This is a genomic window from Streptomyces sp. NPDC090045, assembly GCF_044747975.1.
GTDB lineage: Bacteria > Actinomycetota > Actinomycetes > Streptomycetales > Streptomycetaceae > Streptomyces.
Genome location: NZ_JBIVFA010000006.1, coordinates 1 through 111,887 on the forward strand (window position 1 = coordinate 1; position 111,887 = coordinate 111,887).

The 111,887-nt window shown below is 71.4% G+C and carries 102 protein-coding genes and 7 pseudogenes; 49 read left to right on the forward strand and 60 right to left on the reverse strand.

The annotated features are described in order from the left end of the window. Both ACIPYQ_RS17580 and ACIPYQ_RS17585 read left to right on the forward strand, forming a co-directional pair. A pseudogene (locus tag ACIPYQ_RS17580) lies at positions 1 to 202 on the forward strand (ABC transporter ATP-binding protein); the annotation flags it as partial. Between the two features lie 232 nt (positions 203 to 434). Then, the gene (locus ACIPYQ_RS17585; protein ID WP_388613510.1) at positions 435 to 995 is read left to right on the forward strand and encodes a hypothetical protein; all 561 of its coding nucleotides are present in this window, start codon (positions 435 to 437) and stop codon (positions 993 to 995) included. Between the two features lie 140 nt (positions 996 to 1,135). Here the strand turns inward: ACIPYQ_RS17585 and ACIPYQ_RS17590 are convergent, their stop codons facing one another. The 3 genes from ACIPYQ_RS17590 to ACIPYQ_RS17600 all read right to left on the reverse strand — a co-directional run bounded on the left by ACIPYQ_RS17590 (position 1,136) and on the right by ACIPYQ_RS17600 (position 4,005). Beyond that, complete coding sequence (locus ACIPYQ_RS17590) at positions 1,136 to 2,323, reverse strand: SDR family NAD(P)-dependent oxidoreductase (RefSeq protein ID WP_401251879.1); 1,188 nt, start codon at positions 2,321 to 2,323, stop codon at positions 1,136 to 1,138. Further along, positions 2,304 to 3,326 carry a hypothetical protein gene (locus ACIPYQ_RS17595; protein WP_401251882.1) on the reverse strand — a complete coding sequence of 341 codons (1,023 nt, stop codon included), beginning with the start codon at positions 3,324 to 3,326 and terminating at the stop codon, positions 2,304 to 2,306. Before ACIPYQ_RS17595 ends, ACIPYQ_RS17590 begins: the two co-directional genes overlap by 20 nt. Before the next feature lie 61 nt (positions 3,327 to 3,387). Beyond that, complete coding sequence (locus ACIPYQ_RS17600) at positions 3,388 to 4,005, reverse strand: nucleotidyltransferase domain-containing protein (RefSeq protein ID WP_401251885.1); 618 nt, start codon at positions 4,003 to 4,005, stop codon at positions 3,388 to 3,390. On the opposite strand from ACIPYQ_RS17600, the gene ACIPYQ_RS17605 reads away from it, so the two are divergent. Then, positions 3,974 to 5,437 carry a quinone oxidoreductase family protein gene (locus ACIPYQ_RS17605; protein ID WP_401251888.1) on the forward strand — a complete coding sequence of 488 codons (1,464 nt, stop codon included), beginning with the start codon at positions 3,974 to 3,976 and terminating at the stop codon, positions 5,435 to 5,437. The two genes, ACIPYQ_RS17600 and ACIPYQ_RS17605, sit on opposite strands and share 32 nt — an antisense overlap. Positions 5,438 to 5,665: 228 nt before the next feature. Here the strand turns inward: ACIPYQ_RS17605 and ACIPYQ_RS17610 are convergent, their stop codons facing one another. After that, positions 5,666 to 6,328 (reverse strand): response regulator transcription factor, encoded by a 663-nt coding sequence (locus ACIPYQ_RS17610; protein WP_030832911.1) that lies wholly within the window; start codon positions 6,326 to 6,328, stop codon positions 5,666 to 5,668. Next, complete coding sequence (locus ACIPYQ_RS17615; protein ID WP_401251892.1) at positions 6,303 to 7,475, reverse strand: sensor histidine kinase; 1,173 nt, start codon at positions 7,473 to 7,475, stop codon at positions 6,303 to 6,305. The genes ACIPYQ_RS17610 and ACIPYQ_RS17615 overlap by 26 nt, the downstream gene beginning before the upstream one ends. 175 nt (positions 7,476 to 7,650) lie before the next feature. On the opposite strand from ACIPYQ_RS17615, the gene ACIPYQ_RS17620 reads away from it, so the two are divergent. After that, on the forward strand, positions 7,651 to 9,921 hold the full coding sequence (locus ACIPYQ_RS17620; protein WP_401251894.1) for an MMPL family transporter: 2,271 nt from the start codon (positions 7,651 to 7,653) through the stop codon (positions 9,919 to 9,921). Positions 9,922 to 10,149: 228 nt separating this feature from the next. Here ACIPYQ_RS17620 and ACIPYQ_RS17625 read toward each other — a convergent pair. The 3 genes and pseudogenes from ACIPYQ_RS17625 to ACIPYQ_RS17635 all read right to left on the reverse strand — a co-directional run. Further along, positions 10,150 to 10,953 (reverse strand): annotated as a pseudogene (locus ACIPYQ_RS17625) (methyltransferase); the annotation flags it as partial. 174 nt (positions 10,954 to 11,127) lie between these two features. Beyond that, positions 11,128 to 11,622 (reverse strand): hypothetical protein, encoded by a 495-nt coding sequence (locus ACIPYQ_RS17630; protein ID WP_401251896.1) that lies wholly within the window; start codon positions 11,620 to 11,622, stop codon positions 11,128 to 11,130. A gap of 228 nt (positions 11,623 to 11,850) precedes the next feature. Continuing rightward, complete coding sequence (locus ACIPYQ_RS17635; protein WP_401251899.1) at positions 11,851 to 12,798, reverse strand: LysR family transcriptional regulator; 948 nt, start codon at positions 12,796 to 12,798, stop codon at positions 11,851 to 11,853. A gap of 71 nt (positions 12,799 to 12,869) precedes the next feature. On the opposite strand from ACIPYQ_RS17635, the gene ACIPYQ_RS17640 reads away from it, so the two are divergent. Next, on the forward strand, positions 12,870 to 13,523 hold the full coding sequence (locus tag ACIPYQ_RS17640; protein ID WP_401251901.1) for a maleylpyruvate isomerase family mycothiol-dependent enzyme: 654 nt from the start codon (positions 12,870 to 12,872) through the stop codon (positions 13,521 to 13,523). An 8-nt stretch (positions 13,524 to 13,531) separates the two neighbouring features. Continuing rightward, entirely contained in the window at positions 13,532 to 14,008 is a 477-nt protein-coding gene (locus ACIPYQ_RS17645) for an anthrone oxygenase family protein (RefSeq protein ID WP_401251904.1), read from the forward strand. 34 nt (positions 14,009 to 14,042) lie between these two features. Here the strand turns inward: ACIPYQ_RS17645 and ACIPYQ_RS17650 are convergent, their stop codons facing one another. Both ACIPYQ_RS17650 and ACIPYQ_RS17655 read right to left on the reverse strand, forming a co-directional pair. After that, complete coding sequence (locus ACIPYQ_RS17650) at positions 14,043 to 15,248, reverse strand: NAD(P)/FAD-dependent oxidoreductase (protein WP_401251907.1); 1,206 nt, start codon at positions 15,246 to 15,248, stop codon at positions 14,043 to 14,045. Positions 15,249 to 15,386: 138 nt separating this feature from the next. Beyond that, complete coding sequence (locus ACIPYQ_RS17655; protein ID WP_401251910.1) at positions 15,387 to 16,010, reverse strand: TetR/AcrR family transcriptional regulator; 624 nt, start codon at positions 16,008 to 16,010, stop codon at positions 15,387 to 15,389. Between the two features lie 126 nt (positions 16,011 to 16,136). Here ACIPYQ_RS17655 and ACIPYQ_RS17660 point away from each other — a divergent pair, with 126 nt between their 5' ends. Together ACIPYQ_RS17660 and ACIPYQ_RS17665 are read left to right on the forward strand one after the other, a co-directional pair. Beyond that, positions 16,137 to 17,075, forward strand: coding sequence for an alpha/beta fold hydrolase (locus tag ACIPYQ_RS17660; protein WP_361752196.1), 939 nt, complete (start codon positions 16,137 to 16,139; stop codon positions 17,073 to 17,075). Positions 17,076 to 17,249: 174 nt separating this feature from the next. Beyond that, entirely contained in the window at positions 17,250 to 18,008 is a 759-nt protein-coding gene (locus ACIPYQ_RS17665) for a VOC family protein (RefSeq protein ID WP_401251913.1), read from the forward strand. A gap of 33 nt (positions 18,009 to 18,041) precedes the next feature. On the opposite strand, the gene ACIPYQ_RS17670 is transcribed toward ACIPYQ_RS17665, so the two are convergent. After that, complete coding sequence (locus ACIPYQ_RS17670) at positions 18,042 to 18,935, reverse strand: YhjD/YihY/BrkB family envelope integrity protein (protein WP_401251915.1); 894 nt, start codon at positions 18,933 to 18,935, stop codon at positions 18,042 to 18,044. A gap of 166 nt (positions 18,936 to 19,101) precedes the next feature. Here ACIPYQ_RS17670 and ACIPYQ_RS17675 point away from each other — a divergent pair, with 166 nt between their 5' ends. Both ACIPYQ_RS17675 and ACIPYQ_RS17680 read left to right on the forward strand, forming a co-directional pair. Continuing rightward, positions 19,102 to 20,358, forward strand: a complete 1,257-nt coding sequence (locus ACIPYQ_RS17675; RefSeq protein ID WP_401251918.1) for a DUF2254 family protein — start codon at positions 19,102 to 19,104, stop codon at positions 20,356 to 20,358. Then, positions 20,355 to 20,960 (forward strand): potassium channel family protein, encoded by a 606-nt coding sequence (locus tag ACIPYQ_RS17680; RefSeq protein ID WP_401251921.1) that lies wholly within the window; start codon positions 20,355 to 20,357, stop codon positions 20,958 to 20,960. Before ACIPYQ_RS17675 ends, ACIPYQ_RS17680 begins: the two co-directional genes overlap by 4 nt. A gap of 57 nt (positions 20,961 to 21,017) precedes the next feature. On the opposite strand, the gene ACIPYQ_RS17685 is transcribed toward ACIPYQ_RS17680, so the two are convergent. The 3 genes from ACIPYQ_RS17685 to ACIPYQ_RS17695 form a co-directional block, all read right to left on the reverse strand. Next, on the reverse strand, positions 21,018 to 21,443 hold the full coding sequence (locus ACIPYQ_RS17685; protein WP_401251924.1) for a hypothetical protein: 426 nt from the start codon (positions 21,441 to 21,443) through the stop codon (positions 21,018 to 21,020). Between the two features lie 136 nt (positions 21,444 to 21,579). Then, the gene (locus ACIPYQ_RS17690) at positions 21,580 to 22,950 is read right to left on the reverse strand and encodes an FAD-binding oxidoreductase (protein WP_361752184.1); all 1,371 of its coding nucleotides are present in this window, start codon (positions 22,948 to 22,950) and stop codon (positions 21,580 to 21,582) included. Positions 22,951 to 23,017: 67 nt separating this feature from the next. After that, the gene (locus ACIPYQ_RS17695) at positions 23,018 to 23,263 is read right to left on the reverse strand and encodes a hypothetical protein (protein WP_401251927.1); all 246 of its coding nucleotides are present in this window, start codon (positions 23,261 to 23,263) and stop codon (positions 23,018 to 23,020) included. 208 nt (positions 23,264 to 23,471) lie between these two features. On the opposite strand from ACIPYQ_RS17695, the gene ACIPYQ_RS17700 reads away from it, so the two are divergent. The 8 genes from ACIPYQ_RS17700 (at position 23,472) to pucL (ending at position 33,540) form a co-directional block, all read left to right on the forward strand. Continuing rightward, a complete protein-coding gene (locus tag ACIPYQ_RS17700) occupies positions 23,472 to 24,212 on the forward strand; it encodes a PP2C family protein-serine/threonine phosphatase (RefSeq protein ID WP_401251929.1) in 741 nt (246 codons plus the stop codon). 346 nt (positions 24,213 to 24,558) lie between these two features. Next, positions 24,559 to 24,762 carry a cold-shock protein gene (locus ACIPYQ_RS17705; protein WP_030011983.1) on the forward strand — a complete coding sequence of 68 codons (204 nt, stop codon included), beginning with the start codon at positions 24,559 to 24,561 and terminating at the stop codon, positions 24,760 to 24,762. Between the two features lie 366 nt (positions 24,763 to 25,128). After that, entirely contained in the window at positions 25,129 to 26,664 is a 1,536-nt protein-coding gene (locus ACIPYQ_RS17710) for a DEAD/DEAH box helicase (RefSeq protein WP_401251932.1), read from the forward strand. A 95-nt stretch (positions 26,665 to 26,759) separates the two neighbouring features. Next, complete coding sequence (locus ACIPYQ_RS17715; protein ID WP_319723949.1) at positions 26,760 to 27,068, forward strand: SCO5918 family protein; 309 nt, start codon at positions 26,760 to 26,762, stop codon at positions 27,066 to 27,068. A gap of 24 nt (positions 27,069 to 27,092) precedes the next feature. After that, positions 27,093 to 27,464: a hypothetical protein gene (locus tag ACIPYQ_RS17720; RefSeq protein ID WP_401251935.1), complete on the forward strand. Its 372-nt coding sequence runs from the start codon at positions 27,093 to 27,095 to the stop codon at positions 27,462 to 27,464. Between the two features lie 146 nt (positions 27,465 to 27,610). After that, positions 27,611 to 30,925 (forward strand): AfsR/SARP family transcriptional regulator, encoded by a 3,315-nt coding sequence (locus tag ACIPYQ_RS17725; RefSeq protein ID WP_401251938.1) that lies wholly within the window; start codon positions 27,611 to 27,613, stop codon positions 30,923 to 30,925. 108 nt (positions 30,926 to 31,033) lie between these two features. Then, the gene (locus ACIPYQ_RS17730; protein ID WP_401251941.1) at positions 31,034 to 32,383 is read left to right on the forward strand and encodes an aspartate aminotransferase family protein; all 1,350 of its coding nucleotides are present in this window, start codon (positions 31,034 to 31,036) and stop codon (positions 32,381 to 32,383) included. Positions 32,384 to 32,622: 239 nt separating this feature from the next. After that, positions 32,623 to 33,540, forward strand: a complete 918-nt coding sequence (gene pucL, locus ACIPYQ_RS17735; protein WP_361752169.1) for a factor-independent urate hydroxylase — start codon at positions 32,623 to 32,625, stop codon at positions 33,538 to 33,540. Between the two features lie 6 nt (positions 33,541 to 33,546). Here the strand turns inward: pucL and ACIPYQ_RS17740 are convergent, their stop codons facing one another. After that, positions 33,547 to 34,065 carry a histidine phosphatase family protein gene (locus tag ACIPYQ_RS17740; protein ID WP_361752167.1) on the reverse strand — a complete coding sequence of 173 codons (519 nt, stop codon included), beginning with the start codon at positions 34,063 to 34,065 and terminating at the stop codon, positions 33,547 to 33,549. 188 nt (positions 34,066 to 34,253) lie between these two features. Between ACIPYQ_RS17740 and ACIPYQ_RS17745 the strand changes: the two genes are divergently transcribed. The 6 genes from ACIPYQ_RS17745 to ACIPYQ_RS17770 all read left to right on the forward strand — a co-directional run bounded on the left by ACIPYQ_RS17745 (position 34,254) and on the right by ACIPYQ_RS17770 (position 37,241). After that, positions 34,254 to 34,469: a CbtB-domain containing protein gene (locus ACIPYQ_RS17745; RefSeq protein WP_401251944.1), complete on the forward strand. Its 216-nt coding sequence runs from the start codon at positions 34,254 to 34,256 to the stop codon at positions 34,467 to 34,469. A 42-nt stretch (positions 34,470 to 34,511) separates the two neighbouring features. Further along, positions 34,512 to 35,261, forward strand: coding sequence for a CbtA family protein (locus ACIPYQ_RS17750; protein ID WP_401251947.1), 750 nt, complete (start codon positions 34,512 to 34,514; stop codon positions 35,259 to 35,261). 21 nt (positions 35,262 to 35,282) lie between these two features. Continuing rightward, positions 35,283 to 35,525, forward strand: a complete 243-nt coding sequence (locus ACIPYQ_RS17755; protein ID WP_319721555.1) for a hypothetical protein — start codon at positions 35,283 to 35,285, stop codon at positions 35,523 to 35,525. A 321-nt stretch (positions 35,526 to 35,846) separates the two neighbouring features. Beyond that, positions 35,847 to 36,446 (forward strand): hypothetical protein, encoded by a 600-nt coding sequence (locus ACIPYQ_RS17760; protein ID WP_401251950.1) that lies wholly within the window; start codon positions 35,847 to 35,849, stop codon positions 36,444 to 36,446. 155 nt (positions 36,447 to 36,601) lie between these two features. Then, a complete protein-coding gene (locus ACIPYQ_RS17765) occupies positions 36,602 to 36,961 on the forward strand; it encodes a hypothetical protein (RefSeq protein WP_361752159.1) in 360 nt (119 codons plus the stop codon). A 100-nt stretch (positions 36,962 to 37,061) separates the two neighbouring features. Then, positions 37,062 to 37,241 (forward strand): hypothetical protein, encoded by a 180-nt coding sequence (locus ACIPYQ_RS17770; RefSeq protein WP_401251954.1) that lies wholly within the window; start codon positions 37,062 to 37,064, stop codon positions 37,239 to 37,241. A 91-nt stretch (positions 37,242 to 37,332) separates the two neighbouring features. On the opposite strand, the gene ACIPYQ_RS17775 is transcribed toward ACIPYQ_RS17770, so the two are convergent. From ACIPYQ_RS17775 to ACIPYQ_RS17785, 3 genes are all read right to left on the reverse strand, one after another. Then, positions 37,333 to 37,740: a hypothetical protein gene (locus tag ACIPYQ_RS17775; protein WP_401251956.1), complete on the reverse strand. Its 408-nt coding sequence runs from the start codon at positions 37,738 to 37,740 to the stop codon at positions 37,333 to 37,335. A 66-nt stretch (positions 37,741 to 37,806) separates the two neighbouring features. Next, positions 37,807 to 38,205, reverse strand: a complete 399-nt coding sequence (locus ACIPYQ_RS17780) for a RidA family protein (protein ID WP_401251959.1) — start codon at positions 38,203 to 38,205, stop codon at positions 37,807 to 37,809. An 81-nt stretch (positions 38,206 to 38,286) separates the two neighbouring features. Continuing rightward, entirely contained in the window at positions 38,287 to 38,787 is a 501-nt protein-coding gene (locus ACIPYQ_RS17785) for an RrF2 family transcriptional regulator (RefSeq protein WP_401252708.1), read from the reverse strand. Positions 38,788 to 38,912: 125 nt separating this feature from the next. On the opposite strand from ACIPYQ_RS17785, the gene ACIPYQ_RS17790 reads away from it, so the two are divergent. The 4 genes from ACIPYQ_RS17790 to ACIPYQ_RS17805 all read left to right on the forward strand — a co-directional run bounded on the left by ACIPYQ_RS17790 (position 38,913) and on the right by ACIPYQ_RS17805 (position 43,877). Continuing rightward, positions 38,913 to 39,740: a hypothetical protein gene (locus ACIPYQ_RS17790; RefSeq protein WP_401251962.1), complete on the forward strand. Its 828-nt coding sequence runs from the start codon at positions 38,913 to 38,915 to the stop codon at positions 39,738 to 39,740. A gap of 81 nt (positions 39,741 to 39,821) precedes the next feature. Further along, entirely contained in the window at positions 39,822 to 41,816 is a 1,995-nt protein-coding gene (locus tag ACIPYQ_RS17795) for an FUSC family protein (protein WP_401251965.1), read from the forward strand. Between the two features lie 103 nt (positions 41,817 to 41,919). After that, positions 41,920 to 42,621 carry a hypothetical protein gene (locus tag ACIPYQ_RS17800; RefSeq protein WP_401251968.1) on the forward strand — a complete coding sequence of 234 codons (702 nt, stop codon included), beginning with the start codon at positions 41,920 to 41,922 and terminating at the stop codon, positions 42,619 to 42,621. Further along, positions 42,609 to 43,877 (forward strand): sensor histidine kinase, encoded by a 1,269-nt coding sequence (locus ACIPYQ_RS17805; protein ID WP_401251970.1) that lies wholly within the window; start codon positions 42,609 to 42,611, stop codon positions 43,875 to 43,877. The genes ACIPYQ_RS17800 and ACIPYQ_RS17805 overlap by 13 nt, the downstream gene beginning before the upstream one ends. Before the next feature lie 59 nt (positions 43,878 to 43,936). Here the strand turns inward: ACIPYQ_RS17805 and ACIPYQ_RS17810 are convergent, their stop codons facing one another. Further along, a complete protein-coding gene (locus ACIPYQ_RS17810; protein WP_401251973.1) occupies positions 43,937 to 46,027 on the reverse strand; it encodes a PhoX family protein in 2,091 nt (696 codons plus the stop codon). A gap of 411 nt (positions 46,028 to 46,438) precedes the next feature. Between ACIPYQ_RS17810 and ACIPYQ_RS17815 the strand changes: the two genes are divergently transcribed. Next, entirely contained in the window at positions 46,439 to 48,160 is a 1,722-nt protein-coding gene (locus tag ACIPYQ_RS17815; protein WP_401251975.1) for a VWA domain-containing protein, read from the forward strand. Between the two features lie 79 nt (positions 48,161 to 48,239). Here ACIPYQ_RS17815 and aspS read toward each other — a convergent pair whose 3' ends face one another. Continuing rightward, on the reverse strand, positions 48,240 to 50,063 hold the full coding sequence (gene aspS, locus ACIPYQ_RS17820) for an aspartate--tRNA ligase (RefSeq protein WP_401251978.1): 1,824 nt from the start codon (positions 50,061 to 50,063) through the stop codon (positions 48,240 to 48,242). 158 nt (positions 50,064 to 50,221) lie between these two features. On the opposite strand from aspS, the gene ACIPYQ_RS17825 reads away from it, so the two are divergent. Beyond that, positions 50,222 to 52,486 carry a SpoIIE family protein phosphatase gene (locus ACIPYQ_RS17825; protein WP_401251980.1) on the forward strand — a complete coding sequence of 755 codons (2,265 nt, stop codon included), beginning with the start codon at positions 50,222 to 50,224 and terminating at the stop codon, positions 52,484 to 52,486. Between the two features lie 23 nt (positions 52,487 to 52,509). Beyond that, positions 52,510 to 53,595: an AI-2E family transporter gene (locus ACIPYQ_RS17830; RefSeq protein WP_401251983.1), complete on the forward strand. Its 1,086-nt coding sequence runs from the start codon at positions 52,510 to 52,512 to the stop codon at positions 53,593 to 53,595. 666 nt (positions 53,596 to 54,261) lie between these two features. Here the strand turns inward: ACIPYQ_RS17830 and ACIPYQ_RS17835 are convergent. Both ACIPYQ_RS17835 and ACIPYQ_RS17840 read right to left on the reverse strand, forming a co-directional pair. Beyond that, positions 54,262 to 54,403, reverse strand: a pseudogene (locus ACIPYQ_RS17835) (IS5/IS1182 family transposase); the annotation flags it as partial. After that, a pseudogene (locus tag ACIPYQ_RS17840) lies at positions 54,376 to 54,541 on the reverse strand (IS5/IS1182 family transposase); the annotation flags it as partial. The pseudogenes ACIPYQ_RS17835 and ACIPYQ_RS17840, both read right to left, overlap by 28 nt. Before the next feature lie 257 nt (positions 54,542 to 54,798). Between ACIPYQ_RS17840 and ACIPYQ_RS17845 the strand changes: the two are divergent. Next, entirely contained in the window at positions 54,799 to 57,732 is a 2,934-nt protein-coding gene (locus ACIPYQ_RS17845) for a BTAD domain-containing putative transcriptional regulator (protein WP_401251986.1), read from the forward strand. Positions 57,733 to 57,749: 17 nt separating this feature from the next. On the opposite strand, the gene ACIPYQ_RS17850 is transcribed toward ACIPYQ_RS17845, so the two are convergent. From ACIPYQ_RS17850 to ACIPYQ_RS17860, 3 genes are all read right to left on the reverse strand, one after another. Then, the gene (locus ACIPYQ_RS17850) at positions 57,750 to 57,902 is read right to left on the reverse strand and encodes a hypothetical protein (RefSeq protein ID WP_401251989.1); all 153 of its coding nucleotides are present in this window, start codon (positions 57,900 to 57,902) and stop codon (positions 57,750 to 57,752) included. A 107-nt stretch (positions 57,903 to 58,009) separates the two neighbouring features. Continuing rightward, positions 58,010 to 58,330 (reverse strand): transposase family protein, encoded by a 321-nt coding sequence (locus ACIPYQ_RS17855; RefSeq protein ID WP_401251991.1) that lies wholly within the window; start codon positions 58,328 to 58,330, stop codon positions 58,010 to 58,012. A 126-nt stretch (positions 58,331 to 58,456) separates the two neighbouring features. Beyond that, a complete protein-coding gene (locus tag ACIPYQ_RS17860) occupies positions 58,457 to 59,509 on the reverse strand; it encodes an aspartate-semialdehyde dehydrogenase (protein ID WP_401251994.1) in 1,053 nt (350 codons plus the stop codon). Between the two features lie 57 nt (positions 59,510 to 59,566). On the opposite strand from ACIPYQ_RS17860, the pseudogene ACIPYQ_RS17865 reads away from it, so the two are divergent. Further along, positions 59,567 to 59,671: pseudogene (locus ACIPYQ_RS17865) on the forward strand (transposase); the annotation flags it as partial. 26 nt (positions 59,672 to 59,697) lie between these two features. On the opposite strand, the gene ACIPYQ_RS17870 reads toward ACIPYQ_RS17865, so the two are convergent. The 11 genes from ACIPYQ_RS17870 to ACIPYQ_RS17920 form a co-directional block, all read right to left on the reverse strand. Beyond that, on the reverse strand, positions 59,698 to 60,873 hold the full coding sequence (locus ACIPYQ_RS17870; protein WP_401251997.1) for an ATP-grasp domain-containing protein: 1,176 nt from the start codon (positions 60,871 to 60,873) through the stop codon (positions 59,698 to 59,700). Next, positions 60,870 to 61,427, reverse strand: coding sequence for a flavin reductase family protein (locus tag ACIPYQ_RS17875; RefSeq protein WP_401251999.1), 558 nt, complete (start codon positions 61,425 to 61,427; stop codon positions 60,870 to 60,872). Before ACIPYQ_RS17875 ends, ACIPYQ_RS17870 begins: the two co-directional genes overlap by 4 nt. Beyond that, the gene (locus tag ACIPYQ_RS17880) at positions 61,378 to 62,640 is read right to left on the reverse strand and encodes a methylaspartate mutase (protein WP_401252002.1); all 1,263 of its coding nucleotides are present in this window, start codon (positions 62,638 to 62,640) and stop codon (positions 61,378 to 61,380) included. Before ACIPYQ_RS17880 ends, ACIPYQ_RS17875 begins: the two co-directional genes overlap by 50 nt. 13 nt (positions 62,641 to 62,653) lie before the next feature. After that, entirely contained in the window at positions 62,654 to 63,154 is a 501-nt protein-coding gene (locus ACIPYQ_RS17885; RefSeq protein ID WP_401252005.1) for a cobalamin-dependent protein, read from the reverse strand. Between the two features lie 78 nt (positions 63,155 to 63,232). After that, positions 63,233 to 64,483, reverse strand: coding sequence for an MFS transporter (locus ACIPYQ_RS17890; protein WP_401252007.1), 1,251 nt, complete (start codon positions 64,481 to 64,483; stop codon positions 63,233 to 63,235). Between the two features lie 10 nt (positions 64,484 to 64,493). Next, positions 64,494 to 65,735 carry an acetyl-CoA carboxylase biotin carboxylase subunit family protein gene (locus tag ACIPYQ_RS17895; protein ID WP_401252010.1) on the reverse strand — a complete coding sequence of 414 codons (1,242 nt, stop codon included), beginning with the start codon at positions 65,733 to 65,735 and terminating at the stop codon, positions 64,494 to 64,496. A 47-nt stretch (positions 65,736 to 65,782) separates the two neighbouring features. Beyond that, a complete protein-coding gene (locus ACIPYQ_RS17900; RefSeq protein WP_401252013.1) occupies positions 65,783 to 66,853 on the reverse strand; it encodes an LLM class flavin-dependent oxidoreductase in 1,071 nt (356 codons plus the stop codon). A 25-nt stretch (positions 66,854 to 66,878) separates the two neighbouring features. Beyond that, on the reverse strand, positions 66,879 to 68,039 hold the full coding sequence (locus ACIPYQ_RS17905; RefSeq protein ID WP_401252016.1) for a hypothetical protein: 1,161 nt from the start codon (positions 68,037 to 68,039) through the stop codon (positions 66,879 to 66,881). Continuing rightward, entirely contained in the window at positions 68,029 to 69,249 is a 1,221-nt protein-coding gene (locus ACIPYQ_RS17910) for a hypothetical protein (RefSeq protein WP_401252019.1), read from the reverse strand. Before ACIPYQ_RS17910 ends, ACIPYQ_RS17905 begins: the two co-directional genes overlap by 11 nt. Then, positions 69,246 to 70,649 (reverse strand): diaminobutyrate--2-oxoglutarate transaminase family protein, encoded by a 1,404-nt coding sequence (locus tag ACIPYQ_RS17915; protein ID WP_401252022.1) that lies wholly within the window; start codon positions 70,647 to 70,649, stop codon positions 69,246 to 69,248. The genes ACIPYQ_RS17910 and ACIPYQ_RS17915 overlap by 4 nt, the downstream gene beginning before the upstream one ends. A gap of 130 nt (positions 70,650 to 70,779) precedes the next feature. Continuing rightward, entirely contained in the window at positions 70,780 to 72,066 is a 1,287-nt protein-coding gene (locus ACIPYQ_RS17920; protein WP_401252025.1) for an acetyl-CoA carboxylase biotin carboxylase subunit family protein, read from the reverse strand. Positions 72,067 to 72,276: 210 nt separating this feature from the next. On the opposite strand from ACIPYQ_RS17920, the pseudogene ACIPYQ_RS17925 reads away from it, so the two are divergent. Next, a pseudogene (locus ACIPYQ_RS17925) lies at positions 72,277 to 72,727 on the forward strand (transposase); the annotation flags it as partial. 585 nt (positions 72,728 to 73,312) lie between these two features. Here the strand turns inward: ACIPYQ_RS17925 and ACIPYQ_RS17930 are convergent. The 3 genes from ACIPYQ_RS17930 to ACIPYQ_RS17940 all read right to left on the reverse strand — a co-directional run bounded on the left by ACIPYQ_RS17930 (position 73,313) and on the right by ACIPYQ_RS17940 (position 75,284). After that, positions 73,313 to 74,305 carry a pirin family protein gene (locus tag ACIPYQ_RS17930; protein WP_361752647.1) on the reverse strand — a complete coding sequence of 331 codons (993 nt, stop codon included), beginning with the start codon at positions 74,303 to 74,305 and terminating at the stop codon, positions 73,313 to 73,315. Between the two features lie 119 nt (positions 74,306 to 74,424). Next, positions 74,425 to 74,895 carry a hypothetical protein gene (locus tag ACIPYQ_RS17935; RefSeq protein WP_362241047.1) on the reverse strand — a complete coding sequence of 157 codons (471 nt, stop codon included), beginning with the start codon at positions 74,893 to 74,895 and terminating at the stop codon, positions 74,425 to 74,427. A 17-nt stretch (positions 74,896 to 74,912) separates the two neighbouring features. Continuing rightward, positions 74,913 to 75,284: a hypothetical protein gene (locus ACIPYQ_RS17940; RefSeq protein WP_401252029.1), complete on the reverse strand. Its 372-nt coding sequence runs from the start codon at positions 75,282 to 75,284 to the stop codon at positions 74,913 to 74,915. Between the two features lie 398 nt (positions 75,285 to 75,682). On the opposite strand from ACIPYQ_RS17940, the gene ACIPYQ_RS17945 reads away from it, so the two are divergent. After that, entirely contained in the window at positions 75,683 to 77,344 is a 1,662-nt protein-coding gene (locus tag ACIPYQ_RS17945) for a helix-turn-helix domain-containing protein (protein ID WP_401252710.1), read from the forward strand. Positions 77,345 to 77,369: 25 nt separating this feature from the next. On the opposite strand, the gene ACIPYQ_RS17950 is transcribed toward ACIPYQ_RS17945, so the two are convergent. From ACIPYQ_RS17950 to ACIPYQ_RS17960, 3 genes are all read right to left on the reverse strand, one after another. Further along, entirely contained in the window at positions 77,370 to 78,338 is a 969-nt protein-coding gene (locus ACIPYQ_RS17950; RefSeq protein WP_401252032.1) for a helix-turn-helix domain-containing protein, read from the reverse strand. A gap of 84 nt (positions 78,339 to 78,422) precedes the next feature. Continuing rightward, on the reverse strand, positions 78,423 to 78,881 hold the full coding sequence (locus ACIPYQ_RS17955) for an SseB family protein (protein ID WP_361752657.1): 459 nt from the start codon (positions 78,879 to 78,881) through the stop codon (positions 78,423 to 78,425). A gap of 91 nt (positions 78,882 to 78,972) precedes the next feature. Further along, a complete protein-coding gene (locus tag ACIPYQ_RS17960) occupies positions 78,973 to 79,359 on the reverse strand; it encodes a winged helix-turn-helix transcriptional regulator (protein WP_401252035.1) in 387 nt (128 codons plus the stop codon). 114 nt (positions 79,360 to 79,473) lie between these two features. On the opposite strand from ACIPYQ_RS17960, the gene ACIPYQ_RS17965 reads away from it, so the two are divergent. The 3 genes from ACIPYQ_RS17965 (at position 79,474) to ACIPYQ_RS17975 (ending at position 82,949) form a co-directional block, all read left to right on the forward strand. Next, on the forward strand, positions 79,474 to 80,109 hold the full coding sequence (locus tag ACIPYQ_RS17965) for an NADPH-dependent F420 reductase (protein WP_401252038.1): 636 nt from the start codon (positions 79,474 to 79,476) through the stop codon (positions 80,107 to 80,109). Positions 80,110 to 80,222: 113 nt separating this feature from the next. Next, on the forward strand, positions 80,223 to 82,049 hold the full coding sequence (locus ACIPYQ_RS17970) for an acyl-CoA dehydrogenase (protein ID WP_401252041.1): 1,827 nt from the start codon (positions 80,223 to 80,225) through the stop codon (positions 82,047 to 82,049). 171 nt (positions 82,050 to 82,220) lie between these two features. After that, entirely contained in the window at positions 82,221 to 82,949 is a 729-nt protein-coding gene (locus ACIPYQ_RS17975; RefSeq protein ID WP_361752665.1) for a hypothetical protein, read from the forward strand. 121 nt (positions 82,950 to 83,070) lie between these two features. Here ACIPYQ_RS17975 and ACIPYQ_RS17980 read toward each other — a convergent pair whose 3' ends face one another. Next, positions 83,071 to 84,288, reverse strand: a complete 1,218-nt coding sequence (locus tag ACIPYQ_RS17980) for an RNA-guided endonuclease InsQ/TnpB family protein (RefSeq protein WP_401252712.1) — start codon at positions 84,286 to 84,288, stop codon at positions 83,071 to 83,073. Between the two features lie 146 nt (positions 84,289 to 84,434). Between ACIPYQ_RS17980 and ACIPYQ_RS17985 the strand changes: the two genes are divergently transcribed. Continuing rightward, complete coding sequence (locus tag ACIPYQ_RS17985) at positions 84,435 to 85,727, forward strand: M18 family aminopeptidase (protein ID WP_319721533.1); 1,293 nt, start codon at positions 84,435 to 84,437, stop codon at positions 85,725 to 85,727. A 19-nt stretch (positions 85,728 to 85,746) separates the two neighbouring features. On the opposite strand, the gene ACIPYQ_RS17990 is transcribed toward ACIPYQ_RS17985, so the two are convergent. Then, a complete protein-coding gene (locus tag ACIPYQ_RS17990; protein WP_401252046.1) occupies positions 85,747 to 87,594 on the reverse strand; it encodes an NHL domain-containing thioredoxin family protein in 1,848 nt (615 codons plus the stop codon). Between the two features lie 133 nt (positions 87,595 to 87,727). Between ACIPYQ_RS17990 and ACIPYQ_RS17995 the strand changes: the two genes are divergently transcribed. Then, positions 87,728 to 88,282: a Uma2 family endonuclease gene (locus ACIPYQ_RS17995; protein WP_401252049.1), complete on the forward strand. Its 555-nt coding sequence runs from the start codon at positions 87,728 to 87,730 to the stop codon at positions 88,280 to 88,282. Between the two features lie 29 nt (positions 88,283 to 88,311). Continuing rightward, complete coding sequence (locus ACIPYQ_RS18000) at positions 88,312 to 88,953, forward strand: MSMEG_1061 family FMN-dependent PPOX-type flavoprotein (protein ID WP_401252051.1); 642 nt, start codon at positions 88,312 to 88,314, stop codon at positions 88,951 to 88,953. Here ACIPYQ_RS18000 and ACIPYQ_RS18005 read toward each other — a convergent pair. Together ACIPYQ_RS18005 and ACIPYQ_RS18010 are read right to left on the reverse strand one after the other, a co-directional pair. Next, complete coding sequence (locus ACIPYQ_RS18005; protein WP_401252054.1) at positions 88,944 to 89,471, reverse strand: DUF4240 domain-containing protein; 528 nt, start codon at positions 89,469 to 89,471, stop codon at positions 88,944 to 88,946. The genes ACIPYQ_RS18000 and ACIPYQ_RS18005 overlap by 10 nt on opposite strands. A gap of 28 nt (positions 89,472 to 89,499) precedes the next feature. Next, entirely contained in the window at positions 89,500 to 90,303 is an 804-nt protein-coding gene (locus tag ACIPYQ_RS18010; protein ID WP_401252057.1) for a hypothetical protein, read from the reverse strand. 32 nt (positions 90,304 to 90,335) lie between these two features. Here ACIPYQ_RS18010 and ACIPYQ_RS18015 point away from each other — a divergent pair, with 32 nt between their 5' ends. Next, the gene (locus ACIPYQ_RS18015; protein WP_401252060.1) at positions 90,336 to 90,839 is read left to right on the forward strand and encodes an LURP-one-related/scramblase family protein; all 504 of its coding nucleotides are present in this window, start codon (positions 90,336 to 90,338) and stop codon (positions 90,837 to 90,839) included. A 115-nt stretch (positions 90,840 to 90,954) separates the two neighbouring features. Continuing rightward, positions 90,955 to 91,329, forward strand: a complete 375-nt coding sequence (locus ACIPYQ_RS18020; RefSeq protein WP_361752680.1) for a hypothetical protein — start codon at positions 90,955 to 90,957, stop codon at positions 91,327 to 91,329. 5 nt (positions 91,330 to 91,334) lie between these two features. Here ACIPYQ_RS18020 and ACIPYQ_RS18025 read toward each other — a convergent pair whose 3' ends face one another. Further along, positions 91,335 to 92,114 carry a carbon-nitrogen family hydrolase gene (locus ACIPYQ_RS18025; RefSeq protein ID WP_401252063.1) on the reverse strand — a complete coding sequence of 260 codons (780 nt, stop codon included), beginning with the start codon at positions 92,112 to 92,114 and terminating at the stop codon, positions 91,335 to 91,337. Positions 92,115 to 92,264: 150 nt separating this feature from the next. Here ACIPYQ_RS18025 and ACIPYQ_RS18030 point away from each other — a divergent pair, with 150 nt between their 5' ends. Then, positions 92,265 to 93,089, forward strand: coding sequence for a maleylpyruvate isomerase family mycothiol-dependent enzyme (locus tag ACIPYQ_RS18030; protein WP_361752684.1), 825 nt, complete (start codon positions 92,265 to 92,267; stop codon positions 93,087 to 93,089). On the opposite strand, the gene ACIPYQ_RS18035 is transcribed toward ACIPYQ_RS18030, so the two are convergent. The 3 genes and pseudogenes from ACIPYQ_RS18035 to ACIPYQ_RS18045 all read right to left on the reverse strand — a co-directional run bounded on the left by ACIPYQ_RS18035 (position 93,079) and on the right by ACIPYQ_RS18045 (position 96,277). Continuing rightward, a complete protein-coding gene (locus ACIPYQ_RS18035; RefSeq protein ID WP_401252066.1) occupies positions 93,079 to 94,098 on the reverse strand; it encodes a helix-turn-helix domain-containing protein in 1,020 nt (339 codons plus the stop codon). The two genes, ACIPYQ_RS18030 and ACIPYQ_RS18035, sit on opposite strands and share 11 nt — an antisense overlap. A gap of 137 nt (positions 94,099 to 94,235) precedes the next feature. Further along, positions 94,236 to 95,588 (reverse strand): annotated as a pseudogene (locus tag ACIPYQ_RS18040) (nitrate/nitrite transporter); the annotation flags it as partial. Next, on the reverse strand, positions 95,585 to 96,277 hold the full coding sequence (locus tag ACIPYQ_RS18045) for a GntR family transcriptional regulator (RefSeq protein ID WP_401252069.1): 693 nt from the start codon (positions 96,275 to 96,277) through the stop codon (positions 95,585 to 95,587). The gene ACIPYQ_RS18045 and the pseudogene ACIPYQ_RS18040, both read right to left, overlap by 4 nt. A gap of 160 nt (positions 96,278 to 96,437) precedes the next feature. On the opposite strand from ACIPYQ_RS18045, the gene ACIPYQ_RS18050 reads away from it, so the two are divergent. After that, entirely contained in the window at positions 96,438 to 97,628 is a 1,191-nt protein-coding gene (locus tag ACIPYQ_RS18050; protein ID WP_401252071.1) for a DUF418 domain-containing protein, read from the forward strand. Here the strand turns inward: ACIPYQ_RS18050 and ACIPYQ_RS18055 are convergent. After that, positions 97,600 to 97,935, reverse strand: coding sequence for a protease inhibitor I42 family protein (locus ACIPYQ_RS18055; RefSeq protein ID WP_401252074.1), 336 nt, complete (start codon positions 97,933 to 97,935; stop codon positions 97,600 to 97,602). The two genes, ACIPYQ_RS18050 and ACIPYQ_RS18055, sit on opposite strands and share 29 nt — an antisense overlap. Positions 97,936 to 97,964: 29 nt before the next feature. Beyond that, positions 97,965 to 99,860 (reverse strand): C1 family peptidase, encoded by a 1,896-nt coding sequence (locus tag ACIPYQ_RS18060; RefSeq protein ID WP_401252077.1) that lies wholly within the window; start codon positions 99,858 to 99,860, stop codon positions 97,965 to 97,967. 221 nt (positions 99,861 to 100,081) lie between these two features. Here ACIPYQ_RS18060 and ACIPYQ_RS18065 point away from each other — a divergent pair, with 221 nt between their 5' ends. Both ACIPYQ_RS18065 and ACIPYQ_RS18070 read left to right on the forward strand, forming a co-directional pair. After that, positions 100,082 to 102,211: a protein kinase gene (locus ACIPYQ_RS18065; RefSeq protein WP_401252080.1), complete on the forward strand. Its 2,130-nt coding sequence runs from the start codon at positions 100,082 to 100,084 to the stop codon at positions 102,209 to 102,211. A gap of 102 nt (positions 102,212 to 102,313) precedes the next feature. After that, positions 102,314 to 102,565, forward strand: coding sequence for a hypothetical protein (locus ACIPYQ_RS18070; protein ID WP_401252083.1), 252 nt, complete (start codon positions 102,314 to 102,316; stop codon positions 102,563 to 102,565). 39 nt (positions 102,566 to 102,604) lie between these two features. Here the strand turns inward: ACIPYQ_RS18070 and ACIPYQ_RS18075 are convergent, their stop codons facing one another. Next, positions 102,605 to 102,910 (reverse strand): glutaredoxin domain-containing protein, encoded by a 306-nt coding sequence (locus ACIPYQ_RS18075; RefSeq protein WP_401252086.1) that lies wholly within the window; start codon positions 102,908 to 102,910, stop codon positions 102,605 to 102,607. 102 nt (positions 102,911 to 103,012) lie between these two features. Here ACIPYQ_RS18075 and ACIPYQ_RS18080 point away from each other — a divergent pair, with 102 nt between their 5' ends. Then, entirely contained in the window at positions 103,013 to 104,218 is a 1,206-nt protein-coding gene (locus ACIPYQ_RS18080; protein WP_401252088.1) for a DUF1266 domain-containing protein, read from the forward strand. Between the two features lie 74 nt (positions 104,219 to 104,292). After that, on the forward strand, positions 104,293 to 104,712 hold the full coding sequence (locus tag ACIPYQ_RS18085; RefSeq protein WP_361752706.1) for a PPOX class F420-dependent oxidoreductase: 420 nt from the start codon (positions 104,293 to 104,295) through the stop codon (positions 104,710 to 104,712). Between the two features lie 18 nt (positions 104,713 to 104,730). Here ACIPYQ_RS18085 and ACIPYQ_RS18090 read toward each other — a convergent pair whose 3' ends face one another. From ACIPYQ_RS18090 to pdhA, 7 genes are all read right to left on the reverse strand, one after another. Continuing rightward, entirely contained in the window at positions 104,731 to 105,495 is a 765-nt protein-coding gene (locus ACIPYQ_RS18090) for a hypothetical protein (RefSeq protein ID WP_401252090.1), read from the reverse strand. 96 nt (positions 105,496 to 105,591) lie between these two features. Further along, complete coding sequence (locus ACIPYQ_RS18095; RefSeq protein ID WP_401252092.1) at positions 105,592 to 106,377, reverse strand: hypothetical protein; 786 nt, start codon at positions 106,375 to 106,377, stop codon at positions 105,592 to 105,594. Between the two features lie 84 nt (positions 106,378 to 106,461). Then, the gene (locus tag ACIPYQ_RS18100; RefSeq protein ID WP_401252095.1) at positions 106,462 to 107,400 is read right to left on the reverse strand and encodes a GNAT family N-acetyltransferase; all 939 of its coding nucleotides are present in this window, start codon (positions 107,398 to 107,400) and stop codon (positions 106,462 to 106,464) included. Between the two features lie 55 nt (positions 107,401 to 107,455). Beyond that, a complete protein-coding gene (locus ACIPYQ_RS18105; protein ID WP_401252098.1) occupies positions 107,456 to 108,097 on the reverse strand; it encodes a hypothetical protein in 642 nt (213 codons plus the stop codon). A gap of 116 nt (positions 108,098 to 108,213) precedes the next feature. Beyond that, complete coding sequence (locus ACIPYQ_RS18110) at positions 108,214 to 109,620, reverse strand: dihydrolipoamide acetyltransferase family protein (protein ID WP_401252101.1); 1,407 nt, start codon at positions 109,618 to 109,620, stop codon at positions 108,214 to 108,216. 12 nt (positions 109,621 to 109,632) lie between these two features. Continuing rightward, entirely contained in the window at positions 109,633 to 110,613 is a 981-nt protein-coding gene (locus ACIPYQ_RS18115; RefSeq protein ID WP_361752718.1) for an alpha-ketoacid dehydrogenase subunit beta, read from the reverse strand. Continuing rightward, positions 110,613 to 111,824 carry a pyruvate dehydrogenase (acetyl-transferring) E1 component subunit alpha gene (gene pdhA, locus ACIPYQ_RS18120; protein ID WP_361752720.1) on the reverse strand — a complete coding sequence of 404 codons (1,212 nt, stop codon included), beginning with the start codon at positions 111,822 to 111,824 and terminating at the stop codon, positions 110,613 to 110,615. The genes ACIPYQ_RS18115 and pdhA overlap by 1 nt, the downstream gene beginning before the upstream one ends. Between the last annotated feature and the right edge of the window lie 63 nt (positions 111,825 to 111,887).

Sequence of the window (111,887 nt, forward strand, 5' to 3'; positions counted from 1 at the left end):
GTACGACCTGGTCACCACCTTGGCCGGGGAGGGGATCGCGGTCCTGCTGGTCTCCCCGAGTCCGGCGCAGGCGATCCGCTGCGCCGACCGTCTCACGGTGCTCACCTCGGGGCGGGCGGTCCTGCGCTCGGACGGCGACCAGGCACGTGCCGACCCCACGGCGCTGAACGCCGCGCTCGAACTGACCCCGGCGAAGGGCTGAGACGCCGGACGGGGCCAGGGTGCCCGCGCACACGTGAGGGGCGGGGGGCCGCGGGCGGGCCCGCCCCCCCCCGCGCCTGCACCGCCGGACACGGTCTGTTCAGCCGCCCATGGTTCCGGTCCTGGAGCCCTGCCCCCAACTGGGGCCGTGGAAGTCGTGTAAGTCGGCGGGCCACGGGAACGATCAGGGCTTCCGAACGGCCTCTCCGCTCTCCTACGTTCAAGGACCGCCGATGCTTCCCGAGTTCCGCTCCCGCGCATCCGCCCCCCTTTCCCACCAGCTGGAACAGCGACTGGGACTGGACCCACGCCTCGAAGCGGGCCGAATCGACGTCGAGCGCGTCGCCGACATCGCCGTCGTCGCATCCGCCCACTCCGATGGGTACGCGGCCACCGCGCACCTCCTCGGACTGCTGGCCGCGCTCCCCGCTCCCACCGAGGCCGGAGAACGCTTCTGGTCGGACCTGTGGAGGACCTCAGGCTCCCTCTACCTGCTGCCCGCCAACATCAAGACGTTCGTACTGAGTTCGCTGGCCGGAGAAGGCACCGGTCTGGCCGGTCAGATCCTCTCGGCTGTCGACGAGATGACCCCGCCCCAGCGCGTCGCAGCCGGAGAGGTGATCGGCCAGGCGCTCGCCGAATCCGACCACCTCCCCGACCTCAAGACGCAGGTCATCGGCGAGCTGTGGCTCCGGGATCTCGAACTCACCGCCTGGCGGGTCCTGCACGCGGACCACAAATCAGCTGATCCGGCTGAGCGGAAAGCCTTCCTCGACGCATGGAGGCGTGCCTGAGCACCAGGTTTCCCCTCGACACAGCACGGCCGTAGACGGGCCATCGACGAGCGCCGCCGCTGCTGTTCGGGTCCAACGGCACCCGGAGAACCGGTGAGGGGAGGAAGGCGAGACACCGCCCTCCCCTCACCCGCCGATCGTCAGGCGCCCTTCGCCTGCCTCTTCACCGCTCCCTTGACGCGGGCAGCGCGTACCCGGGCGTCGATGCCCCCGGCGACCTCCTGCTGGCGTTCGTCGTCGGAGTGCTGGTAGATCATCGCGGCCTTCTCCGAGGACTGGCCGGCGCGGACCATCGTGTCCTTGAGGGTCGCGCCGGACTGGGTGGAGAGGGTGTGGCCGGTGTGGCGCAGGTCGTAGAAGCGGAAGCCCTTCGACAGTCCGACCTTCGCGCGGGCCTTGGCCCACTTGCGGCCGAAGGACGTGCGCCGGAACGGCGCCCCCTTCTCCCCCACGAACAGCAGCCCGTCGGGCTCCTTCTCCGCGAACCAGTCCAGGTGCCGCTTGACCTCCATGGAGAGGAAGGCCGGCAGGTGGACGGTGCGGACGCCCGCCGCCGACTTGGTGTCGCCTTCGACGCGGCGGCCGGTGTTCAGTTCCGGGGCGGCCTCGGTGATCCGTACGGCGAGGGGGGCGAGGGTGACCGAGGTCCGGCGCAGGGCCGCCTGCTCCTCCGGGCGCACCGGGCCGTAGGCGCAGAAGTAGACCATCAGCCGCCAGCGCGGGCCCATGGCTTCGGCGAGGGCGTCGACCTGGGCGACGGTCGCGGTCGAGCGCTCCTTGGCCTGCTCGCTTCCCGCGCCTCTGATGCGGCACGGGTTGCGGCGGATCAGCTCGTCGTCGGTCGCCGTCTCCATGATGGCCTTCAGCAGCCGGTAGGACTTGGCGACGGTCGTGGCGACGGTGGCGGCCAGGCGCTCGGCCCGCCAGGTCCGCACGGTCGGCGGGGTGATCTCGTCCAGGTCGAGGTCACCGAAGCCGGGCAAGACGTGCAGGCGCCAGGGGACGCGGGGGTAGGAGTCGGCGTTGTTCACGAGGATGTCGATGGGGCCGATTTCGGCGCGGACGAGGTCGACCATGGTCTGGACGGCGCCGGGGTCGGTGAGGTCGGCGTTCGCCGCGATTCCGGGGCTGCCGTCTCGCTCGAAGGCGGCGAGGAGGGCGTGGGCGTCGTGGTCCTGGCCGAGGTGGTTGACCGCGACGGTCGCGCCGGCGGCGGCGAGCGCGCGTCCGATCTCGGCGCCGATGCCGGTGGCCCCGCCGGTGACGAGGGCAGTGCTGCCTTGGAGAGGGCGGGCCTGGAGGGGGGCCTCAAGCAGGGGCAGGGACATGGCTGCTCCGTTCACCGGGGTGGGGGTGAGGGGCCTGTGTGGTGGTGAAGAACGTGTCGAGGCTCGTGAGCGGGTCCTGGCTTTCGGCGAGCTTGATCAGCACGAGCAGGAGGTCGTGGCCGGTCAGCCGGGCTGCCGGAATGACGCCGAGGACGCGCAGGGCGAGGAAGGCGTGGATCTCCTCCAGGGCGGTGCCACCCTCACCCCGGAGACCGTCCAAGGCCCGGGTGATGGCCGCTCCGCGGCCGGGGCCGGTGTTCCAGGAGTACCGGACATCGATGTGCCGGCTGCTCTCGTGGAGCTCCAGGTGTTCGATGCGGGGGCGGGTCCGTGGCGGGAGGGCGAGGCGGAGGGTGCGGGCGTACACGTCGGGCTGGTAGCGGGGGACGAGCCAGCCACCCAGGGCCATCAAGTACCAGAACAGGTTGGCGGCTTCGCCCACGGCGGTGTTGCGGCCGGCGAACTCGAAGTCCAGCCAGCACAGCGGATCGGCGATGTTGGGCTCCGTGGGGTCGCCCTGTGTCAGACCGGCCAGCCAGCGGCGGTCGGGGGCCAGGGAGTGCCGGAGGCCGTCGATGATGTCGGCGACGTTGAGCGTCAGCTGCCTGCCGTTGGCGGTGAGGGTGAAGTCGGCCAGCTCCCGGAGGGTGAGGGTCGTGCCGGTGTGGGGCAGGGCGATGGGCAGGTCACGGCGCAGGTACCAGCGGTCCAGCCGGCCACCGGGGCGGATCCGGTCGAGGTAGAGGTCCGGAACGCAGTCGGCGAGCACCACTCGCTTCCCGTTCTCCTCGGCCGCCGCCCGCAGATCGGCGCAGACGCCGTCCACGAGGCGGTCCAGGCGAGGCTGCGCGGCCGGGTCGCGGTCGGCAAGGGCGATCACGTCGCCCATCAGCAGCTCACACCGGCCGGTGGCGAGGACGTCCTCGTAGGCGAGGAGCTGCCGGTCCAGTAACGCTGCCCGTGAAGGTCCGGAACCGCGATACGCGGGGCGAGCTGCATCCACCCCCTCGTCTCGGCTTCTGCCTGCTCGCGAGTCGCCACCGGCTTGTGGAAGGTGCCCGCAGTCACCGCTTCTCCCCGGGAAGGGTGTCCAGCCAGCTCTGGAGAACGAGGGTCGCGAGCGCTTTGGCGGCGGGGCGCTCGGTGCGGGCGGTGGTGACCGCGCTGGTGTCCTGCCGCTTGGCGTCGAGGAGGACGGTGAGGGCGTCGCCGTCGGAGGGGCACTCGATCCCGCTGAAGCGGAGCTGGATCTTCGCGAGCAGCGCGGTGACCTTGTAGAGGCCGCGGAGGTCAGGCGCTCCCTTGAGCAGCTGGCGGCGGATCTCTATAGCGGCCTGGATGCCGTCGCGCAGGCTCACGTCGATATCGGTGGCGGCGTCCGGGGCCGGCAGGGCCATGCCGGGGGCCGACCACAGCGGGACCAGCGCCCCGCTGCCGATGAGAGCGAGGACGTGGAGGAGCCGGGAGGTCACGGCTCCTGCCCGGCACTCGGCTCGAGTCAGCACGGTGATGCCGAGTTTGACCCCGCCGAGTTCGGCCTCCAGCTCCGCGAGGACCTGGCGGATCCCGTCGAGAGAAGAGGCGTCGGCGACGACAAACACATCGAGGTCGCTCCAGCCGTGCTGGTACTTGCCGCGGGCGCCGCTACCAGTGACGGCCAGCAGCGCGTATCCGCGGTTCAAGCGGCTGGTCAGTGCGCATGAGCTGCATCTGTTCTTCGCGCCGACGCGGGAGGAGGCGGCGCGGGCGGCGGAGCGGATGGACGCGGATGGAGATCAGCTGGCCCTGCTGCTGGCGTTGAAGTCGTACCAGCGGATCGGCCGGTTCCCGAGGCCGGAGGAGTATCCGGAGGCGGTGGTCGATTTCGTGCGCCGCGCGGTGGAGCTGCCGGAGGACACGCCGGTTATGGCGGATGGCCGTACGGCGGTGCGGAAGCGGCGGGTGGTGCATTCGTCGACCCTTGACGGCCTCGGTCTCCTGTCCCAGACCCGGGTTCAAAGCAGGCGTCTCAGCTCTCGGCGGGGGCGGCGGACTGGTCTGCTTGCCGGGAATCGGATCGCCATCAACGGGGTTGGTGGGGGAAGAGCCGTTAATTGGAGGGCCATGCGAGCGATTCAGGTGTACGAAGTGGGCGGTCCCGAGGTGCTGCAGGAGGCCGAGGTGGACCAGCCGCGGCCGGGTCCGGGCGAGGCGATCGTGGAGGTCGCCGCATCCGGGGTCAACTTCCTCGACGTCTACCACCGCGAAGGCCGGTACAGCCTCCCGCTGCCCTTCACCCCGGGTACTGAGGGCGCCGGCACGGTCGTCGAAGTTGGACCCGGCGTCGCTGACGTCGCAGTCGGGGACCGGGTCGGTTGGGTGGAGATTCCCGGCACGTATGCCGAGCGGGCCGTCGTGGACTCCTCCCGGCTGGTGCCGCTGCCCGACGACATCGGCTTCGAGACAGCCGCCGCCGTGCTCCTCCAAGGCATGACCGCGCACTATCTCGTCAAGGACGCCTACCCGGTTCAGGGGGGCGACACGGTGCTCGTGCATGCGGCTGCTGGTGGCATGGGGCTGCTTTTGACCCAGCTCATCACCCATCTCGGCGGCAGGGTGATCGGCACGACGTCGACCACGGCGAAGGCCGAGCTGGCGAAGCGTGCCGGGGCCGCTGAGGTGATCCTTTCCTCCGCAGTCGACGATCTCGCAGCCGAGGTGAGGCGGCTCAACGGCGGTCAGGGACTGCCGGTTGTCTTCGACGGCGTCGGCGCGCACACCTTCGATGCGAGCCTCGCCAGCCTGCGCCCTCGCGGCCATCTCGTGCTCTTCGGCGCGGCAAGTGGTGCCGTGCCGCCGTTTGATCCGATGCGGCTCGCCCACGGCGGTTCGCTGACCCTGATCCGGCCCAGCCTCGGGCACTTCATCGCCGATCGGTCCGAACTGCTCCGACGGGCCGCCGATGTGTTCGAGTGGGTGCGCTCCAAGGCGCTTGAGGTCACCGTAACGGGCCGCTACGCATTGTCCGAGGCCGCCCAGGCCCACAGCGATCTGGAGGCTCGGCGTACCACCGGCAAGCTGCTCGTCGTACCCGATGCGGCCGCTATTGGACGCCGCGAGGAGACGCAAAGCTGATCGCGGGTGACGAGGTCGGGCACTCAGCAGGCCAAGATCAAGTTCTGGCGGGTTTCTGGCGTATCTGGGTCACACCCCTTCAAGATCCCTCAGCCGAGACCTGGCTCACCCGTCCACAACCTCCCGGGACAGAACAGCTAGGGCGGGTGAGGCACGTAGAGCCGACGTGAGCCGACCGGTGCACTGATGTCCGGGCGGGGACTCATGGGACATGGCCCGGCACCCGGCTCAGGTTCCGGGGAGGATACGGCGCGTTTCGTAGGCCCACATCGCGATCTCGACCCGGTTGCGGGCGCCGAGTTTGGCCATCAGGCTGGCCAGATGCGTCTTCACCGTGCTGAGGCTGATGTGCAGTGCATCGGCGATCTCGGTGTTGGTCAGCCCGCGGGCGACGGCGAGGAGCACCTGCTCCTCGCGGGCGGTGACGGGGGAGACCGGCTGGGCCACGGGCCGGCCGGCGGGCAGGTCCGCGAATGCCTGGAGCAGACGGACGGTGACGCTGGGCGCAATGAGCGCCTCACCGCCGGACGCCGACCGTACGGCCTGCGCCAGAAGGTCCGGTCCCGTGTCCTTGAGGAGGAATCCGCGGGCGCCGGCACGCAGCGCGCCGTAGACGTACTCGTCGAGGTCGAACGTGGTGATGACGACCACGGCCAGCGGGTCGGCGACGCCCGGGCCGGCGACCAGCCGGGTGGCCTCGAGCCCGTCGAGTACGGGCATGCGGATGTCGAACAGGCAGACGTCGGGGCGTAGTTCGCGGGCCAGACGTACGGCTTCCCGCCCGTCGGCGGCCTCGCCGACCACCTCGATGCCGGGCTGGGCGTTCAGCATGATCCGCAACCCGGTGCGAATGATCGTCTGGTCGTCAGCGACGAGGACGCGAATGGACACCGCTCTCGCTCCTCGCTCTCGGCAGTTCGGCGTCGACATGCCAGCCCCGGTCGGTACCCGGGCCGGCTCGTAGTGTGCCGCCGAGCAGCGTCGCACGCTCGCGCAATCCGGTAAGTCCGTATCCGTCGCGACCCCGGCCGGTGCGCCGGCCGTTGTCGCGCACGCTCACCCGCACCATGTGCCGTTCCGCGGCGACCCGGACGACGAGCTCGGTCGCGTCGACCGCATGGCGCAGCACGTTGGTCACCGACTCCTGCACGATCCGGTAGACGGCCGCGTCCACGGCCGGGGGCAGGGCGTCCAGCTCGCCGTCGAGCCCCAGGTCGACCCTGAGGCGACCACCCGGGGTGCGCACCAGGCGCTCCAGATCCGCGACTCCGGCAGGGGGCGCCAGCTCGGCGCCGACCCCGCGGTCGCGCAGCGTGGCGACCATGGCGCGCATTTCCTCCAGCGTGCGCGCCCCTTCCTCCTCGACCCCCTCCAGCGCCTCCACGGCGGCGGACGGGTCGGTGCCCGCGAGCACCCGGCCCGCCTGGGCGATGATCACCATCGCCGACACGTGGTGGGCCACCGTGTCGTGCAGTTCCCGGGCGAGCTGCTCGCGCTCGCGGGAGCGCACCTGCTCCAACTGCCGCTCGCGAGCGGTCACCCGGAACCGCACGGCAGCCCCGACCACGCCGGGCAGCAGCAGGAAGACCAAGCCCACGAGGTTTTCGACGACAGGGGTCTCGTCCGTGACGGAACACAGCGCGCCGGCCGCGAGGATCACCGCGCCGCCCAGCACGATCTCGCGTCCCGATCCCCACCGGGGCAGCGCGTACACCAGCACGAGCACGACCGCGCCGGTGTACAGGCCGACGGGCTCGCGCGGTGCGGCGACGAGCGAGGCCACCTGAAGCAGGATCACCGAGCCGAACGCCAGCGTCACCATCGCCAGCGGGCGGGTCCGGCGCCACAGTGGCAGCAGGCACAGCCATACGGCGAACACCACCGCCACCGGCCGCCACACGACGTTCTCACGCAGGGTGGCCTCCAGCGCCACGGCGGCAAGGCCCGCGGCGAGCAGCGCCCAGTCCCGCCGCACCCGGGCGGGCGCGTCGGGCGGCCGGGGTTCGGTCCACAGGGTTCGCAGGTCGTCTCGGAGCACGGTTCTCAGCCTAGGGACCGCGGCGTTCCGCGCATCGGCCGAAAGGACGGGTCGTCACTCCGCCCTGGGGCCGACGGATCCGCGGCCCGCGGGCCGATGCCGCGGAGCGCCGTGGCGACGAGCCTCGGCATCGGCGGCCGTACAAGGACGGCCGCCGAGGTGGTTGGAGGACCCGATGCTCTCGAAAGCCCTGTTGCACCTGGGCGCAAGCGCCGCCCGCCATCCCTGGCGGGTGATCGCGGCATGGCTGATCGCCGCCGCGCTTGCCGTCCTCGCCGCGATCGCCTTCGGCGGGCGGACCGCGGACTCGATGACCGCTCCGGGGCTGGACTCCCAGCGGGCCGCGGAACTGATCGAGCGGGCCGGCACCGGCCAGGAGGGGATGACCGCCCAAGTGGTCGTCACCCCCCTCGACGGCGCTGCGACGTTCTTCGACGACGACGGCGCGCGCACCGCTCTCACGCGGCTGCAGACCGAGGTGAAGCGGCTGCCGCACGTGCTCGGCACGAGCGACCCGGCGGGGGCGCTCGAAGCGGGCGGGGACACCGCCGTGCGCGGCGGCCTCGTCTCGGCCGACGGGCGGATCGCGGTCGTCCGGGTGCAGTACCCCGACCAGAGCCGACTGTCGGCCGAAGACCTCGACGCCCTCGTCGAACTCGGCGACCGGCTGCGCCCCGAGCTGGCGCTGCGCATCGAGATGGGCGGGAACCTCTTCTACGCGTTCTCCGACCCCGACGGCGGCGTGAGCGAGCTGATCGGCCTCCTCGCCGCGGCCGCGATCCTGTTCCTGGCGTTCGGTTCGCTCGTCGCCGCCGCGCTGCCGATCGGCATGGCGGTCTTCGGGCTGACCATCGGAGTTGCCACGATGACGGTACTGGCGGGGGTGACGGACGTCCCGACCTTCGCCCCCGTCCTGGGCAGCATGGTCGGACTCGGAGTGGGCATCGACTACGCGCTGTTCGTGCTCGCCAGGCACCGGGAGTACCTCGCGCGCGGGCTCGATCCCGACGAGGCGGCGGGGCGAGCGGTGGCCACGGCGGGGAGGCCCGTGGTCTTCGCCGGCGGCGTCGTCGTCGTATCGATCCTCGGCCTGGCGGTCGCGAACGTGCCGTTCATGACGGTGGGCGGGCTCGCCGTCTCGATCGTCGTCCTGACGATGGTGCTCGCGTCGGTGACGCTGCTGCCGGCCTTCCTCGGCGCCGCCGGCCCACGCCTGGCCCGGGCCGGCCGGATCGGCCGGGCTCTGCAGACCGGGAAGCCGGGCCGACTCGCACGGCGGCGGGACACGGCGGCGGGCGCCGCTCCCGCCGCCGGGTGGCGTCGCTGGATCGGGCACGTCAGCCGGCACCCGGTGCTGTACGCGATCGGCGCGGCGGGGCTGCTGCTGACCGCGACGCTGCCCGTGCTCGGCCTGCGCGTCGGCCTGCCCGACGACGGCTCACTGCCCCACAGCCGTACCGAGCGCCGGGCCTACGACCTCGTCGCCGAGGGGTTCGGCCCGGGCACCAACGGTCCCCTCGTCATCGCCGCGGACCCCGCCGGTGATCCGGGAGTGCTGGACCGACTCGTCGGGGCGGTCGCGGCGGATCCGGGCATCGCAGCCGCCGCGCCAACGCACATCGATCGGGCCACCGGCATCGCGACCCTCGTGGTGTTCCCGACCACCAGCCCTCAGGACAAGGCCACGGCCGACACCATCGCCCGGCTGCGCACCGACGTGCTGCCCACGGCGATCGGGCACGGCCCGGCCAGGGCCCACATCGGCGGCGCCGCCGCGAGCCTGTCCGATGTGGGCCAACGCACCAGCCAACGCCTGCCGGTGCTCGTCGCCGCCGTGCTGGCGATGTCGTTCCTGCTGCTGATGCTGGTCTTCCGCTCGATACTCGTACCGCTCAAGGCGGTACTGCTGAACCTGCTGAGCATCGGCGCGTCCTACGGCATCATGGTCGCGGTCTTCCAGTGGGGCTGGGGAGGCGCACTCATCGGGCTGGAAGCGACGGTTCCGATCGTGTCGTTCATCCCGATGTTCCTCTTCGCCATCCTGTTCGGCCTGTCGATGGACTACGAGGTGTTCCTCCTCTCCCGCGTACGCGAGGAGTACCTGCGCACCGGCGACAACGGCACGGCGATCGTCGAGGGCATCTCGGGCACCGCCCGGATCATCACCTCGGCCGCCCTCATCATGGTGGCGGTCTTCCTGTCCTTCGCCGTCGCCGAGGACCCCTCCACCAAAATGTTCGGGCTCGGCCTGGCCACCGCGATCTTCATCGACGCCACGGTCGTACGCATGGTGCTGGTACCGGCGACCATGACACTCCTCGGCCGGACCAACTGGTGGCTGCCGAAGTGGCTGGACCGGATGCTTCCCCGCGGCCCGGTCGGCACCGACGACACCGACGCGGAATCCCCGGGTGAGGCCCCGCGTCCACGGCTGGTTGACCGTTGACTCAACTCTGCCCGCTTCTCCGGGATGACCGCCTCGATACGGCGTTTGCGCAGGTGGGCGCGGATCCGCGGGACGAGTACGCCTTGTCCCCGGCGACCGCGTCCGGCCGGATGCGGGGTCGGCCGACGGGCCCGCGTACCCGTACCTTCTTCAGGAGGTTCTTCCAGCACGGGAGAGACGCCGGCGTCACGCCGCTGCCGGAAGCGGTTGTGGACGGTCGATCAGGCGCCAGGGCGGGTTGCAGACGATCAGGTGGGCGCGGCCCGCCGGGAACAGGTCGGCGTGCCGAACGGCGATCCTGTGGGCCAGGCCGAGGCGGGCGGCGTTGTCACGGGCGCACTCGACGGCGCGGGCGTCCTGGTCGGTGGCGACGATGTGGCGCAGGCCGCGCCGGGCGAGGACGGCGGACAGTACGCCCGTACCCGTGCCGATGTCGAAGGCCGTGTATCCCGCGGGGAGTTCGGCTTCGGCCACCAGGTCCAGGTACTCGCCCCGGACCGGGGAGAAGACCCCGTAGTGCGGGTGGATCCGATCGCCGCCGAGCGCCGGGATCACCACGCCCTTCCGCCGCCACTCGTAGGCGCCGATCACGCCCAGCAGCTCACGCAGCGAGCCCGCGCCCTGACCCGCGAACGGGCCGTAGACCTGGGCGCAGGCCTCCTGCACCAGGGGGGCGCGGCGCAGGGGGATCGCCCAGCCGGCCTCGTACGGGACGAGCAGCATGCCCAGCAGTCGTGCGCGGCGGGCCCGTCCGCTGCGGTGCAGCCGGTAGGCGTCAGCCGGTGTCGGGGCAGCGGGCGCGTGCCCGCGGTCGAGGCGACGGCCCAGGGCGATGAGGAGCCGGCGTGCGGACGGGTAGTCGCCGCGCCAGAGCAGTGCGGTGCCCTCGCAGATCAGCCGGTACGCCTCGGCCGTGCCGGTGGTGTCGTCGGCGGTGACGATGCGCCGGGGCGGCGGGGCTCCATTGGCCGAGTACCAGCGGGTCGGCACCGCCGCTTCGGTCCCCGCCACCGATTCCATGACCTGTGCCATCACCGGACATCAACTCCCTCGAGGGTCGATCCTCGGTGCCCTGGAGCGCTCCGGCCGTTCCGTACGGAATATTTCGCGGCATTTTGACGCGCCGCAAACGCGGCCCTTACCCCCGGCTCCGGAGCAGACCGCCTCACGATCCGGTGGGGTGGTGCGCCAACCGGTCGTGCGGGGTCACTCGGTGATGGTGAACGGCGTGTCCGCGCGCCGGTTGCTGTCCAGTCCCTTGGCCTCGACGGACCGCTGCTGGTCGTCCACGCCCTCCGCGGGAACCTTGATCTCCGCGACGAAGCCGCCGTCGGCCGAAGCCGTGACGTCCCGGAGCTGCCACTCCTTGCCGTAGCTGCCGTTGAAGACGAGGCGTACCCGCTCGCCCGCCGCGAAGCCCGAGCCGGTGAGGGTGACCACCGAGCCGTGGGAACCGCTGTCCGGGCTCGCTTCGATGCGGGCGTTCTTCGACACCTTCGGTGCCGGGCTCTGGACCGGCAGGGACTGGACCGGCTTCGAACCCACCGGGGAGGGGGTGGGCGAGGCGGAGGGCGGCGCGGCGGACGTGACGGCGACGGGGCCCGGCTGCGCCGCGGGCTTGCCGTCGTTGCCGCTCATCGCCACGGCGGCGATGACCGCGGCCGCGATGGTGGCGGCGGCCGTGATCAGCGCGCCGATCACGGGGCCCCGGTTCGGCCCGTGGCCCGGCACCGGTACCGGGCTCGGCGCCTGGGCCGGGGGCGGCGGAAACGAGGGGCGAGGCGCGTGGGCCGGGTGCGGGGGCGGGGGTACGGAGCCGGGCGAGGGACCCGGGCCGCCGAGTTCGGACACCGCACAACCTCCAGGGACAGCGATCTGATCGGACCCGGCCACCCTATAGACGGTGATCAGCAGTCAGCTCGCCGATATTCAAAGGCAGTTGCCTCCTGCTGGTCCGTCGGGGACGGGAGGGATGAGCCCCGTACGGAGCCGGTCCAGGAGGGCGGTGGCCGCGGGGCCGGAGGGGCCGGTCGTCCGCCAGGCCAGGGCGACCCGGCCGCGCAGGCGCGGCTCGGTGATCTCCAGCGCCCGCAGGCCGAAGGCCGGAGCCGCACCGGCGTCGGGGGCCGGAACCACCGCCACGCCCAGACCGCGGGCCGCGAGCTGCGCGAGGAACGGCGGAGCGGCTGCCTCGAAGGCGATGCGGGGCTGGAACCCGGCCTGCGCGCACGCCCGGTCGAGCACCCCGCGCAGCCCCGTGCCGCGTGGCAGGCTGATCAGCGGACGGTCGCGGAGCTCGGCCAGCGCGATGCTCGTGCGGTCCGGGGACGTGAGGGCGGGGTCGTCCGGGGCGACGGCCGCGAACAGGGGTTGGTCGACCAGGACTTGGACGGAAATCCCGGGCGGGGCCTCCTCGTCCGCGAGTCCGATCACGGCGACGTCGAGTTCGCCCCGGTGCAGCGCGGCGAGCATCCGCTCCGAGGTGTCCTCGGTCAGGGCGATCTCCACGTGGGGGTGGTCCTTGTGGAAGCCGGCCAGGACGGCCGGCAGGTCGAACGCGTCGGCTGCCGCGGCCGCGCCCGACACGTGTCCGAGGGTGACGTGTCCGCGCAGCAGTCCGGTGAACTCGTCCGCGGTCTGCCGTACCGCCTCGACGGCGGCGAGCGCGGCCCGCGCGTACGGCAGTACTGCCTCGCCCACCTCGGTCAGGGTCACCGATCGGCCGGACCGGTCGAGGAGCGGATGCCCGAGTTCCTTCTCGAGCCGGCGGACCTGGGCGCTCAATCCCGGCTGTGCGAGGTGCAGACGGGCGGCGGCGCGGGTGAAGTTGGCTTCCTCCGCGACCGTGACGAAGTACCGCAGCTGCCGGATGTCCATAACGGATCATGCTAGTTCCGAGACGTGCAAACTCTTGGACTTATGGCAGGCCGGCCGAGAGCCTTGGAGCCATGGGGAACACGACGGAACGCACGCCGGCAGCGGACGTCAAGGCCGCGATCGCGGCCGAACGCCGGGAGCTGGCCGCCATGTTGGACGGCCTGTCGGCCGAGGAGTGGGACGCGCCGACCCTGTGCGGGGGGTGGCGGGTACGGGAGGTCGCGGCCCACATGACGCTGGGGTTCCGGTACTCGCTCGCCAGGACGGCGGGGGAACTGATCAGGGCGCGGGGCAGCCTCCACCGGATGACCGACCGGTGCGCGCGCAAGGACGCGGCCGCCCATTCGACGCGTGAGCTGACCGCCTTCCTCGGGGACAACGCGGATCATCCCTGGAAGCCGCCGGTCGGCGGGATCGAGGCGGCGTTGGGCCACGATGTGATCCACGGCCTGGACATCACGGTCGCGCTGGGCCTCGGCCGGCGGGTGCCCGAGGAGCGCGTGCGCATCCTCCTGGGAGCCGTCAACGCCAGGACCGTCACGTTCTTCGGAGCCGACCTGAGCGGCGTCGAACTCCGCGCCGACGACCTCGACTGGTCCTTCGGTACGGGAACGCCGCTGTCCGGCGCCGCACAGGACCTCCTCCTGCTCGCCTACGGCCGGCGGCTCCCTCCGGGGCACCTCCGCGGCGACCTGGGCGACCGCTTCCTCATGGCGCAGACGTGACGGCGGCCATGCGCATCCGTCTGCTCCTGGGACTCGCCCTGCTCGCCACCGGCCTCCTCGCCGGAGCGTTCGGCTACGGCGCGGCCAACCTCGTCCCCACCTTCAACGCCGTACCGCTCGACATGCGACTGACGTTCCACGCCGAGCTGATGAAGATGAACGGCATCACCATGCAAGCCGCCATGGCCGTCTCGACCCTCAGCTCCCTCACCCTCGCCACCCTCACACACGGCCGCGCCCGCCTCATCGCAGCCACGGCAGCCCTCCTCACCCTCGCCTCCTTCCTCATCACCCGACTCGGCAACGTGCCCATCAACGGCCGGATCAAGCAATGGGCACTCACCACACCACCGGCCGACCACGCGGAGATCCTGCAGCGCTGGGAACTCTTCAACAACCTCCGCACCTTCACCGCCCTCACCGCATTCGCCCTCCTGATCACCCTCGCCCTGACGCGACCGCCGACCGGCCCGAAGCAGCCGTAGACCGCCCCGGGCCGGAAAGACGGCGGACGCCCGGCTAGGCCGCCCGGGCGGGGGTGGGCCGGGGCTGGGCTCGCTTGGCCTCCAGCCGCTGGGCGCGGCCGGGGCCGCCTGCGATCCGGTGGAGGCGGTAACCGCCGGGCTTCTGCGCCTCTCCGGCCAGGTGCTTGACGACGCCCTTGCACACGGCCTCCTTGAGCTTCGCGCCCAGGCGGCCGTCGATGTTGAACCACACCGCCACGTCCGACCGGTTGCCGAACTGGAAGATGCCGTCCGCCCGGCCCAGGCTGATGCACTGGGCGCCGAACGACTGGTTGAGGGTCTCGGGCTGCTCGCCCGCGATCCGGCTGAGCACCGTGTCGGCGGCCCGCGCGCCCATGGGCATCGCGGTCTGGCAGCTCATCCGCAGCGGCAGGTCCGACGGAGCCGCCGAGTCCCCGGCCGCGATGATGCGTACGTCGTCCACGCTGGTCAGCGTCTCGTCCGTGAGCAGACGTCCCTCGGCATCGGTGGCCAGCCCACTGCGCACGGCCAGGTCCGGGACCGCGAAGCCGGCGGTCCAGACGGTCACCTCGCTCCGGACCTCGCGGCCGTCGGCGAGCCGTACGGCGTCGCGCGTCACGGCCGTCGCCTTCGCGCCCGGGCCGTCGAGCACGGTCACCCCGAGCCCGGCCAGGCGCCGGGCGACCGAGCGCCGGCCCCGCGGGTGCAGGTAGGGGCCGAGTACGCCGCCGCAGACCAGGGTCACGGCGCGGCCCTGCCCGGCCAGTTCCGCGGCGGTCTCGATGCCGGTCGGACCGGCTCCGACCACCGTCACCGCGGCCGACGCGGGAGCGTCGTCGAGGACCGCCCGCAGCCGCTCCGCCTCCTCGAAGGTGCCGATCGGGTGGGCGAACTCCGAGGCGCCCGGCACGCGCGGGTCGGCGCTGCCGCTGCCCACCGCGTAGACCAGGTAGTCGTAGCCGACCGTCCCGCCCGACGCCAGCGCCACGCGGCGCCCGGCCGCGTCGATCCGCGCCGCGGTGTCGACCACCAGCCGCACGCCGTCGGCCAGGACCTCCCGGTAGTCGACGACCGCGCCGTCGGTCCCGCCCACCAGCTGGTGCAGGCGGATCCGGTGGACGAAGGTCGCCCGCGGGTTGATGAGCGTCACGCGCACGTCGCCGCGCCGCGTCAGGCGGTTGGCCGCCATCACGCCCGCGTAACCGCCACCGATGACGACGACGTCGAAGTTCTCGGCCATGGTGTCTCCTCCGCTTCTTGGGGCTTCGGCATCAAGACACCGGCCGCTCGACAGCTGTGACAGCATGTGAGGCAGATCACTTCACGTCACCACACGGGCCACGACCCCCTGACACCGCGGTGATCTTCCGGCCCGTGTTCACGGGCACGCCGGGCTCGCGGCAGGGGTGAAGATCCGGTCCAGGTGGTGGTGGAGTACCGCGAGGGCGGAATCCGGGCCCCGCTGGCCCACCAGGATGCTGGTGCCCATGGTCGCCGTCATCGCGAGCAGGCTGATCGCCTCCGTGCGCGCGTCGATGCCGGTATCGGCCAGACCCGACGCCTTGGCCTGTTCGAGCAGGCCGGTCAGGGCGTTCTCGGCGGCGTCCGGGTTGGCGATGAAGGGCTGGACGGCCAGCGCCTCGTCGGTCACGGACAGGATCGAGTAGGAGCTGTAGAGGAGGTGGAAGGTGCGGCTCTCCGCGTCGGTCGGCAGGGAGGCCAGCAGCAGCGCCTCGATCGTCGCGCGCGGGCCCGGGTCCGGGCCGGCGGCGGCCAGGCGGGCGCCGACCCGCGCGGTGAAGCGGTCGGTCAGGTGCTGGAGTCCGTAGAAGAGCAGTTTCTCCTTGGTCTCGAAGTAGTACTGCACGAGGCGGAGGGACACCCCGGCCTCGGCGGCCACGTCCCGCATGCCGACCGCATGCAGCCCTCGCCGCCCCGCGACCTGGATGAGCGCCTCGGCGATCTGGGCGCGCCGCTCCTCGTGGTCCACGCGCTTCGGCATCTGCCGGTGTCTCCGCCCCGTCGGTCGAATTCGTGGTCCGGGCTCCCCGGACGCCTTCATGGTACCGCCGTATCATGATCGTGGTACGGTCGTATCACGAAGAACGATTCTTCCTGGAGGTGCCCCGTGCCCGAGAACACGACCCGTGTGCGCCGTGACGTCGGCCGCTACGTGAACGACGAGCTGCGCGACCGCTACTTCGCCGCGAGCGACGCCGTCTACGCCATGGGTGCGCCCGCCCGCTCCGAGACGGACGTCGAGACCAGCTTCGGCACCACGCACGTCTACCGCTACGGCCCCACGGACCCGGCGGCCGAGTCCCGCACGCCGGTCGTCCTGATCCACGGCGCCGGCTACTGCTCCGCCATGTGGTACCCCAACACCCCCGCGCTCAGCGCCGAACGCCCCGTGTACGCGCTCGACACCCCCGGCGACGCCGGCCGCAGCGTCCACCGCGAGCCCATGTGGCAGCCGGAGCGGGCCGCCCAGTGGCTCGACGAGGCCCTCGACGGCCTCGGCCTCGACCGGGTCCACCTCGTCGGCTCCTCGTACGGCGGCTGGCTGGTCCTGAACATGGCGCACCGCCGGCCCGCCCGGCTCGCGTCGGTCACCGCCCTCGACCCCGGCGGCCTTGAGAAGGTGGGCCTGCGCTTCTTCGCCTGGGTCTTCGTCAGCCTCTTCGCCACCTTCGCCCCCAAGGCGCTGCGCCCGCGCCTCGCCGCCTGGCTGGAGCAGCCCGTCATCGCCGTTCCCGAGCTAAGGACGTGGATCCACGCGGGCGCCCGGGCCTTCCGGATCCGCCGCCCGGCACCGCTGCCCCTCGCCGAGGACGCGCTGCGCTCCCTCCGGACCCCGCTCTACCTGATCATGGGCAAGCGCAGCCTCCTCGTGCACCCGCAGCGGCAGCTGGAGCGCGTACCGCGGCTGGTCCCCGGGGCTCGCGCCGAGATCATCGCCGCGACGGGCCACGGACCGCAGATCGACCACCCCGACGTGGTCAACGCCCGGATGCTGAGCTTCATGGAGGACGTCGACTCCCTCGACCCGGCCGAGGCGCAGCGCTAGACCCCGAGGACACCGGGCAGGCCGGGGTCCGTCCGGGTGCCCGTCCGCCGTGTCGCCCCGGGGGCGGCGGGAGACGGGACGAGGATGTAGCCCGAGGCACCAGCGCGGATGGGGTGGACGGCCGTGTCGACATCGAGTCATGAAACGTTCGGCGCGCCCTGCTGGGTCAGTCTGATGGCCCGCGACCCCGGCGCGTCGCAGGCGTTCTACGGTGCCGTCCTCGGCTGGCAGTTCGGATCGGCCCGGCTCGGCGAGGGCTTCACCGTCGGCTTCAGCGACGGGGTCCCGGTGGCCGGCATCGGCGCCCTGCCCCCGGCGGTGAGGGCGCCCGTCGCCTGGACCCCGTACTTCGCCGTGGACGACGCCGACGTCACGGCCTCACGCATCCTCGAACGCAGCGGAACCGTCGCCGTCGGGCCCCTGGCCTTCGGCACCGGACGGGCGGCGCTCGCCTCCGACCGCGACGGGGCGGTCTTCGGGATCTGGCAGGGGGAGGCCATCCCCGACTGGGACATGGGCGGGGAAGCCGCTCCGGCCTGGCTCGAACTGCGCACCCGGGACGCCTTCGACGCCGCCATCTTCTACGGCGAGGTCCTGGAGTGGGCCTGCGGGCAGACCGGCTGCTGCGAGGTCGCCTACGTGGAGGAGGACAACCGCATCCAGCTCCGCCACGCGGGCCGGACGGTGGCCCGGCTGAACGGCGGAACCCTCGCGCAGGCCCCCGACCCGCACCTGCGGCCCCACTGGCACGTCCACTTCCGGGTGCCCGACGTCGAGACCGCGGTGAAGGCGGCCACCGGGCTGGGCGGCAGCACGGTCCCCGCGACCGACGCCGTGACCGGGTCCGGGCTCTTCCCCCACGAGATCACGCTGCGCGACCCCGACGGCGCCCTGTTCGGCATCGTCGGCCCGGCCGGCCGCGGCCGCGCCTGACCGGTCGGGCCCGACGACCGGGCGTCGGTCCGGTCAGCGCCCGGCGGCCCCGTCTCCCCCGGAGGCCCCGGAGGCCCCGGCGTCGCGGTCCGGCAGCGGGGTACCGAGCCAGCGGGCCGGCAGGGGCTCGCGGGCCACCACGTACCCGACGGCGATGGCGAGCGTGAGGACGATGAACAGCACGATCAGCCAGGACATCAGGGCGAAGACCGACCCGAGGCTGCCGAACTGCCGCATGCTGCGCTCCACGGCGTGCGGCATGTAGATCCTCGACACCACGGACAGCAGTTGCTCCCCCGCCCCGGCCAGCACCGCGCCGGGCAGCAGCGGCAGCCACGGGATCCGGGCGCCGAGCAGCAGGTGCTGGGTCCACCACCACAGCAGCGTGCCGCTGACCACCGCGAGCAGGAAGCCGCCGACCGGGCCGGCGCCGAAGGCGCTCTGGACCGGCCCCTGGAAGATCAGGGCGCTCAGCCAGACCAGGAGCCAGGCCAGCCACCGCCAGGCCGCGAGCCGGGCCTTGGCCTTGGGCAGGTGCCAGGAGCGCTCACACGTCATCTGCAGGGCGCGGCTGCAGGCGGTGGCCGACACCAGGGTCACCACGACGCCCACCGCGCCGGTGCTCGCGGTGGCGGTGGAATCGGTGGCGGAGTACACCTGCCGCACCTGGTCCAGGGCGGCGTTCTGGAGCCCGAGCGTGGCCCGGATGGACGTGACCAGCTCCTGCTGGAGCCAGTCGGGTGCGAGGGCGCCGATGACGAAGAGGGCCGGCACCGCGCCGAGGAAGGCCTGCGCGGCCAGCCTGAACGCGCAGTCCAGGATCTTGACGCTGGCGAGCTGTTCGAGGAGCCGGGTCAGCAGGGGCGTGTGCTTGCGCATCCAGGGGGGCAGGCGGAGCCGGCGCGCGGTGACCTCCGGATCGGACACGGTGCACTCCTCACGGGGACGGTTGCCGACGTCGGTGACCACCCTTCCACGAGAAAACACCGAACAGCGCATATCCGGCATTTCGCCGCCCGGCCCCGTCACTCCCGTGATTGCATCCCTCCCGTAACCCGCAACACGTGACCGTGACCGCGAGGGGGCGAGCCGCATGTTCCAACCGCCGACGCGCGCGATGCGCCGGGACCTGACCCAGCTGATCTGCGCGCTCGGCGGCCTGGCGCTCGGACTGGTGGCCCCCATGGCCGACGTGAAACCGCTGGTGGAGGCCGCGCGCGTGGCGACGATGCTCTTCACCGTGGGCTTCGGCGTCATCAGCCTGGTGAGCATCATCTACTCGATGCTGTTCCTGGTCGTGCAGTTCTCCGCCAGCACGTTCACACCGCGCCTCGCGTTCTTCCGCGACGAACCGATCGTCTGGCGCGCCTTCGCCTTCGCCGTCGGGGTCTTCGTCTTCTGCGTCGTCTCGGGGCTCGCCATCGGCGCCCGCGACCAGGTCTCGGCCCTGCTCCCCTGCGTGGCCATGATCCTCACGCTGGTCGCCCTCGCCCTGATGAGGTCGCTGCAGACGAAGGCGTTCGACTCGATCCAGCTCGCCCACTCGCTCACCGCGATCGCCACCCGCGCGCACCGGTCGTACGACGGCCTGTACGTGCGGCCGTACGATCCCGGCCGCGCGGCCGCGGCGCCCCCGGCCCCGCCCCCGCCCCCGGGGGCCGGACTGGCGGAGACCGGACCGGCGGAGACCGGACCGGCCGGGACCGGAACCCGCTCCACCGTGCGCTGGTCCGGGCCGGCGACCGTGATCCAGCAGATCGACGTACCCGCCCTGGTGGCGGTGGCCCAGCGGCACGACTGCACGATCGACTTCCGCGTCACCCCCGGCCGGACCCTCTCGCGGGGCATGGCCCTGGCCGAGGTGACGGGCGCCGAACTGCCCGAGGAGGTCCTGCGCGAGACCGTGGTCACCGGTGTGGAACGCACCTTCGACCAGGATCCCGAACTGCCGTTCAGGCTCCTGGCCGACATCGCGCTGCGCGCGCTCTCCCCCGCCGTCAACGACCCGGCGACGGCGGTGGAGAGCATGGACCGCCTGGAGGACCTGCTCACCCGGCTCGCCGACCGGGAGCTGGACTTCGGCCGGTTCCCCGACGGGACGGGCCGGGTGCGGGTGACGGTCCCCGTCCCCGACTGGGAGCAGTACGTACGGACGGCCTGCGACGACATCGCCGTCGCCGCCGAGGCCTCCCCGATGGCCCTGCGCCGGCTGCGCGACCTCCTCGGCCGGCTGCTGGAACGGATCCCCGAGGCCCGGCGGCCCGTCGTACGGGAGCGGCTCGCATGGGCCGAGCGCACGGGCAGCGCCGCGTACCCGCTCATCTGGACGCCGCGCGAGGAGTACGCATGAGCGACGAGCACCGGGGCACCGGCCACGACCCCCTGAGCGCCACGGACGCCACCGCGACCGCGACGCCCCGGGAACGCCGGCGCGTCCTGCTGGGCTGCGTGCTCCGCTCGGCGGCCTCGATCGTCCTGATCACGGCGCTGTACTACCTGGCGCCCCTGGACGGGGAGATCGTCCTGCGCACGCTCGTGTCGCTCGTGCTGGGCCTGGGCCTCTTCGGCTGGCTGGTGGTCAGGCAGGTCACCGCCGTCGCCCGTGCGCAGTTCCCCCGGCTGCGCGCCATGGAGGCGCTGGCCACCGCCGTACCGCTGTTCCTGGTGATCTTCTCCGTGACGTACTTCCTGCTCGCCAAGGAAGTGCCGGGCACGTTCACGGAGTCGCTGAACCGGACGGACGCCATGTACTTCACGGTCACGGTGTTCGCGACCGTGGGCTTCGGGGACATCACACCCGTCACGGAGACCGGCCGCGTGCTGACCACCCTGCAGATGGTCGCCGACCTGCTCCTGGTGGGCGTGATCGCGAAGGCGCTCTTCGGCGCGGTCGAGATCGGGATCCGCCGGCGCGGGGCGGGGCCCGCCACTGCGGACGACGACGGCGCGTGAGCGCACGGCGAGGGACCCCGGCCGGGGAGCCGGCCGGGATCCCGCTCGTTCAGCCCGTCAGCACCGGAGCCCCTTGGCGGCCGCCGTCGCGGCCTCGTCCAGCTTCTCGATCTGCGGCTGCAGCTGGGTGCGGGCGTCCTTGCCGGTGGTGTCGCCCGGCAGGTCCTCGTAGCCCTTCTTGAGGTCCTCGGCCGCGGACTGGACCGCCTCCCGCTCCGCGTCCTTCATCTTGGTGAGGTTCTCCTTGACCCCGTTCCAGTCCTCCTGGACGGCGTCGTACGCCTCCTGGACCTGGTCCTTGGTCGCGGTGGCCGGGTTCAGGGCCTTCAGCTTGGCGTTGTCGGCCTTCAGCGCGGTCAGATCGGTGCAGAGGTCGGCCGCGGCCTGGGTGGCCTCCTCCTCGGGCGAGGGGTCGTCGGAGCAGGCGGAGAGACCGAAAACCGCGCTGACGCAGAGCACACCGATCACCGGGAAACGCTTCATGGGGGCCTTCCTCAGTCAGACAAACCGGATGTACGGGATCTTCCGGTACACCTGACAAAATATGCAGATCCCCTGACATTCCGCATCCGCATGACTCCCGGCCGCTGCCACCCCCGCTGCCACCGCCGCCGTGCCGCTACGGCTTGATGTTCTGGTTCAGGTGGAACAGGTTCCCCGGGTCGTAGGTCCGCTTGACCTCGGCCAGCCGGTCGTAGTTCCCCTTGTAGTTGGCCCGGATGCGGTCCTGGTCGTCCTCGGCCATGAAGTTGATGTAGCCGCCCTCCTCCGAGTGCGGGGCGGTGGCCTCGTAGTAGTCGCGGACCCAGGCGATGTTGGCCTCGTTGCCGACGGGGTCGGGCCACATGCCGGCGATGACGGTGGCGAACGAGGCGTCGCGGTAGGCGTAGGCCGTGGCGTCCGGGGCGACGCGGTGGCAGGCGCCGTTGACCGGGTAGATGTGGACCGTCGAGTTCACGGCGGGCAGGCCGGGGGCGTGCCGCAGGTGCGCCGCGATCGCCTCGTCGGTCAGCTCGGTCACGAAGTTGGCCTTCCAGTAGTGCTGGAGGCCGGGCGGTACGAGGGCGTCGAAGGCGCTGTTGAGCGCCGGGTACGGCATGGGGCCCACGTGCTCGGCAACCACCGGCGCGAAGTCGTGGAAGGCCTGCAGGGCACGCGGACCCTCGTCGAGCGGCCCGGACCAGCACGCCACGATCAGCGCGAACGTGTCGCCGTGCCGGTCCTCCGGGATGAACGGGAGCGGCGGGGCGATCTGGAAGGCCGGGAACCCGCCCAGCTCCTCCGGGGCGTCGGCGATGTGATCGGCGAAGGAACGCAGCACGGTGGCGGCGTCCTCCAGCTCGAAGAGCATCGGCCCGCCGTAGATGTCCTTGACCGGGCCGAGCCGGTACTCGAAGGAGGTCACCGCGCCGAAGTTGCCGCTGCCGCCGCGCAGCGCCCAGAAGAGGTCGGCGTTCTCCTCCTCGCTCGCCACGAGCAGCCGGCCGTCCGCGGTCACCACATCGGCCGAGATCAGGTTGTCGCAGCTCAGGCCCATTCCGCGGCACAGGTAGCCGATGCCGCCGCCGAGGGTGAGCCCGCCGATCCCGGTGGTCGAGATGATCCCGCCGGTGGTGGCCAGCCCGTACGCGTACGTCGCCGCGTTGAAGTCGCCCCAGGTCGCGCCGCCCTCCGCGCGCGCCGTCCGGCGCGCCGCGTCCACGCGGACCCCGCGCATCCCGGACAGGTCGGCGACCACACCGTCGTCGCAGGTGCCGAAGCCGGGCACGCTGTGCCCGCCGCCGCGCACCGCCAGGTCGAGCTCGTTCTCACGGGCGAAGTCGACCGTGGCCATGACGTCGCCCGCGTTGGCGCAGCGCACGACGGCGGCCGGCCTGCGGTCGATCATGGCGTTGTGGACCGTGCGTGCCTCGTCGTAGGCCGCGTCGTCGGGCGTGACGACCGCCCCGCGGACCCGTTCGCGCAACTGGTCGATCGAGAGCTTGCCCATGGCCATCGCTCCTCGTACCTGGTGGCTTGAAGCTGGTCCCGTAGCCGGTCCGCAGAACCGGTCCGCGCTACGGCTGGAGGTGGCTGAAGCCCACCTCGAAGTGTTCGACGGAGACGATCCGCTGGCCCTCCCGCTGCGCCGTCTCCTCACGGATGCGGGCGGCCTGCTCCTCGCTGTCCCGCATGGTCCGCTCGTCCTCCCACAAGGTCAGCGACTTGGCCACGCCCGTGGCCCGGTCGACGAGGTAGTAGACGCCCCGGAAGCCGGGAACGTCCTCGACCTGCCGGACGACCGCTTCCGAACTCGCGGTCACGTCTCCCCCCTCGGGGACCGGCGATCCCTGGTAGGTGCTCAGCCTCGCGAACATCTCCAGTCCTTCCTGACCGGGCCGCCGGTCGGCGAACAGGCGGCTCCAGGACCAGGGTGCTCCGACGGGACCCGGCCCGCATGCCGGGACGGCGCGACAATGGGTGGTGAGGTCCACGTCCGCCGTTGCCGTTGCGGAGAGGCGGGTCATCGACGTGCCCTACATAGCTGTGACCGCCCTGAGTCATGTCGGGCTGGTGCGCGAACGCAACGAGGACAGCCTCGTCGTCGGCCCGTGGACGCTGTGCGGGACCGTGACCCAGAACCCCCAGACCCTGCTGTTCCCCTTCGGCAGACCGCTCGTCGTCGCCGTCGCCGACGGGCTCGGCGGCCAGCCGGCCGGCGAAGTGGCCAGCGAGCTGGTCGTACGCCACCTCTCCTCGCTCGGTCCCGAACTGGACGGCGAGGACGCCCTCGGCGACGCGCTGCGCCGCTGCAACCACGCCGTGCACTCGGCCACCGACGGACGGCCGGACCTGACCTCCATGGGGACCACGATCGCCGGGGCCCTCGTCCTGTCCGAGTCGCTGGTGGTGTTCAACGTCGGCGACAGCAAGGTGTTCCGCGCGGCGCCGGACGGCCTGCACCAGGTCAGCGTGGACGACAGCCCGCCACCCGCCCCCGGGCACCGCACCACGTCGGCCGTGACCCAGACCCTCGGCGGCAGCCGCGGCTACCACTCGATCGCGCCCCACATGGCGGCGTTCGAGCTGACCGAAGGGGACCGCTACCTGGTGTGCAGCGACGGGCTGACCGACCCGGTGCCCGACGAGGAGATCGAGGACCTGCTGCGGGTGCACGACGACGGCAGGGCCGCCTTCGAGCTGTGGCGGGCCGCCATCGACGCCGGCGGCCCCGACAACATCACGCTCGCACTGGTCCGCATCAGCGCGTAGGACCCGCCACCGCATGACCTGTGTCACATCGTGCGCCGCTCAGGCCAGGGAGGAACGCGTTTATAGGATTTTCAGGCATGGATTTCTGTTCCTGCGGGTGCGGAATTTCGACAGACCTGCTACGGGAAAAATTTACGCCCCCGATGGCACCCCCCGTGCTACTGTGATGTCAGTTGCAGTTGTGGTTCCCAAAAACTTACAAGTGCTCTCACCTGATTTTCGGTGGGCGCACTTTTTATTTCCGGCGCATGCAGTTCAGATTTGCACATTCCGGTCGGGGCAATCATCGCGGCGACGCCGGGCTCGCACAGTGCGATCCCGGGCACTGCCCCAAAGGAGAATTCATATGGCATCTGGCACCGTGAAGTGGTTCAACGCGGAAAAGGGCTTCGGCTTCATCGAGCAGGAGGGCGGCGGCGCTGACGTCTTCGCCCACTACTCGAACATCGCCTCTTCTGGCTTCCGTGAGCTTCAGGAAGGCCAGAAGGTTACCTTCGACGTCACGCAGGGCCAGAAGGGCCCGCAGGCCGAGAACATCGTTCCCGCCTGACGCTGACGCGTACACGCAGCTGAGGCCCGCACCTTGGGGTGCGGGCCTCGGCGCGTTGCTTTTTCCCCGCTCACGCCCTGTCGGTCCCCGACGGCCCACTGAGCGGCGGGTGACGGCGCTCGGCGCCGGCCCGCCTCATGTCCGGCCGGGCGGCAGTGTCTCCCCCGACGCACCGCCCCGCCTCCGCCCCGCACACCGTCCGCCGTATCCCGGCTCTCCGACGCACGGCGCGGCACCCTCTCCACGACGAACCGGCCCGCCTTTCCCGGCGCGGCACGGCCCCGTCCCGTCTTTTCTTCGGCACGTTCTCGCGAATCCCCCTGCCCGGGAATTCCTCGATACGCGCCGCATCGAGGAAGGTTCTGCATGAACCGCACCACTCGCTCGAACGACCGCACCTCCCGCGCCCCCCGCAAGGGCGGCTCCGCGGGCTTCGGCGGCTCCGGCGGCTCCGGCCGCGGCAGCCGTTTCGGCTCCTCCGCGCCCAGCCGCTCCGGTGGCTCCGGAAACTCCGGATACGGCGGCTCCGGCCGCTCCGGCTACGGTGGCGGCAGCCGCCGCCCCGCTGCCCTCCAGGGCGAATTCGCCCTCCCCGAGACCATCACTCCGGCGCTCCCCGCCGTCGAGTCCTTCGCCGACCTCGACATGCCCGGGCAGCTGCTGGCCGCGCTCGGCACCGAGGGCGTGAGCGTGCCGTTCCCGATCCAGGCCGCGACCCTGCCGAACTCCCTCGCGGGCCGTGACGTCCTCGGCCGCGGGCGCACCGGCTCCGGCAAGACCCTCGCCTTCGGCCTCGCCCTGCTGGCCCGCACGGCCGGACAGCGCGCCGAGTCCCGGCAGCCGCTGGCCCTGGTCCTCGTCCCCACGCGCGAGCTGGCACAGCAGGTCACGGACGCCCTCGCCCCCTACGCCCGCGCCATGAAGCTGCGTACGGCCACCGTCGTGGGCGGCATGCCCATCGGGCGGCAGGCGAGCGCCCTGCGCGGCGGCGCCGAGGTCGTCGTGGCGACGCCCGGACGGCTCAAGGACCTCATCGACCGCGGCGACTGCCGGCTGAACCAGGTCGCGATCACCGTCCTGGACGAAGCCGACCAGATGGCCGACATGGGCTTCATGCCGCAGGTCACCGCCCTGCTCGACCAGGTGCGCCCCGAGGGCCAGCGGATGCTGTTCTCCGCCACCCTCGACCGCAACGTCGACCGGCTGGTGCGCCGCTACCTGACCGACCCCGTCGTGCACTCCGTCGACCCCTCGGCCGGCGCGGTCACCACGATGGAGCACCACGTGCTGCACGTGCACGGCACCGACAAGCACGCGACGACCACCGAGATCGCGGCGCGCGAAGGCCGGGTGATCATGTTCCTGGACACCAAGCACGCCGTCGACCAGCTCACCAGCCACCTGCTGAACAGCGGCGTACGGGCCGCGGCCCTGCACGGCGGGAAGTCCCAGCCCCAGCGCACCCGGACCCTGGCCCAGTTCAAGACCGGGCACGTGACGGTGCTGGTGGCGACCAACGTCGCGGCGCGCGGCATCCACGTCGACAACCTCGACCTCGTCGTGAACGTGGACCCGCCCACCGACCCCAAGGACTACCTGCACCGCGGCGGCCGCACCGCCCGCGCCGGCGAGTCCGGCAGCGTCGTCACCCTGGTCACGCCGAACCAGCGCCGTGAGATGACCCGTCTGATGGCGGCGGCGGGCATCGTCCCGCAGACCACCCAGGTCCGTTCGGGCGAGGAGGCGCTGAGCCGCATCACCGGCGCCCAGGCCCCCTCCGGCATCCCGGTCACCATCACCGCGCCGCAGGCGGAGCGGACCGGGCGCAGCCCGCGTTCCTCCCGCGGACGGCGCAGCCGCCCCGCCCAGGAGCGGCGCCGTTCCATGGGCATGGCCGCCTGACCCGGGCTCCGTCCCGTTCCGTACCGCCCCGTAGCTCCCGCGTCCCGTACGCGTCCCGTCCGCTCCGCTCCGTTCCGTCACGTCTGTGAGGCATCATGCGCTTCGTCATCGCCCGATACCCCTTCGACCTCGAGAAGAGCGAGGTGGAGGAGAAGATGAAGGGCGTCAAGGCCGAGCCCGTCACGGGAGCGTCCGTGATCATCAGCCGCCGCACCTACCCCGTCAAGCAGGTCGGTGAGGTCATCACCCGGCAGGACCGGCGCGACTTCACGGCGGCCGAGGTGACCCGGGCGCTGACCCGCCTCGGCTTCACCTGCCGCGACCTTTCGGTCCCCGTTCCGGCGCCCGCCCTCACCCCGCTCCAGGAGGCCTCGGCACTCCTCGGAAGCCCGGCCGACGCCTGACCGCGCTTGCTAGAGTCACCGTCCATGTCGATCCCTGACGACCTGCTCCTCGACATCGCCGCCATGGTCGAGTCGGAGCAGACCAATCAGATGTCCCTGACCGTCGTGGTCCACGGTGCCGTCATCACGGGCCGGCTCGCCCCCGAGAGCGTCTGGCGTCAGCGGGTGGCCGAGGTCCTGCGGGACTCCGACCAGCTGGGCCCGTTCGCCGAGATCTTCAGTTCCGCCGACCGCGGTGACAGACAGGCCGCGGCGGCCCCCTCGCACCTGCACTTCCACGTGGCGCGCATCCTCCAGGGCACCCTGGGCATCCCCGAGACGGGCGGGATGTACCGGATCGCGGTGAAGGACGTCAGCGCGTGGACCGTCGGGGACTTCAGCTACTCCGACAAGTAAGAGCGCCGGAAGACGGCCCTCGCGTTCGTTCGCGGGGGCCGTCTTCCGTTGCGCGCCGCCATCGCCAACTGCCGTCATTCCGGGCCTATCCGGCAGCCGCCGATACGAAATGGCAAGAGCGGCGGGCCGAGTCGCACAATGTCGGCATGCGGATCTCGATGCTGGGGGCCCTGGACGTACGGGGCGAGGACGGAAGCGGCGTCGGGGTCGGGGGACCACGACTGCGCGCACTGCTGATACTGCTGGCGCTCGAACCGGGGCGGGTGGTCGCCTCCGAGCTGCTGATCGACGGGATCTGGCAGGACGAGCCGCCGTCGGGTGCCGCGAACGCCCTGCAGGCCCTGGTCTCACGGCTGCGGCGGGCCCTGCGCGGCAGCGGCGTGGACGTGGAATCGCATCCGGCCGGGTACCGGCTGACGGTCGAACCCGACGCCGTGGACGTGGTCCGCTTCGAACGGCTGGCCTCCGCGGGCCGCGGGGTGCTGGCCCGGGACCCGGACACCGCCGCGCGGGTCCTGCGCGAGGCACTGGAACTGTGGCGCGGGCCCGCCCTGTTGGACGTCGCGGCCGCCGATTTCTTCCGGGCGCCGGTGACCCGCCTCGCCGAACTGCGGATGGCGGTCCTGGAGGACCGGATCGAGGCGGACCTGCGGATGGGCCGCGGCCGGGAGCTGACCGGCGAACTCGCCTCCCTCGTCGCCGAACACCCCTTGCGGGAAAGGCTCGTCGGGGCCCTCATGCGGGCCCTCGTCGCGGCCGGACGGCCCGCCGAGGCGCTCACGGCGTACGGGAACGCGCGCGAGGTCCTCGCCGAGGAGCTCGGGGCCGACCCCTCGCCGGAGCTGTCCGCACTGCACACCGCCGTGCTGCGCGGGGAGGTCCCGGCCGGGCCGCCCCCGGCCGCTCCCGCCCCTCCTGCAGCGGACATGCCCACCGCACCGACCGCAGCGGCTGCACCGACTGCACCGGCCGGACCGGCGGCCCTCGACGGACCGCAGGCCGCACGCCCCGCTCCGCCGACCAACCTGCGGGCCGGACTGGCCAGTTTCGTGGGCCGGGAGGAGGACCTCGCCCAGGTGGACGCCCTCCTGGGACGGTTCCGGCTCACCACGCTCACCGGCCCCGGCGGCGCCGGGAAGACCCGGCTGGCCGTGCAGAGCGCCCGCCCCCTGCTCGACCGGTTCCCCGACGGGGTCTGGCTGGTGGAGCTCGCGCCGCTGAGCGCGCCGGGCGACGTACCGCTGGCCGTCCTGAACGCGCTGGCCCTGCGGGAACACGCGCCGGCGGCCGGCGACCCGCTGGACCGGCTCGCCGCCGCGCTGCGCACCCGGACGGCCCTGCTGGTGCTGGACAACTGCGAGCACCTGATCGAGGCGGCCGCGGCGACCGCCGACCGGCTGCTCGGCGAATGCCCCGGGCTGCGCATCCTGGCGACCAGCCGGGAGCCGCTCGGCCTGACCGGCGAGGCGCTGTGGCCGGTGCATCCGCTGGCCCTGCCGCCGCAGGACGCGGACGCGGCGCAGGCCCTGGCCTCCCCCGCGGTCCGGCTGCTGAACGACCGTGCGGCGGCGGCCCGTTCCGGCTTCGCGGTCACCGCCGAGACGGCCCCGGCGGTGACCCGTATCTGCCGGGCCCTGGACGGCATGCCGCTGGCCATCGAGCTGGCGGCGGCCCGGCTGCGCACGATGGACGCCGAGCAGCTCGCCGCACGGCTGGACGACCGGTTCCGGCTGCTGACGGGCGGCGCGCGGACGGCTCCGCGCCAGCACCAGACCCTGCGGGCGGTGGTCGACTGGAGCTGGGACCTGCTGACGGAGGCGGAACGGGCCCTGCTGCGGCGGCTCGCGGCCTTCCCCGGCGGCGCCACGGTCGAGGCGGCCGAGGGGGTCTGCGCGGGCGGCCCGGTCGAAGCGGACGGGGTCCTCGACCTGGTCACGTCGCTGGCCGACAAGTCCCTGCTGGTGACGGCGGGCGACGGGCGCTACCGGATGCTGGAGACGATCCGGGCGTACGGCCTGCAGAAGCTGGCCGAGGCCGGCGAGCAGGAGACGCTCCGGCGCGCGCACGCCGCGTACTTCACCGAACTGGCCCGCACCGCGGACCCGTACCTGCGCCGGGCCGAACAGCTGGAGTGGCTGGCCCGGCTCACCGTGGAGCACGACAACCTGTCCGCGGCGCTGCGCGGTGCGATCGCGGCGGGCGACGCGCGGGCGGCCGTACGGCTGGTGGCGGCGGCCGGCTGGTACTGGTGGCTCAGCGGGCACAAGGCGGACGGCGCCGAACTCGCCGCGCAGGCGCTCGCGCTGCCGGCTCCCGCGCACGAGGGCCCGCAGGACGGGGGGCCGCAGGACGGGCCCGACCTGGAGGCCCGCGCCGTGGCCTGCGCGCTGGCCGTGCTGTTCGCGACGGCCGGACTCGGCGACGACCGGCAGACCGGGGAGCTGCTCCGCGAGGGGGTGGAGCTCGCCGGGCGGACGGGAAGCCGTCATCCGGTGGTCCGCTTCCTGGGGCCGCTGGACCGGCTGCTGCGCAGCGCGTCCACCGGCGAGGCGCCGCCGGCGGACGCCTGGGACGGCCTGCTGGCCGACGAGGACCCGTGGGTGCGGGCGCAGGGCCGGCTGGAGGGGGCCAAGACCCTGCTGGGGACCGGCGGCCGGCCGGCGGACGCGGAGTCCGCGATCGGGGCGGCCCTGGCCGGCTTCCGCGGGCTCGGGGAACGCTGGGGGATCTCCTTCGCGCTGACCCTGCTGGCCGACCTGGAGGCCCGGCGCGGCGAACACCGTACGGCGATGGCGCACTACGAGGAGGCCGTCGCCGTCATCGGCGAACTGGGCGGCATCGAGGACCGGATGTACGCCTGGGTCAGGCAGGCCCAGTCGTGCCTGCTGGCCGGGGATCCGGCGGGCAGCGCGGCGGCCATGGCGCGCGCGGAGCGGGACGCGGAGGCGGCCGGCTGGCCCGAGACGCTGGCCATGATGGCGCAGGGCAAGGCCGACCTGGCCCGCTGGAGCGGCGAACCGGCCCTGGCCCGGGCCGAGCTGGAACGCGCCCGCGAGGCGGTCCGCGGCCTGGCCGTCCACCCGGTGTACCAGGTGGCGGCCCTCGACTCCCTCGGGTATCTGGACGCCGCGGACGGCGCGCTGTCCGCCGCCCGGGCCCACCGGGAGGAGGCGCTCGACCTGGCGGTGGCCTCCCTGCACGCGCCCTCTGTCGCCCAGGTGCTGGTCGGCGTCGCGGACCAGGCGGTGCGGCTTGACCGGCCGCGGGAGGCGGCACGGCTGCTCGCGGCGGCCCTGGCGGTGCGCGGCGGGCCGGACCACTCGCGCGCCGACGCCGCTCACGTGGAGAGCGCGGTGCGCGCCGCGCTCGGCGACCGGTACGAGGAGGAGCACGCGGAGCCGGCCGCCGCCGCGGACCTGGAGACCGTACGGAAACTCGCACGGTCCGCCCTGGACGGCTGAGGGCGGCTCCGGTGGAGGGCGGCGGCCGCGGCACTCGCCGAGCGCCACGCGGTGGACACGGTGGGCGACCCCCGCCGCGTCCACATCCTGGACAACTACGCTCGTTTCATGAACGCAGAAGCCGACGCCCTCGCCACCGTGAAAGACGCTGACCGGAAGCACGTCTTCCACTCCTGGTCTGCGCAGGAGCTCATCGACCCGCTCGCCGTCGCCGGTGCCGAGGGGTCGTACTTCTGGGATTACCAGGGCAACCGCTACCTCGACTTCTCCAGCGCCCTCGTCTACACCAACATCGGCTACCAGCACCCCAAGGTCACCGCGGCCATCCAGGAGCAGGCGGCCCGGCTGTGCACCGTCGCGCCCGGCTTCGCCGTCGACGTGCGCTCCGAGGCGGCCCGGCTGATCGCCGAGCGCACCCCGGGCGACCTCGACAAGATCTTCTTCACCAACGCCGGGGCCGAGGCCGTGGAGAACGCCGTCCGCATGGCCCGGCTGCACACCGGCCGGCCCAAGGTGCTGTCCGCGTACCGCTCGTACCACGGTGCCACCTCCACCGCGATCAACCTGACCGGCGACGCCCGCCGCTTCGGCAACGACTCCGCGACCGCCGGCGTCGTGCACTTCTGGGGGCCCTTCGCCTACCGCTCGCCCTTCTACGCGGCCACGGAGGCCGAGGAGTGCGAGCGGGCCCTGCGGCACCTGGAGGACACCATCGTCTTCGAGGGCCCGCAGTCCATCGCCGCGATCATCCTGGAGACCGTCGGCGGCGCCCCGGGCGTCCTGGTGCACCCCGACGGCTACCTGGCCGGCGTGCGCGCGCTCTGCGACCGCTTCGGCATCGTCTTCATCCTCGACGAGATCATGGTCGGCTTCGGGCGCACCGGCCGGTGGTTCGCCTCCGAGCACTGGGACGTCACCCCCGACCTGATCTGCTTCGCCAAGGGCGTGACCAGCGGCTACGTACCGCTCGGCGGCGTCGCCATCTCGGCCGCCATCGCCGAGACCTTCGCCCGCCGGCCCTACCCGGGCGGGCTGACCTACTCCGGGCACGTGCTGGCCTGCGCCGCCGCCGTCGCGACGATCAACGTCATGGAGGAGGAGGGCACCGTCGAGCAGTCCGCCCGCACGGGCACGGACCTGCTCGGCCCCGGCCTGCGCGCGCTGGCCGAGCGGCACCCGTCGGTCGGCGAGGTCCGCGGCCTCGGCACCTTCTGGGCCCTGGAGCTCGTACGGAACCGGGAGACGCGCGAGCCGCTGGTCCCGTACAACGCCGCCGGGGCGGACAACGCGCCGATGGCCGAGTTCGCCGCAGCCTGCAAGAAGGGCGGGCTCTGGCCGCTCGTCGCCGGCAACCGCATCCACGTCGCGCCGGCCTGCAACATCGCGCCGCAGGACGTGGCCAAGGGACTGGAGATCCTCGGCCAGGCCCTCTCGGTGGCCGACGCACACACGGTCTGACCTGGGGAGATGTGCGGTCGCCCAATCCGTGGGTGCCTGTCTTGGACGTTCCGCGCCATTACCAACAACGCGTTAACGTGCTGGAATCCGAACAGAGCACCTACGGACCGGGATGCACGTCAGTCCCGGGGCGGTCCTCCGTGACCGAACGGCGGGGAGCGGGCCTTCCGCTGGACGCCGGGCGTACGGGATCCAGTCAGCACATCAGCCGGACTCCGTGTACCCGAAGGAAGTCAGCCATGAGCAAGCACGTCCTGGCACAGAACCAGTACGGCAAGGCCGAGAACCGCATCGTCAAGGTCACCCGCAAGGGCGCCGACGGTTCCTGGCACGAGATCCGCGACCTCAACGTCTCGGTCGCGCTCCGCGGCGAGTTCCGCGACGTCCACCTCACCGGCGACAACGCCAACTGCCTGCCGACCGACACCACCAAGAACACGGTGTACGCCTTCGGCAAGGAGCACGGCATCGACTCCCCCGAGGCCTTCGGCATCCTGCTCGCCAAGCACTTCGTCTCCTCCCAGCAGCCGATCCGCGAGGCGCAGATCCGCATCGAGGAGTACGTGTGGGACCGCATCCCGGTCCCGACGCGCAAGGAGCAGCACTCCTTCGTCCGCAAGGGCCAGGAGGTGCGCACCGCGCAGATCACGTACAGCGAGACCACGGGCCTGCAGGTCATCTCGGGTCTGAAGGACCTCACGGTGATGAACTCGACCAACTCCGAGTTCCACGGCTACATCAAGGACAAGTACACGACCCTCCAGGAGGCGTACGACCGCATCCTGGCGACCAAGGTCACCGCGCGCTGGGCGCACTCGGCGCTGGCCGCCGACGACTCCTCGTACGACTGGGACCAGGCGTACAAGAAGGTCCGCAAGAACATGCTGGAAGCCTTCGCGGAGACGTACTCGTACTCGCTGCAGCAGACCCTGAACCAGATGGCCGAGCGCGTGCTCGACAACTGCCCCAAGGTCAACGAGGTGCGCCTCAACCTCCCCAACAAGCACCACTTCCTCGTCGACCTGGAGCCCTTCGGCCTCAAGAACGACAACGAGGTCTACTTCGCGGCGGACCGGATGTACGGCCTGATCGAGGGCACCGTGCACCGCGACGGCGTGCAGCCGGTGATCGCCACGTCCGACTGGATCGTCGCGTAACGCCCGTCAGGAAGGCGTGATCGGCCCGGACCGCGTCGCGGGGTCCGGGCCGAAGTGCTGCGGCGGCCCCTGATCCGCGTCCTCCGGCTGGCCCACGAGCAGGTTCCAGCGCCCGGCCCGCCCGGTGAGGGTGGTCACCGATTCCGGCCGCACGTCCAGCCGCCAGAAGGCCGCCGCGGGCAGCTCCAGGGCGTACACCACGGCCGCCCGTACGACGGCCTGCTCGACCTCCATGCGGTGGGTGCCCGCCGTCAGCCCGGCCAGCTCCGCCCCGACGCGGGCGATCAGCGCGTCCACGGACTCGCCGCCCGGCGGCGCGTACCCGGGGTCCGTCATCCACGCCTGCAGGGCCGCCGGGTCCTCGGCCGCCACCTCGTCCAGGGTGCGCCCGGCCCACTCCCCCGCGTCGAGGCCGCGCAGGCCCTCGTACCCGGGGCACGGCCGCGCGTGACCGAAGCGTCCCTGGCGGGCCGCCGTGTCCAGTGGGAGTCTGGAAAGACGGACACGTATCAACGGGGTCTTCATAAGGGGAGCGTAAGCGCGGTACGGTCCGGACGAGACAACTGCATGACGACGGAACGACGGAAGCACCGGTGAGAATCCGGCACGGTCGCGCCACTGTGAAACCTCCCGGAGGGGGAGGCAAGTCAGACCCGTCACCGTCGTCGCGAGCACCACTGACCGGGACGCGTGTTCCCTCTGGAGGTTCTGTCATGTCCCACTCCGCCGTGCCCACGACGAACGCCCCCGCCCTTGCCCCGATCTCGCTCTCCGCGCTGGCCCCCTGGGCCGTGTTCGTCGGGATCCTGATGCTGGTCCTGCTCTACTTCGTCGGCGCCGAGCAGGGCGCCACCGCGATCTTCGAAGGCGAGACGATCCACGAGTGGCTGCACGACGGCCGCCACCTCCTCGGTTTCCCCTGCCACTGATTCCCCTGCCACTGACCTCCGTCTCCGCAAGGGAACCGAACCATGAACGTTTCCCCCCGCACGCTGCTCGTCAGGGGCATGCTCGCCGGTCTGCTGGCCGGTGTCGCCGCCTTCCTCGTCGCGTACCTCCTCGGTGAATCCAAGGTGGACGCGGCGATCGCGATCGAAGAGGCCGCCGCGGCCGGACACGACCACGGCGAGGAGGCCCCGGTCAGCCGGGCCCTCCAGGCCACGGCCGGCCTCGGCACCGGCGTCCTGCTGTACGGAGTCGCGCTCGGCGGCATCGCCGCGCTCGTGTACTGCTACGCGCTGGGCCGCATCGGCCGCTTCGGCCCGCGGGCCACGGCCGCGCTGGTCACCGCGGCCCTGTTCGTCACCGTGACCCTGGTGCCGTTCTTCAAGTACCCCGCCAATCCCCCCGCCGTCGGCGACCCGGAGACCGCCGGGCGGCGGACCGCCCTCTACCTCCTGATGATCGCCCTGAGCGCGCTGCTGGCGGCGGGCGCGCTGATCCTCGGCCGGCGGCTCGCGCCGAAGCTCGGCAACTGGAACGCGTCGATCGTCGCCGGCGCCGCGTTCGTCCTGGTCATCGGCGTCTCGTACGCCGTCCTGCCCGGGATCAACGAGGTCCCGGCGGGCTTCCCGGCCGCGCTGATCTGGGACTTCCGCATCGCGTCCCTGGCCATCCAGACCACACTGTGGACGACTTTCGGCCTGGCCTTCGGCTATCGAGCCGAACGGGCCCTTGCGCCCGCCTCCCCGCCCAAGGAGGCTGTGCAGCCGACGAGTTGACCACGAGGGGGCCGGTAGTACATGCCGACGGCGATCAGGGAATGGCGAGGCTGGACGGGCGCCGCCCCGTTCTGGCTGAACTCGTTCCTGCTGCTCCTGGCCCCCTGCTGCGCGGTCACGCTGTTCGGCCAGATCGGCATCATCGCCGCGCTGGCCGCCCTCGGCGGCCTGGCCCGCCACCTCTGGTACGGCGACTACGGCCACCCGGCCGTCCACCTCGCCGCCGTCCTGATGGGCGCGGGCACGGCCGCCGTCGTCATGTGAGGCCTCGCCCGGCCGCCTCGCCCGGCCGCCTCGCCCGGCCGCCTCGCCCGGCCGCCTCGCCCGGCCGCCTCGCCCGGCAGCACCGTCCGGGGGGCGCCGGCCGGGGGACGCGCGCTTGCCGTCTCACCCGTTCGGGGGCATCCCTCCCGCTCCCGGCGCGGGGCGGGCACATCCGTCGCGAGCTGGGGAAACGCGCGGATCTCGGGACGACACGCCCGTGACGCATCGTCAGTCCCCCGTGTTTCACCGGGTGCCGACGGGCAGAGGAGGTGTCCACTGCTCACATGACCCGGCCGCACGTGCCGGACAGGAGGGATTCCCATGCCCCGCGCCCAGTGGGTCGTCGCCTCGCTGACGGTGGCTCTGTTGTCCACCGGCATCGTGGTGTTGCAACGGACCGAGGGCGCCAGGCCCGCAGCCGTGACCACCGACGACGCACTGCCCTCGCGGGCGCTGGGGCTGTCCGGACACCGGCGGCTCGTGCGGGAGCTGGAGCAGTCCGGGCAGCACGTCCCCGGCCGGGGGGAGCGGTCGCCGAGAACCGCCGCCGGGCCGCTGCGCACGGTCACCGGACCCCTGCGGGCCGCACGGCCACTGCGGTTGCGGATCCCGAGCCTGGGCGTCGACGTGCCGTTGACCGACGACCGCGACGAGGTCTCCTGGGACACCGACGGTCCCGCGCCCGGGGCGGCCGGGACCGCCGTGGTCATCGGAGAAGGGCTGCGCCTCGGCGAGCTGCGGAGGGGCCGGACCATCGAGATCCCCCGCGCGGACAGCCGTACGGCCGTGTTCACCGTCGTACGGGTCTCACCCGGCGGGACCACCGCCCGCGAGGATCCGGCCGGCCGGCCCCAACTGCGGCTGCTCGGCGGCGAGACCGCCGTGCTGGCCCGGCTGACCGGGCAGCGCCGCACCCGCTGACCCGGCCGGCGAGCCCGCCGTCCCGCGCCCGGCCCGCAGCCCCAACCCGCCCCCCACGGCCGTCTGTCAGCCGTGGGGGGTGTCTTCGTCCCCCGGTCGGGGGCTTCTTGGGGCCGGTCCGGGAGTCGTCCGGCGTGTCGGGGCACACCCCTCGCATGAGTGGGAGGCGACGCGCACATTCGGCACTGACCCGGGCCCTGACCGCGGTCTGTGTCGTGCTGCTGTGCGTCTTCGGCGCCGGTCCCGCCGGCGCCGCGGCCGCGGAGTCCCGTCCCGCCTCCGCCGCGCCCTCCGAGCCCGGCGAACCCGGCGAGGGCCCGTCCGATCCGGCCGCCGACCCCGAGGCGCGGACGGCCGTACGGACCGTCACGCGCGGGCTGCCCGGCGTACGGCGGACACCGCTTGCGGTGTTTCACGTGAAACACCCGGATGCGCCGCTGCGCGGGCCGATCGCGGAGACGGCCGAACCGGACCTGTCCCTGCGGACGGTGCGGAGTGTGGTCCTGCGCTGCTGAGAGGGCCGAGGAGCTGTCCGGCCCCACCGGCAGGACATCCCCGCGACACCCCCAGTGAGAGCGCAGCCCCCACACCCCCTGAGCACCGTGAGGTTCCGCCATGCCCATCGACCCGTACGCCGCACTGAACGCCATGCTCCGCGCCGAGGTCACGCGGTTCACCCCGCCGGTCCGTCAGACCGAGCCGGCCGAGCCACCGAAGGCCCAGGCCGTGACCGTCGCCGCCGCCGTCGAGTCCGAGAGTGAACCGCAGCAGAAGGCCGCCGACCCGGCCGCGTAGGAGCACCCCGAGGCGCCCGCAGGGCCGTGTGGCCCTGCGGGCGCCTCAGGTACCGCCCCGCGAGTCCCTCGCGTCCCTTGCGTGCCGCGCGTCAGTCCTCGCGCGTGTAGTACCGGTAGAAGGCCGCCAGGCCCACGCCCAGCCCGACGAAGAGACCGATGACGGTCGAGCTCAGCACGGACGCGTCGGTGAGGCTGTGCAGGTAGCCCGCGGCGATGCCGGTGAAGACGCCGTACGAGGTGGCGTGGACCTCCCGCATGAGGCGGGGGCCGATCCGGGCCAGGGCGAACATGATCCCGGCGAAGAGCACGCCGCACAGGATCCCGTAGAAGACGTTGCCCGCGTCGACCGGACCCATCTGACGCTTGAGGTCGGCGGCCCAGAAGCCGTACACGAGACCGGCGAGCAGGGGCCGCACGTAGGCGCCCGCGCTCAGGTGGGCCTTGTCCGCCGACTGCCAGGTGGGCCGCCGGTGGGCGGTGGGTGCCGCATGTGCCATGACGGGCTCCTCTCATCCATCATCCAGAGCACACCCGCCACCCCGGACCGGCAAGTGGATCAACGGTCAGGGCGTGCGCACGGCCACGGCGTCGATCTCGAAGAGCATGCCGGGCAGGGCGAGGGCCGCCACCCCGATCAGGGTCTGGGCGGGCAGTTCGGTGCCCCAGGTGGCGTGCAGCTCCTTGAGGAGGACCTCCAGCTTCCGCTGGTCGTGGCCGACGATGTAGGTGCCGATGCGGACGACGTCGGCAGGACCGAGGCCGACGGCCGCGAGGGCGGTCCGGAGGTTGGCGAAGGCCCGCTCCACCTGGTCGGCGAAGTCCTCGGAGACGACGTGGCCGCTCTCGTCGGAGCCGTACTGGCCGGCTATGAAGACCTGCTCGCCGGGGGCGGAGACGATGTGGCTGTAGCCGTAGTCGGTCGGGGTGTGGAGTCCTGCCGGGTTGATGATGCTGCGCGTCATGCCGAGCTCCCTGTTTCCGTTCACGTTGCGGTTCACGTTGCCGTTTCCGATTCCGTACGTGCCGTGGTGCCGCCGCAGGTGCTACCGCGTGGCGAGCCAGGCGCGCAGCCGCGCCGGGGCCTCGGGCGCCTGCCGTTCGGCCTGCTGCCGGATCTCGTCGAGGTTCTGGGCCGCCAGCGCCCTGCGCCAGGCCAGTTCGGCCCGGGTCATGGCGTGCGCGATGGCGCAGCTGGGGGTCCCCCCGGACGGAGTCTGGGGGATGGCATCGGCCGCCGGTTCACCGGCGCCGGGGCCCTGCCGGCGGATCTCCGCGCACCGGAAGGCCTCCTCGGGCCCCTCGACGGCGGCGACCACGTCCATGAGCGAGATGGCGGCGAGCGGGCGGGCCAGCTTGAAGCCGCCCCGGGGGCCGGGGGCGGAGGTGACGATGCCCGCCCGGGCCAGCGCCTGCAGCTGTTTGTTGAGGTAGGCGACGGGCAGGTCGTGCCACGCGGCCAGCCGCGCCGCCGACACGGCCCGGTCCGGCCCGCTCCAGGCCAGGTTGACGCAGCTGTGCAGCGCCCACTCGACGCCCTCGCTCATCTTCATATTCTGGATAGTAGATATCCAGAATAGGGAAGGCAAGGATGCCGCGCCGCCGGACGCTCCACCCCCCAACCGCAGCAACACCGCTCGCGCCCGGCCCCGCGCCCGCATTCCCTGGTGACGTGCGCACCATCCTGTCGGCGGTACTCATCGCGCTCGTGGCCCTCCTGGTGCCCGCGAGCGCCATCGCGTACTGGGCGGACCGCGAGCTCGGCAACGCCGACCAGTACACCGCCGCGATGTCCCCCCTCGCCGCGAACCACGACGTCCAGGAAGTCGTCATCACCCAGGTCACCCGCGCCCTCGCCGGGCAGATCGATGCGGGCCCTTTCCAGATGGGTGTGGACGCGCTGCTGGGCGAGGCCCTGCACTCCTTCGCCGGCACCCCCGCCTACCTGACGGCCTGGGACGCGGCCAACCGCGCCGCCCACGCCGCCTTCCTCGACGCGCTCACCACCGGCCACGGCGACGCCCTCACCATCGACCTCGAGCCGGTCATAGCCCAGGTCAAGGGCGAACTCGTCGAGGGCGGCGTGCCCTTCGCCGACCGCATCCCGGTGACGCACCTGTCCGTGAAGGTCATGGAGTACGACAACCTCGCCGCTCTCCGGGAGGGTTTCCACATGCTCCAGATCGCCGGCGTCTGGCTCCCCGTGCTGACCCTGGTCCTGGCCGCGGCGGCCATCGCGGTCGCCGTCCACCGGCGCCGCGCCGTGATGGCCACCGGCCTCGGGCTCGCGGTCGGGGCGGGGCTGCTGTGGCTCACGGTGGAGGTGTGCCGCCGGCTCACCCTGGACGACCTGCCCGCGGACATCGACCGGCCCGCCGCCGGCGCCGTGTACGACGCCCTCACCTCGTTCCTGCGCACCACCGCCTGGGTGGTGCTCGTGATCGGGCTCACCGCCGCACTGGCCGCATGGGTGATGGGCCGGGTGCGCCGCACCCCATAAGCTCGGAAGGTACGCATCGCACACAGAACGACATAGAAGAGACCAGAAGAACCGATTCGCGAGCGGCGGCACGGAAGCGGGATGAGCACCGAACGCACCGAACACATATCGTCGCGGCGAGCCCGGCACCATCCGCTGGCTCCCCCCGCCTGGCTCCTCCAAGGGCTGAAGCCGAGTACCGCACCGATCCCGTGGGCCGCCGTGGCCCGGGCGGCGATCGCCCTCTCCGCCCCGCTCGCCGTGGGCTTCGCCCTGGACGAGCCCGAATACGGCGCGCTCGTCTCCATGGGCGCCCTCTCCGGCGTCATCGGCGACACCGCCGACGCCTACCGGATGCGGGTCCTCAACATCGCCGTCCCGCAATGCTTCGGCGCCGTCGGCGTGGCCCTGGGCACCCTCGTCTACGGCCACGGCTGGCTGGCCGTCGCCGTGCTCACCCTCATCGCCCTGGTCTCCGGGATGATCTCCTCCATCGGCACGGTCGCCTCGGTGTCGGGGCTGCTGCTCCTGCTCAACGCCGTGATAGGCGCCGGCATCCCGATGCCGGAGCCCTGGTGGACGGCGCCGCTGCTGCTGAGCGCGGGCGGACTGTTCGTGCTGGCGCTCAGCCTGCTGGGCTGGCCGCTGCGCGGCAGACAGCCCGAGCGGGCCGCGGTCGCCGCCACCTACCGGGCCCTCGCCGACGCCCTGGAGGCCGCCGGACACCCCGGCTCCGCCTACGACGAGCGCCGGCTGGAGGTCACCGTGGCCCTGAACCAGGCCTACGACCTGGTGCTCGGCCGCCGGGCCCGGGTGCACGGGCGCAGCCCCTCGCTGGTGCGGATGCTGGCTCAGCTCAACGTGGTGATCCCGCTCGTGGAGGCCGCGCCCGCCGCACACCTGCGCGGCAGGCCGCTGCCGCCCGAGATCCCGGCGGCCGTGCGGTCCCTCGCCACCGCCGTCGAGGAGGGCCGCACCGGAACCCCCGTACTGGACCTGCCCGCCGCGCACACCCCGGCCGAGCGGGCCGTGGACGCGGCCCTGCGCCACGCGGCCAGGATCGTGTACCTCGCCGAACCGGACCCGTACAACGTGGACGACCGCCTCGGCCGGCCCGCCGCGCTGCGGGTGCGGGCCCGGCGGGCCGTGCGCGACATGATGCTGTCCAAGGCCTCCTGGCGGTACGGGCTCCGGCTCGCGCTGTGCATCGGGCTCGCGCAGGTGCTCGTATCGGTGATCGAGTTCGAGCGGTCCTACTGGGTCGCGCTGACCGTCACCTTCGTCCTCAAGCCCGACTTCGGCTCGGTGTTCTCGCGGGCCGTGCTGCGCGCGCTCGGCACCGCAGGAGGGCTGGTCATCGCGGCCGCCGTACTCGCCGAGGTACCGCGCGGCTGGGCGGTCGTGCCGGTGATGATGGTGCTCGCCGGGCTGATCCCGGCCTTCTCGGTCAAGGGTTACGCCTTCCAGACCGCCGCGATCACCCCGGTGATCCTGCTGCTCTCGGACATGCTCAACCACCAGGGCTTCGACCTGATCCGCCCCCGGCTGCTGGACAGCCTGATCGGCTGCGCCATCACCCTCGTCGCCGGATACCTGCTGTGGCCCGAGAGCTGGCACACCCGGATCGGGGACCGGCTCGCCGACACCGTGTACGACGCCGCCCGCTACGTGGAACGGGCCTTCGCGCCGGTCGCCGACGAGGCCGCGCACGCGGCGGCGCGCACCGCCCGCCTCCAGGCCCGGCGGCGCATCTACCGCGATCTGTCGGGCGTGCGCAGCGAGTTCCAGCGGGCGCTGACCGAGCCGCCGCCGACGGGGGCGCGGGCCGCCGCCTGGTGGCCACTGGTGGTAGCCGTCGAACGGATCGTGGACGCGACCACCGCCGCGCGGGTCCGGGTCAACCACGGTGCGGCGCCGCCCGACGCGGACGAGGTGGAGCGGATCGCGCGCCAGCTGCGCGAACTGGCCGGGCGGGTCCGCAGCAGCACCGTCCCGGTACGCGTCGAGGCGGAGCCCCCGGGCGACGCGTCGAGCGTCCTGGCCCCCGTCCACCAGGAGGTCGCGGCGGCCCGCGCCATCGCCCAGCCGGAACCCTGACGCCGGTCCCGCCGGTCCCGCCGGGTCTCCCGCAGTTCCCCGGGAGTCGCCCGGATGGGCCTGAGTCCGGGCCGGGAGCCGCCCGGCGGGAGAGCATCGGACCATGCACCGCGCCCCGGCCGTGATCGTCCTCGCCGTCCTCCTGGCGGGGTGCGCCGATGTGGAGGGGCTGCAGAGCGAGGGCAACCTCGGCACGGTGCACGCCCCGCAGAGCCTGTGGAAGGACATCCGCCCCGACCCGCCCGAGCCGGACCAGAAGCCGGGCACGGCCGCCGTGGTGCCCGGGCTCCCCGAGGTGGCGGGCCTGAGCATGCGCGGGGTGAACGCGCTGTCCGTCGTACGGGCCGACATCACCTCGGCGACGGAACAGGACGGCGGGACGGGCCGGCTCGTCGACCCCCGGGCCGTGCAACGGCTCGCACTCTGCACACAGGCTGTGGACGGCGGGCCCGACTGCCCGGTGCGCCCCGCGGTCCTGCACGACCTGACGGGCAACGGCCGGGAGGAGCTGATCACCGCGCTGGACCTCGACGGCCGGCTCAGCGAACTGCGCGTCTACACCGTCCAGGACGACGGGCGGGTCGCCCGGATCCTGTCCCGTCGGGCGGTGCTGGAGGGGGTGGAGGTGGCCGCCGAACACCTGGCGGTCCGCGAACCGACGTCGAACCCCGCCTACGTCGCCGTCTCCGACTACGTGTGGGACCCGAAGGCCCGGACCATGAACCTCACCCAGCTCACGCTGGACGACTGCCCGTCCCTCACCGGTGCCCCGCTCAGCCCGGACGCACAGCGATGCACGCGCTGAGCAGCCTCCGCTGGAAGATCGCCCTGACCACCACGGCGGTGTGCTGCATGGTCGCCGCCGTGCTCGGCATCCTGGTGCACAACGTGGTCGCCGAGCAGATCGTCGGCGAGGTCCGCAAGGACGCGGGCACGGCACTGGAGCACGCCCTCAGCCACTACGAGTACGGGACCACGCACGGCGACGTGAACATCGTCCTCGACCCGCCCCAGCTGCCCCGCCTGCTGCGCGACCTCGTCGCCCGCGGCGGCACCGGCAGCATGGTCGGCTCGTACGACGGCAAGCCCGTCATGTGGGCCGCCGCCCCCGCCGACCGACAGGCACTCGCCGTCTGGATCCCGTTCCAGGGCACCCGCAGCCGGCTGCGGGACATCGACACCACGATCCTCGCCTCCGCGGCGCTCGCCGCCGGTGTGGTGGCACTGGCCGGCCTCTTCCTGGCCGACCGGATCAGCCGGCGGCTCGCGACCACCGCCGCCGTGGCCCGCAGGATCAGCGCCGGGGACCTGGACGCCCGGGTGGGCTTTCCCTCCCGGGCGGACGACCGGCGGCCGGGCCGCCGCTCCCGCGACCGGGACGAGGTACGGGACGTGGCGCACGCACTGGACTCGATGGCCGGGTCCCTCCAGGACCGGCTGGAGGCGGAGAAACGCTTCACGGCGGACGTCGCACACGAGCTGCGGACCCCGCTCACCGGCTCACTGGCCGCGGCGGCGCTGCTGCCCGAGGGCCGCCCCAAGGAGATGATCAACGACCGGCTGAAGGCCCTGCACCTGCTGACCGAGGACCTGCTGGAGATCTCCCGGCTGGACTCGGGCGTGGAACGGGCCGATCTGGCCCGGGTGGAACTCGGCCGGGCCGTGGAGCGGGCCGTCGCCGGGGCCGGACCGGCCGCCTCGGTGCGGGTGGTCCGGGACGCGGTGGTCCTCACCGACCGGCGGCGCCTCGACCGGATCCTGGCGAACCTGCTGGTCAACGCCCACAAACACGGCCGGCCGCCGATCGAGGTGAGCGTGGAGGGCCCGGTGGTGACGGTCCGCGACCACGGCCCCGGCTATCCGCCCGAGCTGATCGAGCAGGGCCCCCAGCGGTTCCGCACCGGGGACCCGGGCCGCGGACGCGGCCACGGGCTGGGGCTCACGATCGTGGCGGGGCAGGCGGCGGTGCTGGAGATCGAGCTGAGCTTCGCCAACGCGCCCGACGGGGGCGCGCTGACGACCCTCAGACTTCCGGTCGGACGGCTGCCGGACGGAAGTTGACGAAGGGCCGACGCTCACGTGAGGTGTGTTTCACGTGAAACATCGGCCCAACAGCCGGATCAGACGCCGATGTTCTTGCCGTCCTTGCGCCAGACCGAGACGACGGCCGGGCGGACGATCTTGCCGGGGCCGTCGGGCCACACCGACTGCGGCTTCTCGACGGACGCGCCGTCGATCTCGCCCGGGTGCTGGACGGCGACCAGGACGCGCTTGTCCTGGATGATCGGGCCGCAGGTCTCGGCGCCGCGCGGGACGGTCAGGAACTGCTTCAGCTCACCGCGGCGCTCACCGGCCGTCGCGACGCCGAACAGGCCGTCGTGGGAGCCGAGCTGGTTGCCGTCCGTGGAGATCCACAGGTTGCCGTGCGGGTCGAAGGCCACGTTGTCCGGGCAGGAGATCGGGCTGACCTTGTCCTTCGGGAAGCCCGCGAAGTACGTCGCCGGGTCGTTCGGGTCACCGGCGACCAGGAAGAGCCGCCAGGCGAAGCCGTCGCCGGCCGGGTTGTCGAAGTTCTCGGCGAGCTCCAGGATCTGGCCGTGCTTGTTCAGGTTGCGCGGGTTGGCCTCGGTCGCACCCTCCGCCTTGCCGGGCTTGCCGCGGTCGGTGTTGTTCGTCAGCGCGACGTAGACGCGGCCGGTGCGCGGGGAGGGCTCGACGTCCTCCGGGCGGTCCATCTTGGTGGCGCCCACCTTGTCGGCGGCCTGGCGCGTGAAGACGTACACCTCCTCGGCGGTCATGCCCTCGACGTGCGAGACGTTGCCGGTGGCCAGCTTGATCCAGACGCCGGAGCCGTCGAACTCGCCGTCGGAGGGGTGCTTGCCGGTGCCGTCGATCTCGGCGGCCGGGGAGTCGCCGGTGAGCTTGGCGACGTAGAGGGTGCCCTCGTCGAGCAGCGTGAGGTTGTGCTCCTTCGCCGCGCGCGAGTTGCCCTTCTTCATCTGCTTCGACGAGACGAACTTGTAGAAGTAGTCGAAGCGCTCGTCGTCGCCCATGTAGACGACCGGGCGGCCGTCCTCGGTCAGGCGGGGCTGCGCGGCCTCGTGCTTGAAGCGGCCCAGCGCGGTGCGCTTGCGCGGGACGGAGTTCGGGTCGTACGGGTCCAGCTCGACGACCCAGCCGAAGCGGTGCGACTCGTTGGGCTCCTGCGCCACGTCGAAGCGCTTGTCGAAGAGCTCCCACTTGCGCTCGGTGGCGCCGGCGGTCACGCCGTAGCGCTTCAGGCGGGCGGCCGCGGCCGGGTCGGTGACCTGGCCGGCGTTGCCGAAGTACTGGTTGAAGTTCTCCTCGCCGTGGAGGGTGGTGCCCCACGGGGTGGTGCCGCCGGCGCAGTTGTTGAGGGTGCCGAGCACCTTGGTGCCGGTGGCGTCGACGGAGGTCTTCAGCAGGGCGCTACCCGCGGCCGGGCCGGTCAGCTTGAACTCGCTGGTCGCGGTCAGGCGGCGGTTGAGCTGGTGGCGGGTGACGGCGGTCAGCTTGCCGCTGCGGTGGTCCTCCTGGACGACGACCACGGACAGGCCGTGCGCGGCCCAGGCGATCTCGACCTGCTCGCGGGTCGGCTTGGCCGGGTCGTAGCCCTTGAACATGAGGATCTCGTCCGTGTACTCGTGGTTGGCCACGAGCAGCTGCTGGCGCTCGTAGTCGCCGCCGAGCGGGAGGAGGCTCAGGAAGTCGTTGTTGTAGCCGAACTGACCGGCCTGCGCGGCGGCGGTCTGCTTGTCCGGGTTGAAGCCCGGAGCGCCCTTGATGATCGGCTCGCCCCAGCGGATGACCACGTTCTGCTCGTGGCCCTCGGGGACGGTGACCTTGTCGTCGGTGTTGGGCGCGACGGCCTTGAAGCGGAGGCCGCGGGCGGCCTCGCCGCCCTTGCCGGCGCCGGCGGCCGCGGCCTCACCGGACGGGCTGGCGTTCGCGGTCTGCCCCGGGCCGCTGAGGGCCACGGCGGTACCGGCGGCGGTGGCGACCGTCACGACGGCGGCGGTACGCAGCATCGAGCGGCGGGAGTACGCGCGGGCTATGACGTCGCCGGCGTACTCGTTGTCGCTGGTGTTCGGCACCTCGTGGAAGCAGGCGTCGCCACAGCGGTAGCGACAGGTGAGAGCGGACCGGCCGCTCCCATGCGGGTTGCCGATGAGCGGCAGAAGCTTGCGCACGAGTGTCCTCCGAGTAGCTGCGTGGGCGCCGACAACCTGTCGGTACGATCCAGCCGTGACGCTAGGCCCGGGTTGCGCCGAAGCGGCGGCGCAGGGATGAACGGTCGGTGAACCCGGCACGTCGGAGCGGCAGTTCGAGGGCGGTCTGAGGGTGTTTGGAAGCCGGACGCCACGAAAGGCGACCCTGCCGAAGATCCAGCCGGGCGGCCGATAACCTTACGTGTCCACTCTGGGCAGGGATCAACCGCGCAGCACGGACAAATGACGCACGCACTCATGCGAAAGGCCTGGCCCATGGGTATTCGGAGCTTGTTGCGCAAGGTGTTCGGACGGTCTGAAGAGCCCGTTCCGGAGACTACGGACGCCCCCTCGGCCGCTGTCCCCAACCAGGCGGAACGTACCCCCCTGGACGTGGCCGCCGATCTGGTGGCGGCGTCCTTCGACAACCCCACTGTTCCTCCTCAGTCCGCCCCGCGGGACCGCGAGCCCGGCACGGTCCTCACGGCCCCCGCCCCGGCCGCGGACCCCACGGTCCCCGAAGCCCGCCGCGCCCCTTCGCCAGCGGCGAAGCCCGGCCCGGAATCCACCCCGCCCGCCCCGGAGGCGAAGCCCGAGCCGGCTACCGCCGAGGCCGAACCGCCGGCCGCGGAGCCCACCGCTGCGGAGCAGCCCGAGGCCGAGGCCGAGCCGGACGTCACCGCGCCCGAGGCGCAGGCGGAAGCGGAGCCTCTGGCCGACGTCGCGGCGGAGCCCGAAGCCGCGCCGCAGGCGCAGGACGAGCCCGCCGCCGCCGAAGCCACCACGCCGGAGGCGGACGCCCCCGCCGCTGCCGAGCCGCTGACGGCAGAGGCCGACGTAGCCACGCCGGAGGCGGAGACCGCCCCGGCCGCAGAGCCGGAGGCCGAGCTCGCGGCGGAGCCCGACACCGCGCCGCAGGCGCAGGACGAGCCCGCTGCCGCCGAGGCCACCGCGGCTGCAGAGCAGCCCGAGACCGAGCCGGCAGCAGCCGAAGCCCCCGTACCCGCGGCCGAGCCGCTGGTGGCAGAGGCCGCCGCGGAGCAGCCCGAGGCCGAGGTCCCGGCGGAGCCCGAGACCGCGCCGCAGGCGCAGGACGAGGCGGCCGCCGCCCCGGCCGCAGAGCCGGAGGCCGAGCCTCTGGCCGAGGCCCCGGCGGAGCCCGAAGCCGCGCCGGAGGCGCAGGACGAGCCCCAGGCCGCCGAAGCCGCCGCGCCGGAGGCGGAGGCCGCACCGGTCGCCGAGACGGACACCACCGCGGCTGCGGAGCAGCCCGAGGCTGAGGCCACGCCGGAGGCGGAGACCGCCCCGGCCGCAGAGCCGGAGGCCGAGCTCGCGGCGGAGCCCGACACCGCGCCGCAGGCGCAGGACGAGCCGGCCGCGCCGGAGGTGGAGCCGCTGGCCGCCCGGGCCGACGTGCCCGCGCCGGAGGGGGACGAGGTCGACGGGGCCACCCAGACGGCCGCGCACGCGCTCGCCGCCGTACGGCGTCGCGCGCCCGAGGTCGTCGGCGCGTACAAGGCCGCCGGCCAGGTGCTCCGCGCCAAGGGGAAGGCCGGGGCGCGGGCCAAGGTGTACCTCGTCCTGGACCGGTCCGGGTCGATGCGCGGCTTCTACAAGGACGGCAGCGCGCAGTACCTCGCCGACCACGCCCTCGCCCTCGCCGCGCACCTCGACGAGGAGGCGACCGTGCACACCGTGTTCTTCTCCACGGAGGTGGACGGCACCGCCGACCTGGCCCTCGACGGCCACGACGCGGCCTGGGTCGAGGCCCGCCACGCCGAGCTCGGCCGGATGGGCCGCACCAGCTACCACGTGGCCGTCGAGGCCGTCGTCGAGCGCTACCGGAAGGACGGCGGCGAGGGCCCGGCCCTGGTCGTCTTCCAGACCGACGGCGCCCCCGACAACCGTCAGCCCGCCCGTCAGGCGATCACGGACGCCGCCGCCACCGCGCCCGGCATCCACTGGCAGTTCGTCGCGTTCGGCGACCACGACAACAAGGCCTTCGACTTCCTGCGCAAGCTGGACGCCGAGAACGCCGGCTTCTTCCACGCCGGCCCGGCCCCCACGGAGCTGACCTCCGCCGCCCTGCTCAAGGGCGTCCTGGACCGGTTCTAGGCCCCGCCCGGGCCGTACGCGAAAGGCGGCGCCCCCTCCCGCGAGGAGAGGGGGCGCCGCCTTCGGCGTTTCAGCGGGTTCAGCCCCGCGGGGACCCGGCGTCCGGGACGACCGCGTCGGAGACGGGCCGCTCCGCCGCCTTCGTCTCGACCGGCTTGCGCAGCGCGATGTTCAGCTCGCGCAGACGGGCCTCCTCCAGCACCGTCGGCGCGCCCATCATCAGGTCCTGCGCGTTGCCGTTCAGCGGGAAGGCGATGGTCTCGCGGATGTTCGGCTCGTCGGCCAGCAGCATCACGATGCGGTCCACGCCCGGGGCGATGCCACCGTGCGGCGGGGCGCCGAGGCGGAACGCGCGCAGCATGCCGGCGAACTCGCGCTCGACGGTCTCCGCCTCGTAGCCGGCGATCTCGAAGGCCTTCAGCATGACCTCGGGCTCGTGGTTGCGGATGGCGCCGGAGGACAGCTCGATGCCGTTGCAGACGATGTCGTACTGCCAGGCCAGGATGTCGAGCGGGTCCTTCTCCTCCAGGTCCTTCATGCCGCCCTGGGGCATGGAGAAGGGGTTGTGCGAGAAGTCGATCTTGCCGGTCTCCTCGTCCTTCTCGTACATCGGGAAGTCGACGATCCAGCAGAAGCGGAAGACGTTCTCCTCGAACTGGCCCGCGCGCTTGGCCGCCTCGACGCGAACGCCGGACATGATCTTGGAGACCTCGTCGAAGTCGCCCGCGCCGAAGAACACCGCGTGGCCGGGGACCAGGCCCAGGCGCTCGGTGAGGACCTTGACGTTCTCCTCGGTGAGGAACTTGGCGATCGGGCCGGTCAGGGCACCGTCCTCGCCGACGCGCACCCAGGCCAGGCCCTTGGCTCCCAGCGAGATCGCGTACTCGCCGAGGCCGTCGAAGAACTTGCGCGGCTGGCCGGCGGTGTCCGGGACGGCCAGCGCGCGCACGTGCTTGCCGGCGAACGCCTTGAACTCCGAGCCCTCGAACACGTCGGTGATGTCGACGAGCTCCAGCTTGGCGCGCAGGTCGGGCTTGTCGTTGCCGTACTTCAGCATCGACTCGCGGAACGGGATCCGCGGGAACGGCGAGGTGACCTCGCGGCCGTTGCCGAACTCGGTGAAGAGCTCGGTCATCAGGCGCTCGATCGGCTGGAAGACGTCCTCCTGCTCGACGAAGGACATCTCCACGTCGAGCTGGTAGAACTCGCCCGGCGAGCGGTCGGCGCGGGCGTCCTCGTCGCGGAAGCAGGGCGCGATCTGGAAGTACCGGTCGAAGCCGGAGATCATCAGCAGCTGCTTGAACTGCTGCGGCGCCTGCGGCAGGGCGTAGAACTTGCCCGGGTTCAGGCGGGAGGGCACCACGAAGTCACGGGCGCCCTCGGGGGAGGTCGCGGTGAGGATCGGGGTCGCCATCTCGTTGAAGCCGAGGGCCACCATCTTGGAGCGGATGGAGGCGATGACCGCCGAGCGCAGCATGATGTTGCGGTGCATGCGCTCGCGGCGCAGGTCGAGGAAGCGGTACTCCAGGCGCCGCTCCTCGTTCACACCGTCGTCGGTGTTGATCGTGAAGGGCAGCGGGGCGGACGCGCCGAGCACCTCGACCTCGGAGACCTCGATCTCGATCTCGCCGGTCGGCAGCTCGGGGTTGACGTTGTCCGCGCCGCGGGAGACGACCTTGCCGTCGATGCGGACGACGGTCTCCTTGGTGACGCTGCTGAGCGCCTCGTTCGCGGCGGTGCCGGGCCGGGCGACGAGCTGCGTGATGCCGTAGTGGTCCCGCAGATCGATGAAGAGGATGCCGCCCAGGTCTCGACGGTTGTGCAGCCAGCCGCTCAGCCGGACGTCGGCGGCGACGTCAGAAGCGCGGAGCTCGCCGCAGGTGTGGGACCTGTACCGATGCATCAGTCATCCAGTTCTACGCGATACCAGGGTGGATTCAACCGTCCCAAGGTTACCGTCCGGGAAGGTGCCGGGTCGGGCACTCCCTCCGGCCTGCGCAAATGCGTCCGGCGGTCCCTCCTGACAGGCAATTTACGGATATGACCTGTAAAGATGGCCGGGTGCGCACCGAGGACGTCCTGGCCGCCATCGCGACGGGCCTGTGGCGATGGGACAACGCCTCCGGGACGGTCACCCTCGACGGTGAGGCCGCCCGGCTCCTCGGGCTGCCCGCGGAGCCCGTGGTGCTGCCGGAGGTCTCCGTACGGTCCCGGTTCCACCCGGTGGACTGGAACGAGATCAACGGGATCGTGAACCTGGCCGTCGCCGAGGGCACCCTCGCCGAGGCCCGGCTGCGGATCATGGACGTGGACGGGCGCGTCCTGCGGACCGTGCGCAGCCGCTCCAAACCGCTGGAGAGCCGGTCCGCCGAGGGCCGCGTGGACTACGAGCTGATCGGCACCATCCAGGAGATCGCCGAGCCGCAGCCCGGCACCACCGCCGCCCACACCCCCATCACCGGCGACTGGCGGCGCTCCCGCGAGGCCTTCCTGCTGGACGCCGGCCGCGCGCTGGCGGAGGCCCGGTCCACGGCCGAGGTGCTGCGGGTCGCTGCCTCGCTGTCCATGCCGGGCTTCAGCCCGGACGGGCTCGCCGTCTTCGGCGTGGCCGGGGAGCGGCTGTCGATCATCGGGCACCACGGGCACGATCCGGGGGACGAGGAGCCCTTCACGGACATGCTGCTGGAGACGGACTACCCGGCCGCCGAGGTCGTCCGTACCGGCCGGGCGATCTACCTGGCCACCCCGGAGGACTACAAACGGCGGTTCCCGGCCACCTGGCCGCTCGCCCAGCGCTTCGACCGGGTGTCCTGGGCCTTCCTGCCGCTGACCGTGGCCGGGCGCACCATGGGCGCCTGGATGGCCGCCTTCAAGCACCCGGCGTCCTTCTCCCCCGACGAGCGGTCCGTCCTGACGACCGTGGCCCGGATGCTGGCCCAGGCGCTCCAGCGCGCCGGGGTGGCCGAATCCGAGCGGGAGCTCACCACCGGCCTGCAGCGGTCGATGATGCCGCAGCTCGGTCCGGAGATCCCCGGCATGCAGATCGCGGCGCGGTACGTCCCGACCGGTGGCGGGCTCCAGGTGGGCGGCGACTGGTACGACATGATCCCGCTGCCCTCGGGCAGGTTCGCGCTGGTCATCGGCGACGTGCAGGGCCACGACGTCCGGGCGGCCGGGCTGATGGGCCAGCTGCGGATCGCCGTACGGGCGTACGCGTCCGAGGGCCACCGGCCCGACGCGGTGCTCTCGCGCGCCTCCCGCTTCCTGGCCGGGCTGTGCGCCTCGCAGGATTCCGACCCGTACGAGGACGCGGGCGCGCGGGCCGCCATGGGCTCGGGGTCCGGCGCGGGGCCGGCCGCCGACCTGGACGCGGACTTCCAGAGCCCGCGGTTCGCGACCTGCCTGTACGTGGAGTGCGACCCGAAGACCGGCATGCTGGAGGTGGCTCGCGCCGGCCACCCCGACCCCGCGATCCGGATGACCGACGGCACCGTCCTGATGCGCCCCACCGCGGGTGGGCTCCCCCTCGGGATCGTCCCCGACACCGACTACCCGACCACCCGGTTCACCCTGGAGCCCGGCGAGACGATGATGCTGTGCACCGACGGGCTCATCGAGACCGGCGGGCACGACCTGGACACGGGCTGGGCGCGGCTGCGCGCGGTCCTGGAGTCCGACACGTACGGGTCCGGGGGCGCGCACGAGGCGGAGGGCGCGGGTGCCGGGCACTTCCAGCCCCCGCACCTCGAAAGGCTGGCCGACCTGCTGGTCCAGGCCGTGCACGGGCCGTCCTCGCACCACACCACGGGTCCGCTGGCCGACCGCCGCGAGGACGACATAGCCGTGGTGCTGCTGTGCCGCGAGGGCGAGGCCTGCGGCTGCGGCACCCCGGTGACGCACCCGGTACGCCCGGCGCGCCGCACGGTGCTGACGGTGGCCCAGGCCGAGCCGGAGCGGATCGCCGGCGCCCGCCGGCAGGTCCGCGACCTGCTGCACGACTGGGCCGACGCCGACCAGGTGGACTCGGCCGTGCTGATGGTCTCCGAGATGGTGACGAACGTACTGATGCACACCGACGGCGACGCGCTGCTGGTGGCGGAGGCGGTCGGCGAACTGGGCGCGCGCCGGCTGCGCGTGGAGGTCGCGGACGGGAGCGACGAGCTCCCGCACAAGCGGCACCCCGGCGAGATGTCCTCCAGCGGCCGCGGTGTGCTGCTGATGGAGATGCTCGCCGACGCCTGGGGTGTGGACCCGCAGGGCGAGGGCAAGTCGATCTGGTTCGAGCTGCACGAGCAGTCGAAGACGGACGCCGACCCCGTGGTGTGAGCCCCGGGCGGGCGGAGCGGGCCGTGGTTGGATACACCGTGCCCAATGCCCCCGTTCCCCTTCTGCCGGAGCCCGTTCGGCGGCTCGCCGCCTGGTGCGGGGTCCTCCTGCTCGTCACGGCGGTCCTCGCCGTCGCCGTCTGGCTGTGCGTGGTCTTCCAGACCGTCGTCACGCCGGTCCTGCTGGCCGTGCTCGGTACGGCCCTGCTCGGGCCGATGCACCGGCGCCTGGTCCGCATGAAGATGAACCGCTCCCTCGCCGCGGCCCTGACCTGCCTCGCGGTGATCGCCGTCGTCGGCGGGGCCGCGTACCTGGTCGTCCTCGCGCTCGTCGAGACGGGCGACGAGATCGTCGACGCGCTGCGGCGGGCCGGCCGGACGCTCTCGGAGCACTTCGGGGCGGTGGGGACCTCCGTGGAGGACATCACCGAGAACTCGAAGGAGCTGCTGGAGAAGTTCGGCGGCACGGCCGCCTCGGGCCTGGTCGCCGGCCTCAGCGTGGTCGGCTCGGTGATCGCGATGGCGCTGCTCGCGCTGGTGCTGATCTTCTTCTTCCTGCGCGACTCCGACCGGGCCGTGGGCACGCTGCGCTCGCTGGTGCCGAGCCGCTCGGGCGACCTGATGGAGGCCATGGGGCGGCGCGCCTTCGACGCAGTCGAGGGCTTCATGCGCGGGACCACCTTCGTGGCCCTGGTCGACGCCGTGCTGATCGGCGTGGGTCTGCTGGTCCTCGACGTGCCGGGGGCGCTGGGGCTGGCCGCGCTGGTCTTCGTGACCGCCTACATCCCGTACCTCGGCGCGTTCCTCTCGGGCGCGGTGGCGGTCCTCGTCGCCTTCGCCGACCGGGGCTGGGCCATCGGGCTGTGGACGCTGGGCCTGGTGCTGCTGGTCCAGATGATCGAGGGGTACGTGCTGCAGCCCGTGGTGCAGAGCCGCACGGTGCAGATGCATCCGGCCGTCGTGATGCTGGCGATCACCGCCGGGGCGAGCGTGGCCGGCATCCTCGGCATGCTCCTCGCGGTACCGGTGACCGCGGCCCTCTTCGGGGTGATCTCGGAGCTGCGGGCCCTCTACGCCAACGCGGAACCCGGGCCCGCGGACCCCGCCTAGGGAACACGTCCTGCGCCGAGGTCCCGTGTGCACTGCAACCACCTGCAGTGCACACAGGTGAACCAGGCCGGATCTGGACCGTCGCCCTGTCCTGAAGGAGGGTCCAGACTCTCCGCACTGCGGCCGCCGCCGGGCTGGGCGGTGACCACCTCCTGGACTCCAGCTCGGCGTTGATGGCCTCGATGCCCACGAGGGTGCGAAACCCCTGTCCGGCCTCGGGGCCGCGCGCGGCCTCCTCGTGCACGCGCTGGTAGCGCGCGAACCCCTCGCGGACCTCGGACGCCTCCTGCTCCAGACGTTCGATCTGCTTGTCCGGCGGCGCAAGAAATCCGGAAATGGCATTCCGGGGTGTGGAGATTCCGAAGGTCTTTTCGTCTCCGGCGAGAGGAACCAGCAGACGGTATTCACAGAGTCGCCCAATGGCATCGGCCGTCCGCTCCGCAGACCATCCCAACGCCTCTCCGGCAGCGGCGGCGCGGAGTAAATTCTGACGGACCGCCAGGCGATAGAGATCCTCGGTGTCTGTCACTCCATGGCCTTCCACCTGGACTTCGTACGCGTCGGTCACGCTCACTCCCCCGAGCCACCAGCTGTACCACCGACGCGGCGACCGCGGCGGTGGGTCTGGAACCTGCACTGCAGTTTCCGGACCCCGACGGGGTGCAGCTCGTAGCGATGGTTGAGGCGGCGGTAACCGGTCAGCCAGGCGCTCGATGACCCACCGGTGACGGCCGAGACGTTCGCTGGACTCGATACCTTTGCGGGCGATCCGGACGCCGATGCGCAGCCGCTGACCAACACGTAAATGATCGCGGCGAAGACCACCCTCGTCATCGATGTCCGCGACGCCACCGCCTTGCGGCCGCACCCGCGCCGGCGGCAACAACGGCCTGGCGATCTCCCACAGGCCCTCCGGAACGATCCGTCCCCACCGTCCACTCCCCATGCCTGCACCAACCATCAACCGGCCATGCAGGACAGGATCTAAGTGCTGTTGACCGGCGCGGCGGATGGCTTATGATCCCCAAACCAAGCCTTTGACCTTGGGTATTCTGCACGGGCGATAGAGGATCGATGACAGTCGCAGGCTCGGGAAAGGATGGGTTTCCGTCCGCACAGGAACCCCGGTTCCATGTACTCGGCTCGCTTGAGGTATGGGCCGGCGACATACGAGTGCGTCTCGGCGGAACCATCCAAGAGCGAGTGCTGGCCACCCTGCTCCTCGAACCCGGGCGGGTAGTACCGATTGCCAGACTGGTTGAGGCCGCCTGGGAGGAGGACCCTCCTGCGACTGCGTCGCACCAGGTGCGCAAGGCTGTCGCCGATCTCCGCCGACGCCTGCCGTCCGGTGGAGAGATGATCAGCACGGACGGCCCGGGCTACCGGGTGATCACGTCGGTCAGCCAACTTGATCTTCTCGATTTCAACGCACGGATCCAGCGAGCGGCACAAGCCGTGGGCGTCGGGAGGCTAACCGATGCCTGCGCAGAGCTGCAGGGCGCTCTCGATCTGTGGCGGGGACCCGTCCTCGCGGGTGAGGGCGGCCCGGTGATCGGCCGCGCGGCAACTGCGCTGGAGGAGCGCCGTCTCGCCGCAGCCGAACAGCTCCACGAACTGCGCCTCGAGCTCGGCGCAAGCAGCGAGCTTGTCGCGAGTCTGCGGGCACTCGTCGATGCACACCCCTTGCGTGAGACGCTGCGCGGCCAACTCATGCTTGCCCTGTACCGCTCGGGACGACAGGCGGACGCCCTGGAGGAATACGGGAAGGTACGCCAGTTGCTCGTCGACGAGCTCGGCATCGATCCGGGGTCTCGACTGGTCAAGCTGTACGAGGGGATCCTGCGGGAGAGTCCGGAGCTGACAGCCCCGCAGGGTGGGCCGCCCGCCACTGCCTCCGGAATGCCGGCTGAGCAACGCGGTCCAGTTTCCACACTGCCGTATGCGCTGCCGGATTTCACGGGCCGGGACAAGGAGCTGGCAATCCTGCTCAGCCGGGTCCGGGCCGAGAGATTGCCAGATGAGCACAGCGCCCGGGTCGCAGCCATCGACGGGATGGGCGGCGCGGGCAAGACCTCATTGGCTGTACGCGCCGCTCACCAGCTGACCGAGGAGTTCCCCGACGGGCAACTCTATGTGGACCTGCGCGGGTTCACCCCCGGTGAGCAGCTCCCCATACCGGCATCGACGGCACTGGACATCCTGCTGCGCGCGATCGGTACGCCGAGCAAGCACATACCCGAGGACCTGCCTGGCCGCACCGCAACATGGAGGTCTGCACTGGCGGGGCGCCGGATGCTACTACTACTCGACAACGCCTCCGACGCCGCTCAAATCCAGCCGCTGTTGGCGGCTCCCCCCGGCTGCCTTGTGCTCATCACCAGCCGGGTGCGGTTGCTCGACCTCGACGGCATCGAGTGGATCTCCCTGGGGCTGATGCCACCCGAGGACAGTGCCACGCTGGTGGCACGGACGCTGGGCCCGGCCCGTGTGAAAGCCGAACCAGAGGCGGCCGCCGAGCTCGCCGAGCTGTGCGGCCATCTCCCCCTGGCGCTGCGTATCGCCACCGCACGGCTGCGCAACCGGCCCCGGTGGACCGTGCGGCATCTCGTCGAGCGACTGCAGGACGAGAGCCGCCGGATGGACGAGCTGAGCTCAGGCGAACGCAGCGTCGCAGTGACACTTCAGTTGTCATATCTGGCCATGGACAACAAGCACCGCGCCGCGTTCCGCGCCCTCGGGTTGCACCCTGGTGATGGCATCGACGCACACTCGGCGGCCGCGCTGCTCGACACCGATGTCCGGGATGCCGAGGACATTCTGGAGCTTCTGCTCGACGTACATCTGCTCCAACAGCCCGGATTGGGCGAGTACACCTTCCACGACCTCGTACGCAGCTTCGCCCAGAGCCAGCACGGACCGATGACGGAACAGACCGACGCGGACGCCGTCGAGCGGTTGCTCAGCTACTACCTGACAGCCACCAACGTAGCCTGCGACGTACTGTTCCCGGGCCGTACCGCCCGCTCGACCGGGATCCCTCGGTATCAGGGAGAGCTCCCGGAACTGGCGGAAGAGAAGATCGTCAGCCTCTGGTTCCGTCGCGAACATCAACGACTGCTGGCGGTCGTGGACCTGGCCGATCGGCTCGGCTACGACCGGCACACCGGCTGGCTGGTCCGCGACCTGGTCTTCCATCTGAATGCGGGTGGTTATTTCGAAGAGTTCCGAGCACTCGGCCGCCTCGCGGTCCAAGCCGCGCGCCGGCTCGACGATCCGGTCCTGTTGAGTATCAGCCTGTCCAGTCTTGGCGCCGCTTGCTGGAAGCTCGGCTACTTCGAGGAGGGCATCAACGTCGCCCGCGAGGGACGCGAGGTCGCGGTACGCCTCGGCGACCGTGACGCCGAGGCGAACAGTGAGTCCACTCTCGGGCTGCTCATGTCGATGCTGGGGCGGTACAACGAGGCCCTTCCCCTGTTGGAGCACGCGGTCGAACTGGCCAGGGAACTTGGCACTGCCCGCGCTGAAGCGGAGACTCAGACGAATCTCAGCTCGCTGTACGCACGATGGGGCCGCTTTCCGGAGGCTGCAGCGTCCGCCCTCCGGGCCCTTGAGCTGGAGCGGGACACCGCGAATCCGGTCAACGAGACCATGGCTCTGGCCGATCTGGCTTTCGCCCAGCTGGGCCTGGGTCAGTACGTAGATGCCGAGGTGAGTCTGAGACGGGCCCGCGAGTTGTGTGACGAGAGCGCGCCGCAGGGCGATGTCGCCCTGGTGCTGGCTCTGTCCGCCGAGGTAGCGCACCGTCTAGGCGACAGTGATGCGGTGTCCGAGCTCGCGGAACGTGCCCAGATCCTCGCACGGTCCGGTGGTACGCCGGTCCGCCAGGCGAAGGCCGAGAACATCCTCGGTCGGCTGCATACCGCACAAGGGCAGTACACATCGGCGACGGCGTTGCACGCCCACGCGCTTGAGGTCGCCTCGGCAATCCAATTCCGCTCTGAGCAGGCGTCCGCGTACCTGGGTCTGGCCCAAGCGGCCGAGGGGCTTGGCGACGGCGCGACGGCTGGGAAGAACCAGCTGGCAGCAGCCGAGTTGTTCGACCTCATGGAAATTCCGGAGGCCGGCCGCAGTCATTGAGGAAGGTGGCGCGGACCTCATGGCTTGGGGGTCGCCGGCCCCTTGTTGTCCGCGAGGATCTGCTGCTCGGCTGACTGGCCGGTTGCGGCGGCCTGCACGGTCGCACTGAGCCCGAGCGCCAGGACGGCAGCCGCAATGATTCCAGTCAGTCTGATCAGCTTGGTGTGCATGGTCCGTCCCCCTGTGGATATTCGGGCGGATAAGGCGCCGTGGCATCGTATCCGTGTTCGACATCCGTGAAGGTGTCACAGGCCGATCCCGGAACGTTCCCGCCCGCTTACCTTGGAGGGAAATACCTGGTCGAGGTTTCCCCGGGTTCGGTGAGAACTCGATTTCGGCGGCGATGTCGGTGACGCCGGCGAGTTTCAGGGTGCCGATGGCCAGATTGCGCCAGGTCGCGGCCGAGCTGTTCCAGCACGTCCGTCGGCGCATCGCTGATCCACCCGCCGACCGCCAGCAGCGAGGTGGCCCCGGTCAGAACCACGCACGCGGCGAGTGCGAGGACGACGGCCAGGGCGTGGCGTACCCCGCGGGAGTCACGCGGATGCGTCGGCAGGCACGGTCTTCCAGTCGGATCACGGGGCGTCGAGAACTCCATGATCTTGAAAGCCCGTGCCTGTTGCGCTCCCGGCCCTCAAGCTGGCAGACCGTCACGAACCGGACAACACAAAACTACGCCGAAGCCCTGAGCCAGACCCTGCGCGGTGTGGCGCTCTTCGCCCTACTACGCGTTGAGCAAGTTCGCCGCGACCAGCTCGGCGAGTTGGACAGCGTTGAGGGCCGCACCCTTTCGCAGGTTGTCGTTGCTGATGAAGAGTATGAGGCCACGCCCCTCCTCGACACTCTGATCCTGGCGAATCCTGCCCACGAAACTAGCGTCCTGGCCGCACGCTTGGAGCGGGGTCGGAATGTCGGACAGCTGGACACCAGGGGCGTGCTCAAGCAACACGGATGCGCGTTCAGCGGAGATAGGACGGGCAAACTCCGCATGCACCGCGAGGGAATGGCCGGTAAAGACCGGGACCCGGACACAAGTCCCGGCGACACGCAGCGACGGCAGGCCAAGAATCTTCCTGCTCTCATTGCGCAGCTTCTGCTCCTCGTCCGTCTCGGCGGATCCGTCGGTCGCAATCGAACCGGCCATCGGCACAGTGTTGAAGGCGATGGTTCTGGCGAATTTCACCGGAGGTGGGAAGTCCACCGCTGCCCCGTCGATCGCCAAGCCGGCTGCTCGGTCGATCACTCCGCTCACCTGAGACCTGAGCTCTTCCACTCCGGCGACCCCGCCGCCGGACACCGCTTGGTAGGTGCTCACAGTGAGCCGCACCAGACCAGCCTCGTCATGCAACGGCTTGATCACTGGCATCGCGGCCATCGTCGTGCAGTTGGGATTGGCTATGATGCCGCGTCGCGCCTCAGACACAGCCTCCGGGTTGACCTCACTGACCACCAGTGGCACATCGGGATCGCTCCGAAACGCCGAGGAGTTGTCGATGACGACGGCTCCGGCCGCCGCGAACCGGGGTGCCAGTTGCAGTGCTGTTGCTCCTCCGGCGGAGAAGATGGCGATGTCCAGGCCGGATGGGTCTGCCGTTTCGGCGTCTTCCACCACGATGCTGTCGTCGCCCCACGGAAGCCGTAGACCCGCCGATTTCGCAGAGGCAAAGAAGCGCAGCTGTCCGATCGGGAAATCACGCTGCCGAAGGATGCTGCGGATCACTACTCCAACTTGCCCGGTCGCGCCCACTACGCCGACTCGGAGACCTTGAGCGGCCATGACTGCCCTACTTTCTTGTCTTGGGTTCGAACTGGTCACTCGTAATATCAGCGGGACCACGACCAGCCGGTGGTCTACATCACCGGCCTGACCGTGCACCGCGCGTCGGCCTCCTACCGGGGCGAAGGCAAGACGGACGCCAAGAACGCCTTCGTCGTCGCAGCGGTGTTGGTCTACGTGGAATGCGGCTAAATGGTGGTGACGACCAGTGTCTGCTGGACGAACGTGATGGCACTCTCGAGCTCGGAGGAAGACGGAGCGGCCAGCACGATCTCGCCCGTCCGATGACCCGAACTCCGCACCGCCAGGACCGTGTCCCCGGGCTCGACCTCCACGCCCGCCTGGAGCACCGACGGGTGACTTCGCACTGCGTCCAGACCGCGGATGTCCTGCACCACACCCGGTTCCGAGATGGTGAAGATGCTGGCGGCATGCCGGAACGGGCCAACTGGCGGTTGGGGCAGCGGCATCCCCACGGCCATCCGGACCACCATCTCGTACCAGTCAATGCCGTACGTGGCACCAAGGAGATCCATCAGATAGTCGCCCGGAGTTCGGACCGCAACCTCGATGGGAACCGGCCCAGCGGCGGAGAGGCGAAACTCCATGTGCACCAAGCCGGTCCGCATCCCCAACGCGCGCAGCACCCGGGCACCGGTATCGGCTACCTGACTGGCGATCGGTTCCGGCAGGTGTATGCCCGTGCGATGACCCACCTCGACAAACTGGGGCGGCCCGGTGGTTTCCTTGGCGGTGATGTTGGCAAACCACACCTCGCCGTCGCGGACCAGTGCCTCCCAGCTGTACTCCGGGCCGTCGATTGCCTCCTCCACGATGACCCGCTCACCGGCGCGGGCCTGCGCCACGGCACGGAAGCTCTCGGCATCGGTCACCAGTTCCACACCGTCGCTGCCGGCGGAGGACAGCGGCTTGACGATCACCGGCCAGCGCTCGGCGGCCCAGGCCATCTCCTCGGCGAGGGAGTCGGTCACGGTGTACGCCGGCTGAGTGACCCCGGCCGCGGTGAACAGCGCCCTCTGCAGCGCCTTGTTCCGAGAAGCCGTCGCGGCGTGCAAGGACGGCCCGGGGAGACCGAACCGATCCTGGATCATGGCCGCGACGATGACCTGGGGCTCGTTGAAGGCGATGACGCCGTCGAACGGACCGTCTTGCAGGGCGAGGCAGGCGCCCTCCATCCAGTGCTCGTCGAGCTCGCCCCGGGCCGGCGACACACTCGCCGTACCCGTCACCTGATCGGCGCGGGAGGCCGCCTCGACAGCATGGACGCTCACCCCGAGTCGACCTGCAGCGGCGACGTACGGCCGGCCCATCTGGCCGACCCCGATCAGCATGAGCTTCTTCACAGGGCTCCCTCCAACACGGGCAGCGACGCGCCATGGTGAGATGACCAGGCGCTGTATTCGCCGCGGCGGTACAACAGCGGGACGCGGGGAAAGACAGCGGTGCCTTCCACCCGGGCGGTGAAGAGCCAATGGTCGTCAGCACGGGTGGTGCTGACGATCCGGCACTCGGCGTAGCTCAGGGCGATATCCGTCAAGAGCGGTGCCCCTGCCGCGAGGGCGGAGGGCTCCCAATCCACGTGCGCGAACTTGTCGGCTGCCTTGCTCGCGAACAGCTCCGATGCCGACTGGCCCTCCACCGAAAGGAAGTTCACCGCGAACGCCTGCGAGGCGACGATCGCCGGCAGCGTCCGCGAGCCCGCACCCACCGAAATCAGTAGCGAGGGCGTCGCTGCCGACACCGCGCACACCGCATTGCTGGTGAAGCCGAACGGGGTGCCGTCCGCACCCATTGCGGTCACGATTGCGACCGGGGTGGGAAAGGAACCGAAGAGTTCCCTGAAGCGGCTAGAACTTTCCATCATCGCCCTTCTCTCTGTTTGACTGACCGTGGTCATAGCGATGGGCGACATGATTCAACATACGGTAGAGATCGCTCGACTGGAGCTGTCCCATCGCATTCTGTCGTACCGATCCCCGGAATGGCAGATTCCCGATGTCTCCCCATTTGAGGGCACCCTGATCGTCCAGCACACACGTTGTTCTGTTCTGGTTATCAGCGTGCAGACAAAAGGGAATGTCGAGCAGTCCCAATGCGAAGGCACGGGTGAGTGCCGCGCCAATATCGGCGTCCAGATTGAGGACTGCTTCGATCAAGCATCGGGCTTCTTCCATTATTTCATCGAAGTATTCCTTTTCCTGCGGTCCGGCAGCTACCCGCGGCCCACCGGCGGCAGCGGATGCCACCCGCAGTGCGTCCAGGTTTTCTGCCACGCTCGGTATTTGCCACGCCTCGGCCACCGTTTTCACAATGAGGCGTTCACAGTGCGTATCACGGGCTAGCCGCGCGCTGCTGCGAATCAGCTCCGTGGCACCGTCAGGAGTACTTGGAAACAAGCCCATGTAGTTGTAGAGGACGACATGCCACGTGACCGAAGGAAGATACTCCTGCGCCAAGGTCCGCAGCACGCGCACAGCCGCTCTGTCCTGATCGTCGTGCGTCCCCTGTGCGTAGCTCAGCGACATGGACCGCACGCCGTGCTGTGCGAAGAACAGTCCTTCGAGCACCGTCATGGCGATCAGCAGCGACGGCGGGCACAACTGCCCCAGCAGGCACCCTCCGAAGCTCTCAATATGCCCGTGCTCCACCTCGCCGGCGAGGTAGCGGCAACTCTCGGCCCACGCCGATACCGCATGCTCAAGCGGGAGACGGCTGTACGGCAGGCAGTAGGAGACCGGCCCGCCTTCCGTCGTGTCCAGGCCGGCGAGCACCAAGCTCTCGATCACCCGCAACGGCAGGGCAGTGCCGTGCCGGACTTGAATGGGAAACCCGGGCCCGTACAATCCGGCGAGCATTTCTCGGGTTTTGTCCATCGGGTGGGAGACGATGGGGTACCCGTTGAGTTCCTCCCCCGCCCTCAGCCGCTCGATTGAGCTCACATGGTCGCCGACGCGGGTATAACTGTCGACGGTGATGGTTCCGACGACCGGGATATCGAGGTCATGTACGTCGCGCAGGCCCGCGCGCATCGTAGCGATGTTGCCGAACCCCATCCGGGGCTGCACCACCAGGGTTTCGCGTCGGCGGGCGTCGGCAATGAACCGATCCATGTAGCCGGACATGCTATTGGGCCACGGACAGGCTGGCGACGCGCCCGTCCCACGGCGCGACCACCGGCATGCTGGGCTGCCAGGCAGCGAACCCGTAACGGGCGCCGAAATCCAGGAATTCCCGGAAGCGATCGATGGCATTCTCACCCAGGAAGACGTCGGTGCAGCCCTGGGAGAGCAATTCCCGGCGCACCCGATCATTGTCTGACGGTGCAGTGGTGAGTTTGCCGCCCGCGACACAAGGAACGTTGATGCCGGCTCGCTCGAGCTCCGTCAGAACGACGCTGGTGCCGTAGTAGCCATGACCGTTGATGCTGGAAACCACAAGCAGATCCGGCTGAAAGTCGTTGACCTCCTTGACGACCAGTTCTGCGGGCGTGCAGCCGCCTAGATTGCGAACCTCTCCGCCATTCTCAGCAATGAACTTCTCCAGATAGATGAGGTTCCAGAAATGAGAGTCGGATTCGACAGTGGTCAGCAGGCAGCGAAAGGCTTTGCCTTCCCCAATGCTCATGGTACGGGCTTCCTCTTATGTGGAAAGTGCGAAACTGAGCGAACGTATCGTCAGCAACGAATAGAATGGAGACGTTGCCTAACTGTTCAATGCGCGATGGAAGGAACGCATCGTCAGCGGGAGCAGGACGGCGGCAACTCCACTCAGCGCGATCGCGGAAATCGCGATAAGCGGTTGCGGCCCGAGACTGGTGCCGAGGCCGGCCAGCAGCAGTCCACCGAGCGGTGCCGCCAGGAGATTGATCATGTAGAACGGCCCCATGACCTTGCCCAGATGCTCCGGCGCGATCACCCTGATCCGCTGGGTGCGGTTGTAGACATTGAAGTAGGTCACCCCGACCATCGCCACGACAAAAGCCGGACCGTAGATCAGCAGCGACGGCGCGAAGCCGAGCACCACCAGACAGGCACACAGGATGGCGAGTCCGACCACCCCGATCACCCTGACGTCGAAGAAGCGCAGCAGGAACGGGATGGCCAGCAGGTTGACCAACCCGACCACGCCGATACAGACATTCAGGAGAGCGAATGCCGATTCCGGGCCGTCGAATACGTCGGTCACCAACGCCGCATTGGCGCTGAGCGCCGTGCCGAAGACCAGGTTGATCGAGAAGTTCAGACCGGCCAGCAGGACCAACGGCTTGCTCCTGGCCAGAAGTTTCCAGCCCAGGCCGAGCTCGGCCATGGTTTCCCTCGCCGTGCCGGGCTTTGCGGCCCTCGGTCCGCGGGGTATCGGCAGCCAGCAGCAGGCAGCGGCCATGAACACCGCTGCGGCGACGCCGAGGAGCATGGTCTTGTCAAAGAACATCACGCCCAGCAGCGCGAGCGCGGGGCCGACGGCCATCGCCGAAACCTCCATGCTCTGGACCAGCCCCTGCGTTTTCGGCAGGTCATTGCCCGTGGCCACTTGTGGCACGACCTTCTCGATCGCCATGTGAACCGGCGCCAGGAGCAGGGCGAGGAGCGCTCCGCAGGACATCAGGATCGGAGTCTGCCAGTCCGACAGCAGCAGGCAGCCGGCCAGGGCGAGGATGAGAACGACCGACCGGCCGGCGGTGACGACAGAGAACAGCCGGGGACCCCCGTCCCGGTCGGCCATCAACCCCGCGAACGGATATGCCAGCAACGCCGGAAGCCATTCGATGGCATAGGCGAGGCCCAGGAGGGCGACATCGTTTGTCTTCTGGAAGATGAGCAGGGGAAGGGCGAAGAGCACGACCTGTTCTGCCACAGCGCCCAGCAAGACCCCGGTCAGGAAGAGGGGGCGTTGCCGGTTGGCGCGGTTCACCACTGGCGGAATCGGCGTGACGGTCTTTACTGGCGACGACATCTCTCCCCCTTCACACCGGAAGCAAACTGGTCTCAATACGGAAGTTTTCAATGATGTGCTGAATGTCCGCTTCGACTTGTGCTTCGTCCCCGACGAGGATGTACCGCCCGCTGTGGATCGAGTCATAACTGCCGTCCGGGTCCAGCACCTCCCCCGGGCTGGGCACGAGTTCGCGCCAGACCGTCGGGACCGAGGACCGCATCGAGGTCCGATGGAGCACCTTGGCAGGAAGCTGGTCAGGCTTGGGAATGATCAGCCAGCCACCGGACGGGTCCGACGTCTTGGCCGGGAGGGAAACGGGCTCTCCGCAGATCGCCTGCAGCCAGACCCAGCTCAAGTTGACGCCGAAGAGCCGGTTGATGAGATGCGGCACCTCGGCACCGCCGACACGTCCGGCGATCTCCAGGAAGACGATCTCTTCGTCCTGGGTCACGAAGAGTTCCAGGTGAATCGCCATTGACCTCATATTGAGCGCGGCGACGCAGGCCCGGGCGAACTCTTCGATTCTTTCCCTCAGCGCAGATTCCTGGACGACCACCGAACCGAGTGGTTCTCCCGACGTCTCGAACGCAAGGCAGTCGTTGATGTAGCGGGACACCACCTGGAAGGGCACCCGCGCCTCGTGGTCGGCGAATCCGTCCACGTGGTAGACGGTCCCATCGATCAATTCTTCGATCTGGTAGTCGGCACTGTCGACGCTCTCCAGCCACGACCGGAGCGACGCTTCGTCCGCCACGCGGTGTACGCCCTTGCTGGCCGCGCCGGCGACCGGTTTGAGGATCAGGGGGTAGCCGATGTCCAGGGCGACCCGTGCGGTCGTCTCCACATCCGCGCACGGGGCGAACCGAGGCACCCGTACACCCGCGTCGGCGAGGAGCTGCTTCATGGTCAGCTTGTTTCGATAGGTACTGACCTCCGCCGGTCGCGGACCGGGGATCTCCAGTTCCTCGCGGACCTGGGCAGCCACTTCCAGCAGATACTCCGACAGCGCCACCAGGTGATCGACGGGTCCGACGCGGTCGGCTATTCCCCGTACGGCGGCACACACCGCGGCGAGATCTGTCAGATCTTCGAGAATGACGAAATCCGCGATGTGCGAACGATCGGCAAGGACTCCGGTAGCCCCTTCTGCGTCGACCACATAGCTGATCTGGTGCCGGTCATGGTCGAGATCCTCGAATCGCTCAAGTTCGTTGTCCCAGCGCCGTTCGTCGGAGAACCTGGGCCAGCGGTTGAGCACCACGATGTGCATGGGATGCCTCTTTCAGTGAGTTGAGTTCAGCGGGCTTGAGCGAGCAGTCATGACTGCAGCTGCGCGTCACGCTCCAGCTCACGGATGAGGGGCACCACGTGGGTGAAGAAGGTCCTCATTTCCGGCCGGGTCGGCCAGCCGGAGAAGATGAACTCGCTGATGCCGGCGAGCTTGTACTGGAAGAGGTAGTCGGCCACCTCTTGGTAGCTACCGACCAAGCACAGCGCCGGGCCTCCGCGATAGGGGACGGCGCCGGTGTAGATGTAGGGCGAGAGCCACTTTCCGGAAGCCTGATCGGCGAGCCGGAAGGAGGACTTCACCGCTTCGGAGTCAACGTTCTTGACGAATTCGCGGATCCACGCCTCGTGTTCGACGTCGGGGTCGCCCATCAGCTCGGCGAGTTCGGCCAGGGCCTCCTCGCGAGTCTCCCGGGCGAGCACATGCATCCGGGTGCCGACCCGGCAGCCCCCCTCGATCAACGGCAGGCTTGCCTGCCGCATCCCTTCCGGGGTGTCGCCGTAGCGCATCCAGCAATCGCCGTAGCTGAGGGCGGTCTGCTGCGCCACCTCCGAGGCACCGCTGATGTAGATCTCCGGACGCTTGCCGCCCTTGTAGCCGAGGTGCAGTTCCGCGTCCTTGATCGTGTAGTGGTGCCCGTCAAAGGTCTGCGGGACCTCGCCCTCCCAGAATTCCCGGAGGATGTGGAGGAACTCACCCGATCGGGCGTACCGCTGGTCGTGGTCCAGGAAATCACCGTAGCCGGCCTGCTCGGCCACCGAGATCCCGGCGACCACATTGAGGGAGAGGCGGTCGTCGGACATCCAGGAAAGGGTATTGACGATCTGCGTGAAGAGCGTCGGCGAAAGGAGCCCCGGGCGGTACGCGAGCATGAACTTGACCCGCTCCGTCTGCTGGGTGAGGGCCGCGATGATCGGCACGGGATCCGGCAGGTAGTGCCCGATCCCGAACAGGAGGCTGTCGACGCCGAGTTCCTCGGCCTCCTTGACGAAGTCGGTGATTTCGCCCATGTCCAGGGCGCCGAGCTTGTACTTCTCCGTGGGCTTGGCCTGACCGCCCCCGTCCGTCGGTACGTCCCAATGGATGCGCAGCGGTTCCACTGTTTTTCTCCTCATTCTGAAAGATTTACGGGTTGGTGCCGGCGGAACCGATGAGCAGTCCGCTGTTGGCCGAGCGGGCCTTCGGTGCGAGGCGCGCCGGATCCGTGGAACCGGGCTGCTGATACAGCCGGGCGTGTTCGCGCCGGACGTGGGCGTCCACCTCGTCCAGTGGGACCAGCCACCGCCGGGCGGTGCCGTCCGGTTCGACGACCGACATCAACCCGGTTCCGTGCACGGCCTCGGCCGATACCCCGGCGTCGGCCAGGGCTTCGGCCACACCACGCTGGTCACCTGTGAACGCCAAAACGGGCTCGGCGGAGGGCACTGCCACGGAGACGAGTCCCGTCTCCCGCATCAGCGTGGCGACCTGGTCGGGATCGACACCGGTTGCGAGCCGGAAGACCTGGGCCTTCCGGTCACCGACCACCGTGGTCGTGCCCGCCCCCGGACCCACGACGGTTCCCCGGTCGTTGCCCAGGGACCGGCACGCGATGGCAACGCCGTACCGCCTGGCCGCCGCCACTGACCCGCCGAACAGGACCTTGGCCCCGCTGTCCGACATCGCTTCGCACTGCGCGTAGGACAGCTCCGGCATCAGCCGGGCCGCGGGTTCGGTGTAGGGGTCGGTGGTGTACACACCGGGGACATCGGAGTAGATCTCACACTCGGTGACGCCGAGTGCCCCGGCGATGGCGACCGCGGTGAGGTCCGAGCTGTTGCGGCCGAGCATGGTGATGCGGCCATCGGGCCGTACCGCCTGGCCGCCGGCCAGCACGACGACCTGATGCTCGGTCAGCGCTTTCAGCACGGGCGCGGGGTCGATCGTGACGATCTTCGATCGGGTGGCGGTGTCATCACCGACGATGCCCAGCTGGTGCGCCCAGAGATCGATCGCCGTACTCCCCTGCGCGTGCAGGGCGGCCCGGAGCAGCGTGGCGCTCAGCATTTCGGCGGTGGCCAGCGCCTGGTCCTGCACCTCCGGCTTCAGGTCCGGATCAACGGCCAACGCCGCCTCGAGCAGACGTCCGGTGGAGCCGGACATCCCGCTCACCACGGCGATCACCCCGGTGCCGCCATCGTTGGTCATCTCGATCAGATGAGCAGCGACCCGGGCGTAGTCCGCCAGCTCCAGGAAGGACGATCCACCGAACTTGACGACACGCAGGTGCTCGGAGTCACGCGGCATCGTTCACCATCCTCGACGACGAGTTCGCTGCCTGCGCGCCCTCGGACGTGCGCCTCTTCTCGCCGCCGAGCCCCCATTCGGTGGGCTTCTCCTGGCTCAGAATCGTGAACACCCGGCCGATGGCGTCGTTCATCCCCCAGACGTCGGTGTACGCGGGCCACTTGGGGTGTCCAGCGTCGATGTCGTGCTGACGGGCGTATGCCGCGCGTACCCACTCTTTGGTCGAGGGCCGTCGGTGGTGGAAGTCATGCTGAGCGAGATCGCCGGGTACGACGAGGGCCCGAGCCGGGATGTGGTAGAAGGCGAGGCGGGCACCCCATCGGAACCAGGCACCGAACGCGGCGGACAGGCCAAGGCCCGTCGGCGGCAGCGGATCACCGCAGAACCGTCCCCAGGAGTGCGACACGTGGAAGGCCCGGCCGCTCAGGCTGCCGTCCTTGGCCTTGAACCAGGCGTGCTCGCTGAGGAACTCCAGCAGCGCGACGACCTGGTACAGCGGGATCATCGGGACGAGCACGGCGACGGTGAACTCCCACCACACCCCTTGCCAGGTCACCACGCCGAGAACGCTGGCAAGGTAGGCGAACCCCATGACGCGTCGGTACGGCGCACAGCGGACGAGGTTCTGGGCCAGCCGGGTGTACAGGAACTCGGCATGAAACCGCGGGGACACGATCATCAGGGCCAGCCGGCGCCACAGCTCCCGGGTGGACATCCCGGGCCGGAAACCGAGCACGAGCAGGTGCTGGATGGTGGGATCCGCGAGGGTCGCGAAGGTTTCCTTGCGATGGTGGAGATTGACGTGGTCCTCGTAGTACTGATCCGCGTCGTCGGTGCATACGAGCGTGGACAGCACCTGGTGGATCAGTCGGTCCTGCCGTATCCGACCGGTGAAACGGGTGTGGATGGCGTGGTGCGCGATCACCGTCGAGCACACGCGCGACGCGGACACGGTGATGCACCAGGACAAGGGCAGCAGTGCGAGCGTCCAGAGCGGACCCCCTGCGACGATCCACCAGGCACTGCCGATACCGGCCGCGAGTGCGACGAGGTCGCAGAGCAGGTAGGTGACAGGGTTCAGGCGAACCAGTGGCTGCTGGCCGGGGAGCGCTTTACCGGTGATCCACGTCCAGCCGTGCTGCGTCCACCGGGGGAAGCGCTGATAGGAAGCTCTGATCTCTTCCGAACGTACTGAGGATGTTGCCGTCATACGAGGATCCCTTCCTGCTCGTGACTGCCGTCTTGGCGGCCGGCGTGGGCACCGAGCGCTTCGGCGCTCACTTCGGCGAAGGCCGCGCCCAGGATGTTCAGGGCCTCCTGAGCCTCCCCGCGGCTGAGGTTCAGGGGCGGCAGGAACCGGGCGACACAGTCGTCCCGTCCTGCGAGCTCGAAGAGCAGCCCCCGGCGGAGCGCAGCCATCCGGACCCGGCCGGCGACTTCGCTCGCAGTCCAGCTGCCGACCGGGTTCAGCTCGACACCGAGCATCAGCCCGCGCCCCCGGACCTCGCCGATCATGGGGCCGATGGCGTGGTTCAGCTGCAGCGCATCCAGTCCCGCACGGAGGAACTCCCCGATCTCGAGGACATGCGCCAGCACCTCATCGCGCTCGACGATCCGCATGAGGGCGGCACCCGCAGCGAAGGCGAGCTGGTTGCCGCGGAAGGTTCCGGTGTGCGCGCCGGGCGCCCAGCCGTCCAGCCGCTCGTCGTAGATGATGACCGAAGCCGGGTGGCCGCCGCCCAGGGCCTTGGACGAGACGATGACGTCGGGTTCGATCCCGTACTGCTCGAAGGCGTACCACGTACCTGTCCGCCCGCAGCCGGTCTGCACTTCGTCGACCACCAGCGGGATGTTCAGCTCGCGCGTGATCCGGCGAAGCTCGGTGACGAACTCGGGCCGGGCCGGGACCACCCCGCCTTCGCCCTGAACCATCTCGAGCACCACAGCGGCCGGGAGGCGTACACCGCCGTTCGGATCAGCCAGCAGATTCTCCAGGTAGCGCACGCAGTTGACCTGGCAGCTGTCCGGGTTCAGAGCCAGCGGGCACTTGAAGCAGTACGAGTACGGGAAGAACGTCGTACCGGGCAGCAGATTGTGCAGGTGCTCCTTTGAGCCACGCAGCCCGGTGATCGCAAGCGTGCTCTGCGTGCTGCCGTGGAAGCCGCCGTGGAACGAGATCACATCCGCCCGCCCGGTCGCGGTCTTGCAGAGCTTCAGCGCAGCATCAATTCCGTCCGCACCGGTCGGCCCGCAGAAGTGGATCTTCATTCGGTCCCGCATTGCCTCGGGCAGCATCCCCAGGAGCCGGGTGGAGAACTCCGACTTCGCTTCGGTGGGGAAGTCGAGCATGTGGGAAGCGACATTCAGCTGCGCCTGTGCGGCGGCGATCAGTTCGGGATTGCTGTGGCCGAGAGCAAGCACGCCGGCCCCGGACAGAAAGTCGAGAAACTGGTTTCCGTCGACGTCGTGCAGATAGGAACCTTGTCCACCGGCGACCGCGATCGGCGTGTGTCGCGGATAGGTACGGGCCGAGGACTCATTCCGCTCCTGCTGCTCCAGCAACCGCCGCGAAGCGGGCCCCGGGAGACTGGTGACAACGGACGCACTCACGACGAATTCCTTTCGCCCCACTCAGGAGCCGGGTTTGACTGCTTGATGCCCTGGTCGAGAGGGGCGACGAATGCGAGGTGGAGCGGGTCGCGCGCAATCCCGCTGAGCCGTTCCGCTCTGCTTTCCGCCATCACGGTTCAACGCTGAAGAGGTTCTGGCTGTGTGCCGCCGCCAGCTCCGCCACCCGCGCCTGGAATTCTTGGGAGTCACCAGGACCGCGCCCGTGCTCGAAGCACTCGATGACGCCCTCGCGCCCCAGGTAGGAGGTCGGCGGGCGGGAGTGGTCGCCGGGCTTCGCCGTCACATAGAGCGCGCGCTCGACCGGATCAAACCCATGCGGCCGGTGTACACCGGTGATCGTGCCGCCGGCGGCCTTGAGGAAGCCGGTCGCCGCGATCCCTTGTGGCGTGTCGGGGATCGGCGGCAGCTCTTCGATCGTCCGGCGGTACGCCGCAATGTGCAGGTCGTACGGGCTGAAGCCGTAGACCCGATCGATAAGGTCCATGATGCCGTCGCCGCCAGGACGGGCCCCGACCTCGACCACGCTCAACTCGTCCCCGTTGACCAGGATCTCGACGTGGGCGATACCGCGGTCGATGTGGAGCGCCTCGCATGCCTTGAGCGCGAGCTCGCGCAGTGCAGCGTTGCCGGTCTCCCGGCTCGGCACCAGCTGGCCGGTCTCGGCAAAGTACGGGGGTGCGCTCTTGTTCTTGTCGGTGACGGCCAGCACCGCGCGGCTGCCCTCGTAGTTGATGACCTCGACAGAGACCTCGTGCGTCGAGACGAAGAACTCCTCCGCCTGGAAGCGTCCGTCAGTGAGATCGAAGGTCCCGGCGACCTCCATGAGCGAGGAACGGCAGTGCTCATAGGCGTCGTCGAGTTCGTCAGCCGCGTTGACCCTGATGATCCCGACGCTCCCGGCGAAGTCCCTCGGCTTCAGCACCAAGGGGAACTCCAGCTCCGCGGCTATTGCTCGCAGCTCCTCAGCGGTGGAGAACAACCGGTGCCGGGCGCAGGAAACACCAGCTTCTTCAAACGCCACCTTCATCGTGTGCTTGTCCCGCGAGCGCCGGAGCGCTTCGTCGGAGAGCGCCGGCAACCCGTAGTGGTGGGCAATCGCCACCGAGGCGTGCAGGTTCATCTCGTAGATGGGGACCACCGCGTCCGGTTTCAGGCCGGTCTGCCGCTCGAATTCCTCCACTGCCTTCAGCGCGGGCTTGGCTTTGTAGCTACTGGCCGGGAGGACGTGGTCGAAATACCGGTTCGCACCGGAAACGGGATCCTCCGTCATACCAATCACCGGGCCGGGATAGGCACGCAGGGCAGAAACGATGGCTCGCTCACGCAACATCAGATCGGCACCGAGCAGCAGAAGGTACCGGTCCCCGTTAGCGTGGGCACGCTGCAAACTGAACATGGACTTCCTTAGCGCGTCGTCACCATGATGTGGCGAGGTTGTCCGTGGTGGTTCCCGAAACGTTCCCCCTCCGATACTGAGAGGGCGTTAAGTCCCGTTCTTGGGTGATGGGACGGTTCCGTCCTCGCGTCATGTCGTGTGCATGACGGGGTCGCAGGCGCGGAACGGATGCCGTACGCAACCGACTTGTCCGACGAGCAGTGGGCGTAGATCGAGCCACTGGTCACCGCGTGGAAGCAGGAGCGGGTGGCGCGGTCTGCGACCGGGGCCCCGGGCTCCTGCGACCTGCGCGAGATCGTGAACGCGCTGCTCTACCAGAACCGGACGGGCTGTCAGTGGCGGCTCCTGCCACACGACCTCCCGGCCTGGTCTGCGGTGTTCTCCTACTTCACCCTGTGGCGCCAGACGGCCTTGACCAGCGGATCCAGGAGATCCTGCGCTGCCAGGTGCGGGAGCGGGCCAGACGATGAGAGGACCCGTCCCTGGTGATCACCGGCACCCAGTCCGTCCGCGTGACGGCCGGTGTGCCGAAGGACACGACGGGACTGGACGCGAACAAGCAGACGCCCGGAAGAAGCGCGGGCTCGCCGTGGACGTCCTGGACCAGGCGGCCGAACGATGCGGGCTGCGCCTGGAGAAGGCCCTGGTCGACCAGGGCTTCAATCGCCACGGGCAGTCTGGGGACCGGCGCCTGGGTGGCCGGAGTGCTGATCACACTCAACACGGCCTGGTGGCGTTCACCCAGACCGTCGCCACGCGCTGGATCGAGCGCCACCGGGCCACCCGTGTCATCGCGCTGGCCTCCCTGGTCAACGCCGTGGCCTTCGGCGTGTTCGCCGCCCTCAGCCTGGTCCCCTCCTGGGCCGTTCCTGCGGGGCTGCTGGGCACGGTCGTCGTCCACACCCTCGCCGAGGTGCTCGGTTCCCCGTCCATGGGCGAAATCAGCGTCTACATGGCACCCGCGCACGCGCGCGGCCGCTACCTGGGCGTGTACCAGCTGTCGTGGTCGCTCGGCGGGGCCGTCGCGCCGGTGGTGCCGACCTCGCTGCTGGACCTGGTCCCGTCTGGCCCTGGCTCTGCCTCGCCGTCCTCAGCCTGCCGGCGATCCCCACCGTGCTGAGCCTGGAGGGCGGCAGGATCCCCGCGGAGGACAGCCCGGATGCCGGCGCCCTAGACATGAGGGAGCAGGCCCGGAGCGTCGCCCCGGGCCTGCTCCCTCGATGCTGCGGCTCTGCGGCGCGGCCGCTCAGTCCTCCGCGTCGCCGGCGCCGCGGTGGCCGAGTCCGGTGCGCGCGGTGGTGGGGATGCGGCCCAGCCGGCCGGCCTGGAAGTCGTCGAAGGCCTGCTGGAGTTCGTGCTGGCTGTTCATGACGAACGGACCGTAGTGCGCCATCGGCTCCCGGATCGGGCGGCCGCCGAGGATCACGACCTCCAGGTCAGGGGCGTTGGAGTCCTGGGACGCGTCCGCCCGCAGGGTGAGCGAGCCGCCCTCGCCGAAGACGGCCGTCTGCCCGGTCTGGACGGGCCGGCGGTCCTCGCCGACCGAGCCGCGTCCGGCCATGACGTACGCCAGCGCGTTGAAGTCCTCGCGCCACGGCAGGGTGATCTGCGCGCCCGGGGTGACGGTCGCGTGGATCATCGTGATCGGGGTGTGGGTGATGCCCGGGCCCTGGTGGCCGTCGAGCTCGCCGGCGATCACGCGGAGCAGGGCACCGCCGTCCGGGGTGGTCAGCAGCTGGACCTGGCCGCCGCCGATGTCCTGGTAGCGCGGGGGCATCATCTTGTCGGAGGCCGGGAGGTTCACCCACAGCTGGAGGCCGTGGAAGAGCCCGCCGGACACGACGAGGGACTCCGGCGGGGCCTCGATGTGAAGCAAACCGCTACCGGCAGTCATCCACTGGGTATCGCCGCCGTTGATGACTCCGCCGCCGCCGTTGCTGTCCTGGTGGACGAAGGTTCCGTCGATCAGGTACGTGACGGTCTCGAAGCCGCGGTGCGGGTGCCAGGGCGTGCCCTTGGGCTCGCCCGGTGCGTACTCCACCTCGCCCATCTGGTCCATCATGATGAACGGGTCGAGGTACTGGTAGTTGATCCCGGCGAACGCGCGGCGCACCGGGAATCCCTCACCCTCGAACCCACCGGGGGCGGAGACGACGGCCAGCACCTTGCGCGGGACGGCGGCCTGCGGCTCGGCCACTCGCGGGAGCGTCAACGGGTTCTCAACAGTCACTGCGGGCATGGTCAGGACCTCCTTCTGCTTCGAGTTTAGTTGAAACTCGAACTTTCTGCCACACCCCGCAGAACAGAAGGAGCCCGGGGGGAATTCCCCCCGGGCTCGGATCAGGCACGCGGTGCGGCTCAGCCCCACTCGACGTAGCAGTTCACACCGTCGGACTCCCGGTAGCAGTGCGCGTTCTCCGCGTCGTTGATCTTCGTGTAGATGCTGGCCCCGACGCGGTGCCAGGTGCCGTGCATGTTCAGCCAGTAGGCCTCGTCACGCACGGTGAAGGCGTCCGTGTCGCTGTACACGGTCCAGCTGTACGTCCTGCCGTTCATGCTGGTCGTCCAGCAGTTGCCGCCCGGATTGACCGGGTTGCTGGCGCTGCCGCCGTCCCAGTTCCAGATGGAGCAGCTGCTGCCGCGCCCGACGTTCGTGGCGGCGATGTCCTTGGCGATGATCAGGTTCTGGATGCTGTCGTGCCGGATGACGTCGCCCCCGACGACGGCGGGGGCCGGCGGGACGGCGTGGGCGGGGGCGACCGCGGCGAGCAGACCGCACGCCGCCGCCGTCGCGACGGCAAGACTCCGGAGCACCGTCTTGCGGGCCATGAGGGCCTCCTTCATGTTCACGAGGACGCGATCCGGATCGAGTTGATCGGGGTGAGGTTCTCCGGCCAGCCGTCGCCGGGCTTCATCTTGGGCAGGCAGTCCGTCCCGTAGGAGGTACGGCAGAGCTGCACCGTCCAGCCGTGGGTCTGGTTGTTGTAGACGATGTGGGACCCCCACTGGTTGTAGAGCTTGTGGACGCCCGCAGTCCGGTACTGGTTGGTCGGCTTCGTGTCCCATCCCGCGTTCTGTCCGTAGATGCACACGTCGCCCTCGGGACACTGGAACGAGTCCGCCTGCGCCGGACCCGCGCCGAGCACCCCCATACCGAGCGCCATGACCCCGGTGGCCACCGCTGCTGCGGCCTTCTTGCCGATCGACATACGTGCCATTTGCCATCTCCTTGATCCGAATGAGCGGGGCCCCCGTGACGCCCCCCGTGACGTCCCCCGCGGCACTGATGTTCCATCGCGGCACAGCCGCGCCGCGATGGTTTCGTTCCTGACCGAAAGGTCGCAGGCCGGTTGCGTTGTAGCCATTTGTCTGCGATGGATTTCAGCCCCTCGCCGAGACACAGCCTGAGAGAGAGCACTGCGAGGTCGCAACCGATTCGACTAGGCTGGGACGCTGGGATAGTTCATCCGCTCTGACCTGCGGAGATGCCGTGTCCTGGGACGCGAGTCCGGCACGGAGGGGGGAATCTTTCGTGAGTGAATCCGCCAGAGGGCGACCGGAAGGCACGCCACCGGGGGCGCGTGACCACGCCAAAAGCCGGCAGGATTTCGCAGACCTGCTCACCGAACTGAAAGACCGGCGCGGCCACAGTTATGAAGCACTGGCCCGCAAAGCGCACATGAGCCGCTCGTCCGTGCACCGATATTGCCGGGGAACCATCATTCCCGTGGAATTCGGAGCGGCGGAGAGAATCGCCCGGATATGCGGGGCGACTCCCCGCGAACTGGCGGACCTCTACCGCCATTGGGCGGCGGCCACCGCCCTGCAGACCGAAACCGAAGCCGAGGCCGAGACGGAGCCGGAGCCGGAGCCGGAGCCGGAGCCGGCGGTGCAGGCCGTACCGGTGCAAGCCGTACCGGTCCAGGCCGAGCCGTCACCGGCCGTGCCCCGTACGGCGCCGTCCCCGCCCGGCGGCGCCCGGCTGGCCCTCGTCTCCGTTGCCTTCGTCCTGCTGTGCGTGGCTTCGCTGAGCGGATCCACGCACGCCACGGCCCCGCGGGCCGTGTCCCGCCCCCTCCCCGCAGCCACGGCCACGGCCGGGCCTGGGCCCGCGCCCTGGGCCCAGTCACCGGTCCCGGTGTCGGACGGCCTCTTCGGCATGACCCTCAACTCCAGCACCGGCGCCATGCCCACGTTCCAGGTCGACACCGTCCGCCTCTGGGACACCCGTACGAGATGGGCGAACATCCAGCCGCGGCGCGGCACCTACGACTGGTCCATCCTCGACCGGCTCGTCGCCGGCGCGAACCAGGCGGGCCTGCCCGTGGTCTTCACCATGGGCGGGACTCCCGACTGGGCCAGCCCCCACGGCCCCCGCGCGGCGTACGACGACGGCTCGCGCACCAGCCCGCCCGACGACCCGGCCGACTGGCGGGCCTTCGTCACCGCCGTGGCCGAGCGCTACCGGGGCCGCATCGACGCGTACGAGCTGTGGGTCATGGGCAACGACGCGCGCTACTTCAGCGGGAGCCTGGAGACCCTGGTCGACATGACCCGCAGCGCGAAGGCCGTCCTCGACGCCGTGGACCCCGACGCGACCGTCGTCTGCCCGTCCATGGGCCGGCTCTGGGAGCCGGACGCCCTGCGCGCGCTGGAGCGGTTCGCCGAGCTCCGCGGCTACGACTCCTGCGACGTCGCCGGCGTCAAGCTGCACCAGCGCACCGCCACGGACCCGCCCGAGCAGGTGCTCGGCCTGGTCGAGGAGATCGACCGCGCGCTCCACCGGGGCGGCGCGCACCCCAAGCTGTGGAGCACCGGCACCTTGTACGAGGTCGCCCTGCAGAAGCCGCTGGACGAGAACACCGCGTCCGCGCACGCCGTCCGCTTCTTCCTCGTCGGCCTGTACGCGCGCTACCCGCGCATGTACTACTACAACTGGGGCGGCACCAAGATCCCGATCGTGATGCAGCCGGAGGGACAGCCCCCGACCCGGGCCGCCCTGTACGTCGAGGAGCTGCGCCGCTGGGTGCACGGGACGCGGATCCACTCGTGCGGGACCGGTGTGGCCGCCGGGCTCCCGGTCGGCGTCTGGCAGTGCCGCTTCGACCGGGACGGCTCCGAGCAGGTGATCGTCTGGCACGCGACGGGCACCGCCCGCATCCCGGCCCCGCGCGAGACGGCGGCGGTGCACCGCCTCGACGGCACCGTCTCGGCCCTCGGCGGCGACCGTACGGTCGAGGTCGGCACGCTTCCGGTCCTGCTCACCAGGGCCCCCTGACCCCGGTTCGGCGCGCCCGCGCGGCTCAGCCGCCGCTGCGCAGCAGGTCCGCGCCCAGGCCCGTCACCGAGTGCAGGACCGCCTTGCCGTCCCGCTCGGTGGTGATCAGGCCGGCCGCGCGCAGGGTGCGGGTGTGCTCCGAGACCGAGGGGAGGCTGATGTCGAGGTCCCGGGCCAGTTCGCTGGTCGTGCGCCGCCGCACCAGCTGCTGGAGCACCGCCGCCCGGGTCCGGCCCAGCAGCGCGTCCAGCGCGCGCTCCGCGGGACCTGAGCCGACCAGGGGCAGCGGGGTCATCGCCGGGTGCATGAGCACGGGCGGCCCCTGCGGGCCGCCCGGGCCCTCCGCGACCAGCGGGCGGCCCGTCCAGAACGGCGAGGGCATCAGCAGCAGCCCGCGCCCGCCCAGCCGGACCTCGTAGTGCGGCGGCCCGTCGACCTCCAGGACGGTGCCCGACCAGCCGGCCCGCGGGTGCGTACTGGCCAGGCACGCCTTGATGCCGTGGGTGGCCAGCAGCCGCGTGCGCCAGGCCACGTCCGCCTGGAAGGACTGCCGGATCCGGGACCAGTGCGGGGCCACCACGACCTCGTGGGCCGCCCCGAGCGCCCCGCACAGCTGGTCCCACGCCACGCCGTCGCGGCGCCACAGTGCCCGCAGCCAGGAATCCGGCCCGGGCGCCCGGGCGGCGGCGCGGGCGAGCTGCTCGCCGGTCAGCAGCGGTGCGGCCTCCCGTACGGCGGCGAGCCCCTGCGCCAGCGTGGACGCGTACGGCTCGACGAACTGGGGGTTGTCACCGTCCGGGCGCACCAGGTCCAGCAGCGGGCGCACCCGGCCCGGCAGCTCCCGGCCGGTCCTGCTCCGCCAGCGGCCGAAAACCGCCGGTTCGTCGGTGCGCTGCCAAGCAACGAGCGCCATGGCCAGCTCCACCATCGGCAGCGGCTCGCTCGCGAAGGTGACGTGGAACAGGTCCTCGGCCGTGAAGTGCACCCGCAGCATCGCCCCGCCCCCCGTCAGGCTTCAGCCGGTACGGCTAGCCATCTGCACAGCAATGGCGTCTAGCCACCTGCGCAGCAATGGCGTCTAGCCATACATGCGGCGCATGGCGAAGTCGACCATCTGCTCGACCGCCTTGGCGTCGAAGACCATCCGGTGGTCGCCCTCCATGTCGAGGACGAAGCCGTACCCGGTCGGCAGCAGGTCGATCACCTCGGCGCCGGTGATCACGAAGTACTTGGACTCCTTGCCGGCGTACCGGCGGAGCTCCTTGAGCGTGGTGAACATGGGGATGACCGGCTGCTGCGTGTTGTGCAGCGCCAGGAATCCGGGGGTCTCGCCGCGCGGGCAGTAGACCTTCGAGGTGGCGAAGATCTGCTGGAAGTCCTCCGCGGAGAGGGAGCCGGTGGTGAAGGCCCTGACCGCGTCCGCGAGGGAGGGTGGGGACGGCTCCGGGTAGAGCGGCGGCGCCTGCTGCGCGTAGCCCTGCGGGGGCTGCTGCGCGTAGCCCTGCTGGGCACCCGGGTTCTGGTCGTAGCCGTACATGGGCCGAAGCCTACCGAGCCCGTGGCCCGGGAGGACGCCGAGTTCCGGTCAGCGACCCGTCCGGGGGGCGCCCGGTGGGCGGGTCCCCGCGTCAGCGCGCCTCGTACCGGTCCTGCGCGTCGAGCACGTCGTCCGCGTACCGCGCGGCCCAGGCGCCCATCGCGCGCATCGGGGTAAGCAGTGCCGTACCGGCCTCCGTCAGGGCGTAGTCCACGCGGGGCGGGGCCTCGGCGTACGGGCGGCGCTCGACCAGGCCGTTGAACTCCAGCCGCCGCAGCGCCTCGTTGAGCACCTTCGGGCTGATCCCGCCGATCCGCGCGACCAGCGCGCGCGGCCGCATCGGGCCGGTCGCGCCGAGGGTGAAGACGACGACGCTGTCCCAGCGGTTGGCCAGCACCTCGAACGCGACGCGCGCCCGGCAGTCCGCCGTGTGGACGAGGTCCGGCAGGCCCGCGGACGGATCGGTGAACTTCTCCATGCCCGCCATCCTGCACCCGCCGATGGACACCGGATGGTGTGCGTCGGCCTCCGTAGCGTCGGCACCGGAGCAGTACGGCACTACCGGACTACCGGACTACGAGAAGGAGAGACCATGCGGATCGGTGTCATGGGTACGGGGGCGATGGCGGCGGCGCTGGGCGGCGCCTGGGCGCGGGCCGGGCACGAGGTGTTCGTCGGCGGCCGGGACGGGGCGGCCGCCGCCGCGCTCGCCGGGCGGATCGGAGCGGCCGGACACGGGTCGCCGGCCGCGGCGGCCGCGTACGGGGAGGTGGCGCTGCTCGCCGTACCGGCCGGGGAGGCCCCGGCGCTGGCCCGGGAGCACGCGGCGGCGCTGGCCGGGCGGACCGTGGTGGACTGCACGAACCCGCTGGAGCCCGGGCCGGGCGGGGTGATGCTGTCCATCGCCCCCGGACGGAGCGTGGCCGCCCTGATCGGGGCCGCGGCGCCCGGCGCGCACGTGGTGAAGGCCTTCAACCTGGCGCACTCCAGCGTGTGGGAGCGGCCGGCGGGCGCGTTCGGCGCCGTCCCGCCCGCGGTGCCGTTCTGCGCGGACGACGCGGGGGCCGCGGGGCGGGTCGTGGAGCTGATCACCGGGATGGGGTGGAGCCCGATGCCGGCGGGCGGGCTGGACCGGGCGGCGTACGTGGAGGCCACGGCCGCGTTCGCGATCGGCGTGTGGTGGGCGGGCGGCTCGCCGCGCCTGGCCTTCCCGGAGGCCCTGGCTTGACGCTGGTCACAGTCGTCAGGGGTTGCGCCTTATTACCGACGGGTAGCATCATTACGTTACCGATTGGTATGTACGAGGAACCTCTCTCCCCGAGCCTTAACGGAGCCGTCGCCATGGGGCACTACAAGTCGAATCTCCGCGACATCGAGTTCAACCTCTTCGAGGTGCTCGGCCGCGACAAGCAGTACGGCACCGGTCCGTTCGAGGAGATGGACACCGAGACCGCCAAGAGCGTCCTGTCCGAGCTCGCCCGCCTCGCGGAGAACGAGCTGGCCGAGTCCTTCGCGGACGCCGACCGCAAACCGCCGGTCTTCGACCCGGCCACCAACACCGCGCCGGTCCCGGCCTCCTTCAAGAAGAGCTACGAAGCCTTCATGGACTCGGAGTACTGGCGCCTGGGCCTGCCCGAGGAGATCGGCGGCACCACCTCGCCCCGCTCCCTGATCTGGGCCTACGCGGAGCTGCTGCTCGGCTCGAACCCGGCCATCTGGATGTACTCCTCCGGCCCGGCGTTCGCCGGCATCCTCTTCGAAGAGGGCAACGAGGCGCAGAAGAAGGTCGCCCAGATAGCCGTCGAGAAGCGCTGGGGCTCCACCATGGTCCTCACCGAGCCGGACGCCGGCTCGGACGTGGGCGCCGGCCGCACCAAGGCCGTCCAGCAGGACGACGGCTCCTGGCACATCGAGGGCGTGAAGCGCTTCATCACCTCGGGTGAGCACGACATGGAGGAGAACATCCTCCACTACGTCCTCGCGCGCCCCGAGGGCCACGGCCCGGGCACCAAGGGCCTGTCGCTCTTCCTCGTGCCGAAGTTCCACTTCGACTGGGAGACCGGCGAGCTGGGCGAGCGCAACGGCGTCTACGCCACGAACGTCGAGCACAAGATGGGCCTCAAGGCCTCCAACACGTGCGAGATGACCTTCGGCGACCAGCACCCCGCCAAGGGCTGGCTGATCGGCGACAAGCACGACGGCATCCGCCAGATGTTCATGATCATCGAGTTCGCCCGCATGATGGTCGGCACGAAGGCCATCGCCACCCTCTCCACCGGCTACCTCAACGCGCTGGAGTACGCCAAGGAGCGCGTGCAGGGCCCGGACCTGGCGAACTTCATGGACAAGACCGCGCCCAAGGTCACCATCACGCACCACCCCGACGTGCGCCGCTCGCTCATGACGCAGAAGGCGTACGCCGAGGGCATGCGCGCCCTCGTCCTGCACACCGCGACCGTCCAGGACGAGATCCAGGTCAAGCAGGCCGCGGGCGAGGACGCCTCCGCCCTCATCGGCCTGAACGACCTGCTCCTGCCGATCGTCAAGGGCTACGGCTCCGAGAAGTCGTACGAGCAGCTCGCGCAGTCCCTGCAGACCTTCGGCGGCTCCGGCTACCTGCAGGAGTACCCGATCGAGCAGTACATCCGCGACGCCAAGATCGACACCCTCTACGAGGGCACCACGGCCATCCAGGGCCAGGACTTCTTCTTCCGGAAGATCGTCCGCGACCAGGGCGCCTCGCTGAACCTGCTCTCCGAGACGATCAAGAAGTTCCTGGCCGAGGCCGTCGGCGGCGAGGAGCTGGCCGGCGCCCGCGACGCGCTCGCCAAGGCCGCCGTGGACCTCGAGGCCATCGTCGGCCAGATGATCGTCGACCTCACCGCCACCGGCGAAGACGTCAAGAACATCTACAAGGTCGGCCAGAACACCACCCGCCTGCTGATGGCCTCCGGCGACGTGGTCGTCGGATACCTGCTGCTCAGGGGCGCCGCCGTGGCCGCCGAGAAGCTCGCGACCGCCTCCGCGAAGGACGTCCCCTTCTACACCGGCAAGATCGCCGCCGCGAAGTTCTTCGCGGCCGAGGTCCTCCCGGGCGTCTCGGTCCAGCGCGCGCTGGCCGAGGCCGTCGACAACTCCCTCATGGAGCTCGACGAAGCCGCCTTCTAGGCTGCTCGCGGGCCGCGCGCCGGCCCGCCGCACCAGTACGCCGTGTACGCGCAGCGGCCGGGTCCCCCGCAAGGGGGTCCCGGCCGCTCGCGCATGCGCGTCCGGTCCGCCCCGGGGCCCCTGTCCTGCGGCTTTCCCCCGATGTCAGTCGTTCATGGGACGCTCGTACGCATGAGTCCACAGGATCAGCACGGCAGCAGGGGGTACTCCGTCCCCACCGGGCGCCCGTACGCCCTCAAGGAGCTGCAGGCGAGCCTGGGCAGTCTCGGCGACCACCTGCGCGAGCTGTACGAAGGCGCCCACCCCGCCGAGTACGACACCATCGCCGACGCGCTGTACGTGGCCTTCCAGACCGCCGCCGGACTCGCCCCCGCCAAGAGCTACACCGGCTGCTCCGAGCACCCCAACGGCGCCCTCGACCCCGAGGCACCCGACGGCTGGGGCCGCTGCCTCATCTGCAACGACCGGCGACGCCTCGGACAGCGCCACCGCGGCGGCCCCGCGCCCGCCCCCGCCGGGGAACAGCGCCGCCTCGGGTACCCCGTACCGGGGGGCCCGTACACCCTCCAGGCGCTGCGCGCGTGCGTGCGCACCGTAGAGGACCAGCGGTTCCACCTGGGCCTGTCCTCGCCCGCCGAGGACTTCGTCCGCATCGCCGACGACCTGCACCGCGCCTTCATCGTCGCCCGCGAACTGTCCCGCCCGCGCAACGCCTCCGGCTGCTCCGAGCACCCCGGTGCGCCCATCGACCCCGATGCACCCCCCGGTGAGGCCTGTATCTTCTGCGCCGGACGCAAGAGACGCGCGCAGCGCTCCCCGCAGACCCCGGAGATGCTCCCGCGCATCCGCCGGGGCGAGCGCAGACAACTGCAGCGCCGATTCGAGCGACCGCCGGGCTGAAAACCGACGGGACCGCGGAGGCAACGGGCGCGGAACCAGCTCTCCGGCTGTCGAACGGTCCGGTCATGACGAACATGAACCCGACCCTCGTTAAGGTGAACCACTTGGCTTCCTCCCCTCCCTAGCGGGAGGGGATTCCCACACTCACGCATGGGGATTCCTGTTTCGCCACGGACCGCCCCGACCGAGAGGAGGACTCCCGATGAGGTCTCACATCCGCTCCACAGGCAGCAGCCGCCAGCCCGGCGGCCAGAAGATTGATCGCGGCGTTCCCGTCCCGGTCGTGAGCGGTCCCGCAGCTCTCACAGGCCCACTCGCGGACGCTCAGTGGCATCGCGTCGGCGATCACCCCGCACGCCGAGCACAGCTTGGAACTGGGGAACCACCGGTCGACAGCGATCAGCTCGCGGCCGTACCAGGCTGTCTTGTACTCCAGCATCGACCGCAGCTCACGCCAGGCGGCGTCGCTGATGGAACGTGCCAGCTTGTGGTTCCGCAGCATGTTGGCGACCGTCAGATCCTCGATCACGAGCGTTTGGTTTTCGCGCACGAGACGAGTCGTCAGCTGGTGCAAGAAGTCCCGGCGCCGGTCGGCGATCCGGGCATGGATCCGCGCCACACGGGTGCGAGCCTTGATCCGGTTGTTGCTTCCCTTCTCCTTCCGCGACAGCGCTCGCTGCGCGCGGGCCAAACGCTCGCGGTCCTTCCTCTCATAACAGGGGTTGGGGATCTTCTCGCCGGTGGACAGGGTGAGCAGGGCCGTCAGTCCTGCGTCGATGCCGACCGCGTTCGTGGTGGCCCGCATCGGAGCCGGGGTGTCCTCGCACAGCAGCGAGACGTACCAGCGGCCGGCGCTGTCGCACGAGACCGTGACCGTGGACGGCGCCACCCCTTCCGGCAATGGGCGGGACCACACGATGTCCAAAGGCTCGTCCATCTTCGCCAGCCGCACCCGGCCCTCCGCGTAGCGGAACCCGCTGCGGGTGTACTCGGCGGAGGCACGCGACTTCCGCTTCGACTTGAATCGCGGGTACTGGGACCGCTTCTCCCAGAACGCAACGAACGACGACTGCAGGTGGCGCAACGCCTGCTGCAGCGGTACCGAGGACACCGTCGCCAGAAAGGCCAGTTCCTCGGTCTTCTTCCACGCGGTGAGCATGGCCGATGTCTGCCCGTAGCCCATCCGCTCGCCGCTCGCCTTCCAGGCCTCGGCACGGGCGGCGAGAGCAAGGTTGTACACCTTCCGCACGCACCCGAACGTCCGCGACAGTTCCACGGCCTGCGCGTCCGTCGGATAGAAACGGTACTTGAACGACCGCTTCACGGAAGGACACCCCATACCGCGGAGGCTACGGTCGGTCACGATCCGAACACAAGCACAGGTCACAGCCTCACGTTGCGGCACTTCGCCGCAGCGAGGCTCCGAGCCGGAACTGCGTTTCCTCACCCGGCTGAAGCCGGGGGCTTCCACACAAGGGAAATACGATGAGCTCTCCCGCCCGCTTCGACCGCGGCCACACCGACGATCTGATGACCTTCCTGACGGCCAGTCCGTCGCCGTACCACGCCGTGGCCAACGCGGCGGAGCGGCTGGAGAAGGCGGGCTTCAGGCAGTTGTCGGAAACGGACGCCTGGGATGCGGGCACCGGGGGCAAGTTCGTGCTCCGCGGCGGTGCGCTCATCGCCTGGTACGTCCCCGAAGGCGCGGCCGCGCACACCCCGTTCAGGATCGTCGGCGCACACACCGACTCCCCCAACCTGCGGGTCAAGCCGCAGCCGGACACGGGCTCCCAGGGCTGGCGGCAAATCGCCGTCGAGATCTACGGCGGCACCCTGCTCAACACCTGGCTGGACCGGGACCTGGGCCTCGCCGGGCGGTTGACCCTGCGCGACGGCAGCGAGCGCCTGGTCAACGTGGACCGCGCACTGCTGCGCGTGCCCCAACTCGCCGTGCATCTGGACCGGTCGGTGAACACCGACGGCCTCAAGCTCGACAAGCAGCGGCACATGCAGCCGATCTGGGGTCTGGGCGACGTGCACGAGGGCGACCTGATCGCCTTCCTGGAGGAGGAAGAGGGCCTGGAACAAGGCTCGGTGGCCGGCTGGGACCTGATGGTCCACTCCATCGAGCCGCCCGCCTACCTGGGCCGCGACCGCGAGCTGGTGGCCGGCCCGCGCATGGACAACCTGCTGTCGGTGCACGCCGGCGTCGCCGCGCTGGCGGCCGTCTCGGGCGCCGAGAAACTGGACCACATCCCGGTGCTGGCCGCCTTCGACCACGAGGAGAACGGCTCGCAGTCGGACACGGGCGCGGACGGCCCGCTGCTGGGGAACGTGCTGGAACGTTCAGTCTTCGCACGCGGAGGCTCGTACGAGGACCGCGCGCGGGCCTTCGCGGGCACCATCTGCCTGTCCTCGGACACCGGGCACGCCGTCCACCCCAACTACGGTGAACGGCACGACCCGACGCACCACCCGCGCGCCAACGGCGGCCCGATCCTGAAGGTCAACGTCAACCAGCGGTACGCGACGGACGGCAGCGGGCGCGCGGTGTTCGCGAGCGCGTGCGAGCGGGCCGGCGTGCCGTGGCAGACCTTCGTCTCCAACAACTCCATGCCGTGCGGCACGACGATCGGCCCGATCACGGCCGCCCGCCACGGCATCCAGACCGTGGACATCGGCGTCGCGATCCTGTCGATGCACAGCGCCCGCGAACTGTGCGGCGCGGACGACCCGTACCTCCTCGCCAACGCCCTGGTCGCCTTCCTGGAGGGCTGACCCCCAGGAAGGCGGTACGTCACTCCGCGCCGGCCTCGTCCATGCCTGCGAGGACGAGGGGCAGCCGGGCGGCGCCGTCGGCGGTGACGCGGACGGGCACCCCCCAGTCCTGCTGGTGGACGTGGCAGGCCGGGTACTCGTTGGCGGGGTCGTCGTCGCACGACGCCGCCATCGCGGAGACGTGCAGCACGCCCTCGGTGACCTCCGGGTTCAGCTCCAGCTCCCGGAACAGGTCGGTCCCGGCTCCCTCGCCCCCGGCGAGGAGTTCGGGCGGGGTCGAGGAGACGAGCAGCCGGGTGGACGGCCCGTAGCGGGTGTCGAGCTTCTGTCCGCCCGGCGCCTGGAACACCACGTCGAGCCGGAGCGTGCCGGCCGCCACCTCGGTGGCGGCCCGCTGCGTACGGTGGGCCACGGACTCGACCCGTACGGCCTCCTCCGGGAGCCGCAGCCGGGTCAGCCGGTGCCGGGCCGACTCGACGACCACGATGTCGTCGCCGACGAGCACGGCGTCGCTGGGCTCGCGCAGATCGGTGGCGAGCGTGGACACCTGCCCGGTGGCGGGGTCGTAGCGCCTCAGGGCGTGGTTGTACGTGTCGGACACCGCGACCGAGCCGTCGGGCAGGGCGGTCACCCCGAGCGGGTGCTGGAGCAGGGCCTGGCCCGCGTCCCCGTCCCGGTGCCCGAAGTCGAACAGGCCGGTGCCGACGGCGGACGTGACGGCGTAGCCGGTCTCGGTGGCGTGGACGTACCTGAGGGCGCTGGTCTCGGAGTCCGCGATCCACAGCCTGTCCCCGGCGGCCGCGAGCCCCGACGGCTGGGCGAACCAGGCCTCGGCGGCCGGCCCGTCGAGCAGCCCCTCGTTGGTGGTACCGGCGGCGACGGCGACGGTGCCGCTCTCCGGATCCCAGGTCCACAGCTGGTGCACGCCGGCCATGGCGATCCACACCCGGCCCTGCCACCAGGCCACGTCCCACGGCGAGGACAGGTCCACCTCCAGGGCGGGCCCCGAGGTGGGCGAGCCCTGCCACCACTGGCGCCCGGTTCCGGCGACGGTCTCCACGTGCCCGGTGGCCGGGTCGTAGGTCCGCAGGGCGTGGTTGACGGTATCGGCGACCACGACCTTGCCGTCGGGCAGCAGCGCCAGCCCCTGCGGCTCGCTGAAGGCGTCGCCGCCGAAGCCGCGCTCGCCGCTGCCGACGCGGCGGACGACGCTCTCCCCGTCCGCGCCCAGCTCGACGAGCTGGTGCCGCGTGGTGTCCGACACCAGCAGGTTCCCGCTCGGCAGCAGCAGCGCCTTCCCGGGGAACCGCAGGTCGCTCGCGACCGGCTCGGGCGCCACGTACGGCCCGTCCCCGCGCCGCAGCGTCCCCTTGGCCTCGTGCTCGGCCTCCAGCTCCTCGACCAGCTTCGCGAGGGCGTGGGCATGCCCCTCACCGGCGTGCTGGGCGACGATGTACCCCTCGGGGTCGATCACGACGAGCGTGGGCCAGGCCCGTACGGCGTACTGCTTCCAGGTCGCGAGCTCGGGATCGTCGAGGACCGGGTGGTGCACCTCGTACCGCTCGACGGCATCGACGACGGCGGCGTGCTCGGCCTCGTGCACGAACTTCGGCGAGTGCACGCCGATGATCACGACGGTGTCGCGGTGCTTCTCCTCCAGCTCGCGCAGCTCGTCGAGGACGTGCAGGCAGTTGATGCAGCAGAAGGTCCAGAAATCCAGGATCGCAATACGTCCCCGCAGGTCGGCGAGGGTCAGCTCCTTCCCTCCGGTGTTCAGCCAGCCACCCTTGCCGATCAGCTCGGGGGCACGGACACGGGCACGGCGGGGCGCGGGCGCGGGGGTGGGCGCCGGGGCGACATCGTTCATGCTTCAAGCTTGCCATCCGGGTATGAACGCCGGGTCACAGGTTCCGGTGCACCCGCAGGGGTGACGACGGGCCGACGGGACGCGTGGGAGGCTGGCCGCGGGCCGGGCCGGGCCGGGCAGGGGAGGCGTCCACGTGAGCACCGCGCGGGAGTACGGCGACGGAATCGATGCCGAGCTCGCTCTGAAGTACGCCGTGCAGCGGGTCCGCGGAGAGCGGGCAGAGGTGCTCGAAGGAGTCATCGACTACGTGCCGCCCGGCTGGGACCACGAACACGCACGGAGCGTCCTGCGACAGCAGCTGGCGGAAGCCGTCGGCCGGCTGAGGTGCATCGCGGGCTCCGGAGACCTGGACCTGCCGGGGTCGCTGAACTGGTACGTCCCCGACCTTGCGGTCGTGCCCGAGCACCTCACGCGGGGAGCAGGCGCCTTGGTGCCTGGTCAGACCCTCCTGATTGCCGAAGTCACCTCGGAGTCGAGTGTGCAGACCGACCGGGTCGTGAAGCGCAAGCGGTACGCCGAGTACGGCGCCCCCTTGTACCTGCTGGTCGACCGCGCGGAGCAGACGGTCACGCTGTTCGCCGAGCCCGGGCGGCTCGGGTACACGAAGGTCGACGGCCCCCACCCCTACGGGACGCCGGTGCGGCTGCCCGAGCCGTTCGGGATCGAGCTCGACACCAGCGGGCTCTAGTCGGTGACCGCCCGGTAGCGTGCGGGGGCGTGACGATATTCGATGCCGTGAACGCCACCGCCGTCCGGAGCACCGAGCAGTTGCGCGAGCTGTACGAGGAGCCGGGCGAGATGGCCCGGCGCAAGGCCGTGGACCGGATCCACGAGGCCGCCCGGGCGGTCATCGGGCGGTCGTCGCTGGTGTTCGTCGCCAGTGCCGGCGCCGACGGGAGCTGCGACGTGACGCCCCGGGGCGGTCCGCCCGGATTCGTGGCCGTCCTCGACGAGTTCACCCTCGCCCTCCCCGACGCCACCGGCAACAAGCGGCTCGACACCGCCCACAACATCGTGGAGACGGGCCGGGCCGGTCTGATCTTCGTCATCCCCGGCCGGGCCACCACGCTGCGCGTGAACGGACGCGCCTGTGTCTCCGCCGATCCGCGGCTGCTGGAGCAGCTGACGGCCGTCGGCAAACCCCCGCGCAGCGCGATCGTCGTGGCGGTCGAGGAGGCGTACCAGCACTGCCCGAAGGCGTTCCTGCGCGGCAACGCGTGGAAGCCCGGGCAGTGGCTCGCCGAGGACGCGGCCCCGAGCTCCGCCGAGATCACGCTCTCCCACCTGGACCTGCCCGGCCTGACGATCGAGGAAATCCGCCGGCAGGAGCGCGAGACGCTGCTGTACCGCTACGAATAGTCGAAGAGGGCGCTCAGGAGCGGCAGACGGGGCGCGAGTTCGGCCGTGTCGTCGAAGTCGAAGTCCCAGGACGGGTCCAGGGGCGGGTAGCTGATCGTGAAGGAGTCCGCCGGGAGCTCGCGGCCGGTGGCGGACTCGTAGGCGGTCCAGGCGATCGAGAGCGCCTCCTCGTCCCACAGCTCGTGGCCGTCGGCCGCGGCCTCGCGGACCGCCGGATGGGCCGCCAGGGAGTCCGGGTCGGCCAGGGCCGCCTCGAAGGCGTCCCGGCCCTGCGTGAGCAGCCAGCCGCGGAAGTAGTCGAAGCCGTCGTCCGAGCAGCCGCCGTTGATCACGTAGGCCGCGGCCCAGAGCGGGCTGCGGTAGGACTCCGCCAGCAGGTCCCACAGCACCTGCTGCGCCGCGGCTATCTCCGCCGCCGGCCGGGCGGCCAGCAACTCCGCGGCCCGCCCCGCCACCTCGTCCGCCGCGGTGCCCGCGCGGGCCGTCTCGATCAACTGCCAGAACGTCTGCTTGTCCATGGGAAAAGCCTGGCACCCGGCACTGACATCAACCGAGGAAGGAGTGGAGAGATCTTGTGAGCGATGTGATGAAGGTGTTCTGGACCTCCGTCGGGAGGAGGTCCAGGGACAGGTACGGGTTCAGGTCCTCCAGTTCGACGAGGAGGAGTTCGCCCGACGGGGCGCGGCAGGCGTCGACGCGCTGGATGCCGTGGTCGAGGGTGTTCCAGGCGATGAAGGCGCGGGCGAAGGCCAGGTCCGCCTCGGTCGGGGTGTAGGGCTCCAGCTCCCAGCGGCGGGCCGGGTCCGGGGCGTGGAGCGCGTACTGGAAGGTGTCGTCGACGAAGTAGAAGGACACCTCGTACGTGAAGTCGATGCGCGGCTGGATCAGCACGGCCCCGGCCGGGCCGTCCGGCGTGGCGGTGAAGGTGAGGCCGATGGAGTCGGCGCCCTGCTTCGGCTTGACCGCGTAGGTGGGGACCTGCGGCAGCTCCGCCAGCCGGGCCGGGTCGTCGATCGTCGGGATGACCGGGTAGCCGGCGGCCGTCAGGTCGAGGAGGTACTGCTTGCCCGCCATGTCGGCGCGGCCGGTGAGCGGGTTGTAGACCGGCGTGCCGGCGGCGAGGGCGGCGGCGCGGAAGGAGTCGTAGGCCTCCTGGTAGTGCAGGACCGGGCCGCTGTTGCGGACGATCACCGCGTCGAAGCCCAGCGGGAGGAGCGTCTCCGCGTCCGCGGGGTGGCACAGGGCCAGGTCGAAGTCGGCCCGCAGCCGGGAGGTGAGGAATATGTCCTCGTCGCAGTAGCGGCGGCCGCGTGCGGGGTACGCCAGGTCGGTCACGTAGAGCAGGGGCATGAGGGCAACCTATCGCGGGCACTGATCAGCGCATGAAATACCTCGTACGGGACAAAATGCTGGCCATCGGGGACGATTACTGGATCGAGGACGAGGACGGCCGGCACGCCTTCCTCGTCGACGGGAAGGCGCTGCGCTTCCGGGACACGCTGGAGCTGAAGGATCCGGACGGGCTGATCCTGATCACCCTGCGGGAGAAGCTGTTCACCCTGCGGGACGCGATGACCCTGGAGCGGGACGATCGGCGGCTCGCGGTGATCCGCCGCAAGCGGCTCTCGCTGCTGCGCAACCACTTCCGCGTGACCATGGCCGAGGGCACCGAGCTCGACGTCAGCGGGCGGATCCTGGACAGGGAGTTCAAGGTCGAGTACGACGGGGAGCTGCTCGCGCTGGTCTCGCGGCAGTGGTACCGGGTCCGCGAGACGTACGCGGTGGACGTGGTCCGCGAGGACGCGGACGCGGCGCTGCTGGTCGCGGTCGCGGTGTGCGTGATCCGGATGGCCGAGAAGGAGCGGGAGGACGCCCTCCTGGACTGAGCGGAACTGAGTACGCGGCCCACCGGAGGCTGAGCATCCGCGCTCATGCCGGGGCGGCGGGCCGGCGGCGAGGATTGTGGGCGTCCCCCCTCGATCACCACGGAAGGAACCCCCGGTGCGCCCCGACGCCTATGCGGCTCTCTACGGTCCGTGGCAGCCCGCGCAGCAGGTCCGCGTACCCGTCGGCAAGGATCGGCGCGGCGTCGTCGCGCTCGCGGCCCTGCTGTGGGTGGTCACCGCCCTGTCGGTCTCCGTGGTGGGCGGGCTCCTGTCCATCGCGCTGATCTGGGGTGCGGCGGCCGGGCAGCCGATCGGCGAGCTGGTCCCGTGGCTCCTTCCCCTCCCGGCCGGCGCCGTCGGGCTCACCGCGCTGGCCCGGGCTCCCGGAATCCGCCGGCTGGCCGCGTCGAGCCGTCTGCTCCTGCTCGGTGCGCTGGCCTGCCCCGTTCCCACCGTCCTCGCGGTCTGGCTCTGGTTCCTCGCCGGCTGACCGGGTCAGCGGCTCAGGCGGCGGTCCTTCAGGGCCGGGAACTGGGCGCGGGTGTCGGAGACCTTGGCCGGGTCCAGGTCCACGGTGAGGACCGCCTCGCCGGGGCCGGCCTCCGCCAGGACCTCGCCCCACGGGTCCACCACCAGGCTGTGCCCGGCCTGCTCCACGCCCGCGTGGGTGCCGGCCAGTCCGCACGCCAGGACGTACGACTGGTCCTCGACGGCGCGCGCCCGGTTGAGCAGGGTCCAGTGCGACCGGCGGCGTGCGGGCCAGCCCGCCGCGACGACCATCGTGGTGGCCCCGGCGTCGACCAGGCCGCGGAAGAGTTCCGGGAAGCGCAGGTCGTAGCAGGTGGCGATGCCGAGGGTCTGCTCCGGCAGCTCCACCGTGGTCAGGGAGTCGCCCGGCGACATGAGCACCGCCTCGCCCTGGTCGAAGCCGAAGCGGTGGATCTTCCGGTAGGTGGCGGCCAGCTCGCCCGCGGGGGAGAGGACGAGGGCGGTGTTGTAGAGGGAGCCGTCGCCCGCGCGCTCCACGACCGAGCCCGCGTGCAGCCAGACGCCGGCGTCGCGGGCGGCCTTGGACATGGCCTCGTAGGTCGGGCCGTCCAGGGGTTCGGCCTCGGTCTCGAACTGCTCGTAGGCGAACGCGCCGACGGGCCACAGTTCCGGCAGCACGACGAGGTCGGAGTCCGCCTGCTCGCGTACGAGCTCGGCCACGCGGGCACGTCGGGAAGTCACCGACTCGCCCTCGTTCACTGCGATTTGGATCAGCGAGGCGCGCACACTACCACCGTCCTGGCGTTCAAGCCGTCAACTCGGGCCTACGATCGTCACACGAAAGCACTGCCGGGGTGCTCACCGGCAGCGTAGTTTTGGAAACTGAGTCCACTGCTTCCGAAAACGCGCCACTGAACAGCACCGCGAGGGGTCCCGTTGACCGTCCATCCCAGCCTTCAGCCCTATGCCGACGCGTGGACGCACTCCATCGAGGCGATATCCGAGCTGGTCCTCCCCCTGACGGAGGGCGAGTGGAACCGGGCGACGCCGTGTCCCGGCTGGTCGGTCCGTGACGTCGTGTCACACATCATCGGCATCGAATGCGAGCAGCTCGGGGACCCGCGGCCGATCCACACCGTGGCGCGGGACCTGCGGCACGTGGTGGACGAGTTCAGCCGGTACATGGAGGTTCAGGTCGATGTGCGGCGTCACCACACCGCGCCGGAGATGACCTCGGAGCTGGAGTACACCGTCATCCGGCGCTCGCGGCAGCTGCGCAACGAGAAGCGGGATCCGGACACGATGGTGCGGGGTCCGCTGGGTGACCAGGTGACGCTGGAGCACGCGCTGCGGCTGCGCGCGTTCGACGTGTGGATCCACGAGCAGGACCTGCGGGCGGCGCTGGGCGTGCCGGGGAACTGGGACTCGCCGGGTGCGTACGTGGCGCGGGACCTCCTGCTGGCCGGGCTGCCGAAGGTGGTGGCGAAGCGGGCGGGGGCGCCGGCGAACTCGGCGGTGGTCATCGACGTGCACGGTGCGCTGGAGTTCATGCGGACGGTACGGGTGGACGCCGACGGCCGCGGCACGGTGGACAAGTCTCCGTCGCTGGGCCCGGCCGTGACGCTGACGCTGGACTGGGAGACGTACGTCCGCCTGGCGGCGGGGCGGGTGCGGGCGCACGTCGTCGCGGACCGGGTGAAGGTGGAGGGCGACGCGGAGCTGGCGGAGGCCATCCTCACGCAGTTCTCCGTCACCCCGTAGGAACGCCGCCGTACGGGCCGCCGTACGGGCCGGCGTACGGGCCTGCGTGCGCGGCGGCGCGGCGGAATTCGGTGGGGCTGATTCCGTACGCCTCGCGGAAGGCACGGCTGAAGGCCGCGGCGTTGCCGAAGCACCAGCGGGCGGCGATGTCGCGGACGGGGCGGCCCGCCAGCTCCGGGCGGGCCAGGTCGTCGCGGCAGCGTTCCAGGCGCAGGCGCCGGACGGTGGCCGAGACGCTCTCCGATCCGTCGCGGAACAGCAGGTACAGGCGGCGTACGGAGATCCCGTGCGCGGCGGCGATCAGGCCCGGGGTGAGTTCGGGGTCCCCCAGGTGGTGCTCGATGAAGACGTCGATCCGCTCGCGCAGGGCGCGGGCGCGGGCCTCGGCGGGGAGTTCCCCGTAGGCGTCGACGCGCTGGGCGAGGACGGCGGCGGACAGTTCGACGGCCATCGTGCCGAGCCGCTGGAGCTCCTGCGGCGAGCATGCGGAGCCGTGCGTGCCGAGTGAGCTGAGGAACTGCGCCAGGATCGCGGCCATCCCGCTCTCCGCGCCGATGCGGCGGCCGAGCAGCGGGTCGATCCGGCCGGCGCGCAGGGGCAGCGCGGTCCTCGGGAGCTGGACGACCAGCGCCCCGAGCGTGCCCTCCCCGGGGCGGCAGTCGGCCTCGAAGGGGTGCGAGGTGTCCCAGAGGATCATGTCGCCGGGGGCGAGCTCCGCCTCGCCGCCGCACTGGGACATCCACATCCGACCGCGGGTCAGCAGCGACAGCTGGTACTGCTCGGGGTCCCCGCGCCGGATGAGCGCGGGCGTGCGCCGCGACCGTACGTGCGAGTACTCGAAGGACGACACCTGTACGGCGCCGAGGTCCAGGACCGCCGCGTCCGCCTGGAAATCGGCGGACCGTTCACTGGCGAGGGCGAGCGGCATCAGCGAGTTGGAGACGACGTCGTTGAACCAGTCGAACCGCTCCGTCTCCGGCACGGCGGCGGCGGACAGCTTGGTCCACATTCCTGCGGTTCCCCCCTCCTGATGCGCCGCTCCCTCCCGGGACGGCGGCCCTACGGTCCCTCGCGCCCTGCGGCGTCCGGCAGGGGACACGCGCGGGAGACCGGGTCCGGTTCCGCGCCGCCGTGTACGGCCCCACCTGCGGGTACGGGCGCGGGCGCGGGGATCGTGATGCGGTGGTGAGCCACCTCCCGGGCCGCCTCCCGGGCCACGTCCCGGGCCGCCTCCCGCTCCAGTGCGGGGCGGCGCAGCCGGAGGATCTGGGAGACGCCGAGCGCTTCGAGGACGAACACCGTCGAGAAGGCGATGCGGTAGTCGTCGCCGGTGGCGTCGAGCAGGACGCCCACGGTCAGCAGCGTGGTCATCGACGCGAGGAAGCCGCCCATGTTGGTGATTCCGGAGGCGGTGCCCTGACGCTCCGCCGGGTTGGCCGGGCGGGCGAAGTCGAAGCCGATCATCGAGGCCGGACCGCAGCCGCCGAGGACCAGGCACAGGGCGATCAGCAGCCCCATCGGCGCCCTGTCCCCCGGGTGGGCGAGGACGGCCGCCCAGAGGAGGGCGGTGAGGCCGACCGTGCCCAGGGCGAGGGGGATCCGCGCGGACTGGCGGCGGCCGACGATCTGGCCGTAGACCAGCCCGAGCGCCATGTTGGAGGCGACCACCAGCGTGAGCAGTGCGCCCGCGGTGGTCCGTGACAGCCCCTGCGCCTCCACCAGGAACGGCATCCCCCACAGCAGCAGGAACACCATCGCCGGGAACTGCGTCGTGAAGTGCACCCACAGGCCGAGGCGGGTGCCGGGTTCGGCCCAGGACTCGCGGATCTGACGGCGTACGAAGCCGCCGGAAGCCCCCGTGCCCCGGACGTCGGCCGGCGCCGGCCCGTGCCCCTCCGGGTGGTCCCGCAGGAACAGCACCAGCGGCACCAGCACCACCAGCCCGGCCACGGCGCTCCCCGCGAAGGCCGCGGTCCAGCCGACCCCGTGCAGGACGGGGGCGAGGACGAGCGTGGAGACGAGGTTGCCCGCCATGCCGACCAGCCCGGCGAGCTGGGCCATCAGCGGCCCGCGCCGGGCCGGGAACCACCGGGTGCCGAGTCGCAGCACCGAGATGAAGGTCATCGCGTCGCCGCAGCCGAGCAGCGCGCGTGCGGCGAGCGCCATCCCGTAGGAGGGGGAGAGGGCGAAGCCGAGCTGGCCGGCGGTGAAGAGCACCGCGCCCAGCGTCAGCACCTTCTTGGTGCCGAGCCGGTCGACCATCAGGCCGACGGGTATCTGCATGCCGGCGTAGACGAGCAGCTGGAGGAGGGAGAAGGTGGCGAGCGCCGAGGCGTTGACGTGGAAGCGGTCGGCGGCGTCGAGACCGGCCACGCCCAGGCTGGTACGGAAGATCACCGCCACGAAGTAGACGGAGACGCCGATGGACCAGACGGCGACGGCCCGTCCGCCGCCGGGCGGGTCCTCGACCGGCTGCGGCGCGCTCCCCCGGACGGTCACCGGCCCGGCCCCCGGACCAGTTCCCCGACCCGCCCGATGTGGCCGCGGACCACCGCGGCGGCCGTCTCCGCGTCCCCGGCCCGCAGCGCGTCCAGGATCTCGGCGTGCTCGGCCAGGGTGCGCTCCAGCCGGTCGGGGTGGGCGTGCAGCAGGGCCACGCCCATCCGCAGCTGCCGGTCGCGGAGCTGGTCGTAGAGGCGGCACAGGATCTGGTTGCCGGCGCTGCGCACGATCTCCGCGTGGAAGCCCCGGTCGGCGGCCATCATCGCGGCGAGGTCCCCCTCGGCGGCGTGCCGGCGCTGTTCCTCCAGCAGGGCGGCGAGCCGGTCCAGCAGGCCGGGTGGCGCCGGTACGGCTCTGCGTACGGTGAACTCCTCCACCAGCAGCCGGGTTTCGAGCACGTCCGTGATCTCCTGCGCGGAGACCGGCAGCACCAGCGCGCCCTTCTTCGGGTACAGCTTCAGCAGCCCCTCGGTCTCCAGGCGCAGCAGCGCCTCGCGGACCGGGGTGCGGGACACTCCGACGGCTTCGGCGAGTTCGCCCTCGGTGAGGAGGGTGCCGCCTTCGTAGCGGCGGTCGAGCACACCGTGCTTGACGTGCCGGTAGACGCGTTCGGCGGCGGTCGCGGTGCCGGCGGCCGTGGCGGCCGCGACGGCGGGGGTCGGCACGGCGGGGGTCGGGGCGGGCATGCGCACAGCATAGATACAACAGAGGTGCAAGCAGGGCCCGGTCCAGGATGCGGACCGCCGCCTCTCCTCCCCGTTCGCGCTCCCCCTGCATCGAAGGATGTACGGCGCCTTCGTCCGGCCGCAGGACGTACGCGGCCCCGCCCGCCGGGAGCCTGGAGTCATGGCCGACACCCTCGCCCCCGTGGTCCGCACGACCACCCGGCTCCCCCTGCTGGACGTCCTGCGCGGCGCCGCCATCCTGGGCACCCTCATGACCAACGTCTGGATCTTCGCCTCCCCCGGTTCGGAGTGGAGCGTGCTCCAGGGCGGTCTGGGAACGCCCGACCCGGTCGCGGACCCCTCGGCGGCGAACATCGCCGAGGCCGTCTTCCGGTTCCTCGCCGACGGCAAGTTCCTGGCGCTGCTGACGATCCTGTTCGGGGTGGGCCTGGCCATCCAGTACGACTCCGCCGCGCGCCGCGGCGAGCCCTGGCCCGGCCGCTACCCGCGGCGGGCCGCGTTCCTCTTCCTGGAGGGCACGGTCCACTTCGTCCTCGTCTTCGCCTGGGACGTGCTGATGGGCTACGCCGTCACCGCGCTGCTGGCGGCCCGGCTGCTGGCCCGCTCCGAGAAGGTCCGGCGGGTGGTCATGTGGACGGCGGGCGGGGTGCACCTGGCCCTGGTCGCCCTGGCGACCCTCGACTCGCTGAGCCGGGCGGACGGCCCCGCGGACGGACCGGATCCGGCCGCCGTCGAGCTGTACGCGCACGGCGGCTACGGCGCGCAGATCGCCTTCCGCCTGGAGAACTTCGCCGCCCTGCGCATCGAGCCCGTCTTCTCCTTCGGGCTGCTGGTCTTCCTCTTCCTCCTCGGCGTGCGGCTCCACCGCGCCGGCGCCTTCACCGCCACCGACGGGGGCCGCCGCATCCGGGCCCGGCTGGCCGCCTGGGGACTGGGCCTCGGACTGCCGCTGAACGCCGCGACCGCCCTCGGCGGCGACGACTTCTTCGCCCTGGGCCGCTACGGCGCCGCGCCGCTGCTCGCCCTCGGCTACATCGGCCTGATCGGCATCGCCCTCGACCGCCTGTGGGTCCCCGCCGCCGTGACCACCGCCCTCGGCTCCGTCGGCCGCACCGCCCTGTCCTGCTACGTCGGCCAGAACCTGCTGTGCATGCTGCTCTGCTACGGCATCGGGCTGGGCCTCGCCGACCGGCTGGGCGGCAGCGGTCCCTGGTGGGTGATGGGCCTGTGGGCCGGGGTGAGCCTGACCCTGATGGCCGGGTCGCGGCTGTGGCTGCGCCGCTTCGAGCGCGGACCGCTGGAGGCCGTGCAGCACGCGGTGCTCAGGCCGCGCCGCCCGTCCGCGGCGTGACCCGCGGGGTGACCTCCACGTCCAGCACGAACTCGTCGTACGGAGCCTCCTGCGGGTAGGGCGGCCGGACCTGCGCGAAGCGGATCCGGGCCCGGCCACCGCCCGGGGGAAGGCCCCGTACGACGTACGTCCGCTCGACCGGGGCCCCGGGGAGGCTGTCGCCGGAGGCCGTCGGCCCCTCCGTCACCGCGACCACGTCGGCGTCCCCCGTGACCTGCCAGGTCCACACGTACCCGCGCGCGCCGCGCCCGGTGAGCCGCAGCTCGTACGGTTCACCGGGGCTCAGCACGACGCTCCGTACCTCCACGCCCGCCGGCTCCTCTCAGCTGCCGGATCTCAGCCGACGGGGCCGATGACCGCCCCCTCGTGCCAGCCCGCCCTGTCCCGCCAGTAGTGCTGCAGACGGTGGTCGGTGCGCAGGACGACGACTTCCAGGTTGAACCCGAAACTGCCCTGGAGCATCCCGGTGACCGCGGCGACGTCGTGGCCGAAGACCGCGCTGCGGCTCCAGGCCGAGCCGCCCGCGTTGCCGCGCCACCAGTGCTCGACGCGTCCGCCGGCGACGGCGACGCACAGCTCGTAGTTCCCGGCGGTGTCCTCGTCGGCGGCCCCGTACTGCCCCTCGATCAGGCAGGGCGCGGAGACGGCCGGCGTACCGCTGCCGAAGACCTCCCCGGCGCGCCAGACGAAGCCGTTCGGGTCGTCGCGCCACCACAGCTGCATCCGGCCGTCCGTGCGGGCGGCGACGAGGTCGAGGTGGCGGCTGCGGGTCTGGACGAGGGCGGGGCCGTAGTGGGCGATGCCGGAGGCGAAGCGGCCGCCGTCGTTCCAGGTCCAGGGGGCGCCGTTGATGCGCCACCAGTGGTTGAGGCGGCCGTCGGCGGTCCGCACGACGACCTCGAAGTTGCCGGGCTTGCCGTAGTCGCTCTGGATGAAGGCCGGGGTCGAGCCGACCGCCGCGTCGCCCGGGCCGAAGGCGCCGCCGTCGCGCCAGACGCGCACGGACTGCTCGAAGTACCAGTGGCGCAGCCGGCCGCCGGTGGTCACGTGCAGGGACTCCATGTTGCGGTTGTAGGTGGTCCCGGTGAAGGCGGGCTGGCCGGAGGCGTCGTTCGCGAAGGCGTCCGCGCGGGCCCAGGCGAAGGGGGCGTCGCCCTCGCGCCACCAGTGCTGGAGGCGGCCGCCGGTGGTGGTGGCGAGGAGCTCGAAGTTGCGGTGGGCGCGGCCGTTGCCGCTCTCGTAGACGTTGCCGGTGTGCAGGCGGCGCTTGGCCCACGGGTCGATGTTGGTGCCGCGCAGGCCGCACTTGGCCCAGTAGTCGATGGCGACCTCGCCGTAGGCGATCCGGCCGTAGCCGCCGACGTGGTAGCCGGTCCCCCAGGAGTTCTTGAACAGCCAGCAGCCGGCCGCGTCGTCGTAGCCGACGATCAGCACGCAGTGGCCGCCCGCGAGCCGGTCGCTGGTGCGGTGGTAGACGCCGGAGCCGAGGCCGAAGAAGTCGTCGTACACGTCGAAGCAGGCGGTCAGCGGGCCGACCGTGTCCAGCCAGACCTTCTGCTGCTCCACGTCGCCGAGCCGCACGTAGTCGGTGATCCGGACGGTGCGCCCGGACCGGTCCCAGCTGGGCGTGTACTCGGCGCGCCAGGCGTCGCGGCGGGCGGCGGGCAGACCGGCGGGCGGGGTGCTGTACGGCCAGCAGTCCGGGTCGGCGAGCCCGCCGTTGCCCTTGATCCAGTCGAGGGCGGTCTCCGGATTGGACCCCTGCCCGCAGGTGAAGCGCAGGCCGTCGTGCACGTCCCCCTCGGAGCGCTCCGCCCATACGCAGTGCTCGATGCGGGCCATGGACTCCACCAGGCCGGCGGCGCCGAAGGCCCAGCAGGAACCGCACGGGTTCTGGTCCTTCACCTTGGTGATCCACGGCAGGCCCCAGCGGCTGCGCCAGTCCACGGCGGCGGGCCGGGCCGCACCGGTCCTCGCCGGTCCCGGCAGGAACCCGTGGGCGGCCCGGCGCCGGGTCAGGTGGGGATTCCCGCTCTCGTGCCCGATGATCCCCCGCAGATCGACGAGGCCCACGTCCTCGGCGCGCGTCAGGTTCGCCCCCGGCTCCAGACCGAGCGAGGGCCGCGGCACCCGCTCCTCGTCGGCCAGGTGTTCCAGGACGGACCAGCGCGCCCCCCGCGCCGCGAGCCGCGCGCGCAGCTCCCCCACCGTCTGGACAGACTCCTCCGGCATACCGGCCCCCCAGTGTGCAACCGCTCGGATGCGAGACCCGCGAGCGTCCCTCCCTCACCGGGGGGCGTCAAGGGGGTCCGCACGGTCGCGCGGTGGCACGGGGGGCGTGCCGCCCGTGCCACCCAACGCGCCCCGGAACAAAGGGAATACACGGTCCGTCAGGCAATGGCCTTCGATAGAGTGCGCCAGCCGTTCCGGTGGGACAGGGGGAACCTCAGACAGTGGACCTCAGCGAAGAGGCAGTGACCCACATCGGGCACTACGAGGTGGAACGGATCCTCGGCGCGGGCGGGATGGGAGTCGTCTACCTGGCCGTCTCGCCGTCCGGGCGACAGGCCGCGGTGAAGGTGATCCGGGAACGGTTCGCGTCGGATCCGCTGTTCCGGGTCCGCTTCGCGCGGGAGGTCGAAGCCGCCAGAGCGGTGAGCGGGGCTTTCACCGCCCCCGTCATCGATGCCGACACCACGGGCGACCTGCCGTGGATGGCGACCCTGTACGTGCCCGGCCCGACCCTCGCCGAGCAGGTCGCCGCACACGGGCCGATGGCCGCCGACGAGGCGTGGCAGCTGGCCTCCGGCCTGGTCGAGGCGCTGCGCGACATCCACCGCGCGGGGCTCGTCCACCGGGACCTCAAGCCCGGCAACATCCTGCTGGCCGATGACGGTCCCCGGGTCATCGACTTCGGCATCTCGCGTGCCATCGACTCCGACGCCCTCACACAGACGGGTGTGATCGTCGGGACCCCGCCCTTCATGGCGCCCGAGCAGTTCCGCACCCCGAAGGAGACCGGCCCGGCCGCAGACGTCTTCGCGCTCGGTTCGGTACTCGTGCACGCGGCGACGGGCCGCAGTCCCTTCGAGGCCGAATCTCCCTACGCGATCGCCTGGAACGTCGTACACGAGCCGCCCGCTCTGGACGGCCTGCCGCAGTCCCTCTTACCCATCGTCGGACCGTGCCTGGCCAAGGAGCCGGCCGACCGCCCCACGGCCGACGACCTGCTCGCGCTGCTCGGTTCGCGCGCCCACCGCAGGAGGTCGGGCCGGGCCGCGCAGCCCGTACGTACGGCAGGCACGCACCGGCGCGTCAAGGCGGGCGTGGCGGCGGGCATCGCCCTCACGATCGCGGCCGGCTCGGCCACTGCCTGGGCCCTGTACCCGGACCCGCCCAAGGCCCCGCCCGCGGCGGCGGCCTCCGGACCGTCGGCCCCCGCGGCGCCCGCGCGCGAGGACTCGGCGGCGATCGCACCGGCGGGCTGGGCCCGGTGGGAGACCCCGATCCCGCCGGGGATCTCGCCCCCGGCCTCCCGTTCGGTGCTGCACCGCTGTCTGTGGACCGGCAAGGACGTCCTCTGCGAAGGGGAGAACGGCATCGCGCAGTTCGACGGCGCCACCGGCAAGGTCCTCCCCACGGCGGCCGACGGCGCCGCGGGCACCGTCACGCTCGTGGCCGCCGTACCGGCGACCGGCCTGGCCTACCTCATGCTGGGCGGCACCCCCGAGCTGGGCGAGGAGTCGCGGGCGGAGACGCTGGCCGCCCTGGACACCAGGACCGGGACGTTCCGCTGGCAGCGGACCGTCGCGGCCACCGCCGCCACGGATGCGGCCCTGGTGGGGGACGTCCTGGTCACGGGGGATCCCAACGAAAACGTCCTCCGCGCCTGGAGCGCGGCCTCCGGAGAGCCGCTGTGGACCCGCAAGTTCGCCGAGCACCGATACGTACGGCTCCTCCACCATCCGGCCGGGCTGCTGGTCGAGGGGATGCCTAAGGGCGGCCAAGGCGGTCCGGAAGCCGTACTGCTGCGGCTCTCGCCCTCCGACGGGAAGACGCAGTGGCAGCGCGGGACCCACGGCTTGTTCTCCGGCATCGGCGGCGACCAGGACACCCTGATCGCCGTCGACGACCTGACGGGCCGGCCGAAGGACAGCAGCACAGCGCGATTGGTCCAGGTCTCCGCGGCGGACGGGAAGGACCTTCCGGGCCGGGCCGCGGTGCAGGTGTCGTCGCAGGCCGTCGCCTCCGACTCGGTCGTCATCGACCTCCGCGCGGACGGACGCCTGCGCGCCGTCGATCTCGTCGGCGGAAAGGAGCTGTGGGTGGAGGACACCGGCGCCGATCCCCTGCAGGGGCCGGTGCTCCAGGACGGACGGGTGTACGTCCAGACCACCAACGGCGAGATCGTCACCAGGGACGCCGGCACGGGACGCGGACTGTGGCGCAGCGCCCCGCGCAGGGACCCCGAGCAGCCGGTGTCACGCGGCGGGATCGGCGCGTTCACGCTCATCGTCCAGGACGGCACCACCTACGGCGCCTCCTCCCGGTCGACGGTCTTCGCCCTCTCCCCTCCCCGGTAGGACGTACGCCCCTGACCAGCGGATACCTCGTCGCGTGCGGGCGGCACGGATGATGCCCGATCGTGATCCACCAGCGATTCGAGCACGCATACGATGCGGTTCATGATCCCCCTGTCCGTGGACCCCACCTCGCAGAGCTATGCCGCCGGGCAGGTCTTTGGAACCTTCGCCGTGGCCATCCTCGCCATCGCCTTCCTCTGGCGCCTCAGCAAGCCCTGGCGCAACCTCGCGGACAAGAGCGGCATCGCGCCCGCCGAGCGCAAGCGCCTGCAGGGGAAGCGGAACCAGATCGTCGTCCTGGCCACGGTCCTGATCACCGTCTTCGCGGCGATGAAGGCGGCCTCGGGCCGGTAGCCCCCGCCTGCCGGCCACCGCTGCCGGGGCCGGCGCGGGTCAGCCGTGCAGGGCCCCGCGGATCCGGCGCAGGGACGGGTTCACCATGGCCGGGTGGTCGCCGACGACCACCGTCGGGACGGTCTCGTTCCCGTCGGCCACGCTGCGGACGAAGGCCGCCGCCTCGGGGTCCCGCCAGATGTTGACCTTCCGGTACGGGATCCGGGCCAGGCGCAGCTGCGTGCGGAGCTTGATGCAGAACGGGCACCCCGGCCGCCAGTACACCGTGACCGTGACGCCGTTCGTCGTGGCGTCGTTCATCGCGCCGTCGTTCATCGCGCCGCCGACTGGGCGGACTTCACGCACGGGAACCGGGTCATGCCCCGAAGCCTATGCCGAAAGCCGCCGGTCAGGGAGAGCGCCGGACGGGCCGGACGCCCCGCGGAAGGGCCCGTATAGGGTCCCCGTATGGGGACCTGGATCGCACCGAGCGTCATCGAGAGAGAGCTGTACGAGGCCAAGGCCGGCGGCGACTGGGCCGCGTACTTCGACGTGCTCGCCCGCGCGCAGCTCTATCTCGCGCAGCCCCGCGTCCAGGCGGACGCGCACCCCGAGTCGGTGTTCTTCCACGCCACCCCGGATCGCATGCTCGTCGTCCACACCGCCGGCATGCTGCCCGCGCCCACCCCCGAGTGGGTCTACGAGTCCCATGGCCTGGGCTGGTACGCCAAGGTCTGGACCCCCACCGACCCCGCCTTCCTCGCCGTGAACCCGGGCTCCCCCTCCGAGGCCTACCTCACCACCACCCCCGCCGATCTGGCCCGCTGGCGCGCGCACGCGGACGCGGCGCCCGCGTACGGCCTGCCCGAGGGGAAGGTCCACGGACTCTTCACCGGCGGGCCGCTGCACGGGCCCGTCGCCCACGGCCTCGCCGTCGGCGGCCATCTCGCCGTGACGAACGGCGAGTTCTGGAACGCCATCGCCCACCACGGCAGCGGCTACACGGCCGAGCGCCGCCGCCTCGCGAAGTGGTGGGGCATCACCGACCGCGCCGAATGGCTCGCCACGCTGGAGACGCTCCTCGGCGCCTCCATGGTCAGCCCCGTCTGGGAGTACGCGCTGCGCGTCCGCCGCGTCCTCGCCTCCGACTTCGCCGGGCCGGTCGACATCGAGCACTGGCGGCACGCCGCCGAGGCCAGCCTGCGCCGCAGCGCCGAGCGGTCCGCCGAGCCGCAGCTCACCCCCGACGGGGTCACCGTCGCCCAGCCGCGCCCCACCGCCGAGGTGGAGGGCGAGATCGCCGGCGTCAAACGCCTCATCGGCCGGATCGCCCGCTACGAGCAGCGCTTCCGCGCCGACGGACTGCTCCCCGAGGGCGGGTGGGTCCGCTCGGTGGAGGCCTGGGACCTCGGCCGGGCCTCGCAGATGGCCCGCTGGGGCATCGGCGGCCGCTACGGGACCCTGCACGAGGCCGAGAAGGCCGTACTGCGCGCCGGGGACGCCGCCCGCGAGACGTACCGCTCGTGGGAGGAGTTCTCCGCCGGGTACGTCCTCGGCCGGTGCCTGCACTTCGACGAGGAGGAGTTCGGCACCTGGTACACGAGCGCCCTCGCCGCCCACGTCGCACTGACCACCGACCCGGCCAGTCCGTGGCTCAACATCCCCTGGAACTGACCGACTTCGGTTAGTACCGCGGCCGGACCGGAAACCGGCGGCGGCCCGCCCGCGCCCCGACTAGCCTCGCCGCCATGACTGTTGAGCTGAATGAGACCGTACGCGGGCTGCTCGACTCCCCGCACCCCGCCGTCCTCTCGACCATCAACCCCGACGGCAGTCCGCAGAGTTCGGTGATCTGGGTGACCCGCGACGGGGGCGACCTGCTGATCTCCACGGAGCAGGGCCGCCGCAAGGAGCGCAACATCGTCCGGGACGGGCGGGTCGGCGTCACCGTCTTCGACCTGGCCAACCCCTTCCTCTACGCCGAGATCCGCGGCACGGCCACCGTCACCGAGGACGTCGGCCGCGCGGTGGCGGTCCGCATCGCCGAGGAGTACCTCGGCCCGGGCGCCGGCAAGGAGTACCGGGACGCCCCGGCGCAGGACGTCCGCGTGGTCGTCCGCATCACCCCGACCAAGGTCCTCGGCAACGCCGCGCGCGCCGCGGGCTAGGCCCGATCAGCGGCCCGGTCACGGCAGTTCGGGGCGGACCGCCGACCAGGCGTCGACCGCCTCCGCCAGGGGGCCCGGGTCCGGCAGGTGCGGGCGTACGGCGGCCAGCCAGGGGATCAGGCTCTTGATGCGGCGCAGGTGCCGGATGCGGTGGTGCGGGAGGTCGCGCCAGCCGCGGCCCTGCGCCGCGGCCTGCTCCGGGGTCAGGTCGATCAGCGCCAGCAGCTCCCGGCACAGGGCCGCCGGGTCCCCGCCGCGGACCGGGCCGAACTGCTGGATCAAGTAGCCCTGTACGCAGGCCAGTTCGGGCGCGGCGACCAGTGCGGGCGTGTCCTCGGCCCGCGCGCACCGGTGGGCGGCGGCCAGCGCGACCCGGCCCCAGCGCAGCCGGACCTCGTCGGGGAGGCGATCGTCGCGCATCCGCACTCCGGCGAGGACGCGCAGGGTCCGCGGGTGGGGTTCGTCCCGCAGCGGCGGCCCGGTGGCCAGCCAGGCCTCCAGGTCCTCCAGCGAGTGCCCGTCGGGCGGCACCGAGGTCAGCACCTGCCCGCGGGTGAGGAGGGCGACCATGGCTCCCGTGAAGTGGACCTTCGCGACGTGTCCGGCGTCGAAGGAGGAGACGGGCCGCCCGTGCCGTTCGATGTGGCGCAGGCCCATCCTCGACTCCCCGACGGCGTAGACCTGCCCGGCCCGGGCCACGCCGCCGACGCAGCGGACCACGCACACGCCGCCCGTGACGTCGGCCTCCTCGACGGAGTACACCTGCAATTCGGCGATGGACACCCGACCCCCTTCCCCGGGCGGGAGATTACCGCCCGGGGCCGTCCCCCTGCCCTTTCAGGGCCTGCGCGCAGGCCCTGAATCCGCGCCGGACCCCGGTCAGCCCGGTGCCCCCGGATCCTGCTCGATGCGGTCCAGCAGGGGCGCCGCCCACTCCGGGAGGGCGGAGGCCGCCGGGCGGGGCGGGCGGGGGTCGGAGGTGATGCCGATGCCTCCCGCCGGGTCGCCGTACACGAACCGCTGGGACCACCCCAGCCAGGAGCGGACGAACAGGTTCGCGCTCCACGCGAGGGCCAGCGCGCCGCGCAGTGCGGGGACCTCGTACCAGTAACTGGTGAGCACCACGGCGCGGGAGACCGCCTCGTCCGGGTCCCCCGGCCGGGAATCGGCGGTGAGCCCGGCGGCCAGCACCGACGCCGCGAACCGGTTGTCGGCGAGCAGCAGCCTGCCGCTGTCGCAGACGACCGCGTCCAGCAGGTCCGCCGGGAGGCCGGCGGCGGTCTGCTCCAGCCTCGCCAGCAGCTCGGGCAGGCCCGGATCGCCGGCCCCCTCCGGGCCGGGAACCACCCTCAGGTCGGCCGGCAGCCGCTCGTCCCCCGTGCAGGCGGCCAGCAGGTGCACGTACGCCAGCGCGCGCAGGGTCTGCCAGCGGCAGAGCGTGTCGAGCAGCGCGGTCCGGGAGCCGCGGAAGGCGAGCCGCACCGGCCAGCCGGCCGCCCGCACGTCGTCGCCGAGCGCCCGGAGCTCCGCCGGCACCGGGGCCGGGAAGATTTGGCTACGGCCGGGGTCGTAGGACGGCTCGGCGCGGTAGCCCGGCCAACGGGGCGCGGTGCTCCGGGGTGCGGGGCCGGGGCTCGGGCTGGGGCCGGGGCCGGGGCTACTCATTCACTTCGTCGTCCTTCGGGTCCGGGTCCGCCACGTCGCGTGGTCAGGAGCCCTGCGGGCGGGGCTCCGAGGAGAGAACGCCCCTCAGATCCCGGACGGTTCCTCCAGCACCAGCCGGATCTCGGTGACCTCGTAGCCGGCCCGGTCGAATGCGGCGGCCATCGGGACGTTGACGGTGTCCGTGGTCGCGGTGATGCGCTGCGCGCCCTCGGCCGCGTGGAAGCGGGTGATCTCGCCCAGGATCTCGTCGATCAGCCCCTGGCCGCGCTGCTCGGGTACGACGCCCAGGTAGCCGACGTTGCGGTGGTACGGGGTGGCCGACGGGATGGCCATGCCCGCGAGGGTGCCGTCCGGGAGGTGGGCGAGCCGCCACCAGGAGCGCTCGCCGGGGCAGTCGAGGTAGAACTCGACGTCCTCGCGGGCCAGTTGTTCCGCATCCATCGACCGGAGCTCGGCCTGCGTGTGCAGGTCGAGGCTGCCGGCGGACAGCCGGACGAAGGCGTCGAGGAACTCCTCGTCGGTGCCGTCGCGGAAGACGAGCCGCCCCGTCGCCTCCGGCGTCCCGGCGGCCGTGCTCCACTCGTAGCGCAGCCGCTCGATCTCGCTCGTCAGGCCCGACTTGTACGCGGCCTCCTGACGCCAGGCGACCGCGGCGGCCGTCTCCGGGTCCTCGCGCCAGCCGCGGGGCAGGGAGATGTTGTAGACGGGCAGCTTGCCGAAGGCGGCGTGCCCGGCCGCGAGCAGCGCGGCGGCCACGGCGGCCGGGTCGGCCACGCCGGCCCGTACATGCAGGCAGTCGAGCGCGACGGGCCGCTCACTGTCGGCGCGCCCCCACCACAGGGCGCGGGCCAGGATCTCGCCGTCCTCGTCCTCGGCGAACCAGATCCACTCGGGGCGGATCTGGTTCTCGGCGAGCTCCTCACGGATCTTCTCGGCGGTGAGGGCGGGAACGGGACCGTCGGCCGGGTAGGCGACGGCGCGGTCGAGGTCTGCGGGGTCTGCGGTGGCAGCACGGAAGATCATCCGGCGATGATCACACGGGTCCACCACCCCGGCCAGGGGTTTCCCCGCACCCTGGTCACTCCCCCTGGTCCACGATCTCTTCCAGGGCGTGCGCGTACGCCCGCAGGCGCCGCTTGAAGGGCTCCGGCGAGTCCGACGAGGGCATCAGGAGCCGCGGAAGGAACGCGACCCGCCACATCAGGAACGCCTCGTGGGGCGACCTGCCGCGGCCGGGCCCGCCCCACGTGCACACCGCGGCGATCACCTCCGCGATCTCCCGGGCCCGGCACTCCACGTCGTCGTCGCCGCGCAGGGACGCCACCCCCACCAGCGCCTGGAGGAGATGCGCCGTCTGGAGGTCGGCGCCCATCCGGGCCGTGCGGCGGACTGTTTCCGGCGCGCCGGGGTCCGCGCCGAGGTCCGGGGTGTACTCCTCGATGCATCCCGACCACATCAGCAGGGCGACCGGCGGGACCTCGTGCTCCCGCAGGTAGCCGAGCCCGTCCATGAGCTCCATCGACTCGGCATGGAAGGCACCCAGCCGCCGCACCACGTCCAGCACCCGGTCCAGCTCGCCGCGGTGACGCGCCACGAAGGCGCCCACCGACACCGATTCCAGCGACGCGCCGCACTCGACGAGGCCGCCGAGCGGGCCGAAGACCTCGCGTACGAGGGTCGTCTCCGATGCCGCCGGCACCCCGGCCATGGGGTCGTTCATCGCCACGCTCCTTCCAGGGGCCCGCGGACGTCCGTACGGCTGCGCCGGGGCCGCCACGGCCGATGGCCGGCCTCCGCGGGGGAGGCCGGCCATCGGGTGGGGCGTGGTGCGTGCCGCTACGACCAGGTGATCAGGCGGCGGGGGTGTTCCAGGACCGCCGCGATGTCGGCCAGGAAGCGGGAGCCGAGCTCGCCGTCGATGAGACGGTGGTCGAACGACAGCGCCAGCGTGGTGACCTGGCGCGGCTTCACCTTGCCCTTGTGGACCCACGGCTGGAGCTTGATCGCGCCGACCGCGAGGATCGCGGACTCGCCCGGGTTCAGGATGGGCGTACCGGTGTCGACGCCGAAGACGCCGACGTTGGTGATGGTGATGGTGCCGTTCTGCATGTCCGCCGGGGACGTCTTGCCGTCGCGGGCCGTGGCGACCAGCTCGGACAGGGACGTCGACAGCTCGCCGAGCGTCTTGGCGTGCGCGTCCTTGATGTTCGGGACGATCAGCCCACGGGGGGTGGCCGCCGCGATGCCCAGGTTCACGTAGTGCTTGAGCACGATCTCCTGGGCCGCCTCGTCCCAGGACGCGTTGACGTCCGGGTTGCGGCGGATGGCCACCAGGACGGCCTTCGCGATGAGGAGCAGCGGGTTGATGCGCAGCCCCGCGAGGTCCGGGTCGTCCTTGAGCTCCTGGACCAGCTTCATCGTGCGGGTCACGTCGAGCGTGATGAACTCGGTGACGTGCGGTGCGGTGAAGGCCGAGCCGACCATGGCCTGGGCGGTGACCTTGCGGACGCCCTTGACCGGGATGCGGGTCTCCCGCGCGGAGGCCGGTGCCTCGGCCGCCTGGACGGCCGGAGCCGTCACCGGAGCCGCCACCGGGACCTCGGCGAGCACCGTCTGCGGGGCGATCGCCGCGGCGGCCGCCGCGTGGACGTCCTCCCGGGTCACGACCCCGCCGTCACCGGTGGGGACCACCGAGGCCAGGTCGATGCCGAGGTCCTTGGCGAGCTTGCGCACCGGCGGCTTGGCCAGCGGCCGCTCGCCGGTCGGCTGCGCGGGGACCGCGGGGAGCGGCGCCGGGGCGGCCGGAGCCGCGGGGGCGGCCACCGGGGCCGCCGTGCCGTTCTGCGCGGCCACGGCGGGCGCCGGGGCGGCCTTGCGCGGGCGGCGCTTGGTGGAGGACTCGGAGACTCCGTAGCCGACCAGGACGGGCTGGCGGGCGGCCGGGGCCGGCTCGGCGGCAGCCGGGGCCGCTTCCACCGCGGCGGGGGCCGGGGCCTCCGCCTCGCCGGTCTGCACCGAGATGATCACCTGGCCGACGTCGACCGTGGTGCCCTCCTCGAAGAGGAGCGCGTGCACGACACCGTCGAACGGGATCGGCAGTTCCACGGCGGCCTTGGCCGTCTCGACCTCGCAGACGACCTGACCGTCGGTGACCGTGTCACCCGGCTGGACGTACCACTTGAGGATCTCGGCCTCGGTGAGGCCCTCGCCCACGTCGGGCATCTTGAATTCGCGGATCGTCATGAACGTGGCTCCTCAGTACGCCAGCGAGCGGTCGACGGCGTCGAGCACCCGGTCCAGGCCCGGCAGGTACTCGTCCTCCAGGCGGGCCGGCGGGTACGGGGCGTGGAATCCGCCCACGCGCAGCACCGGCGCCTCCAGGTGGTAGAAGCACCGCTCCGTGATGCGAGCGGCGATCTCCGAGCCGACGCCCAGGAAGACCGGGGCCTCGTGCACGACGACCAGCCGGCGGGTCTTCTCGACCGAGGTCTGCAGACCGTCGAAGTCGACCGGGGACATCGAGCGCAGGTCGACGACCTCCACCGACTTGCCCTCCTCGGCGGCCGCGGCCGCCGCCTCCAGGCAGACCTTCACCATCGGGCCGTAGGCGGCCAGGGTGAGGTCCGAGCCCTCGCGGGCCACGCGCGCCTTGTGCAGCGGGTAGGGGATGGCGTCGACGTCGACCTCGCCCTTGTCCCAGTAGCGGCGCTTCGGCTCGAAGAAGATCACCGGGTCGTCGCTGAGGATCGCCTGCTGGAGCATCCAGTAGGCGTCGCTCGCGTTCGACGGGGAGACCACCTTGAGGCCCGGGACGTGTGCGAAGAGCGTCTCGGGGGACTCGCTGTGGTGCTCGACCGCGCCGATGCCGCCCGCGTACGGGATGCGGATGACGACCGGCATCTTGATCTTGCCCAGGGCCCGCGCGTGCATCTTCGCGAGCTGCGTGACGATCTGGTCGTACGCCGGGAAGACGAAGCCGTCGAACTGGATCTCCACGACCGGCCGGTACCCGCGCAGGGCCAGGCCGATGGCGGTGCCGACGATGCCCGACTCGGCGAGCGGGGTGTCGATGACCCGCTCCTCGCCGAAGTCCTTCTGCAGGCCGTCGGTGATCCGGAAGACACCGCCCAGCTTGCCGACGTCCTCGCCCATGATCAGGACCTTCGGGTCCTGCTCCAGGGCCTTGCGCAGCGACTCGTTGAGCGCCTTCGCGATCGACATCTTCTCGACAGCCATCAGTGACCCTCCTCGGCCGACTCGAAGGACGCGAGGTAGGCGGCGAACTGCGCGCGCTCCTCGTCGACGAGCGCGTGCCCGTCCGCGTAGACGTTCTCGAAGATCGCCATGGTGTCCGGATCGGGCATGGAGCGCACGGCCTCGCGCACCCGCTTGCCCATGGCCTCGCTCTCGGCCTCCAGCTCGGTGAAGAACGCCTCGTCGGCGCCGCCCGTGGCCAGCAGGTGTGCCTTCAGTCGCAGGATCGGGTCCTTGGACTCCCAGGCCGCCGTCTCCTCGTCCCGCCGGTACTTCGTCGGGTCGTCGGAGGTGGTGTGCGCGCCCATGCGGTACGTGAACGCCTCGACCAGGGTCGGGCCCTCGCCGCGGCGGGCCCGGTCCAGGGCCCAGCGGGTCACGGCCAGGCAGGCCAGCACGTCGTTGCCGTCGACGCGGACGCCCGGGAAGCCGAAGCCCTGCGCGCGCTGGTAGAGCGGCACGCGCATCTGGCGCTCGGTCGGCTCGGAGATCGCCCACTGGTTGTTCTGGCAGAAGAACACCACGGGGGAGTTGTAGACGGCGGAGAAGTTGAAGGCCTCCATCACGTCGCCCTGGCTGGACGCGCCGTCGCCGAAGTAGGCGATGACGGCCGCGTCCGCGCCGTCCTTGGCCACGCCCATCGCGTAACCGGTCGCGTGGAGCGTCTGCGAGCCGATGACGATCGTGTAGAGGTGGAAGTTGTTGGTGTTCGGGTCCCAGCCGCCGTGATTCACACCGCGGAACATCCCGAGCAGGTTCGTCGGGTCGACGCCGCGGCACCAGGCGACGCCGTGCTCGCGGTAGGTCGGGAAGACGTAGTCCTCGTCGTTCAGGGCCCGGCCGGAGCCGATCTGCGCGGCCTCCTGGCCGAGGAGCGAGGCCCACAGGCCCAGCTCCCCCTGGCGCTGCAGGGCGGTCGCCTCGCCGTCGAAGCGGCGGGTCATGACCATGTCGCGGTACAGCCCGCGCAGGTCCTCGGTGGTGATGTCGGCGACGAAGGGGGCGAACTCCGCGTTCTCCGCGTTGTCGACCCGGTCCCCTTCGGGCGTCAGCAGCTGTACGAGCTGAGGTACGGCGTCCTGCGTCTGCGCGGTGGCAGCGGCGGCGGGCTTGGCGGCGCTCGCCGCGCCTGCCGCCCGCTTGGTGCCGCTGCTGCGTCGCGGCTTGCGCGCGGCAGTGCTCTCCACGGTCACGTGTGCTCCTCCGTCGGTCCGGCACCCGGGTTCTCCGGGGTCCAGTGCGGCTCACCTGCATCC

Coding starts and splice junctions, on each gene's coding strand:
- ACIPYQ_RS17990 (WP_401252046.1), bottom strand. CDS start 87,594: ATGAACGATGTCGCCCCGGCGCCCACCCCCGCGCCCGCGCCCCGCCGT.
- ACIPYQ_RS17965 (WP_401252038.1), top strand. CDS start 79,474: ATGCGGATCGGTGTCATGGGTACGGGGGCGATGGCGGCGGCGCTGGGC.
- ACIPYQ_RS18010 (WP_401252057.1), bottom strand. CDS start 90,303: ATGCCCCTGCTCTACGTGACCGACCTGGCGTACCCCGCACGCGGCCGC.
- ACIPYQ_RS17745 (WP_401251944.1), top strand. CDS start 34,254: ATGTCCCACTCCGCCGTGCCCACGACGAACGCCCCCGCCCTTGCCCCG.
- ACIPYQ_RS17760 (WP_401251950.1), top strand. CDS start 35,847: ATGCCCCGCGCCCAGTGGGTCGTCGCCTCGCTGACGGTGGCTCTGTTG.
- ACIPYQ_RS17635 (WP_401251899.1), bottom strand. CDS start 12,798: ATGGACATCCGGCAGCTGCGGTACTTCGTCACGGTCGCGGAGGAAGCC.
- ACIPYQ_RS18105 (WP_401252098.1), bottom strand. CDS start 108,097: ATGAACGACCCCATGGCCGGGGTGCCGGCGGCATCGGAGACGACCCTC.
- ACIPYQ_RS17935 (WP_362241047.1), bottom strand. CDS start 74,895: ATGGCCCGCAAGACGGTGCTCCGGAGTCTTGCCGTCGCGACGGCGGCG.
- ACIPYQ_RS17890 (WP_401252007.1), bottom strand. CDS start 64,483: ATGTCGTCGCCAGTAAAGACCGTCACGCCGATTCCGCCAGTGGTGAAC.
- ACIPYQ_RS18005 (WP_401252054.1), bottom strand. CDS start 89,471: ATGGACAAGCAGACGTTCTGGCAGTTGATCGAGACGGCCCGCGCGGGC.
- ACIPYQ_RS17675 (WP_401251918.1), top strand. CDS start 19,102: ATGTTCCAACCGCCGACGCGCGCGATGCGCCGGGACCTGACCCAGCTG.
- ACIPYQ_RS17920 (WP_401252025.1), bottom strand. CDS start 72,066: ATGTTCAGTTTGCAGCGTGCCCACGCTAACGGGGACCGGTACCTTCTG.
- ACIPYQ_RS17770 (WP_401251954.1), top strand. CDS start 37,062: ATGCCCATCGACCCGTACGCCGCACTGAACGCCATGCTCCGCGCCGAG.
- ACIPYQ_RS17765 (WP_361752159.1), top strand. CDS start 36,602: ATGAGTGGGAGGCGACGCGCACATTCGGCACTGACCCGGGCCCTGACC.
- ACIPYQ_RS17665 (WP_401251913.1), top strand. CDS start 17,250: ATGGCCCGCGACCCCGGCGCGTCGCAGGCGTTCTACGGTGCCGTCCTC.
- ACIPYQ_RS17715 (WP_319723949.1), top strand. CDS start 26,760: ATGCGCTTCGTCATCGCCCGATACCCCTTCGACCTCGAGAAGAGCGAG.
- ACIPYQ_RS17680 (WP_401251921.1), top strand. CDS start 20,355: ATGAGCGACGAGCACCGGGGCACCGGCCACGACCCCCTGAGCGCCACG.
- ACIPYQ_RS17895 (WP_401252010.1), bottom strand. CDS start 65,735: ATGCACATCGTGGTGCTCAACCGCTGGCCCAGGTTCTCCGACGAACGG.
- ACIPYQ_RS17650 (WP_401251907.1), bottom strand. CDS start 15,248: ATGGCCGAGAACTTCGACGTCGTCGTCATCGGTGGCGGTTACGCGGGC.
- ACIPYQ_RS17590 (WP_401251879.1), bottom strand. CDS start 2,323: ATGTCCCTGCCCCTGCTTGAGGCCCCCCTCCAGGCCCGCCCTCTCCAA.
- ACIPYQ_RS17855 (WP_401251991.1), bottom strand. CDS start 58,330: ATGGAGTTCTCGACGCCCCGTGATCCGACTGGAAGACCGTGCCTGCCG.
- ACIPYQ_RS17930 (WP_361752647.1), bottom strand. CDS start 74,305: ATGCCCGCAGTGACTGTTGAGAACCCGTTGACGCTCCCGCGAGTGGCC.
- ACIPYQ_RS17970 (WP_401252041.1), top strand. CDS start 80,223: ATGGGGCACTACAAGTCGAATCTCCGCGACATCGAGTTCAACCTCTTC.
- ACIPYQ_RS17975 (WP_361752665.1), top strand. CDS start 82,221: ATGAGTCCACAGGATCAGCACGGCAGCAGGGGGTACTCCGTCCCCACC.
- pucL (WP_361752169.1), top strand. CDS start 32,623: ATGAGCAAGCACGTCCTGGCACAGAACCAGTACGGCAAGGCCGAGAAC.
- ACIPYQ_RS17655 (WP_401251910.1), bottom strand. CDS start 16,010: ATGCCGAAGCGCGTGGACCACGAGGAGCGGCGCGCCCAGATCGCCGAG.
- ACIPYQ_RS17980 (WP_401252712.1), bottom strand. CDS start 84,288: ATGGGGTGTCCTTCCGTGAAGCGGTCGTTCAAGTACCGTTTCTATCCG.
- ACIPYQ_RS17905 (WP_401252016.1), bottom strand. CDS start 68,039: ATGCCGCGTGACTCCGAGCACCTGCGTGTCGTCAAGTTCGGTGGATCG.
- ACIPYQ_RS17585 (WP_388613510.1), top strand. CDS start 435: ATGCTTCCCGAGTTCCGCTCCCGCGCATCCGCCCCCCTTTCCCACCAG.
- ACIPYQ_RS18045 (WP_401252069.1), bottom strand. CDS start 96,277: ATGCCCGCCCCGACCCCCGCCGTGCCGACCCCCGCCGTCGCGGCCGCC.
- ACIPYQ_RS17775 (WP_401251956.1), bottom strand. CDS start 37,740: ATGGCACATGCGGCACCCACCGCCCACCGGCGGCCCACCTGGCAGTCG.
- ACIPYQ_RS18015 (WP_401252060.1), top strand. CDS start 90,336: ATGAAATACCTCGTACGGGACAAAATGCTGGCCATCGGGGACGATTAC.
- ACIPYQ_RS17685 (WP_401251924.1), bottom strand. CDS start 21,443: ATGAAGCGTTTCCCGGTGATCGGTGTGCTCTGCGTCAGCGCGGTTTTC.
- ACIPYQ_RS17780 (WP_401251959.1), bottom strand. CDS start 38,205: ATGACGCGCAGCATCATCAACCCGGCAGGACTCCACACCCCGACCGAC.
- ACIPYQ_RS17910 (WP_401252019.1), bottom strand. CDS start 69,249: ATGACGGCAACATCCTCAGTACGTTCGGAAGAGATCAGAGCTTCCTAT.
- ACIPYQ_RS17885 (WP_401252005.1), bottom strand. CDS start 63,154: ATGAGCATTGGGGAAGGCAAAGCCTTTCGCTGCCTGCTGACCACTGTC.
- ACIPYQ_RS18070 (WP_401252083.1), top strand. CDS start 102,314: ATGATCCCCCTGTCCGTGGACCCCACCTCGCAGAGCTATGCCGCCGGG.
- ACIPYQ_RS17620 (WP_401251894.1), top strand. CDS start 7,651: ATGCTCTCGAAAGCCCTGTTGCACCTGGGCGCAAGCGCCGCCCGCCAT.
- ACIPYQ_RS17805 (WP_401251970.1), top strand. CDS start 42,609: ATGCACGCGCTGAGCAGCCTCCGCTGGAAGATCGCCCTGACCACCACG.
- ACIPYQ_RS17960 (WP_401252035.1), bottom strand. CDS start 79,359: ATGGAGAAGTTCACCGATCCGTCCGCGGGCCTGCCGGACCTCGTCCAC.
- ACIPYQ_RS17730 (WP_401251941.1), top strand. CDS start 31,034: ATGAACGCAGAAGCCGACGCCCTCGCCACCGTGAAAGACGCTGACCGG.
- ACIPYQ_RS17690 (WP_361752184.1), bottom strand. CDS start 22,950: ATGGGCAAGCTCTCGATCGACCAGTTGCGCGAACGGGTCCGCGGGGCG.
- ACIPYQ_RS18110 (WP_401252101.1), bottom strand. CDS start 109,620: ATGACGATCCGCGAATTCAAGATGCCCGACGTGGGCGAGGGCCTCACC.
- ACIPYQ_RS18095 (WP_401252092.1), bottom strand. CDS start 106,377: ATGAGTAGCCCCGGCCCCGGCCCCAGCCCGAGCCCCGGCCCCGCACCC.
- ACIPYQ_RS17740 (WP_361752167.1), bottom strand. CDS start 34,065: ATGAAGACCCCGTTGATACGTGTCCGTCTTTCCAGACTCCCACTGGAC.
- ACIPYQ_RS17645 (WP_401251904.1), top strand. CDS start 13,532: ATGCGCATCCGTCTGCTCCTGGGACTCGCCCTGCTCGCCACCGGCCTC.
- ACIPYQ_RS17875 (WP_401251999.1), bottom strand. CDS start 61,427: ATGACCACGGTCAGTCAAACAGAGAGAAGGGCGATGATGGAAAGTTCT.
- ACIPYQ_RS18085 (WP_361752706.1), top strand. CDS start 104,293: ATGACTGTTGAGCTGAATGAGACCGTACGCGGGCTGCTCGACTCCCCG.
- ACIPYQ_RS17800 (WP_401251968.1), top strand. CDS start 41,920: ATGCACCGCGCCCCGGCCGTGATCGTCCTCGCCGTCCTCCTGGCGGGG.
- ACIPYQ_RS17640 (WP_401251901.1), top strand. CDS start 12,870: ATGGGGAACACGACGGAACGCACGCCGGCAGCGGACGTCAAGGCCGCG.
- ACIPYQ_RS17705 (WP_030011983.1), top strand. CDS start 24,559: ATGGCATCTGGCACCGTGAAGTGGTTCAACGCGGAAAAGGGCTTCGGC.
- ACIPYQ_RS17940 (WP_401252029.1), bottom strand. CDS start 75,284: ATGGCACGTATGTCGATCGGCAAGAAGGCCGCAGCAGCGGTGGCCACC.
- ACIPYQ_RS18060 (WP_401252077.1), bottom strand. CDS start 99,860: ATGCCGGAGGAGTCTGTCCAGACGGTGGGGGAGCTGCGCGCGCGGCTC.
- ACIPYQ_RS18035 (WP_401252066.1), bottom strand. CDS start 94,098: ATGTGGACCAAGCTGTCCGCCGCCGCCGTGCCGGAGACGGAGCGGTTC.
- ACIPYQ_RS18115 (WP_361752718.1), bottom strand. CDS start 110,613: ATGGCTGTCGAGAAGATGTCGATCGCGAAGGCGCTCAACGAGTCGCTG.
- ACIPYQ_RS17785 (WP_401252708.1), bottom strand. CDS start 38,787: ATGAGCGAGGGCGTCGAGTGGGCGCTGCACAGCTGCGTCAACCTGGCC.
- ACIPYQ_RS18100 (WP_401252095.1), bottom strand. CDS start 107,400: ATGATCTTCCGTGCTGCCACCGCAGACCCCGCAGACCTCGACCGCGCC.
- aspS (WP_401251978.1), bottom strand. CDS start 50,063: ATGCATCGGTACAGGTCCCACACCTGCGGCGAGCTCCGCGCTTCTGAC.
- ACIPYQ_RS17755 (WP_319721555.1), top strand. CDS start 35,283: ATGCCGACGGCGATCAGGGAATGGCGAGGCTGGACGGGCGCCGCCCCG.
- ACIPYQ_RS18080 (WP_401252088.1), top strand. CDS start 103,013: ATGGGGACCTGGATCGCACCGAGCGTCATCGAGAGAGAGCTGTACGAG.
- ACIPYQ_RS17860 (WP_401251994.1), bottom strand. CDS start 59,509: ATGGCCGCTCAAGGTCTCCGAGTCGGCGTAGTGGGCGCGACCGGGCAA.
- ACIPYQ_RS17710 (WP_401251932.1), top strand. CDS start 25,129: ATGAACCGCACCACTCGCTCGAACGACCGCACCTCCCGCGCCCCCCGC.
- ACIPYQ_RS17955 (WP_361752657.1), bottom strand. CDS start 78,881: ATGTACGGCTACGACCAGAACCCGGGTGCCCAGCAGGGCTACGCGCAG.
- ACIPYQ_RS17725 (WP_401251938.1), top strand. CDS start 27,611: ATGCGGATCTCGATGCTGGGGGCCCTGGACGTACGGGGCGAGGACGGA.
- ACIPYQ_RS18050 (WP_401252071.1), top strand. CDS start 96,438: ATGGCCGACACCCTCGCCCCCGTGGTCCGCACGACCACCCGGCTCCCC.
- ACIPYQ_RS17720 (WP_401251935.1), top strand. CDS start 27,093: ATGTCGATCCCTGACGACCTGCTCCTCGACATCGCCGCCATGGTCGAG.
- ACIPYQ_RS17795 (WP_401251965.1), top strand. CDS start 39,822: ATGAGCACCGAACGCACCGAACACATATCGTCGCGGCGAGCCCGGCAC.
- ACIPYQ_RS17985 (WP_319721533.1), top strand. CDS start 84,435: ATGAGCTCTCCCGCCCGCTTCGACCGCGGCCACACCGACGATCTGATG.
- ACIPYQ_RS17880 (WP_401252002.1), bottom strand. CDS start 62,640: ATGGATCGGTTCATTGCCGACGCCCGCCGACGCGAAACCCTGGTGGTG.
- ACIPYQ_RS17850 (WP_401251989.1), bottom strand. CDS start 57,902: ATGCACACCAAGCTGATCAGACTGACTGGAATCATTGCGGCTGCCGTC.
- ACIPYQ_RS17750 (WP_401251947.1), top strand. CDS start 34,512: ATGAACGTTTCCCCCCGCACGCTGCTCGTCAGGGGCATGCTCGCCGGT.
- ACIPYQ_RS17950 (WP_401252032.1), bottom strand. CDS start 78,338: ATGCTGCGGGTGCACTTCACGGCCGAGGACCTGTTCCACGTCACCTTC.